105 protein-coding genes (1 of these 105 running past the window's edge) are annotated in these 115,343 nt (G+C 55.0%); 55 read left to right on the forward strand and 50 right to left on the reverse strand.

What is annotated here, in order from left to right:
* Positions 1-316: glucose PTS transporter subunit EIIB (locus ACJY2L_RS05405; protein ID WP_439351287.1), on the reverse strand; the 316-nt coding region annotated here is incomplete at its 3' end.
* Between the two features lie 234 nt (positions 317-550).
* Here ACJY2L_RS05405 and treR point away from each other — a divergent pair.
* Positions 551-1,498, forward strand: a complete 948-nt coding sequence (gene treR / locus ACJY2L_RS05410; protein WP_067435703.1) for a trehalose operon repressor TreR — start codon at positions 551-553, stop codon at positions 1,496-1,498.
* A gap of 294 nt (positions 1,499-1,792) precedes the next feature.
* Here treR and ACJY2L_RS05415 read toward each other — a convergent pair whose 3' ends face one another.
* Positions 1,793-2,173, reverse strand: coding sequence for a winged helix-turn-helix transcriptional regulator (locus ACJY2L_RS05415; protein ID WP_439213114.1), 381 nt, complete (start codon positions 2,171-2,173; stop codon positions 1,793-1,795).
* Between the two features lie 99 nt (positions 2,174-2,272).
* Between ACJY2L_RS05415 and ACJY2L_RS05420 the strand changes: the two genes are divergently transcribed.
* Complete coding sequence (locus ACJY2L_RS05420) at positions 2,273-3,004, forward strand: SDR family NAD(P)-dependent oxidoreductase (protein WP_439213115.1); 732 nt, start codon at positions 2,273-2,275, stop codon at positions 3,002-3,004.
* Between the two features lie 58 nt (positions 3,005-3,062).
* Here ACJY2L_RS05420 and ACJY2L_RS05425 read toward each other — a convergent pair whose 3' ends face one another.
* The 5 genes from ACJY2L_RS05425 to ACJY2L_RS05445 form a co-directional block, all read right to left on the reverse strand.
* Positions 3,063-3,827, reverse strand: coding sequence for an NADPH-dependent F420 reductase (locus tag ACJY2L_RS05425; RefSeq protein WP_439213116.1), 765 nt, complete (start codon positions 3,825-3,827; stop codon positions 3,063-3,065).
* A gap of 18 nt (positions 3,828-3,845) precedes the next feature.
* Positions 3,846-4,580, reverse strand: coding sequence for an NADPH-dependent F420 reductase (locus tag ACJY2L_RS05430; RefSeq protein WP_439213117.1), 735 nt, complete (start codon positions 4,578-4,580; stop codon positions 3,846-3,848).
* Positions 4,577-5,038 carry a MarR family winged helix-turn-helix transcriptional regulator gene (locus tag ACJY2L_RS05435; protein ID WP_225701986.1) on the reverse strand — a complete coding sequence of 154 codons (462 nt, stop codon included), beginning with the start codon at positions 5,036-5,038 and terminating at the stop codon, positions 4,577-4,579. Before ACJY2L_RS05435 ends, ACJY2L_RS05430 begins: the two co-directional genes overlap by 4 nt.
* Positions 5,039-5,361: 323 nt before the next feature.
* The gene (locus ACJY2L_RS05440) at positions 5,362-5,970 is read right to left on the reverse strand and encodes a DsrE family protein (RefSeq protein ID WP_439213118.1); all 609 of its coding nucleotides are present in this window, start codon (positions 5,968-5,970) and stop codon (positions 5,362-5,364) included.
* Between the two features lie 316 nt (positions 5,971-6,286).
* A complete protein-coding gene (locus ACJY2L_RS05445; protein ID WP_439213119.1) occupies positions 6,287-7,828 on the reverse strand; it encodes a sensor domain-containing diguanylate cyclase in 1,542 nt (513 codons plus the stop codon).
* A gap of 39 nt (positions 7,829-7,867) precedes the next feature.
* Here ACJY2L_RS05445 and ACJY2L_RS05450 point away from each other — a divergent pair, with 39 nt between their 5' ends.
* On the forward strand, positions 7,868-8,218 hold the full coding sequence (locus tag ACJY2L_RS05450; protein ID WP_439213120.1) for a hypothetical protein: 351 nt from the start codon (positions 7,868-7,870) through the stop codon (positions 8,216-8,218).
* Positions 8,219-8,486: 268 nt separating this feature from the next.
* Here ACJY2L_RS05450 and ACJY2L_RS05455 read toward each other — a convergent pair whose 3' ends face one another.
* The 4 genes from ACJY2L_RS05455 to ACJY2L_RS05470 form a co-directional block, all read right to left on the reverse strand.
* Entirely contained in the window at positions 8,487-10,268 is a 1,782-nt protein-coding gene (locus ACJY2L_RS05455) for an EAL domain-containing protein (RefSeq protein WP_439213121.1), read from the reverse strand.
* A 454-nt stretch (positions 10,269-10,722) separates the two neighbouring features.
* Positions 10,723-11,472, reverse strand: coding sequence for a DeoR family transcriptional regulator (locus ACJY2L_RS05460; protein WP_439213122.1), 750 nt, complete (start codon positions 11,470-11,472; stop codon positions 10,723-10,725).
* Between the two features lie 94 nt (positions 11,473-11,566).
* The gene (locus tag ACJY2L_RS05465; RefSeq protein ID WP_439213123.1) at positions 11,567-12,829 is read right to left on the reverse strand and encodes a YbiU family protein; all 1,263 of its coding nucleotides are present in this window, start codon (positions 12,827-12,829) and stop codon (positions 11,567-11,569) included.
* 849 nt (positions 12,830-13,678) lie between these two features.
* Positions 13,679-14,584, reverse strand: a complete 906-nt coding sequence (locus ACJY2L_RS05470) for a LysR family transcriptional regulator (protein ID WP_439213124.1) — start codon at positions 14,582-14,584, stop codon at positions 13,679-13,681.
* Between the two features lie 122 nt (positions 14,585-14,706).
* Here ACJY2L_RS05470 and ACJY2L_RS05475 point away from each other — a divergent pair, with 122 nt between their 5' ends.
* The gene (locus ACJY2L_RS05475; protein ID WP_439213125.1) at positions 14,707-15,768 is read left to right on the forward strand and encodes a hypothetical protein; all 1,062 of its coding nucleotides are present in this window, start codon (positions 14,707-14,709) and stop codon (positions 15,766-15,768) included.
* A gap of 810 nt (positions 15,769-16,578) precedes the next feature.
* The gene (locus ACJY2L_RS05480) at positions 16,579-16,797 is read left to right on the forward strand and encodes a hypothetical protein (RefSeq protein ID WP_439213126.1); all 219 of its coding nucleotides are present in this window, start codon (positions 16,579-16,581) and stop codon (positions 16,795-16,797) included.
* Between the two features lie 529 nt (positions 16,798-17,326).
* On the opposite strand, the gene ACJY2L_RS05485 is transcribed toward ACJY2L_RS05480, so the two are convergent.
* On the reverse strand, positions 17,327-18,526 hold the full coding sequence (locus ACJY2L_RS05485) for a c-type cytochrome (protein ID WP_439213127.1): 1,200 nt from the start codon (positions 18,524-18,526) through the stop codon (positions 17,327-17,329).
* Positions 18,527-18,536: 10 nt separating this feature from the next.
* Positions 18,537-20,429 (reverse strand): NAD(P)-binding protein, encoded by a 1,893-nt coding sequence (locus ACJY2L_RS05490; protein ID WP_439213128.1) that lies wholly within the window; start codon positions 20,427-20,429, stop codon positions 18,537-18,539.
* Positions 20,430-20,933: 504 nt separating this feature from the next.
* Between ACJY2L_RS05490 and ACJY2L_RS05495 the strand changes: the two genes are divergently transcribed.
* The 6 genes from ACJY2L_RS05495 to ACJY2L_RS05520 all read left to right on the forward strand — a co-directional run bounded on the left by ACJY2L_RS05495 (position 20,934) and on the right by ACJY2L_RS05520 (position 25,786).
* Positions 20,934-21,185: a hypothetical protein gene (locus ACJY2L_RS05495; RefSeq protein WP_439213129.1), complete on the forward strand. Its 252-nt coding sequence runs from the start codon at positions 20,934-20,936 to the stop codon at positions 21,183-21,185.
* Positions 21,186-21,490: 305 nt separating this feature from the next.
* Entirely contained in the window at positions 21,491-21,736 is a 246-nt protein-coding gene (locus ACJY2L_RS05500) for a hypothetical protein (RefSeq protein ID WP_439213130.1), read from the forward strand.
* A 199-nt stretch (positions 21,737-21,935) separates the two neighbouring features.
* Positions 21,936-22,409 (forward strand): hypothetical protein, encoded by a 474-nt coding sequence (locus ACJY2L_RS05505; RefSeq protein ID WP_439213132.1) that lies wholly within the window; start codon positions 21,936-21,938, stop codon positions 22,407-22,409.
* Between the two features lie 145 nt (positions 22,410-22,554).
* On the forward strand, positions 22,555-22,896 hold the full coding sequence (locus ACJY2L_RS05510; RefSeq protein WP_439213133.1) for a hypothetical protein: 342 nt from the start codon (positions 22,555-22,557) through the stop codon (positions 22,894-22,896).
* 283 nt (positions 22,897-23,179) lie between these two features.
* Complete coding sequence (locus tag ACJY2L_RS05515; RefSeq protein WP_439213134.1) at positions 23,180-24,679, forward strand: PTS transporter subunit EIIC; 1,500 nt, start codon at positions 23,180-23,182, stop codon at positions 24,677-24,679.
* Positions 24,680-24,769: 90 nt separating this feature from the next.
* Positions 24,770-25,786 carry a LacI family DNA-binding transcriptional regulator gene (locus ACJY2L_RS05520; protein WP_439213135.1) on the forward strand — a complete coding sequence of 339 codons (1,017 nt, stop codon included), beginning with the start codon at positions 24,770-24,772 and terminating at the stop codon, positions 25,784-25,786.
* Between the two features lie 46 nt (positions 25,787-25,832).
* On the opposite strand, the gene ACJY2L_RS05525 is transcribed toward ACJY2L_RS05520, so the two are convergent.
* Positions 25,833-26,096, reverse strand: a complete 264-nt coding sequence (locus ACJY2L_RS05525) for a hypothetical protein (protein ID WP_439213136.1) — start codon at positions 26,094-26,096, stop codon at positions 25,833-25,835.
* A 247-nt stretch (positions 26,097-26,343) separates the two neighbouring features.
* Between ACJY2L_RS05525 and ACJY2L_RS05530 the strand changes: the two genes are divergently transcribed.
* The 3 genes from ACJY2L_RS05530 (at position 26,344) to ACJY2L_RS05540 (ending at position 28,544) form a co-directional block, all read left to right on the forward strand.
* Positions 26,344-26,970, forward strand: coding sequence for a Vat family streptogramin A O-acetyltransferase (locus ACJY2L_RS05530; RefSeq protein WP_439213137.1), 627 nt, complete (start codon positions 26,344-26,346; stop codon positions 26,968-26,970).
* Between the two features lie 84 nt (positions 26,971-27,054).
* Complete coding sequence (locus tag ACJY2L_RS05535) at positions 27,055-28,092, forward strand: S66 family peptidase (RefSeq protein ID WP_439213138.1); 1,038 nt, start codon at positions 27,055-27,057, stop codon at positions 28,090-28,092.
* A gap of 92 nt (positions 28,093-28,184) precedes the next feature.
* A complete protein-coding gene (locus tag ACJY2L_RS05540) occupies positions 28,185-28,544 on the forward strand; it encodes a DUF6404 family protein (RefSeq protein ID WP_439213139.1) in 360 nt (119 codons plus the stop codon).
* A gap of 37 nt (positions 28,545-28,581) precedes the next feature.
* Here the strand turns inward: ACJY2L_RS05540 and ACJY2L_RS05545 are convergent, their stop codons facing one another.
* A complete protein-coding gene (locus ACJY2L_RS05545; protein WP_439213493.1) occupies positions 28,582-29,487 on the reverse strand; it encodes an MBL fold metallo-hydrolase in 906 nt (301 codons plus the stop codon).
* A gap of 133 nt (positions 29,488-29,620) precedes the next feature.
* On the opposite strand from ACJY2L_RS05545, the gene ACJY2L_RS05550 reads away from it, so the two are divergent.
* Positions 29,621-30,550, forward strand: a complete 930-nt coding sequence (locus ACJY2L_RS05550) for a LysR family transcriptional regulator (RefSeq protein ID WP_439213140.1) — start codon at positions 29,621-29,623, stop codon at positions 30,548-30,550.
* Positions 30,551-31,055: 505 nt separating this feature from the next.
* On the opposite strand, the gene ACJY2L_RS05555 is transcribed toward ACJY2L_RS05550, so the two are convergent.
* Positions 31,056-32,258 (reverse strand): phospholipase D-like domain-containing protein, encoded by a 1,203-nt coding sequence (locus tag ACJY2L_RS05555; protein ID WP_439213141.1) that lies wholly within the window; start codon positions 32,256-32,258, stop codon positions 31,056-31,058.
* A gap of 352 nt (positions 32,259-32,610) precedes the next feature.
* Between ACJY2L_RS05555 and ACJY2L_RS05560 the strand changes: the two genes are divergently transcribed.
* Complete coding sequence (locus ACJY2L_RS05560) at positions 32,611-33,501, forward strand: dihydrodipicolinate synthase family protein (RefSeq protein ID WP_439213142.1); 891 nt, start codon at positions 32,611-32,613, stop codon at positions 33,499-33,501.
* Between the two features lie 15 nt (positions 33,502-33,516).
* Here the strand turns inward: ACJY2L_RS05560 and ACJY2L_RS05565 are convergent, their stop codons facing one another.
* On the reverse strand, positions 33,517-34,488 hold the full coding sequence (locus ACJY2L_RS05565; protein WP_439213143.1) for a LysR family transcriptional regulator: 972 nt from the start codon (positions 34,486-34,488) through the stop codon (positions 33,517-33,519).
* A gap of 93 nt (positions 34,489-34,581) precedes the next feature.
* On the opposite strand from ACJY2L_RS05565, the gene ACJY2L_RS05570 reads away from it, so the two are divergent.
* On the forward strand, positions 34,582-35,568 hold the full coding sequence (locus ACJY2L_RS05570) for an aldo/keto reductase (RefSeq protein WP_439213144.1): 987 nt from the start codon (positions 34,582-34,584) through the stop codon (positions 35,566-35,568).
* A 71-nt stretch (positions 35,569-35,639) separates the two neighbouring features.
* Here the strand turns inward: ACJY2L_RS05570 and tspO are convergent, their stop codons facing one another.
* The 8 genes from tspO to ACJY2L_RS05610 form a co-directional block, all read right to left on the reverse strand.
* Positions 35,640-36,083 carry a tryptophan-rich sensory protein TspO gene (tspO, locus tag ACJY2L_RS05575; protein WP_067435620.1) on the reverse strand — a complete coding sequence of 148 codons (444 nt, stop codon included), beginning with the start codon at positions 36,081-36,083 and terminating at the stop codon, positions 35,640-35,642.
* Positions 36,084-36,235: 152 nt separating this feature from the next.
* Complete coding sequence (locus ACJY2L_RS05580; protein ID WP_439213145.1) at positions 36,236-37,492, reverse strand: vWA domain-containing protein; 1,257 nt, start codon at positions 37,490-37,492, stop codon at positions 36,236-36,238.
* 87 nt (positions 37,493-37,579) lie between these two features.
* Positions 37,580-38,155, reverse strand: a complete 576-nt coding sequence (locus ACJY2L_RS05585) for a TerD family protein (RefSeq protein ID WP_067435614.1) — start codon at positions 38,153-38,155, stop codon at positions 37,580-37,582.
* 76 nt (positions 38,156-38,231) lie between these two features.
* The gene (locus ACJY2L_RS05590; protein ID WP_067435611.1) at positions 38,232-38,810 is read right to left on the reverse strand and encodes a TerD family protein; all 579 of its coding nucleotides are present in this window, start codon (positions 38,808-38,810) and stop codon (positions 38,232-38,234) included.
* A gap of 58 nt (positions 38,811-38,868) precedes the next feature.
* Positions 38,869-39,912 carry a TerC/Alx family metal homeostasis membrane protein gene (locus ACJY2L_RS05595; RefSeq protein WP_067435608.1) on the reverse strand — a complete coding sequence of 348 codons (1,044 nt, stop codon included), beginning with the start codon at positions 39,910-39,912 and terminating at the stop codon, positions 38,869-38,871.
* A 35-nt stretch (positions 39,913-39,947) separates the two neighbouring features.
* Entirely contained in the window at positions 39,948-40,403 is a 456-nt protein-coding gene (locus ACJY2L_RS05600; protein ID WP_067436957.1) for a tellurite resistance TerB family protein, read from the reverse strand.
* An 18-nt stretch (positions 40,404-40,421) separates the two neighbouring features.
* A complete protein-coding gene (locus ACJY2L_RS05605) occupies positions 40,422-41,603 on the reverse strand; it encodes a TerD family protein (RefSeq protein WP_439213146.1) in 1,182 nt (393 codons plus the stop codon).
* On the reverse strand, positions 41,600-42,187 hold the full coding sequence (locus tag ACJY2L_RS05610; RefSeq protein ID WP_067436952.1) for a TerD family protein: 588 nt from the start codon (positions 42,185-42,187) through the stop codon (positions 41,600-41,602). The genes ACJY2L_RS05605 and ACJY2L_RS05610 overlap by 4 nt, the downstream gene beginning before the upstream one ends.
* 308 nt (positions 42,188-42,495) lie before the next feature.
* Here ACJY2L_RS05610 and ACJY2L_RS05615 point away from each other — a divergent pair, with 308 nt between their 5' ends.
* The 13 genes from ACJY2L_RS05615 (at position 42,496) to narI (ending at position 59,244) form a co-directional block, all read left to right on the forward strand.
* The gene (locus ACJY2L_RS05615; RefSeq protein ID WP_439213147.1) at positions 42,496-43,587 is read left to right on the forward strand and encodes an ATP-grasp domain-containing protein; all 1,092 of its coding nucleotides are present in this window, start codon (positions 42,496-42,498) and stop codon (positions 43,585-43,587) included.
* A 9-nt stretch (positions 43,588-43,596) separates the two neighbouring features.
* Positions 43,597-44,730 carry a phosphoribosyltransferase domain-containing protein gene (locus tag ACJY2L_RS05620; RefSeq protein WP_439213148.1) on the forward strand — a complete coding sequence of 378 codons (1,134 nt, stop codon included), beginning with the start codon at positions 43,597-43,599 and terminating at the stop codon, positions 44,728-44,730.
* Positions 44,723-45,520, forward strand: a complete 798-nt coding sequence (locus tag ACJY2L_RS05625) for a hypothetical protein (protein WP_439213149.1) — start codon at positions 44,723-44,725, stop codon at positions 45,518-45,520. The genes ACJY2L_RS05620 and ACJY2L_RS05625 overlap by 8 nt, the downstream gene beginning before the upstream one ends.
* Entirely contained in the window at positions 45,510-46,595 is a 1,086-nt protein-coding gene (locus ACJY2L_RS05630) for a cysteine protease StiP family protein (RefSeq protein ID WP_439213150.1), read from the forward strand. Before ACJY2L_RS05625 ends, ACJY2L_RS05630 begins: the two co-directional genes overlap by 11 nt.
* A complete protein-coding gene (locus ACJY2L_RS05635) occupies positions 46,595-47,536 on the forward strand; it encodes an HpcH/HpaI aldolase/citrate lyase family protein (protein ID WP_439213151.1) in 942 nt (313 codons plus the stop codon). Before ACJY2L_RS05630 ends, ACJY2L_RS05635 begins: the two co-directional genes overlap by 1 nt.
* 97 nt (positions 47,537-47,633) lie before the next feature.
* Positions 47,634-48,017, forward strand: coding sequence for a tellurium resistance protein TerW (locus ACJY2L_RS05640; RefSeq protein ID WP_231938743.1), 384 nt, complete (start codon positions 47,634-47,636; stop codon positions 48,015-48,017).
* Between the two features lie 152 nt (positions 48,018-48,169).
* Positions 48,170-49,054, forward strand: a complete 885-nt coding sequence (locus ACJY2L_RS05645; RefSeq protein WP_439213152.1) for an alpha/beta hydrolase — start codon at positions 48,170-48,172, stop codon at positions 49,052-49,054.
* A 107-nt stretch (positions 49,055-49,161) separates the two neighbouring features.
* Positions 49,162-50,487, forward strand: coding sequence for an MFS transporter (locus ACJY2L_RS05650; protein ID WP_439213153.1), 1,326 nt, complete (start codon positions 49,162-49,164; stop codon positions 50,485-50,487).
* A gap of 694 nt (positions 50,488-51,181) precedes the next feature.
* The gene (locus ACJY2L_RS05655; protein ID WP_439213154.1) at positions 51,182-52,552 is read left to right on the forward strand and encodes a NarK family nitrate/nitrite MFS transporter; all 1,371 of its coding nucleotides are present in this window, start codon (positions 51,182-51,184) and stop codon (positions 52,550-52,552) included.
* Positions 52,553-52,608: 56 nt separating this feature from the next.
* Complete coding sequence (locus tag ACJY2L_RS05660) at positions 52,609-56,346, forward strand: nitrate reductase subunit alpha (RefSeq protein ID WP_439213155.1); 3,738 nt, start codon at positions 52,609-52,611, stop codon at positions 56,344-56,346.
* Positions 56,343-57,881, forward strand: coding sequence for a nitrate reductase subunit beta (narH, locus tag ACJY2L_RS05665; RefSeq protein WP_439213156.1), 1,539 nt, complete (start codon positions 56,343-56,345; stop codon positions 57,879-57,881). Before ACJY2L_RS05660 ends, narH begins: the two co-directional genes overlap by 4 nt.
* Complete coding sequence (gene narJ, locus ACJY2L_RS05670) at positions 57,881-58,567, forward strand: nitrate reductase molybdenum cofactor assembly chaperone (protein ID WP_439213157.1); 687 nt, start codon at positions 57,881-57,883, stop codon at positions 58,565-58,567. Before narH ends, narJ begins: the two co-directional genes overlap by 1 nt.
* Entirely contained in the window at positions 58,567-59,244 is a 678-nt protein-coding gene (gene narI / locus ACJY2L_RS05675; RefSeq protein ID WP_439213158.1) for a respiratory nitrate reductase subunit gamma, read from the forward strand. Before narJ ends, narI begins: the two co-directional genes overlap by 1 nt.
* A 38-nt stretch (positions 59,245-59,282) precedes the next feature.
* On the opposite strand, the gene ACJY2L_RS05680 is transcribed toward narI, so the two are convergent.
* From ACJY2L_RS05680 to ACJY2L_RS05725, 10 genes are all read right to left on the reverse strand, one after another.
* Positions 59,283-60,296, reverse strand: a complete 1,014-nt coding sequence (locus ACJY2L_RS05680) for a LacI family DNA-binding transcriptional regulator (protein WP_439213159.1) — start codon at positions 60,294-60,296, stop codon at positions 59,283-59,285.
* 29 nt (positions 60,297-60,325) lie between these two features.
* Positions 60,326-61,732, reverse strand: a complete 1,407-nt coding sequence (locus tag ACJY2L_RS05685) for a sucrose-6-phosphate hydrolase (RefSeq protein WP_439213160.1) — start codon at positions 61,730-61,732, stop codon at positions 60,326-60,328.
* Complete coding sequence (locus ACJY2L_RS05690) at positions 61,729-63,102, reverse strand: sucrose-specific PTS transporter subunit IIBC (RefSeq protein WP_067436909.1); 1,374 nt, start codon at positions 63,100-63,102, stop codon at positions 61,729-61,731. Before ACJY2L_RS05690 ends, ACJY2L_RS05685 begins: the two co-directional genes overlap by 4 nt.
* A 33-nt stretch (positions 63,103-63,135) precedes the next feature.
* Positions 63,136-64,704 carry a carbohydrate porin gene (locus ACJY2L_RS05695; protein ID WP_439213494.1) on the reverse strand — a complete coding sequence of 523 codons (1,569 nt, stop codon included), beginning with the start codon at positions 64,702-64,704 and terminating at the stop codon, positions 63,136-63,138.
* Positions 64,705-64,791: 87 nt separating this feature from the next.
* Positions 64,792-65,745, reverse strand: coding sequence for an aminoimidazole riboside kinase (locus ACJY2L_RS05700; RefSeq protein ID WP_439213161.1), 954 nt, complete (start codon positions 65,743-65,745; stop codon positions 64,792-64,794).
* 255 nt (positions 65,746-66,000) lie between these two features.
* Positions 66,001-68,193, reverse strand: coding sequence for a TonB-dependent siderophore receptor (locus tag ACJY2L_RS05705; RefSeq protein ID WP_439213162.1), 2,193 nt, complete (start codon positions 68,191-68,193; stop codon positions 66,001-66,003).
* A 25-nt stretch (positions 68,194-68,218) separates the two neighbouring features.
* The gene (locus ACJY2L_RS05710) at positions 68,219-69,541 is read right to left on the reverse strand and encodes a lysine N(6)-hydroxylase/L-ornithine N(5)-oxygenase family protein (protein WP_439213163.1); all 1,323 of its coding nucleotides are present in this window, start codon (positions 69,539-69,541) and stop codon (positions 68,219-68,221) included.
* Positions 69,538-71,283 (reverse strand): aerobactin synthase IucC, encoded by a 1,746-nt coding sequence (iucC, locus tag ACJY2L_RS05715; RefSeq protein WP_439213164.1) that lies wholly within the window; start codon positions 71,281-71,283, stop codon positions 69,538-69,540. The genes ACJY2L_RS05710 and iucC overlap by 4 nt, the downstream gene beginning before the upstream one ends.
* Positions 71,280-72,227 carry a GNAT family N-acetyltransferase gene (locus tag ACJY2L_RS05720; protein ID WP_439213496.1) on the reverse strand — a complete coding sequence of 316 codons (948 nt, stop codon included), beginning with the start codon at positions 72,225-72,227 and terminating at the stop codon, positions 71,280-71,282. The genes iucC and ACJY2L_RS05720 overlap by 4 nt, the downstream gene beginning before the upstream one ends.
* On the reverse strand, positions 72,227-73,969 hold the full coding sequence (locus ACJY2L_RS05725; protein WP_439213165.1) for an IucA/IucC family protein: 1,743 nt from the start codon (positions 73,967-73,969) through the stop codon (positions 72,227-72,229). Before ACJY2L_RS05725 ends, ACJY2L_RS05720 begins: the two co-directional genes overlap by 1 nt.
* Positions 73,970-74,106: 137 nt before the next feature.
* Between ACJY2L_RS05725 and ACJY2L_RS05730 the strand changes: the two genes are divergently transcribed.
* Positions 74,107-75,309: an MFS transporter gene (locus ACJY2L_RS05730; RefSeq protein WP_439213166.1), complete on the forward strand. Its 1,203-nt coding sequence runs from the start codon at positions 74,107-74,109 to the stop codon at positions 75,307-75,309.
* Between the two features lie 185 nt (positions 75,310-75,494).
* Positions 75,495-76,703: an MFS transporter gene (locus tag ACJY2L_RS05735; protein WP_439213167.1), complete on the forward strand. Its 1,209-nt coding sequence runs from the start codon at positions 75,495-75,497 to the stop codon at positions 76,701-76,703.
* A gap of 36 nt (positions 76,704-76,739) precedes the next feature.
* Here the strand turns inward: ACJY2L_RS05735 and ACJY2L_RS05740 are convergent, their stop codons facing one another.
* Together ACJY2L_RS05740 and ACJY2L_RS05745 are read right to left on the reverse strand one after the other, a co-directional pair.
* Positions 76,740-78,329, reverse strand: a complete 1,590-nt coding sequence (locus ACJY2L_RS05740) for a methyl-accepting chemotaxis protein (RefSeq protein WP_439213168.1) — start codon at positions 78,327-78,329, stop codon at positions 76,740-76,742.
* Positions 78,330-78,433: 104 nt separating this feature from the next.
* A complete protein-coding gene (locus tag ACJY2L_RS05745) occupies positions 78,434-79,150 on the reverse strand; it encodes a 2-phosphosulfolactate phosphatase (protein WP_439213169.1) in 717 nt (238 codons plus the stop codon).
* A gap of 97 nt (positions 79,151-79,247) precedes the next feature.
* On the opposite strand from ACJY2L_RS05745, the gene ACJY2L_RS05750 reads away from it, so the two are divergent.
* Positions 79,248-79,955, forward strand: a complete 708-nt coding sequence (locus ACJY2L_RS05750) for a haloacid dehalogenase type II (RefSeq protein ID WP_439213170.1) — start codon at positions 79,248-79,250, stop codon at positions 79,953-79,955.
* Here the strand turns inward: ACJY2L_RS05750 and ACJY2L_RS05755 are convergent.
* The 3 genes from ACJY2L_RS05755 to ampC form a co-directional block, all read right to left on the reverse strand.
* Positions 79,912-80,346: a VOC family protein gene (locus tag ACJY2L_RS05755; RefSeq protein WP_439213171.1), complete on the reverse strand. Its 435-nt coding sequence runs from the start codon at positions 80,344-80,346 to the stop codon at positions 79,912-79,914. The genes ACJY2L_RS05750 and ACJY2L_RS05755 overlap by 44 nt on opposite strands.
* A 71-nt stretch (positions 80,347-80,417) precedes the next feature.
* A complete protein-coding gene (locus tag ACJY2L_RS05760; RefSeq protein ID WP_439213172.1) occupies positions 80,418-81,161 on the reverse strand; it encodes an SDR family oxidoreductase in 744 nt (247 codons plus the stop codon).
* Positions 81,162-81,358: 197 nt separating this feature from the next.
* Entirely contained in the window at positions 81,359-82,504 is a 1,146-nt protein-coding gene (ampC, locus tag ACJY2L_RS05765) for a class C beta-lactamase (protein WP_439213173.1), read from the reverse strand.
* A 106-nt stretch (positions 82,505-82,610) separates the two neighbouring features.
* Here ampC and ampR point away from each other — a divergent pair, with 106 nt between their 5' ends.
* Positions 82,611-83,486 (forward strand): LysR family transcriptional regulator AmpR, encoded by an 876-nt coding sequence (gene ampR / locus ACJY2L_RS05770; protein ID WP_439213174.1) that lies wholly within the window; start codon positions 82,611-82,613, stop codon positions 83,484-83,486.
* Positions 83,487-83,607: 121 nt separating this feature from the next.
* On the opposite strand, the gene ACJY2L_RS05775 is transcribed toward ampR, so the two are convergent.
* Positions 83,608-84,516 (reverse strand): alpha/beta fold hydrolase, encoded by a 909-nt coding sequence (locus tag ACJY2L_RS05775; protein ID WP_439213175.1) that lies wholly within the window; start codon positions 84,514-84,516, stop codon positions 83,608-83,610.
* Positions 84,517-84,610: 94 nt separating this feature from the next.
* Between ACJY2L_RS05775 and ACJY2L_RS05780 the strand changes: the two genes are divergently transcribed.
* Both ACJY2L_RS05780 and ACJY2L_RS05785 read left to right on the forward strand, forming a co-directional pair.
* Positions 84,611-85,186 carry a CGNR zinc finger domain-containing protein gene (locus tag ACJY2L_RS05780; protein ID WP_439213176.1) on the forward strand — a complete coding sequence of 192 codons (576 nt, stop codon included), beginning with the start codon at positions 84,611-84,613 and terminating at the stop codon, positions 85,184-85,186.
* Positions 85,187-85,233: 47 nt separating this feature from the next.
* Entirely contained in the window at positions 85,234-85,572 is a 339-nt protein-coding gene (locus ACJY2L_RS05785) for a cupin domain-containing protein (RefSeq protein ID WP_439213177.1), read from the forward strand.
* Positions 85,573-85,576: 4 nt separating this feature from the next.
* Here ACJY2L_RS05785 and ACJY2L_RS05790 read toward each other — a convergent pair whose 3' ends face one another.
* Genes ACJY2L_RS05790 through ACJY2L_RS05805 form a run of 4 tightly spaced genes read right to left on the reverse strand, consistent with a single transcriptional unit; the run spans position 85,577 to position 89,454 of the window.
* On the reverse strand, positions 85,577-86,074 hold the full coding sequence (locus ACJY2L_RS05790; protein WP_439213178.1) for a GNAT family N-acetyltransferase: 498 nt from the start codon (positions 86,072-86,074) through the stop codon (positions 85,577-85,579).
* Between the two features lie 29 nt (positions 86,075-86,103).
* On the reverse strand, positions 86,104-87,084 hold the full coding sequence (locus ACJY2L_RS05795; protein ID WP_439213179.1) for a LacI family DNA-binding transcriptional regulator: 981 nt from the start codon (positions 87,082-87,084) through the stop codon (positions 86,104-86,106).
* Positions 87,085-87,144: 60 nt separating this feature from the next.
* Positions 87,145-88,200 carry a sugar phosphate isomerase/epimerase family protein gene (locus ACJY2L_RS05800; protein WP_439213180.1) on the reverse strand — a complete coding sequence of 352 codons (1,056 nt, stop codon included), beginning with the start codon at positions 88,198-88,200 and terminating at the stop codon, positions 87,145-87,147.
* Between the two features lie 15 nt (positions 88,201-88,215).
* Positions 88,216-89,454: an MFS transporter gene (locus ACJY2L_RS05805; protein ID WP_439213181.1), complete on the reverse strand. Its 1,239-nt coding sequence runs from the start codon at positions 89,452-89,454 to the stop codon at positions 88,216-88,218.
* 826 nt (positions 89,455-90,280) lie between these two features.
* On the opposite strand from ACJY2L_RS05805, the gene ACJY2L_RS05810 reads away from it, so the two are divergent.
* Positions 90,281-91,141: a manganese catalase family protein gene (locus tag ACJY2L_RS05810; RefSeq protein ID WP_067436847.1), complete on the forward strand. Its 861-nt coding sequence runs from the start codon at positions 90,281-90,283 to the stop codon at positions 91,139-91,141.
* A gap of 167 nt (positions 91,142-91,308) precedes the next feature.
* On the forward strand, positions 91,309-92,754 hold the full coding sequence (clcA, locus tag ACJY2L_RS05815) for a H(+)/Cl(-) exchange transporter ClcA (protein ID WP_439213182.1): 1,446 nt from the start codon (positions 91,309-91,311) through the stop codon (positions 92,752-92,754).
* Here the strand turns inward: clcA and ACJY2L_RS05820 are convergent.
* Both ACJY2L_RS05820 and ACJY2L_RS05825 read right to left on the reverse strand, forming a co-directional pair.
* Complete coding sequence (locus tag ACJY2L_RS05820) at positions 92,751-95,873, reverse strand: autotransporter outer membrane beta-barrel domain-containing protein (RefSeq protein ID WP_439213183.1); 3,123 nt, start codon at positions 95,871-95,873, stop codon at positions 92,751-92,753. The two genes, clcA and ACJY2L_RS05820, sit on opposite strands and share 4 nt — an antisense overlap.
* Before the next feature lie 294 nt (positions 95,874-96,167).
* A complete protein-coding gene (locus ACJY2L_RS05825) occupies positions 96,168-96,770 on the reverse strand; it encodes a helix-turn-helix domain-containing protein (protein WP_439213184.1) in 603 nt (200 codons plus the stop codon).
* A 43-nt stretch (positions 96,771-96,813) separates the two neighbouring features.
* Here ACJY2L_RS05825 and ACJY2L_RS05830 point away from each other — a divergent pair, with 43 nt between their 5' ends.
* The 5 genes from ACJY2L_RS05830 to ACJY2L_RS05850 all read left to right on the forward strand — a co-directional run bounded on the left by ACJY2L_RS05830 (position 96,814) and on the right by ACJY2L_RS05850 (position 101,895).
* A complete protein-coding gene (locus tag ACJY2L_RS05830) occupies positions 96,814-97,503 on the forward strand; it encodes a B3/B4 domain-containing protein (RefSeq protein WP_439213185.1) in 690 nt (229 codons plus the stop codon).
* 90 nt (positions 97,504-97,593) lie between these two features.
* Positions 97,594-98,187: a LysE family translocator gene (locus tag ACJY2L_RS05835; protein WP_439213186.1), complete on the forward strand. Its 594-nt coding sequence runs from the start codon at positions 97,594-97,596 to the stop codon at positions 98,185-98,187.
* Between the two features lie 161 nt (positions 98,188-98,348).
* Positions 98,349-98,936 (forward strand): hypothetical protein, encoded by a 588-nt coding sequence (locus tag ACJY2L_RS05840; RefSeq protein ID WP_439213187.1) that lies wholly within the window; start codon positions 98,349-98,351, stop codon positions 98,934-98,936.
* Between the two features lie 264 nt (positions 98,937-99,200).
* The gene (locus tag ACJY2L_RS05845) at positions 99,201-100,886 is read left to right on the forward strand and encodes a methyl-accepting chemotaxis protein (protein WP_439213188.1); all 1,686 of its coding nucleotides are present in this window, start codon (positions 99,201-99,203) and stop codon (positions 100,884-100,886) included.
* Between the two features lie 130 nt (positions 100,887-101,016).
* Positions 101,017-101,895, forward strand: a complete 879-nt coding sequence (locus tag ACJY2L_RS05850) for a hypothetical protein (protein WP_439213189.1) — start codon at positions 101,017-101,019, stop codon at positions 101,893-101,895.
* Positions 101,896-102,024: 129 nt separating this feature from the next.
* Here ACJY2L_RS05850 and ACJY2L_RS05855 read toward each other — a convergent pair whose 3' ends face one another.
* Positions 102,025-103,665: a methyl-accepting chemotaxis protein gene (locus ACJY2L_RS05855; RefSeq protein WP_439213190.1), complete on the reverse strand. Its 1,641-nt coding sequence runs from the start codon at positions 103,663-103,665 to the stop codon at positions 102,025-102,027.
* 651 nt (positions 103,666-104,316) lie between these two features.
* Between ACJY2L_RS05855 and ACJY2L_RS05860 the strand changes: the two genes are divergently transcribed.
* The 4 genes from ACJY2L_RS05860 to ACJY2L_RS05875 all read left to right on the forward strand — a co-directional run bounded on the left by ACJY2L_RS05860 (position 104,317) and on the right by ACJY2L_RS05875 (position 105,873).
* Positions 104,317-104,595: a hypothetical protein gene (locus ACJY2L_RS05860; protein ID WP_187488071.1), complete on the forward strand. Its 279-nt coding sequence runs from the start codon at positions 104,317-104,319 to the stop codon at positions 104,593-104,595.
* Positions 104,596-104,842: 247 nt separating this feature from the next.
* A complete protein-coding gene (ycgZ, locus tag ACJY2L_RS05865) occupies positions 104,843-105,088 on the forward strand; it encodes a regulatory protein YcgZ (RefSeq protein ID WP_067436827.1) in 246 nt (81 codons plus the stop codon).
* 191 nt (positions 105,089-105,279) lie between these two features.
* Positions 105,280-105,573 (forward strand): hypothetical protein, encoded by a 294-nt coding sequence (locus tag ACJY2L_RS05870; protein WP_439213191.1) that lies wholly within the window; start codon positions 105,280-105,282, stop codon positions 105,571-105,573.
* Between the two features lie 51 nt (positions 105,574-105,624).
* Positions 105,625-105,873 carry a biofilm development regulator YmgB/AriR family protein gene (locus ACJY2L_RS05875; RefSeq protein WP_067436821.1) on the forward strand — a complete coding sequence of 83 codons (249 nt, stop codon included), beginning with the start codon at positions 105,625-105,627 and terminating at the stop codon, positions 105,871-105,873.
* A gap of 138 nt (positions 105,874-106,011) precedes the next feature.
* Here ACJY2L_RS05875 and ACJY2L_RS05880 read toward each other — a convergent pair whose 3' ends face one another.
* Complete coding sequence (locus ACJY2L_RS05880) at positions 106,012-106,215, reverse strand: hypothetical protein (RefSeq protein ID WP_067436818.1); 204 nt, start codon at positions 106,213-106,215, stop codon at positions 106,012-106,014.
* 359 nt (positions 106,216-106,574) lie between these two features.
* Here ACJY2L_RS05880 and ACJY2L_RS05885 point away from each other — a divergent pair, with 359 nt between their 5' ends.
* The 6 genes from ACJY2L_RS05885 (at position 106,575) to ACJY2L_RS05910 (ending at position 111,729) form a co-directional block, all read left to right on the forward strand.
* Positions 106,575-107,270 carry a response regulator gene (locus ACJY2L_RS05885; RefSeq protein WP_439213192.1) on the forward strand — a complete coding sequence of 232 codons (696 nt, stop codon included), beginning with the start codon at positions 106,575-106,577 and terminating at the stop codon, positions 107,268-107,270.
* Complete coding sequence (locus ACJY2L_RS05890; protein ID WP_439213193.1) at positions 107,267-108,433, forward strand: sensor histidine kinase; 1,167 nt, start codon at positions 107,267-107,269, stop codon at positions 108,431-108,433. Before ACJY2L_RS05885 ends, ACJY2L_RS05890 begins: the two co-directional genes overlap by 4 nt.
* Positions 108,434-108,525: 92 nt before the next feature.
* Positions 108,526-108,867: a DMT family transporter gene (locus tag ACJY2L_RS05895; protein WP_439213194.1), complete on the forward strand. Its 342-nt coding sequence runs from the start codon at positions 108,526-108,528 to the stop codon at positions 108,865-108,867.
* A 1,156-nt stretch (positions 108,868-110,023) separates the two neighbouring features.
* Complete coding sequence (gene cspG / locus ACJY2L_RS05900; RefSeq protein ID WP_187488067.1) at positions 110,024-110,236, forward strand: cold shock protein CspG; 213 nt, start codon at positions 110,024-110,026, stop codon at positions 110,234-110,236.
* A 364-nt stretch (positions 110,237-110,600) separates the two neighbouring features.
* Complete coding sequence (locus ACJY2L_RS05905; RefSeq protein WP_439213195.1) at positions 110,601-111,191, forward strand: malonic semialdehyde reductase; 591 nt, start codon at positions 110,601-110,603, stop codon at positions 111,189-111,191.
* 91 nt (positions 111,192-111,282) lie between these two features.
* Positions 111,283-111,729 (forward strand): flavin reductase, encoded by a 447-nt coding sequence (locus ACJY2L_RS05910; protein ID WP_225702100.1) that lies wholly within the window; start codon positions 111,283-111,285, stop codon positions 111,727-111,729.
* A 90-nt stretch (positions 111,730-111,819) separates the two neighbouring features.
* Here ACJY2L_RS05910 and ACJY2L_RS05915 read toward each other — a convergent pair whose 3' ends face one another.
* Positions 111,820-113,850, reverse strand: coding sequence for a choline transporter (locus ACJY2L_RS05915; RefSeq protein ID WP_439213196.1), 2,031 nt, complete (start codon positions 113,848-113,850; stop codon positions 111,820-111,822).
* A gap of 252 nt (positions 113,851-114,102) precedes the next feature.
* Here ACJY2L_RS05915 and betI point away from each other — a divergent pair, with 252 nt between their 5' ends.
* Positions 114,103-114,699, forward strand: coding sequence for a transcriptional regulator BetI (gene betI / locus ACJY2L_RS05920; protein WP_264289947.1), 597 nt, complete (start codon positions 114,103-114,105; stop codon positions 114,697-114,699).
* A 10-nt stretch (positions 114,700-114,709) separates the two neighbouring features.
* Positions 114,710-115,343: the start of a betaine-aldehyde dehydrogenase gene (gene betB / locus ACJY2L_RS05925; protein WP_439213197.1), read on the forward strand. 839 nt of this gene lie beyond the right edge of the window; 634 of the gene's 1,473 nt are visible here — the first part of the coding sequence; its start codon is at positions 114,710-114,712; its stop codon lies beyond the right edge, outside the window.

The raw sequence follows: 115,343 nt of genomic DNA on the forward strand, positions 1-115,343 counted from the left end.
TTTCGTGCCACTTCATGTTCTGGCGCGCCACCCGCTTGGCGCTCTCTTTGTCGGTGCCGGAGAGCTGGGTTTGCGCCAGCAGTACCTGATACCAGTCATCGACGTCGGTGCCGATTACCACCTGAAACTGTCCGGCGTTGGTAAAGCAGCCTTTGACCATTGGCAGCGTTTCGATCTCTTTTGGCCGGGCTTTTGCCGGATCGTTCAGTACAAAGCGTAGCCTTGTAATACAGTGAGTTACGGTGGCGATATTGCTCTTTCCGCCGACCATCTCAATCAATTTATCGATATCCTGGGTGTTACTCTTAATCGCCATGTTTGCCTTCCGCAACGGGTAGAGGGGTCGTTGTTCATTGTTCTCCAGAAACGGGGGATTCCTGTCTCAGGGCGAGTGAGAACATAGCTGCTTAAAAAAACAACCGATAGCTGGAACGTTCCAAAAGTTGAAAACGATCACAAATATGTTCAGAAAACCTTAAGAAAGATGCCCAAAACGGCCCTGCGCGATGATGGTAGAATATCTGTTACAGCACTTTGAAGGCGTGACGCGATGAATGAGAAAAAGTTGACCCTGAATGATATTGCCAGACTGAGTGGCGTCGGAAAGTCCACTGTCTCGCTGGTCATTAACAACAGCGATAAGGTCAAAGCCTCAACGCGCCAGCATGTTGAAGCCATTATCGACCAGTATGGCTACACGCCGTCAAAATCGGCACAGGCATTGCGCTCACAGCGCGAAAAAATCATTGGCGTGATCGTTACGCGTCTGGATTCGGTGTCGGAAAATCAGGTCGTCCGCGCGATTCTTCCCGATATTTACGCACAAAAATATGACGCTATTTTGATGGAGAGCCTGCTGGATCCGCAGTTGCTTGAAGACCACCTGCATGTGCTGGAGCAGCGGAATGTTGAAGGGGTGATCCTGTTTGGCTTTTCAGAAATGAACAAGAAAAGCCTGAAGGTGTGGAAGGATAAAATGGTGATTATCGCCTCGGCGATTCCAGGTTTTGCCTCGGTAACCTACGACAATGCGGGCGCCGTCAACATCCTGATGGAAAAGATGAAAAATCAGGGCCACCAAAACGTGAGCTATATCGGCGTCACCAATAACGATCAGACCACCGGCAGCGCACGCTACCAGGCTTACCTGACGTGCTGTGAAAAATACGGCTATGCGCCCTCGGCAGCGCTGGGCGACCTCAGTTATCAAAGTGGTTATGACCTGGCAAAGCGCAGCCTGACAGCGGAGACCCGCGCCCTGATCTGCGCAACGGATACCATCGCTTTGGGGGCGATAAAATATATCAGAGAGCAGTCGTGGGATATCAAAGTCGGCAGTATTGGCTGCACGCCGCTGATGACCTTTCTTGAGCCTGGCATTACGTCGGTTGAGTTGGGTTATCAAAGTGCCGGGCTGAAATCGTCGCAGCTGCTGTTCGCCATGCTGCGTGGTGAAAGCGGTCCGCAGGGCGAGGTGATTCCGTTTCGACTGTCATAAAAACCCCGTAACGCTGCAGTCGTCATCGGCGGGCGATGAGGAGTGACTCTATTTATGGCTGGACCTTAATATTAAGGATAACTGATGTTTTGATGGTTTTATGCTCAACATCAGTACACTCAACGCGACTCTGCTGCCATATCGATCCCATCGACAGGCCATAAGCGCTTTTAATAACGGACGAGCCTATTTCGTCGATAGCAATCATGGATTAAATTTAGCCGCTGTATAAAGTGATATTGCCATTAATCGTGGCGGTTCATTGGGGAATATTGTCCTCATCATCACGCTTATTCAGCCGTGCTGTTCCTGCTGCCGGGTATCATACGAAAGCTGAGCCCGGCGCATCTCTTCGCCATGTTTTAGCGCCCATTCATACAACGCATCAAACGGATCGCGCAGCGTTTGTGCCAAAGCGGTCAGGCTGTATTCCACACTGACCGGCGACGTGGCCAATACCTTGCGATGCACCAGCCCATTGCGCTCAAGCCGCTTAAGCGCATCAGACAAGGCTTTATGCGTAATGCCATCCAGTCGGCGGCGAAGTTCATTAAAACGCACCGGCTCCGTACACAGCACGGTGAGGATCAAAATCGACCATTTATTGGTGATGTTCTCCAAAACGGGACGGGTTTTTCCTACTTCTCTCAGGTCATTACTGTCAATCTGACTCATGGCACTATACTCCTCGATACCTGGTATAAACAAAGTGCGTAATTGTTATTAAGTATAAAAATTATATCATCTGTTTTCCATCCCAACAGGAGTGAACAGATGAACAGATTAGAGAATAAAGTTGCCCTGATTCTGGGCGGCGCAAAAGGTATTGGTCTCGCTATCAGCCAGCGATTCGCCCGCGAAGGGGCAACCACCTGGTTTACCTCACGCCGGGACGAGGAGTTAGCCGCCGCGCGCCACACCATGGAGAATAGCGCCCGACCGCTACGGGCTGATGTCAGCCAGTTAAGCGAACTGACACGCATAGCTGAAGTGATAAAGGCAGAGTCCGGCCAGATCGATGTGCTGGTGATCAACGCTGGCATGGCAGAATACGCCACGATTGATGAGATAACGCCGGCACATTTTGATACGACCTTCGGCCTGAATGTACGCTCACCGCTTTTTGCTCTGCAGGCCGCACTTCCCCTGTTGAAAGCGGGATCGAGCGTCGTTTTGATTGGGTCAATTGCCGATGTAATTGGTACGCCAGGCTATGGCGTGTACGGCGCCAGTAAAGCGGCCCTGCGTTCTTTTGCCCGCACCTGGACACGTGAACTCTCCGCGCGCGGCATTCGCATCAATGTTGTCGCGCCCGGCCCTGTCGATACTGAGATGATGCAGGCCGCTTCCGATGAGATACGTAACGGCATTATCAGCACCATTCCCTTAGCCAGAATGGGCAGACCTGAAGAGGTTGCCAATGTGGCGCTGTTTTTAGCGAGTGATGAAAGCAGTTATATTGCCGGAGCAGAAATCTGCGTGGATGGTGGACTGACGCAAGTATGATCAACGACGAACCGGGCAACAACCCGGTTCTGTCCGACGCGCATTTAACCGTTCTGAATTACATAAACAGCGCGCGGTGCAGGCCAACGAGATAGTCTGCATCGGGATTGGTTTTACTGTCCCCCATCCGCTCCTGAATAGCCGCCACCGCAATATCCCGTCTGGCGGGCAAACGCGATAGCTCAGCGGAAGCCAGTGCTGCTCCCATTTCATCGCGGGTGAGATCGGTACAGTAACAGGGCGCGCCCGGTTGCTGGCGCCAGGATTCCGCCAGCGATACGGCATCGTAAGGGTCAAAACCGCTATCATTCACCCGTTGCATGATCGCTTGTCGGTGGTCGGCAAGATCGCCTGCAACCGGGATGGCGAGACGACTCGACGAACCTGGTGGCAATGCTTTTTTCACCAGCGAGTCCTGGCCGATCGCATTCCACGCTTTAACGATGGGACATCCAGGGGTCTCTGCCACCCACAGGCTTTCCACCTGCCCATCGACAATCGCACCGAGGGTGCCATCCCGATGCGGATAGTAGTTCGACGTGTCGGCAATGATGACCTCTTCAGGCAGCTCACGGATAAGCGAAGCGAGAGAGGCGATCCTGGATAAGGGAACAGAAAGAATCACCCACTGTACATCCCGCAGCGCAGTAGCGGCATCGGTTGCGACTGCGCCGGTTTCAAGCACATCGGCCGCAATGGTTTCGGGCCCGCGGGAGTTGGCCACCTTTACGCTGTGGCCTGCGGATGCCAGCTGTCGTGCCAGCGTTTTGCCAATATGGCCCGTACCTAAAATCCCAATTCGCCTGCTTTCAGTGTGTTTCATCTGCGGCTCCTTGTGAATTCAGGCCGTGACCGCCCGGTTGCGCTCAACGATGGCGTCATGTGTAAGCGAGTCGCCTGCGGACATAAACGCGTTGATCAATGCATCCCGGTTTACTGGCGCGCGCGCTTTATCCGCGGCGTTAAGCGCTGCCCTGAGTGCGTCGCTGGTAAGCTCAGTGCAGTAGGCTGGCGTGCCGGGCTGCTGACGCCATGATTCCTCAAGCGTTCCGCCATCAACGGCGTCAAAACCGGTTTGGCTCACCAGCTCCATCACCACGGATTTGGCGGCGGCGTCATTGCCAGCAACAGGAATCGCGATGCGCGTTGCAGAACCCGCCGCAGCGCCTTTTTCCTGTAGGGTTTTTGCCAGAACCGCATTCCACGCCTTCACTACCGGACGTTGAAGCCTTTCGCTGGCATAAACGCTTTCTGCTTTGCCCTGATTGAGGGCCTCAATATCCCCGTCGCGAAATGGATAGTAATTCGAGGTATCAATCACAATCACGTTTTCGCCAACGCCGCTCAACAAAGGCGCCAGTTCGGCATGCTTATCAAACGGTATAGAGAGAATGATCACATCCACATCACGCACCGCCTCCTGACGTTCAACCGCCTTTGCGCCGATACGGGTTGCCAGTTCAGCAATGGTCTCCGGCTCTCTGGAGTTCGCCAGCTTGATGGTATGCCCATGGGCAGCAAGTTTTTGTGCCAGCGTCGAGCCAATATTTCCGGCGCCAATGATGCCTATTTTCATAAAACCTCTTTTTTTTCAGGAGATAACGATGCGTTATCTGCAGGATGAGCAAAATCGTTCAGGGTATCGCGCAGTGCTTCCAGCTTTGCATCCGACAGCTGACAGGCTGATTTAATGTTGTCGGTGATGCTCCATAGCGTGCTTTGCAAGGCACGGCCCTCTTCAGTCAGAGTGATGAGAACGCGCCGTTCATCGCTACGATCGCGGGTGCGGCACACGCGCCCTGCTGCCTCCAGACGTTTAAGTACCGGCGTAATCGTGCCGGTATCCATGCCGAGCTTATTGCCAATATCTCCCACCGTGCGTGGCGTGTCGTTAAACAGCTCCAGCATCACCAGGTATTGTGGAAAGGTCAGCCCGAGCGGATCCAGTAACGGCTTGTGCAGTCGGTTCATGCGGCTTGCCGCGCCATAAAGCGCAAATGAGAGTTGGGTGCCGATTTCCTGGCGTGTCTGCATTTTTGTACTCAATGATTTATCTCGTTGTTGATTATCTAGCGCAACAGATAAAAGAGTAGATGAGCCTGCGGTTCAGATAAAGGGATCAAATGGGGTATTTTGTGCGATTGGCGTTAAAAGCCGTTTCAGCCACCGCACAGCGCGGCATTGCTGAGCGACCGCAGGCCAGCATTCAGGCTGGTAAGCGGCATAGGATCTGGAACAGAACTGTTCAGTGGGATACAGGCGTCATATTCAGAGCGCCTGCCATGAGGAGGTTAAAAAGCCTCATTCATTCGCTGAAAAGAGGCCTTGTGCTATTCGCCCGATAAAGTCTGATTCACTCACATCTCAAGATAAGCATAACCGCTGTTTTGTAAGGTGGTTATGGTGGTCAGCGCGGAAGGCGTATGGATAATCGACTCTGCCACCCAATCCTTTTTGTAATGATGCCAGGCGATAGCCTGATCGCAAATACTCACTTTTATACCCTGACTTTGCAGCGCCGAAATAAGCCTGAGGTTAGGATTGTCAGTGCCATATATCTTTTGATAATGCGCGTTATCCAGCATTGCAGGCGTGGCACCACCGTTGACTGCCACAACAAAACTGAGTTTGTCAGTGGGAACGCCAGCGGCGGCATAGAGATTCACTACCTGCGCGACTTTTTCCAGCGCCGGATTTGGCAGCGCAGGGTTATGTCCGCCCTGACCCACTCTGAAAACCACCTTATTGCTCAGATCCAAAGTGGGCTGAAAAGCCGCATTGCGATCGTAATGGATGTCGCCATAGCCCTTTACCGCCGGGGTTGTCCAGAAGCCCGCAGGCTGCTGTTTTGCGATGTCAGCAGAGCGATCGGTTGGGGTTTTAGAAAAAGTATCATGATTAGCCAGCGCAGCACCCACCACGCCACCGCTTATAGCAATCAGTAATCCAGAGATAACAGCACGCATGTTTCCCCTTGAGCCGGGCGGCTTAAGCCGAAGCGCCCTGCTTATAGTGGTGAAAAAGAGATCGAAGAAAGCATTATGACATCTGCTCACCATCCGTAAATTCACTTTATTCCTGGTCACCGTGCTACGTCGTGTTTAGAGATTATTCCTGGGCAGCGGAATCACATCCCGCCTGAACGAAGTCAGCGACTCCTGCTCCCTGCTTTACTCATATACAAGGGCATTTGCTCTCACCGCGGATGCGGCATTCGCAGACAAAGAGGCGCTGCCCGCTATCAATGCGCAACGGACAGGCATTCATATTGATCAGGAAGCGCTATTTTTGACTCGCCTGATTTTTGCCTTTTCTTTTTGCGTCCAGCAGCGCGCTCTCCGCCTGATGAATAAGCATGGCGGCATCGATGTCACTGTTTGCAGCGTTGCACGTGCTACAGCCTGCGCTGATGGTCACGGTGTGGCCGGGTGCCTCGCTGACATCAGGCAGATGGCAGTGACGCACTGCCGACACGGCACGCATCGCTAATTCAAAAGCATAATTAGAAGAGGTATTCGGCAGCACAAAAGCAAACTGGTCACCCCCATAATGCGCCACCAGATCGGTGGTGGATAACGGCATATCGCGCAGCGCTTTGCCCACTTGCCGCAGGCATTTATTTCCCGCCTCATGCCCGAGGGTGTCATTGTAATGTCGGAAAGCGTCAATGTCGGCAATCACCACTGATACTGGTCTGCCGCTGCTGCGCGATCGCCGCAGCGCCTCTTCAAGAAAGATATCGAACTGTTTGCGGCTTGCCAGTCCGGTCATTTCATCCAGCAGCGCCAGCGCATGCAAAGTCTGGTTCACGCTGGACAGCTCACCCTGCATGCGTGAAATTTCATGCTGATTGTTTTTTTGTACCCGCGCCTGGCGCAGAATGGCTACGCCCATGCCCAGCACGGTGGCCAGAAGCGCGGTATTCAACGCAAGGCTCAACAGATGATCGGTCAGCCATTTTTGCCACAGCGTTGCCTTGTCGTAGCCCGCGGTGACCACCAGCGGAAAGCGATGCAGACGCGCATAGCCGTAGATTCTTTCAATGCCATCCAGAGGCGAATGCCAGCTCCGACTGCCGCTGTCTGCATCCTTTAAAGCGCTCCTGAAAAGCGGACTTTGTGCCAGGCTTTGATTGATAACAGAATTAGGAAAGGGTCGCGCATACAGCACGGTGCTGTCAGCCAGAATTAATGCCAGAGCATCCCTTTCGGCCAGCTCAAAAAAGTTATAAAACTTGCGAAAGTAATCCACGTGTACCGTGGCCAGCACCACGCCCGCAAAATTACCCGTTCGGTCATGACGGCGAAGAGAAACCGGTATAACTAAATCCTCGGAAGAGCGGCTGCGAATAACGTGACCAATGCGAATATCCTGGTCATCATTATCACGGTGATAAATGAAATACTCCCGATCGGCATTATTGGCGTTTACCGGTATCTTTTCACTTGAGGCAGCAAGCCACCGCCCTTTTTCGTCGTAAATAAAAATGCCGTTTAACTGCAACAGCCTTTTTTGTCTTTCGCGAAGAAAATCCCGCATTTCTGGCGTACTGATATTCCCATCGCGGGATCGCTCAATTTCACGCATGACGTCTTTGAGCGTAAATTCAACCTGCATAAAGGTATCTTCCGCCTGTCTCGACAGCGAAACAGAAAGGTTCATCGCTTCGTCTCCCGCTTCGACCAGACGTTTATCCCAGGAGACTTTCAGGGTCCATATATTTACCGCCAGTACCGCTATTAACAGGGCAAACAGCACGCCATTACCGCGGCGTCCCAGCGCCGTATGCAAAGAGAGAAATTTTGTCAGAACGTTTTTTTTCATATGTCATCCCCGAATACTTTATTTTTAAAATAATGCCGTTTGAAGCGCCCCTTGCGGAACGGTCATGCACGGTTAAGCGGATCTGAAACAGATCAGGGCAATACCGGAAATGCAGGAGTTATTCTGCACAACAGATATAACGCGCCGTTTTCGGAGGTGGATAAAATAAATTTCCTGAAGGATCAGGAGTGCATCGTTATTATAATCAGTGCAGCAGCCGGTATTACGGCTACGCCTGTTATTGTCAGAAAAAATGCCTCGATCATGTGGGTAAAAGCGAGCCGAGACCACATTACATGGCGCAATGTCATGACTATTCGCCCCATCACGCTGCGCCCCACTTTTCAGGAAGGCAGCAAAATTTGCCCGGGATCTGCACGCCACGAGTAAGCTTTATTTAAGTTTACTTAAATTTTAAATGTTCTGCAATCAAGATGTGAGCATAAATCGGATGATTAAATGTGACGTGAATCAAAGAGATGGGATATAAAGCGGAGGATGTCGCCAGGCGTGTAGTTGGGATGCCAGCCACGGCATCAGTCTACTCTCTGCTTCTGTTGCAAAGCTGCCAGTTTGCGCTTCCGTCGGACGCGTGCCATTAACCGGTGCGGCTTACGCTGTTAAATGGCATGGGGCATTAGGGTTGACGGGCAGCGCATTAACCGCGATCTCGCAGCTTCCAGCTCAGCCAGCTATTGAGTGCTTCCCCGGCGAGCGGTTTTGAATAAAAGTAGCCCTGCGCCAAATCACAGCCATAATCGAGCAGCACCGTTGCGTCTTCCTCATTTTCCACGCCTTCCGCCAGCACCACATAATCCAGTTCTTTCAGCATGGTGATAATGCTGCGCACGATGACTCGCGAGGCGGTATCAACGGAGAGATCGCTGATCAGGGAACGATCAAGCTTAATAACATCCAGCGGCATGCGTCGCAGATAGCTGACATTGCTGTAACCGGTGCCGAAATCATCAAGTGAAATACCAAAGCCTTTGAGTTTGAGCATTTCCAGCCCCTGCAGCGCCGCGGAGCTTTCAATAATGCGTTCCGTCTCAAGACATTCAATACCGAGTAGCGCGGTCGAGAGTCCAGCTTTTGTCATCCGGCTCTCAAGCCGCTCGGCAAACCCTTTTTGCGAGAAATCACGCACGCTGACATTGATAGTGATCGGCAGTTGAATAACGCTATTTCCTAGCGCAGTCAGGCGAAGAATAACGCTGTTGATCACCCAGGCGGTGACTTCACCCAGCAGCTCGGTCTGTTCTGCCAGCGGAATAAAGGCCGCCGGTGATAGCTCGCCGTGGGTGGGATGTCGCCAGCGGATTAGCGCTTCCAGACCAACAGGCATACCATCTTGCAGACGCACCTTGGGCTGATAAACCAAATACAGGCCGATATTTTCGCGCAGCGCGGCGGTCAAATCATTCATCAGGCGGAAATCACGGGTGCGCTGCGTGTCGGAGACTTCGCTAAATGGCAAAGAAGGCACGCCTAGCCCGATAGCTTCATGCAGCGCACTCACCGCACGCCGCAGCACTTCCTGAGCGGCTACCTCACTGGCGATAAATTCTGCCTCGCCGCTGTGGGTGGTTAGTGCTACCGACAAACCCTCTTCCAGATCGGCGCTGATACCGGCAAGCCGGCTGACAACCCAACTGGCATTCAGCGGCCCGTCAGCGCGGGTCAGCAGCGCAAAGCGCCCGGTAGCCACGGTGTAGAGCATATCACCCGGTGTCAACCGCAGGCGCAGCGGAATAAGCGTGGCCATGTCACGGAGAAGGCTTTCTACGGGCCCCATTCCCATTGAGCGGGCGAGTTCGTAAGCCCGCGGCATATCAATGCAGTCGATAAGCACCAGCCTGCGTCGCGTGGTATCACCCGCCTCGGCCAGATATTGCAGATCGCGAATAAGGCGCTGGCGATTGGGCAATTCCGTAACCGGATCGATAAAGCCAGCGGAGTGCCAGGCTTCCAGAAATGACATCACCAGCGTGGAAAGCAACTGAAGCGTATTCAACTGCGCGGCGCTAAAAGCCTGCGGGCTGGTATCAGTCACGCAGAGCGTGCCCAACCGGACGCCTTCACGATTTTTCAGCGCTACCCCAGCATAAAAACGAATGTAAGGTGCGCCGGTAATCAGAGGATGCTCAGCAAAGCGGGGATCAAGATGCGTATCGGGAACAATGACCACGCCGTTGCCATCCACTACGTGCCGACACAGTGAATCCTGGCGTGATGACCGCTTGAGACTAAAATTATGTGCGGCCCTGATATATTGCATCTCATCATCCAGAACAGAGATAAAACTACCAGGAATGGCCAGGCTCTGGCTCGCCAGTCGGACAAATTTTCGCAGCACTTCATCCCTGATTTCATCAGCGGAGCGCAGCGCCTGCAGGGCATGTTCACGGCGTTCTTCATCCGTATTAATATTATTGAGCATGTGTGTCTCCCGACCCGTGCGTTGGCCGGGGCGAAATAAATAGGAAATAACCGGTGAAAACCGTTCAGAAAGGAATGTATCAGCTGTTATGTTTTTAATGATTGTATGCCTGGTTAAGGCGGGTGTCTTCGCTTTTCTTTGCTGACGCGAATTTATTTTATTTGCGGATGATTACCGATGAGCCGTCGTTATTATCTGAGATTTTAATTTCGTTTCATCGCGTATTCCTGAAGCAGAAAAATGAGGCCATCAAGAAATTAACTGCTTTATTATCAATGTCTTAAATAAATCATTCAATTTGGCATTTTATTTAGCTATCGTTATGATGACCTGCGTGCGACATGCGGTCGCGATTGAAGGTTGTTGCCTCGCTGCCGCAGCTCTCTTGCTAAATTATCAATGTCTTACCTCAGCATCAAAAGTGCTCGTCAGCGCAGGCCACCGACAACCGCTTTCAGACAGCGTCGATAATATCCAGTTGTAGTCCCTGAGCGGCCAGAATCTCTCTGTCGGCGTCAGAAATATCGCTGTCGGTGATCACATGGCTAAACGGATATTCCGGTGCCAGCGGATACGGATGGATTTGTCCAAATTTTGATGAGTCGGTCAGCGCGACAGTATGGGTTTGTTTCGCCATCAGCGCGTTAACGACATCGCAGCGCAACATATTACGACCGGTGAACCCGGTAAGTGCATTCCAGCCATCAATACCAATAAATACTTTATGAAAGTTCAGGTTTTGAATGCACAGCCGGGTTAGCGGCCCAACCACTGACTCGCTGCTTTTCTGATAGAGGCCGCCAAGAATAATGACATCGCCGCCGGTGTCTCTGAGCAGCGTAGCGATATAGTGACTGACGGTGACGATAGTAATATCCTGCCTTTCACTTAGCTCCCTCGCCAGCAACGCATTGGTGCTGCCGCCCTCAATAAACACCACCTCACCAGCATTGACCAGTGATGCCGCGTGTTCGGCGAGCCGCTTCTTGGTGGCATAGCGGGTGCGCATGCGCGCGCCAACATCATCGCTTTCAGGCGCAACCGCTGCGCCGTGGACGCGGCGCAGAAAGCCACCTTTTTCCAGCACGTTTAAATCCTGCCGTATCGTTACTTCCGATACGCCCGCCACCTGAGAAAGTTCGCTGACGCTGATGCTGCCACGCTCACTGACCAGCTGAATAATATGTTGATGCCGTATGTTCATGGTCTCTGCCGGTGATCCTTTTCGCCCAGCTTAACAGAAAGATAAGCAACCCCCCATCGATGCCCCAGGCCCGCCAGAAGCGGGCCATAAGCGCTTATTCTATTCCCAGGCTGCGACGCCCATTGGCGTTGAGCATGTCAGGCGTAAAGCGGTTTTTCCAGTTCAGCTCATAATCTTCCCGCGGAAAATCATCGGGCGATGCCCCTGCTGCCAGCGCGCGCGCCACGTTTGCCGCACAGGCTACATTTTTGTCGCACCAGGGCGCGGCCGGGATATACATAACATTTCCCCATCCCTGCTGATTTTCGACCGGAGCCACGGCATGGATAACGTCGCAGTGCCACCAAACCGAGTCCCCCGCCTGCAGTTCAGGAATAGAACATAGCCCCTGAATCAATTCAGGATGCCATTTTTCCGATACCGGCAGCACTTTGCCAGGCGATACGCCACACAGTTCATCTTCGGGCACATCCTTTAACAGCGGACGCAGCAGCATATAGGCCATCGCTTCCGGCACCGGCACCACATGCAGTAGCCCTTGCCCCAGCTGCATGTCGGACAGCGCCGTCCACCCCTGAAAGGTACGGAAAGCCGAGCATTTTGTGGTAGTACCCGCTTCATACTCGTTCACCCTGGTGCGCCACGCGGCATCCCAGGGATCGTATTGATCAAAACGATTAGCAAAGATATGACGAAAAACATTCTGGTAAGCCGGAAGCATCCAGCGCTCAAGCGCACCGGAATCGGTGTGCGCGCCCAATCCTGATGACGTGGTACCCGGCAACCGACGACGAATGCGATCGGGATAGAGGATACTGACGTCTGGCTCAAACCAGCGTTCGCCCTCGGATTCAAACTTCCACAGGCGGTTGAGGAAGGTTTGAGTCTGTGCCATGGCATCACTCTGCCGGGCGGCCATCTGTGCAGGCGACCAATAGACTGGATAGATCTCCGGGCGCGACGCCTCAAGGTTGCCAAAGAAATTGTCGCCCGGCCCCTTATAGACGCGATCAAAATCATTCTCATCCAGATAGTCGAGCAGCGACCTGTCCCATTCCAGCGCCTGCTCGCGGTTGAATGTTTGCCTGACCACCACACAGCCGCGGCGGCGAATATGCGCTCTGACTTCCTCTGAAATTTGCCCGCTAGCGATCTCATGCTGGCTGACCTCCGGCCAGGCCGAACCGTGCAGCTGCTCTTCGGCACGCGCCGCATTAATTTCACTGACTATTTTCGTTTTTACCTGCTCAAACAGCCCTTCAACGTCGCCGATCTGTTCTCTTAACGCCTTTTTTACCAGGCGTATGGCCTGTTTAACGTCTTCCGGTTGCTCGATTGAGGTGAATCCTGTGTTCATGACGTTCTCCGCTAAAATGAATGCAACTTTCATTTGAAGTTTTCATGCTTTCATTCATAACTATTGACGGATTTATCATAATGCTGAAATTGCGTAAATTCGAGCAGGATCACAATAAAACAGCTCGCCAAGTGGGCTGACCTTCAGCATCGCGTGGCGACATGCAAAGAATGCACTGCGCGATATTTTCATAAAGCCCGCTTTGATCAGGACGGCGGAAAAACGCTTAAGGTTATCAACACGGTGCTAACTGCTTGATTAAGCGGTGAGATAGAGCACTAAGAATCGGATTCATACCCAACTGCACACAGGCTATCCCCATTTTCTGTGGATAAGTTTTGTCTGGATTTCAGCCATGAGGAAAACTAAGCCGCAATTATTGCAGAGGCGCGGCACCAAAACAGCGCTCCATGAGTGACAACGGCATTCAAATTATTAACTGAACAAGGTAGTAAGTGTTGAAGTGAGGTTGAGGCATCATCACTTTTGCCGCTGCGGCAGAGAGAAATGTGCTGTGTTTATTTGAAACGTCTAACCGATGGCAAAACTTGCTGTTAATTACTGTAAACTGAATGACATTACGCCTGGCTCAATGATTCAGTGTTTCGATGGCGACCAGAATTTACCTGGCGCTATTACCGCAATACCTCTTTTTTGTTAGTTGTGCATGACAACGCTACAGAACTTTCAAGATACGTATTCGCGTTTTTTGTGTTTATCAGGCATGTTAATTTTTGAAAGAAAAATTGAGGCCAGATGGAAGTTTAATATAAAAAAAGCCATTTTTATGTGCGTGATAAATGGCAAGATGGAATTATTTAATCTATGAATTATATTTATGTTGAAATATCACAACAACTCTTCGTCCAGCCTGGAAAAATGCGCGACCATAAAGTCAACGAATACACGCACCTTCGGTGATAAATGACGATTTTGTGGATACATCACCACTACTGGTTTTTGTGGCGTCATGAAATCATCAAGAACCCTTTCCAGCCTGCCCTCTTTAACTTCTTTTTCAATTATATAATCTTGACAATAAATTAGACCGGAATGGCTAATTGCAGCATTTACCATAGCTTCACCATCGTCTAGCGACAGAGTGCCGGCAGGAATATGCACATCTTTTTGACCATTACGTATAAAAACCCATTCTGCAATTTTTCTTGTATGGGGAGAAATAAACGACACACAATTATGATGGCTTAGATCTTCAGGTTTTTCAGGACGGGAGTATTGCTGTAAATAAAGAGGCGAGGCGGCTACCACAAAACGTGTTACCCCTAAAGAACGTGCAATCATACGAGTATCCGGCAAATCCCCAATACGCACGACGACATCGAACCCCTCTTCCACCACATCTACAAAACGATCTGTTACGCTGGCATCCACCTTAACGAGCGGATACTGGCGCATAAAAGCGGAAACGGCTGGTATAACTCTGGAACGGCCAAAAGCTACAGGTATGCTCACGTGCAACGGGCCTTTCGGCACGTTCTGTGCCTGAGACATCGCGAGCTTAGCATCCTCCAGATCAATCAAGATTTGCTTACATCGTCGGTATAGCGCGACCCCATCAGCTGTCAGGCTCAGGCTGCGCGTTGAGCGATTAAATAACCTAACGTGCAATTCATTTTCCAGGCGAGACACTGCTTTACTCACCCCTGAAGCACTAATTCCCAACTCTGTAGCCGCCACGGTGAAGCTACCAGCCTCCGCTGCAGATACGAAAGCAGCTATTGCTCCAAGATCCATAATGCCCTCATAGATGCCCTCTTAACGGAATTTCAGTCATCAAAGTAATGATCACAGGCTTATATATCAACTTCAGTTTGTTATTTAGAGTGTACTCCCTAACCCATCCTTGAGAAAAACTCATGATTTGTTTGAATAAAAAGGCACTCGCTGGCCTTACGATAACCCTCAGCATGACAATAAGCTCAGCGAATTTACAGGCGCAGGAATTTATCGGATATGTCAAAAATATCCTTAATCCTGAAGATATGGTTGTCATTCCAAATACTACCTGGGTTGTCACTTCAACGGACAAAACACCGGGAAAAGAGAAGCCGGGCTATTTATATCTTATTGATTCAACTACTGGCCTTGCTCAACTGGCGAAAGCTAAGGTCGCACCTGTTTCTTCTGCTGGCGATCCAGGATGTAAACCTCCTGAGTTGAATGACCTGGCTATGAGTGGCCTTGCAATACGCAACACTGCTGACGGAAGTTATCAACTGATGGCGGTCAATCGCGGTGGACGAATGTCGATTGAATTCTTCAAAATTAATCTTGCAAGTGCTAAACCTGCTTTAACATGGAGCGGATGTTTGCTCATGCCTGATAAAGCTTTTCCAAATGCTGTTGTTCCGCTTAATGACGGTGGGCTGGCAATAACAATTTCCTTTGAAACTGATAACAAAAATCTCATGCAGCATCTGGAAAATAAGGTCAGTACCGGTTACCTGTTAGAGTGGCACAAGCATAATGGTTTTAAGAGGGTTGCAGGCAGTGAACTTCCGCTTGATAACGGCCTTAAAATAAGTCCTGATGGTAAATTTTACTATATCGCCAGCTGGGGAAGCGAGAGCATAGTGCGGCTACCTACATCTTCAGGCAATGGTAAGCCCCTTAATGTAAACATTGGCATGAAGCCAGATAATTTGAGCTGGAGTAGCAATGGAAAGCTGATCGTTGCAGGCCAGCTTCAGTCAGCTACCAAGATTTTCAATTGTGTTGCTTCTGATAATGATATTTGCCCCATCCCTTTTAAAATTATTGAAGTAGCTCCTGATACGCTTGCGCCCATCCGGGTTCTGGTTGATGGCGAAAAGATGGAGAATTACGCAGCTGCAACAACCGGGCTTGAAGTCGGTAATGAGCTATGGGTGAGCGCTTTCCGCAATACTAAAATTGCCCGTTATCGCCTGGAAAAATAATCTTTTGATAGCAAACCAGCGTGAAATCAGTGTTGATGCTGACGAATACTACAACAGATGAGCTGAGGCAGTGAGTTAACTGATGCGCACCCGTCTTGTTCATCATACAGAGCTGGCAGAAGGCCAAAATGCTTTCCGAACTCCTTACCGTCATCAGTACATTTAATTAACAGAGCTTACTCAAACTCTAACACTGCAAAAATATCCTGCATGTTAGTTTTCCAGCCGGGCGGGTGAGATCTACTCGCCCTTTTATCTGCCCACTCGTTCTCTGCAATTGATATAAATCGCTATTGCCATATTCCGACAACATATATCTGTTTTTAGCATTTGTGATTGCTGCAACTATTCACTGAGAATGCATTCAGGACATATCGAGGATGAGAAGCCCCCTACAGGCCAGCATTTGTCTGGTCTTTAGCGGTTAATAACAGATCGTTACCTCAATGCTTTTTCTCACCGGGAAACATTTTATTGTTCACGAGAAAGGTCCAGTGAAATTCGCAACAGAAATGACCCTTTTCGCACTTGCTCTGAGTGCGCACACCACGTTTGCCGCCGAACAGTCTGTTCCGACTGACAGCTCACTACATGTAAAAGCAGATCCTGGGCTGAAAAGTGCAATGATTATTTATTGCAAATTCAACAACCTGCACAAATGGCATCTAAAAATATAAGTGAATGATTATTGCATAGCGCGATTGGCATAAAAAATCATACTCCTCTCTGCACAGGCTATCCCCACTTTCTGTGGATCACGCCGTTAAGCGTTTACTAATAGTTAGGCTGTCACTTTTCTTAGGAGGAAGGGTGAAAAATAAGTTTATGTACCAGACTGTACAATCTGTATCAGCAGGAAATCAGTTAGCGCGTTTAGTAATAAAAAAAGTGACGCAGGCGGTCGCCAAACAGGAAGCTAACATTCCTCAAACTCATCGAAAATTTCCAACCCATGAACAAACTGAGCTGCTGATGCCTCATCAACCCTGTCTGATTGCCTCACTTCCTTTCACTATAGTTTACATCTGAGTGCATTTCAGTCAAAAAGCGCAGCGATCGCGCTACGTGAATTCTGGATAATTGCCAGGGGTTCAGGGCGTCAGATTTTACGTAGCGCAACCACAATAAAACCCAATATTCTGATCTGGCCAGTGATATTTCTAAGCGGTAATCGTCCGTACGCTTACTTTAGGATGAGTATGAAAAACGTCGATCCCCGATATAGCTTCATATAATGCCAATTATATAAAGTTATATAGTAGAATTTGCAGTCAAGTTTCTTCATTTCATCCTTCTGATCGCCTGATTAACGGAATAGCCGCGTGCGGATCCTTCATGGTTTCCGCCATGACTTTTCAAAAGAAAACGATCATTTTTCAGATGGCTTTACCTGCTTACGTTCAACCCATCTGTGCAAATCATCACTGGGGCAAACTTCTTGCGGCTTTGAGGGAAAGCAGTTAATAAAAACCGCGCCATTAGCGCGGTATGTAACGGATGAATGCGAAAGTGACCTGTCAGTTATGGATCCTGTTGGAGTCAGCTAGCCTCCCCGCTATCACTGTTTATTTTCCAGCACATCTTTAACCTTTTGTTCACTGATCGGCTCGACATGATTGCCCCACTCGCCACGAACGTAATTCACCACGTCCCGCAATTGCTCATCGCTTATTTCGCCCTGATAAGCGGGCATTTTATAAGGAATGTTGCCTTTAGTAACCGGCGTCTCAGCGCCCCAGGCGATAACTTTGATCAAATTAGCAGGATCCTCCGCGTTTACCGCCGCGTTATTCACCAGAGAAGGCACGTTGTAATCGGTTCCCTTGCCGTCGGTAGCGTGACAGGTTGAACAATAACGGAAATAAAGCGCGTTGCCCGATGCGTTTTTCGTCGTAGCGCGTTCCGATAAGACAACGCGATCGTCATGGGCTTTATCACTGTTGAGACTCAATAAATAGGCGCTGACCGATCGACGATCCGCTTCGGTCAGATATTGCGTGCTCTGGGTGATCACTTCACTCATAGGCCCGGCGACCGCAGCATGGCGGCTTCTTCCGCGATGTAACAACGCTTGCAGCTCGTCATCAGAAAGCGTCAGGTCTCTTAATGATGGCGCAAACCAGCCATCAATCGTTGCGCCGCTGAGATAAACCGGATCCGCGCTGTCATAGGCTTTTTCCTGCTGCGCAATGCCTCTCGGTGTATGGCAGGCACCGCAATGCCCCGGCCCTTCCACAATATATTTGCCGCGCATGATCCGGTTTTGCTGGGGATCCTGCGCGACAGCGGTGCCTGCGGCTTTTTCGGTAAAAAGACCATTCCAGATACGCAGCGGCCAACGCGGCGAAAAATACCAGGGAATCTCGCTGTCTCGATTCTTTTGCGCCGACGGTTTTACGCCGTGCATAAAATAGTCATACAACGACCTGATATCTTCCTCTTTCATTTTTGCATAGGAAGGATAGGGCATCGCCGGATAGAGATAATGCCCGTCCCGCGCAATACCCTGACGCACAGCACGGTCAAATTCTTCATAAGAGTACGCGCCAATTCCCTGTTGCCGATCGGGCGTAATATTGGTTGAGAAAATATCGCCGAGCGGCGTTTGAAATCTTTTGCCACCGGCCATTTCGTCGCCGTTCTCCTGGGTATGGCATGCCACGCAGTCTGCAATACGCGCTACATATTCTCCCTCGGCAGGACTGGCAAAGGCGCTGGCAGAGAAGAGCACCGCAAGAATTGGAATCAACTTAAACATGTTATTTTCCTCAGCCGATTGCCTGGAGTTCATTAACGGCGCGCCAGGCCTGATCGATTGCCGCATGCGCGTAGGCACTCCAGTCGGAATCAGAATTGGCGATGGCAATACGGCCAACCGGTTTGCGCGCCTCTTTGATAATCTCAGGCATTTTATCGAGGTCATCAAACAGCGGGCTGGCGTAGTAGGCGTAGCCATGCGCCCAGCGGTTAACGGTGATGCCAACAATGTCGCGCTGGTGGTCAAAGCCTGCGCCGCCCAGCATCTCCTGTAACTGATCGCGGATCATCGCCTCGTGAGTATCAAACGAGGTGCCAAGCAAATAGGCGCGGCCGCGCCTGAACTGTTCACGCGCGGTGAGGTTGCTGCCCGGCCAGGTCGGCACATAAACCATATGCAGTACCATCGGCTCATCATCATTTTTCGGGTGCTGATAGTCACCCATGCTGACCGGATAATCGAGCTTCACCCGGCTGTATGGCGCCGCCGGGCAGTAAAACTCGTGAATGCCCAATGCCTTAAAGGATGACCAGTTTTTGATCGCCACATTGGTATAAACCAGCGGGGCTTTAACGTTCATGCGCAGATACTCTTGCTGCGGTTTCGGCGTCTCTGGCACCAGGAACGGAATCATCATGTTGTAGCAGGCCATGATCGCACTGCGGCCGCGCACCCGATGAAGCTTGCCGGCGTTGAGGTAAGTCACCACCACGCCATCGTCGCTGTTTACGGCGTTAACCACGATGCTGTTCAGGCGCAGGCGCGTGTTGTTCTCCTGACGATCAAGTCGGCTGTAATCGAGCCGTGAAGTGAGCGAATCTTCCATGGTGCTGCCAGCCAGCGCTTCCGGGATCAGATGGCGCACCAACAGCCGGGTTAAACCCGCGTTGCCGTCGGGAAAATGATAGGTGTAAGGCTCGTCAAGATCGGCCTGTGCCTCCTCCTCCAGTGGCGGCAACTGCATCGCCTCCATGCCAGGCAACGCGCAGGCTCGCGCATCGTTGCAGGAAATGCCTTCGATGCCGATGGCGAAAAAGTCATTGGTGCGCTGCTGGAAATAGAGCACAGCCATTTCGCTCAGTCCGACTTTCTTGAGCAGGAATTCCCGATAGCTGTGGGTGTCCAGCCACTCGGTTTTCTCATCAACACTCATCGGCTGCAGATAATCTTTTGGCCTGACGTGCAGATCGATCAGCGCCTGTTTATCCCCCTTGGCAAGCGGGAAATCGTTGATAAAATCTTCTATATTGCGGCCGTTCAGCCTGTCTGGTGGAATATCATCGGAGACGGCCCGCCCCGGATCGCCACTTACAATTCGGGTTTCGCCAAAATTCTTTTTATCGAAGAAAACACCGCGGCTCAGATTTTGATCGGGATAAAAGTTCTGATCAAAACACTGCTTCATTTTTACCACGCTGATGCCAACGTCCTGCAGCAGCTTATTGGCTACCGGACTGAAGTTATTGGCAGGCGACTGGAATGATTCACTGCCGCCATAGCCGACCAGGGTTTTCTTGCCGACGGAAAATTCATTGCGTTTGGCATGTCCGCCAAAATCATCGTGATTATCCAGAATGAGAATTTTTTTATCTTTACCGGCTACCTGCTGCCAGAAGCAGGCGGCCGCCAGACCACTGATGCCGCCGCCGACAATCACCAGGTCATAGTGCTCTTCGACGGGAAGCGCATCGAAATTAAAATTCTCATGTTCGCGACCCAGCGCGTGGGCATTTTCAAACGAGCCTGGGTGATTACCGCGTAAACCCATCAATGCAGGCGGATATTGCGCATCGCCATCAAGCATTGTTGCATGGCCCGCGGCCTGAAGCAGCTCCAGCGGCGTCAGGCCGGCAGCAACCGTTAAGGCAACGCCATTAAGAAAATCACGACGGGTAATTGGCATACTAAACCTTAGATATTGATTAATTAATTCATTTTAAAAACAGGCGGAAGGCGCGTAATAACGGCCGAGAAACGGTTATAAAGGCGTTAGATTGGCTGTCGTATAATGCAGCTGTAAACGCGCAGAACGCTATGCTGACCACACCGACGTTTGCCGATGCGCTGGGAGGCTATTCTAATTCAACAGGCAAAGTAAACCGATAACTTTTTGCCCGATTAATCAACTACAAGCAGGACCAGTGCATGAGGTCAGGCAGCGGTTTTATTCATGGTAAGCATTATTCAACAGGATGATGGCAAGCTCCGGCCAGCCACTCGCATCAGAGTCATTACCTCTATAAAGATTTATTTCTACTGTCAGGTTCAGTTGCCCTCAACGATATAACCGGTCCGCCCATTTCCAGCACGAATGTGACAAGTGTCACAACATTGATACGGATCAAAAGTGCATTCCAGTAAATACAGTTTAATGCCCTCATGATTTAATTCGTGCTGAAAAATAAGTATGACAAATCTTGAGCAAGAAGCGCTAATTAACCGTGCCATCACCGCGCACTTCCGCCATGGAAAACGAAGCGGCACACATGTTGAGATTCCCGATCGCAGGCGATGTGAAGTGCTGGAAGTCGATGATAAATGGTACTGCACCTTGCGCAATAACAGCGGCGTGATCGCCTGCTACCGAGTTTGTCGCGTCTGTGACATATGGGTGCTCAAATTGCTGCCCCACCGCTGGCCAGCTGAGATCGGCGCGTAAAGGATAAGTCAGCGTAAGCCCGGTTTTACTCTGCTGGCAAAGGGTAGGAGGTGCTATATGCAACATCATTCAGATCTCTGGCTGAACCTTTTTGGCGTCGTGCTGTTGATCTATATCGTTCTGGATATCTGTATCAACCAGTCGAAGCGCGATAAGTGATCTCTGGCAAGAACAGGCGATTAATTTATCTTAAGTAAAAAGATTTACCGCTATTAATCAAGCGTATAAGGATTACTTAATCTGCAACGCCTGATTATTTCGTCACGGGCAACCGGCTCCAACATAAACACATTGAGATCGGGCAAATGCGTGAGCAAATTTGTGTTGAATCGCAAGAGAAGCAGCTGAGTAAAGAGGCCGAAAAGGCATTTGATGCCATGTTCGCGCGCTATCAGCAATGGATTGATCACCTGGTGCTTTGCACGCCACGCCTTATCAACAACTTTGTGATAAGCGCAGCGAAAACCTGCGTCGCAGAGCAGACCGCTCCAGAAGATCTGGCTGCGGCAACGAAGCGGCTGGCAGACTATCTGCGTTTGCATCATCTCTGATCAGATACGTTGCGATACCGGCTTAGCCCGATGCCGCCAACAACGCAATCAGGAGTTTTTTATGCCCTTGTTATATGGCTGGATCGGGTTTAACGCCCTCTTTCTCGGTTTTACCTGGCGGTTTGGAAACCCGGTTAAAGCCGGTATCGGTTCTGCCGCTGTTCTGGCAGCGCTCATTTTCGCAATCCACGGGTGACTTATGACATTACTGACTCAACCTGCTGAAGAAGCCATTCGCTGGCTGCGCCAACAGTTGCCAGGCGTAAAGCACGACTATTTTATGTGGGATCTGGAAAACGCCCTGCGCGATGTCCTGCGCCATTATGGCGTCGACGAGGAGGTCATCGAAACCTTTAACATCGAGCGCTTTGTGGCGCTTCAGGATGCAGCGGAAAGCGTGCCGACCACAAAGCTGCTGGCGTTTATCTTTGTTAGCGAAGATAACGATTTCGCGATTAGCGCATCGGGCACCGTTTACCGCAAACGTTCTGCCTACCTGTGGCAGCAAACCGAGCTGGAGGAAAGCAGGATTCGTTTACATGCCCGATATCAAGGTCAGCAGCTTATCGATGTGCTGTCGGATGAGCAGCATACATCTGCACCGTCTTCAATCCGTGTCAGTAACGTCGTGAACATTCAACGTGGTGGTAAACAGCTGTCGGCAAAGTCGTAAAGGTCTTACTGCGATATCTGAGCAGTCTAAAAGCCGACTGTTTTACGTCGGACAATATCGCTTATCATCTTTAGCTGACGATGAAGGTGCCCGGTTTTAAAAGGCCATCTAAATTGCCTTCACTGCTGTAAAAACGGAGTAAAAAATGCAGAAAACCCTCTTAATAACGCTGATGGCGTTGGCCCTTGCTGGCTGTAAAACGCAGAAGACAGAGCAAGATCCGACTCCCGCACAGAATGTCGCAGCGGCGCAAGCCGGTGGCCATCTCTATAGCGATGCACTGCTGGACGTGATCGCCGATGACCAGTGCTGGGTAAGCAAAGTGAATGGCTTCGCACCTCGCGCCGTGAAGCAAGTCAAAGCGGATATGTGGCAGGTGAGCACGCAAATGGACATCACCCTTTCGGTATTAAAGCTCGGGCCTGGTAAGTGCGACATTACGTGGATGGATGAACAGGGACACTCCGGGATTCTCACCGCCAAATAATGTCCGGTGCTCGCATCAGCGCCCTGCTGGTGCGATTTTATTTAACGCTTATAACCCAGTAAGCCGCCTTTTTGCAGTGACAACGTCACAAAAAATCCATCTCGTTATCTCTGTTTGCCGTCCGGCGAATTCATGATGCGCTTCAAACAATCACAATCCCGTATGACCGGCGATGAAATTTTCATTGCGCGTTTTAATCGCCTGTTTCACATTGGTAGAACGTTCTACCTACAATAAAAACGCGTTTTTTGCGCCAATAACTGCCTTTAACCGGGGATTTACTATGAGTGTGATATCAGGATTAACACGTTCGCTGTCCAAATTGTCGATGATAGGCCGCGCCCTGATGCTGCCCATTTCATTGTTGCCCGCAGCGGGATTGCTGTTGGCGTTTGGCGATAAGTTTCACTTACCGCTGATGATGAATGCGGGTGGTGTAATCTTTGATAACTTGCCGCTGCTGTTTGCCATTGGTTCGGCGGTTGGGCTGGCGTCGGAATCGGGTATCGCTGCGCTGTCGGCGGCGGTTTCGGTATTTATTACTAACGTTACCATCGGCACCGTGCTCTCCATTACGCCTGAAATGGCGGCGCAGGGCGGCAAGTACGCCATGGTGGTAGGCATTCCAACGTTGCAGATGGGCGTCTTCGGTGGGCTGCTGTGCGGCATTCTTGCGGCCTGGTGTTATAACCACTTCCACACCATACAGCTGCCGGAGTTTCTTGGCTTTTTCTCCGGCAAACGCTTTGTGGCGATTGCCACCGCCTTTCTCTCATTTCTGCTTGGCCTGCTGCTGCCCTATATCTGGCAATATATTCAGTCCGGCATCGATGCGTTGTCGGTGGTGGTAAACGGCGATAATCAGGCCGCCTCAACCTTTATCTTTGGGCTGGTTGAACGCGCGCTGATTCCGCTGGGTCTGCATCACATCTGGTATCCCTCGTTCTGGTACTCCTTCGGCGATTACACCACTCAGGCTGGTCAGGTGATCCATGGCGATCAAACTATCTGGTTCAAAATGCTGGAAGAAGGCGTGAAGTCGTTCAGCAGCGACAGCTATCAAAATGCCGGTAAGTTTATGCAGGGTGAGTTTCCGCTGATGCTTTTTGCCCTGCCAGCCGCCTGTCTGGCGATGTATCATGAAGCGCAAACCCGCAACAAAAAGATTGCAGCGGGGATTCTGTTTTCCGCCGGGCTAACCTGTTTCCTTACCGGTATTACCGAGCCGGTAGAGTTTACCTTTATCTTCGTGGCGCCAATCCTTTACGTCTTTAATGCGATCATGGCCGGGCTTTCCTATATGTGTATGTATCTGCTGCATGCGCACATCGCCAAATCATTTTCTGCTGGCCTGATTGACTACATTTCATTTGGCATCCTGCCATCGTTTAACGGCTTTCAAACCAACTACCTCAACGCCATTATTATCGGCGTGCCGATGGGTCTGATTTATTACGTCACCTTCCGCTTTGTGATTCGGCGGTATGACATCAAAACGCCGGGGCGCGCCGATGTCACTGCTGACGCCAGTAATAAAACCGATGACGAACTGGCTACCGAAATTATTGGCCTGCTTGGCGGCGCGCATAACATCGCCTCAGTCGGTGCCTGCATTACCCGCCTGCGTGTAGAAGTGGCTCAGGGACCACAGGTTGATAAAGATGGCCTGAACGGGTTGGGCGCGCGCGGTGTGGTCTTCGTCGGCGACAAGGGCGTGCAGGTGATTTTCGGTGCCCGTGCGCAGTTTATTGCGCAACGTATGTCCGCCATACTGGGAAAATAATGGGTTTACTGAGCGAAATAAGGCTGCCAGCCACCTGCGGGCAGCCTTATGCTATACGGATGATTAGCGTGCATTTTTCAGGGAGCAACGGTGAAAAGAGTCAGTATTGTTGATGTCGCCAAAGAGGCCGAGGTGTCGGTTTCCACCGTGTCGCTGGTGCTGCGACAGAAAGGAAAGATCTCTCCCGCCACCATTGCACGCGTACAGCAGGCGATGACCACGCTGGGCTATGTTCACAACGTGGCCGCCGCCAATTTACGCGCCAGCACCTCCAATCTGATTGGCCTGATCATCCGCGACTTCAGCGACAGCTTCGCCATCAAGGTGATGGCCAGCATCGTGCAGGAGCTGGAACGTCGGCAATATATGGTGCTTCTCGGTCAGCCGCAAAACGATGAAGAGGCACTCGAACGCTGCCTGCTGTCGTTTAAGCAGCAGGGCGTCGCAGGTGTCATCTATTTGAATTCTGATGTCACTGCTTCTGCGTTGCCGGAAGCGATTCGTCGCTGTCCGCTACCGCTGGTGGTGGTGTCGCAGTCTCTTTCTGAAGAGAAGTGTGATTTGGTGATGCGTGATAACCGGCAGGCGGCCAATCTGGCAACCCGTTATCTGATAGAGCGTGGACACCGCAATATCGCCTATATTGGCGGCGGAGAAAGCGATCGCATTCGCCAGCAGCGTCTGCAGGGTTTTCGCAGCGCGCTAACGCAATACGGCATGATTTTCCGTGAGGAGTTGGCGCCCGCCTGCGATGAAAGCACTCGCGCCGCTGGCCTGGTGACCCGTAAGCTGCTGGAAAAAAACAATGCCGTTACCGCGCTGCTCTGCCATTCTCCCAATGCGATGCTCGGCGGTATCAGCGCCGTACACCAGGTTGGCCGCACGTTAGGCAAGGATCTGTTTTTAACCTCTCAGGTCGCGCTGTTGGGATTTGAGGATATGCTGCACGTGAACCTGACTTCGCCTTCCCTGACCTACGTTTCCTCTGCCAGTGAGGAGACCGGCTGTCAGGCGGCCGGATTGATTCTGCGCAAGATTAATGAGGCCGATTTGACGCCGCAGCGGATTATTCTCTCCGGCCAGCTGGTGATTCGTGAATCGGCATGACGATGGTTATCGAGGTGTGGTCCGAACGCGTAAGCGCGGCCTGCGGCTAACGCAGAATAAGCGCAGCGAGTAACCCGATAACCGAGACAGCTGACATCAACAACACATTGCTACTGTAGGTTTGTAGCGCCGTGGAATCCTCGTGACGCAGGGCTTTAAAACGCGCAAGCGCACGGTTTGGGTTGAATGCCTCGATCTCTTCAAACTGCTTTTCAAAGCCTTTGACCGCCAGCAAGGCGGCGTTTTCAACGTCTGACCTTTCCAGCACCACGACGTCCTTGCCCTTCTGAAAAAAACAGTAATCTGGCATCTGCTGCTCCTTGAGTTATATTTTTGCATCTGGGAAATAACCAGATTCGCTGTATTGACGTAATTTAGCAATCGACATATTCGATTTTAGCGTGCCTCAGAAAGAACACTTTTTTGTTAAGTTTGTCCGCTGGTTTCGATGCGCGGATATGCGACAACTCATCGCTGTTTCCTCTGGTGCGCTACATCCACGGCTGAATCGGGCTTCAGGATTCAGGGCAAACCTTCAAGCCGAAAAGGAGACAGAAATGCACGGACCCGATCCATCAGATAAACACCCCATGGCGCGTTTTCCTCAGGTCTGTTTTATTAAGAACACGGTGAACAATCCCAATATTATCGTTGGTGATTACACCTATTACGATGATCCGGACGACTCAGAAAATTTCGAACGCAACGTGCTTTATCATTTTCCCTTTATTGGCGATAAGCTGATCATCGGGAAATTTTGCGCGATTGCCCGGGGCGCGCAGTTCATTATGAACGGTGCCAACCATAAACTTTCCGGCTTCTCGACCTTTCCCTTTTATATCTTCGGCAAGGGTTGGGAAAAAACGCTGCCACAGGCCGGCGAGCTGCCTTACAAGGGCGACACGGTGATTGGCAATGACGTCTGGATGGGTTATCAGGCACTGATTATGCCCGGCGTAACCATTGGCAATGGCGCGATAATCTCCTCTCGATCGGTGGTCACCGCTGATGTTCCTGCCTATACCATTGTGGGTGGCAACCCGGCTAAGGTGATTAAGCAGCGCTTTCCTGCTGAGATCATCGCCGCGCTTGAGCAACTGGCCTGGTGGGACTGGCCGATAGAGAAAATCACCCAAAATCTGCCCGCGATCATGTCGGCCGATATTGCGGCTTTCGTCGATTAGCAGGCACGGCTTTAACACTATCTGGAGAATGCATAATGAATACGTTGCGTTGTCCGGTCATCCAACAGAATAAGGAGGTTGCTCATGCCCGTGCGTTTTCCGGCAAAACTGGTTCCGGGAGATCTGATTGCGATCACTGCGCCTTCTTCTGGCGTGCCAGCCCATTTACATCCACGTCTGGATCTGGCGATAGCGAATCTCAAAGCGCGAGGTTATCGGGTTTATGAAGGGCGTTGCCTGCGCGAACAGTATAAAAATCAAAGCGCGAGCCCTTCGTTGCGCGCCGAAGAGCTGACATTCTGCTTAACCGAGCCTGAAATCAAAGCCGTTATGCCGCCGTGGGGCGGTGATTTAGCCATTGAGTTGCTGGAGCTGCTCGATTTTCAGATGTTCGCGCAGGCTGCACCCAAATGGTTCACCGGCTTCTCAGATCTCAGCACGCTGCATTTTCCCTTAACCACGCTGTCAGGCTGGGCGACCGTTCACGGCCCTAACCTGATGGATTTAGCTGCCAGAACGCCTGATGCCACCACCCAGGCGATATGGCGCGTGCTTGAAGGCGAGCGCGGTGAGCGGCTCGAACAGCAGGCCTCGGCGGCGTTTCAGCCTGGGGAAAACCAGTGGGGCCCAGCATCAGATGCGGCTTTCAACCTGACCGAAAAAACCCGCTGGAAACATCTTGATGGCGTTACTGCCTCCGCCTGTTTCCAGGGGCGCTTGATCGGCGGCTGCCTGGATATTATCGCCAGGCTGGCAGGCACGCCTTTTGGTCATTTGCCGCACTTTGCACAGAGAAATAACGAAGAGGGCATTATTCTCTATTTTGAAAATGTTGAGATGGGTCCCTGCGAATTAACGCGCGCCCTGTTCAGCCTGCGATTACAAGGCTGGTTTACGCACCTTAATGGCATTCTGATTGGCCGCAGCGCCGGACCGAATAACGATGATGCCTCGCAGCATCAATACATTGATGCGCTGCGCGCTGCCCTTGGCGATCTGACTATTCCGGTGATTTACGATGTTGATATCGGCCATATTCCGCCGCAGATGACGCTGGTTAACGGCGCCAGTGCCGCGGTGACATTTACCGCAGAAGGCGGTTGTCTGACCCAACAGTTATAACGTCAAACCTGCATCACATTCCTGACCGGCAATGTCGCGTCGCGTCATCCGGCTGATAGTATTGATCTCAGACGATCTGACAGGAGCGTGAGATGGCAAAAGATCACAGCTTTAACCGCAAAAAGTCCCGGGCACTCGGCATTATGCGAGCAAAAGGCATAAAGGGCGACTGGCTTTCTCCCCTGCCGCATCGCTTGCTGTGGAAAGCGGGCTTAACATTCATTCCGCCCTGCTTTGCCCGCTTTTCCAGCAATATGCTGATATTTGGCCTCTTCTACTCGCTGCTGTGGGGCGTAGTGATGTGGTTTATGTTTTGGCAGCGTCAGGAAATGGGCATCGTCGTGGCAGTGCTGACAGCGTTGCTGGCAGGCGCGCTGTTCGGCCTGTTTATGGCGCTCCTCTACCGTTGGTACAGAAAACGCCACGCGCTGCCGCAGTGGCATCAGCTCTGAACCACAACAATTACCCTTTCGCGTGGCGAATAACCGATTACGGCGCGAGCTGTGTGGTGTAATTCGCCGCCACCCAGCGATATCCCTGACCATCGCGCATCACATGACCCAGCCCGGGAAAAGCGATATGCGCTGCCGCTACCCATGCACCCTGATCGGCGGCCTTTGCCAGCACGCGCTTGCGGGTGTCGATCGCCTGCTGCTGATTGACATCAAAATGAATCGCTACCTGCGGATCCGGCAGTTGCACCGCCTTAGCGTGAATAATGTCGCCCCACAACATCAGCGTTTGCCCTTCACTTTCAACCCGGTAGATCACGCTGCCCGGCGTATGGCCTGCACCCGCCATCGCGTGAATGCTGTTCAGCAGCGTTGCGGGTGCGGTAAAGGTTTTCAGGCGGTTAGCGGCTGCGACCGGGCCAATTGTCTGCGCGCTTTCCGCAAACGTGTGGCGCTGGCTGGCTTCAACCTTGTTGGCATTATTGGGGTTCAACCAAAAATCAGCGTCACGTTTGTCGACGTACACCATGGCATTAGGGAACGCGAGTTTGCCTGCGCGTGAGACGCCACCGGAGTGGTCGGCATGGATATGCGTCAGCAACACCGCGTCAATCGTGTTAGCGGGATAACCTGCCGCCGCGAGATTATCCAGCAAATGCCCGCCCTTGTGACCAAACAGATCGCCCGCGCCGGCATCAACCAGAATGCGCTGCTGACCGTTATCGATTACAAAAGCATTGATAGAGGTCTCTGCCTGAGACGTCATCGCCTCCGCGGCCATGCGCCGCTGTAATTCCTGTGGCGAGATGTGGGTTAACAGCTTATCCAGCGGCACGGTGACCGTGCCGTCTGATACGGCTGTGATGCGGAGTTTGCCCAACATCATGCGGTAGTAACCCGGTACCTGCTGATTCAGTTCGGTCATCGGCGGTTCTGCGGCCATGACAGGGGCAGCGAAGCCTAACACGGCGCATATAGCGAAAACTATTTTCATCTTTTTTCTCTCCGGCTCATCGAATTGTTTCGGTCCGTTGAGTATCCTGAGCGCCAATACTTCATTCAAATCGATTAATTTAATGAGCAGTATCAGGGAAAATGATTTTCGTCACATCGATCTCAATTTGCTGATTGTCCTGCTGGTGCTGCACCGCGAAGGCAGCGTTTCCCGCGCCGCGCAGAAGCTGCATCTCGGTCAACCGGCGGTCAGTGGCGCGCTTGCCCGGCTGCGTGCGCTGTTTGATGATGCGCTTTTTGTCCGCACGGCAAACAGTATGGTGCCGACGCCTCGCGCCGAAGCGCTGATCGCGGCGTTGGCGCCTGTGATGGAACAGATGCAGCAACTGTTGTTCCAGCCGCCTGCGTTTGACGCCCTTAATGATGCGCATACCTTTCGCATTGGCATGAGCGACTGGGTGGAAAGCTGGATAATGCCTGCGCTGATGGCAGCATTAGCGCAGCAGGCGCCTGGCATTGATGTCGTCATTGTCGCTACCGATCCCTTTCGCGACGGTGAAAAGCTGCAGCAGGACAAGGTTGATGTCGCTCTTTCCGTGGGACAACAGACGCCAGCTGGCCTGCTCCGTGACAATGTCACTAACATGGCCTTCGCCACGCTGTGGGAGCCCAACCAGCTGGATTTACCTTCGCCGCTGTCGTTAGCGGATTATGTGGCGCATCAGCACCTGCTGGTCTCTTATCGTGGTGCCAGCCATAGCGCAATTGACGACCGGCTGGCAGAACAAGGATGTTCCCGGCGCGTGCGTTACGTGTCGCCGCATTTTTCGTCGTTACCGCTGATTATTAAACAAATGCCCGCGCTGGTGACTGTTCCGGCAGGCCTCTCGCGGGCATGGCAGCAACACTATCTGTTGGCAGCGAGCGCAGTGCCAGTTGATACCGCTGCTATCCCGTTATCGCTGTTATGGCACAAGCGACGCGATGGCGATCCGGCGCTGCAATGGCTGTTGACCTTGTTGCGACAGGTGATGAAGCAAGCGTCTGACTAACCGACATTCAGAACGGCTACTGGCCAAAACCGGCACTTGCCGTCACTGGACAAGCGGCGCCCGAAGCGGATTTCAGCCTGCCACTTCACGCGGCAGCTATTTTTTAAGTAGCCGATCAGTCACGGCCAGTAAGAGAAAAAGTGCGCCTACCGTAATGCCCGCTATGGTTTCCGCAGACAAATGACCTGCTCCACTCGTCAGGCCAACCGCCACGCCGACCATCACGCAAATAAGCAGGGAAAAAAGCTCCAGCCTGAGCCGCCGAAAAAAACGTTTTTTCGTCTCGCAATGAGACGGTCGATTGTGCATGGCGCCCCCCATTTTTTATACAAGCTTGAGAACTCATCATTTCTCTGTAACAGCAATCATCATAGCCTGAGACGGCGTATTGCCTGAAGGGAAAACCCGTAAGTCACTGTTAATCAACTATAAATAAAGATTATGATTATATCAGCCTAAACGTGACACCGTAACGTAAAAACTGTTTGTTCTCTGCTACCGATGCTCAGGTTGCCGATTTCAGCCCAGCCGGATCCGGTGTGGGATAGTCATAATCAATCTGTAACGGTGCGGCATATTCACTCTGCCATAGCTGCTGCCAGAGCGCGTCGAGCCGCTGCGCCAGCGTTGCATTGTTCATCACCAACTCCAGATTGCGCGAGTTATCCAGGTAGCCGCCGCTCCAGTTGCTGGTGCCGACCCAGGCAAGACGGTGATCGATAGTCATAATTTTGCTGTGAATCACCCGCGCAAAGGGAATAAATCCACTGCTGGCATCGGGCAGCGTGACGATCCTGATATGCACATTGGGCACCAGCGCCAGGCTTTTCAGCCAGCTGATGTCGGGCTGTTTGGTATTCCAGTTCGCCACCATCAGCGCGACCTCAACGCCACGCGCAGCAGCAGCGCGTAAAGCGTTATCGATTAGCGGATAGAAGCCTCTGCGACGTCCAGCGCCAAACAGCAACGGCGAATACTCCATCACCTGCACGTGTATGTGTGATTTGGCCGCGGCAAGTAACTGCGGCAGCACGACTTGCGCGTCGGCGATGCCCGCCGGATTCCATGCTGTCGGGCTGGCGACAAGAAAATGATCGCGATCGCACGCTGCTGGCTGACAAGCCCTAAGCTCGCCGACCGGCAACGGCAGTCCGGCTTGCAACAACGGCTGCATTTCCCAGTCGTGATTGAAGATCGCCGCAATCTGCTGCACCACCAGCGCATCATCAATCACCACCCCGGTTTCGTGAATATGCTCCAGCGCGCGCCAGTCAAAATTCTGGCTACCGACAAAGGCCCGCTTGCCATCAATCAGCAGGTATTTGGCATGCATAATCCCGCCGGTCAGACGCGCAAAAGCAATCGTGCGCAAGCTGAGGCCGGTTATCGATTGTAGCTCGGCCAGCGTGTCAGCCGTGCTGCGTTTCAGGCCCTGCTCTTCAAGCAGGAATCGAATTCTCACGCCGCGCGCTGCCGCGGCTTTCAGCGCGCGTAAAACCTCATCAAGCCGTGACCCGGACTGACTGGCGACGTAGAACTGCGCGATATCAATCTGCTGCTGCGCCTGGTCAAACATCTCTGTCCATACCACCGCGCTGCTGCGCAGATCATCAGCCTGCAGGCTGGTTTCTAGTGGCGCATCATAAATTAGCTCAAAGCCGGGAATGGAAAAGCCCGCCTGGCTGCTACTGCTGGTTAAGTCATTCATTACCGTGCTCCGTTGGGGCCGCACTACCCATCTTATGCTTCATTTAACACCGCGCTGAACAACGGCGGCTACGCATCGATATTCCCCCGCTCTACCTGCCAGCGTAATACCCTGGCTGGGCAGCCTGAAAGCCATCATTTCATATGTTTACCGGTTAACAGATCCAGGGAAATCATCTCTGTTCGTCAGGGATTATAAGGCAGTATGTCATGCCACAACGCGCTGAGGCGAGCCTGGCTGGCTGGAATGATTGGACGGTTTCTTTTGTTAACAATAATCTGGTGGCCTGCGCTGGCGCGCTGTTGCCATTATCGATGCGTCTGCCCAACCTCAACCTAAAAAGGAACCTCGCATGTTTACCGGCCTGTGTGCATTTCCCCTGACGCCGATGGATGAGTTCGGCACCGATGACCGTGCTTATTCTGGGCTGATCGAACGCCTGGTTAACGCAAAGGTTGATTCGATCTGTGTGCTGGGTTCAACCGGCAATTATGCCTATCTGCCGCGCGAAGAGCGCGCCCGCCTGGTGAAGCTGGCAGTTGAGGTCGCCGGTACGCTGCCGGTGATGACCAGCGTTGGCGCGTTGCGCACCAGAGAGATTTTGCTCGCCGCCGACGATGCGCAGCAGGCAGGTGCACAGGCGCTGCTGCTGGCGCCGGTCTCCTATCAAAAGCTCACCGAAGAGGAAGTATTCACACTGTATGAAACGGTATCGCGGGCGGTTTCCGTGCCGATCTGCGTTTATGAAAATCCGGGCGTGACCCATTTTGATTTCAGCGATGCGCTGTATGCTCGCCTGGCGGAGCTGCCGGCTATCCAGTCGATTAAACTTGCCGGTGGCTATCCCGATCGTGAACGCTGCATTGACCGCATTGCCGCCCTGCGGGCAAGCCTGCCGGAGCGCATCTTGTTAGGCATCAGCGGCGATGCTTTTGCCGTCCCTGCGCTGCTGGCTGGCTGTGACAGTTGGTATTCAGTCGTCGGCGGCCTCTTCCCGCAGCTGGCGATGACGCTGACCACGCAGGCGTTAAACGGCCAGCGGGAGCGTGCTCTGACGAGTAACCAGGCGCTGGACCCGCTGTGGCGGCTGTTTGGTAAATATGGCAGCCTGCGCGTGGTAGCCAGCGCGGCGGTAGCGCTGAATCTGGTGCAGGAGAATTGCCTGCCGCTGCCGCTGGCGTTGCCAGACAGGCAGGCTCGCAACGAAATTGATCAGGTTATTACCCAACTGGCGCTGGCATAATGTGACAGCGTCACATCATGATTCAGTCGGGTTGTTGAGCGCAGGTAACGGCTGCAACCCGTTGTGTTGGCGCACGATGTTAATAAACTCGCGCAACGCAGGATGCACATAGCGGCGGCTGCTGTAGTAGATATGAAAAGGTTCGCCCGGTGAAGCCCAGCTATTGAGCACACTGACCAGGCTGCCTTCCGCCAGTTCGCTGGCAACGCGCGACTCCAGCACATAGGCCAGCCCGATGCCTGCTTTAGCCGCAGTAATGGTGGTGGCGGTATCTTTGATGGTGATCAGGCCCGGCACGCTCATGCTGAATGCCTGCTCACCAGCGCCGAATTCCCAGCGAAAACCGGCATTGTTGCCCAACAGCAGCTGAATACAGGTGTGCTGCTTCAGCTCCGCGGGTGTTTCAGGCGTGCCGTGCTGATGAAGATAAGCCGGTGATGCCACCACAATCCAGCGCTGCGGGCCGGTGAGCGGCACGGCAATCATATCTTCCGGGACCAAATGACCGTAGCGCATGCCAGCATCAAAACCTTCAGCGGTAATATCAACCGGCCTTTCGTCCACGACGATGGTTAATCTGACCTCGGCGCAGCGCATAGCAAACAGCGGCAGAATCGGGGCAATCAGCTGATGGGCGGCATCCGAAAAAACATTGATGCGCAATTCACCAAAACGGCCGCTGCCGGGTGCATTCAGCGTTTCCAGCGCGGCGCCGATGGTGTCAAAACCGCCTGCCAGCCTTTCTGCCAGATCGATGCCCAACGCCGTCGCGGACACCGCCCGGCTGGTCCGGTTAAGTAAACGAGCACCGAGCCGGGTCTCCAGCCGACGAATAGCGTGGCTGACCGCGGACGGCGTTAATCCCAGCTCGATGGCGGCAAGCTTAAAGCTGCGGCAGCGCGCGACGTTGAGGAACACCTGTAAATCGGCAAAGTCGATACGGTTCATAGTGAAATAACAGTCACTGCTGGAATGAATGGCATTCATCTTTAACACGCAACGCGGTTGCAGGTAAAACGCTATGCTTATTCATCGGCCCGAATAGGCCATAAGGGCAGCATAACGATTAAGGATAACTCCATGAAACAACGTATTTTTGGCCGCACGGGACGCAGCGTTTCCGAAGTGGGCTTCGGCGCCTGGGCAATTGGTGGTACCTGGGGTGAAGTTTCCCATGAGGATGCCAAAAGCGCCCTGCATGCCGCGCTGGACGCAGGTATCTCCTTTATCGATACCGCTGATGTCTACGGTGATGGCCGCTCGGAAAAAATCATTGCTGAAGTGCTGAACGAACGCGGTGGCGAGCGTCCTTTTGTGGCGACCAAGGCGGGACGTCGTCTCTCACCGCACGTGGCCGAAGGTTACAACGCCGAAAACTTAACAGCCTTTGTCGATCGCTCTCTGGAGAATCTGCAAACCGATACGCTGGATCTGCTGCAATTGCACTGCCCGCCCACTGAGGTTTACTACCAGCCGGAGGTTTTTGCCGCGCTGGATGAGATGCAGGCGGCCGGTAAAATTCGGGCTTATGGCGTGTCGGTAGAGAAGATTGAAGAAGCGCTGAAGGCGATGGAGTTTCCCAACGTCACCTCGGTGCAGATCATCTATAACCTGTTTCGTCAGCGTCCGGCAGAGCTGTTTTTCCAGGAAGCGCGTCGCCGTAACGTGGCGGTTATCGCACGCGTGCCGCTGGCATCGGGCTTGCTGACCGGAAAAATGAGCGCCAGTACGGCGTTTTCGGCTGACGATCATCGTGCGTTTAACCGCAATGGCGAAGCCTTTGATAAAGGCGAAACCTTCTCTGGCGTGCCTTATGATGTGGCGCTGGATGCGGTTGAAGACGTTCGCCAGTATGTGAGCGGCGATGCCACCATGGCGGCCTTTGCGCTGCGCTGGATCCTGATGGCCGATGCCATCAGCGTGGTGATTCCCGGCGCGAAAAACCCTGAGCAGGCGCAGGCCAATGCGCGCGCCAGCGATCTTCCCGCGCTCAGCGACGAGACCATGGCAGCGATCAAGGCAATTTATCAGCAAAAAATCGCGCCATGGGTACACCAACGCTGGTAACCGCAGTGTTTAACGCGAAACGCGTTCCATAAAAAAGCCCGCCATTCGGCGGGCTTTTTGTCGATCGGCTCTCAGGCGCGGTTATGGCGCAGAATCGAGAAATTCAGCGCGGCGGCGACGGTGAGCCAGACAATATAGGGCACCAGCATCAGCCCGATTGCGCTGTCTAGCTGGAAGGCCAGCACCACCATCGTGGCGACGATCAGCCAAAGCAGCGAAAGAATAATCATGCCCGCGACGATGCGATGCGCACCAAAAAAGATCGGCGTCCACAGCGTGTTCAGGGCGATTTGTGCCGCCCACAGCGCCAGCAACGTCTCGCTGCCGGGCAGCAAGGTAAGACGATATCCTGCCCAGGCGAGCAGCAGATAGATAATTGACCAGGCGACCGGAAAGAGCCACTTTGGCGGCGTGAACCAGGGCTTTTTAAGGCCGTCATACCATTCGCCAGGTTTAAACAGCATGCCGGTGCTGGCCGCCGCGCCGCAGGCCACAAGAAAAATCAGGAAAGTCATCGTCCGTCCTTAGCTGACATCAGCTGGAGATAAGTAAAAAGCCAGGTTGGTTGCTAAAGAGGATAACGCGGCTTCCGCTTATGGCAACCCAATCAACGCTGTGGTTTTCGGCTGGCCGCGTGTGATGACGCGGCAGACGGGCGTCAGGTGGCTTAGTCGCGCAGAATTTTTTTCCGCCGCGCCTCGTCCAGCCATTCACGAAATTCGGTCAGCAGCAGGTCGTAAAGGCGCTCGTCGCTAATGCGTTTGTAGTCATCCACCGGAAAAAAGTGGGTATTGTCCACCAGCCGATCGGTGAAGTTATCCAGCTTTTCCAAAATGCCGTAATTGCTGCCGCCCAGCCCCATATACTTCCAGAAAATCGGCAGCTGGGCCGATTCGCGAATGGCATTTTTTATCTCGCGGGTTTTGTTGATGCCGCCGTCGGTGATAAACACCACAAAGGCGGGCTGCGTGCTGTCGCTGAAGGTGGCAATAATATCCTGCATCACCGGCGGCTCGTTGTTAGTGCCGCCGAGGCCGGGAATGATTTCCCACATGCTGCGTTTACCGGTGGTGCGCAGCCGTTCGACATAGCCATCGAGGTTATCCAGCGTGACGTCTTCATACTTTTTGAATTCGGTGCCAAACGCCCAGAGTTCCAGCGCGCCATCATCATCAAACTGCACCGCCAGCGCCGCCACGCGCTCCAGCACTTTCTGCACATTGCCGCTTTTAAACTGGCTAGTCATTGAGCCGGAGGCATCAAGCACAAACGCGACACGCGCTTTCACATCGTGCAGCCGGTGCTTTTCCAGACTGACGCGGATGGGCTTTGCCAGACTGACCAGTGCAGGTACCTTCGCCAGTTTTTTCTCAAGGCTCACCGTGGTGGTAACGGGTGCCGCGGGTGGCACAGGCACGGTTTCCGGCGCGGCGATATCCACACCATAATGCTGTGCCAGCGGCTGCAGGCCGCCGTTAAACCCCTGACCGAGCGCGCGTATTTTCCAGCCGCCCTGATGGCGATAAATCTGCGCTACCATCAGCGCTTTTTCGCTGCGATCCGCCAGCGGCACCTCATAGCGATGACCATCAGCCTGTAACGCCAGGGCGCTGAGTCCGCTGATGTTGTCTTTGCCGTCAATCACCAGCGTCAGCGCCACCTTGCTGACGTTTTCCGCCAGGCGATCGAGATCGAGCCGCAGTCGTACATGGCCTGGCTCAGTTTCCAGCACCACGGATCCGTTAGCGTTGCGTGGCTGGTTATAGAAAATCATCGACTCATCGGACAGCACCTTTTCGTCGCCGTTGAGCAGAAAAGCGGAGGCGTCGAGGTCGCTGGTGAAATGGGGATGAAAGGCGTAAGTCAGCTGCACTTCAAGCTGGCGGGTGGCCAGTACGGTATTCTGACCGGAGGTCAATTCCATAAGACATCCTCTGCAATATGGCCTGTTCAGGCAGATTGAGGGTAAAAAAAAGCCCTGTCCGGGGACAGGGCTCAGCAGCGTTATGCGTTATACGGACACGCCGTGCTGTTTAGCCAGCGCACTCAGGCCGCCGGCGAAGCCCTGGCCCACGGCCTTGAACTTCCACTCGTTGTTGTGACGATAAAGCTCACCGAACACCATCGCGGTTTCGGTGCTGGCATCTTCGGAGAGATCGTAGCGCGCGATTTCGGTGCTGTTATCTTCGTTGACGATGCGGATATAGGCGTTGGAGACCATGCCGAAGTTCTGCTTACGGGTTTCAGCATCATAGATGGTCACGGCGAACACCGCTTTTTTGATCTCAGCCGGAACGGCGTTCAGGTCGAATTTCACCTGCTCATCGTCGCCATCGCCTTCACCGGTGCGGTTATCGCCCTGATGCACCACGGAACCATCCGGGCTTTTGGCGTTGTTGAAAAAGACAAAATGTTGGTCAGACAGCACTTTGCCATCATCACCGACCAGAAATACCGAGGCGTCGAGGTCAAATGCAGAACCGTCGGTCACGCGTGAGTCCCAGCCCAGTCCGGCAACGATTTTGCTCAGGCCCGGTGCTTCTTTGGTCAGACTTACGTTACCGCCTTTGGTTAAAGATACAGCCATGGTGTCATTCCTCTTTGCTTGTGTGATGCCCGGAAAGCGTGCTTTCGCGGGCAATGTTTTACTGCAAATTCAATTATTACGATGCGTTGATACCGTACTGCGCACAGACCGACGCGAGTCCACCGGCATAACCCTGACCCACGGCGCGGAATTTCCATTCGCCGTTGTGACGATAGAGCTCGGCAAACAGCATCGCCGTCTCGGTGCTGGCATCTTCTGACAGATCGTAACGCGCCACTTCGTTGTTGGTGTCATCGTTGACCAGGCGAATAAACGCGTTGGCAACCTGACCAAAACTTTGACGGCGCGTCTGCGCATCATGAATGGTGACGACAAAAACGATTTTCGCGACTTCCGCCGGTACCTTGTTCAGTTCCACCACCAGTGATTCATCATCACCGTCGCCTTCGCCGGTACGGTTGTCACCGGTATGGGTGACCGAGCCGTCAGAAGAGCGCAGGTTGTTGTAGAAAATGAAATCGGCATCGCCGCGAACTTTGCCCGCGTCGGTCAGCAGAAAAGCTGACGCATCAAGGTCAAAGTCCTGGCCGTCGGTTGAACGCGTATCCCAGCCAAGGCCAAGGCGAACTTTTACCAGCGTCGGGTCCGCTTTAGCGAGTGAAACGTTACCGCCTTTGGAGAGAGTTACTGCCATGTTATTTTCCTCAATTAGTGGTTACGCCACAGTGCGTAATCGTTCATGTTAATCATATTTAATCGTGCAAATCTTCTTTCGGTTCAGCTTTGCCCGGGAACAGCAGGCTGGCAATGATACCCAGCGCCAGCACACCAATCACCACTAACAGACTTTGGGTGGCAGTAATGCCATAACCGTGATGGAAGAAGTGGTCAGTGGCATTCAGGCCCAGCTTAACGGCAATAAAGAACAGCAGCACGATAACGGCTTTTTCCAGGTGAACCAGATACTGCTTCAGCGCTTCCAGTACAAAGTACAGGGTACGCAGGCCAAGGATGGCAAACATCATGGCGCTATAAACGATCAGCGGTTCACGACTCACGGCGATCACCGCCGGAACAGAGTCGAAGGCAAACATAACATCTGAAAGTTCAACCACAGCCAGACAGAGCAGCATTGGCGTGGCATAACGTGCTGCTTTGCCTACGCGGCCGATTTTAACGTCGGCATTCTCTGGTTTTGCCAGTTCTTCATCCACTTCTTTCTGGCTGATGACAAAGGCGCTGCCTTTAAGTTTTGGCCAGATTGGATAAAAGCGTTTGACCATACGATAGGCAAGATGTTGTGAATAATCTTCAATTTCATCATCATCGCCGCCGCCTTTCAGCATCATTATCGCGGTCCAGCCAACGATAATCGCGAAGACCACTTCCACCCACGGGCCCAGTGACAGCAGGCTGGTACCGATTGCCACGAAGATGCCGCGGAACACGATAGCGCCGATGATGCCCCAGTACAGCACGCGGTGACGGAAGCGGTCCGGGATAGCAAACCACGAGAAGATCGCCATCATGACGAACAGGTTGTCGACCGACAGCACTTTTTCCAGCGCATAACCGGTAACGAACAGGCTGGCGACTTCAGCGCCATGATGAACATACAGGAAGCCGGCGAAAACGAACGCCATCAGGATCCAGAAAACGGACCATAAGGCGGCGCTTTTCAGGGTAATTGGCTTGTCATGACGGTGCATGAACAGGTCAATAAAAATGGCGCCGACCGACAGCAGTATGAAAACTGCGACAGTCTCAATCGGGAAGCCGATGTGAGTGGATTGCATGTGTTAAGCTCCAGGGTATTAAAAAAGTAATGCGGTCAGAGACCAAATTCCTGATCCTGAAAGCCCAGCGCGGCGATAATTTCACGCGCGTTGGCCTTTTCCTGATCGTCAAAATTGCCATCACTTTTGGCGACGGCGATACCAACACGAACGGCCAACTGCGCCTGCTCCGGCTTGCTTTTCAACGCCAAAATGTACTTCATCGTTTCGCCTTTACCGATCTCATGATCGAAATCGTACGAGCGAACTATTTTTTCAAACAGTGCGATGACCTCATTGGTGTCAAATACGCTCAGCTCCGGCGACGCGCGCAGAAAGCCGATCATTTTTTGTTTCTCTTCGGCGCTGACGCCATCGCTGGCGACGGCGATACGCGCGCAAACTGCGACCGTGCCTTCGAGAAAGGTTTTGTTTTTGTAACGGCCAACCTGTTTAGTCAGTTCGGCACGACCGCTGTTCAGACCATCTTTAAGCTTGTCAAAAAATCCCATTTTCCTGCCCTCTTTTGATTATTTTGAACCGGCTTTCCAGTTAAAGCCCCAGCCGAATGCTTCGTCCAGCTCTTTATGGCCACTGAAATAACGGTTAATGCGTTCCACGCGAATCGAACCGGCATCGTTCACCAGCCGCGCAATGGCGCACATGTTCTGGCGATTGTTGCCTTCCGTCAGGAAGGTTTCGATTGGCGGCTGATCCGGCATGTTAATGGTTACCACGCCGTCGGTATTTTCCCAGCTTGGTGCGCCCTGATAGATAAAAGCGAAGATCAACACTTCACGGATATCTTTCCACTGGCGACCGTTAATGTGCAGCCATTCGCCGTCACTTTTCGCGCCGGTGCGGTCATCGCCCTGCAACTCGACGAAAGGCTCACTGTTCATGCTGCCGAAATGGCTGCCCAGCGCCTGCACAATGGTGCGCTGGCCGTTATTCAGCTCAACGTAAGCGGCAAGATCGAGGTCAATGCCTTTGTTGCCACCGCCAAACACGCCGCCTAAAAAGCCTTTGGTTTTGGCCGGTGCCTGCGCTTTATTCCAGTTGAGGTTTACGCGAATCTGGCCGTAATCCTCTTTTTTCTGCAGGCTAATCGCCGGTTTCTCTTTGGTCAGCGAGACCTTGGAGAGGTTAACTTTTTTCTCTGCTGCCGGAGCCGGAGCCGGTGCGGCTTGTGCCGCAGCGGGCGCTGGTGTTGGATCGTCGGCGATATCGATGCCGAGATGCTCAGCCAGCGGCTGCAATCCACCGTTGAAACCCTGCGCCACAAAGCGGAATTTCCACTCATCGTGACGGCGGTAAATTTCACCGAGGATCAGCGCCGCTTCCTGCCTTCCGTTAACCTCAAGTGGACAGCTCAGCAGCATGGTGCCGCCCGCTTCAACCTGAATGGTCAGCGTGCCGAGGCCGCCAATAGTTTTACCGGCGTCGCAGGTGGCGGTAAATGCCACTTTCTGTACGTCCTGCTTCAGCTGCGGCAGGTTGACGGTAAACATCGTTTCGTTGCCGCTGGCGGAATAGCGAATGGTTCTGTCGTCGTTTTCGCGCTGGCCGTAGAACACCATGTCGCTGTCGCCGCGCACTTTGCCATTGTCGTAAAGACGAAATGACGAGGCATCAACCGGCGCGCCTGCTGATACACGAATAATCAGCGACTGCGTTGGAATCGGGGCATTGCCCCCAGGCGTCAGGTTCATGAGCGCACCACGGCGGAAGTGATGTCTGCCAGCATCTCCTCGATGGTCTTGCCACGTGAGGCGAGGCCGTGCGCGGTAAAGTTCCACTCACCGCCGCTGCGGCGCAGTGACGCGATAACGACCGCAGTGTGGTTGCCCTGCTCGGTGAGTTTATAGCGTGCCAACTCTTTGCCCTGCTGATCAACCACGCGGCAAAAAGCGTTATCCACTTCGTTAAAACTCTGTCCGCGGAAGCTGTTGACCGTCAGCACCAGATATTCAACGTTGGCTGGCAGGCGGCTGAGATCGGCCTTGATGTTTTCATCATCGCCATCGCCTTCGCCGGTTAAGTTGTCGCCGCTGTGCTGTACCGAGCCATCTTTTGACCGCAGCTGGCGGAACCAGACGGTGTCGATGACATTGCCGGCGCTGTCGAGCATAACGCAGCTGGCATCCAGATCGATGCTGTCGCTGCCGCCACCGAAAAGCCCGCCAAGAAATCCCTTTTTCTTGATCGGATCCCAGCCCAGGCCGAACTGAATGTGTGAAAGCGCGCTGCTCTGTTTAGCCAGCGAAACCGTCTGATTCTTCGTTAACGATACCATCATATCTCCTTACTGACAGGTTATAAGCGCCGTAGAAAACGTCGATTAATTTGAAACCATTTAAATCATAACATGAGGTTAACAGACTGCGTAGTCACAATCATCGTATGATAATGTAAAGAATTTAAAATATTGCTTTTAAAGCGAATTTACTTCGGAACTTGTCATTTAAAAACGGCTTTATCTGAAATAGCATTCCTCAGAGCGAATTTCAACCTTTGTTATCATAATATGATTGAATAATCCTCAGCTTGTGCTTACACTCCAGTCCGATAGATAACGACTTCTCACTTAAGGATTTTTAGCGCATGGTCTGTCAGCCCGCAATTTGGTTTATGGAGGGCGTCTCCTCACAAAAGGATATTCTCACCGCCGTGCAGCAGATTCGTGCTGCAGGCGATCACGCATTCCGCATTATTGCTTCGCACCGCACAGACCGGCCTGAAATTCTCTCTGAAGCGGATTATGCCTACCTTGAGCCTGCAAAAAGCGACGAGCTGCTCGCATTTATGAAGCGAGTCATCGAAAAGCATCAGGTTAAGGCGATCCACGCCGGAAAACGCGGCATGCTGCTGGAGAAGATGCGCGCACCAATTGAAGCGCTGGGCGTCCGGCTCTCAACCGGTGCCTACAGCCTGGATACCTTTGAGCTGGCAGATAACAAAGCGCGCTTCAGCGAAGAGATGGCGGCACGCGGCTTTGCGTCGGTGCCGTCGGTGCAGGCGAGCCGTCCAGCAGAAGTATCCGATGCCATCGCTCAGCTGGAAGCAGCGCAACAGCTGCCCTGCATCAAGCCGGTCACCGGCATTTATGGCATGGGTTTCTGGATCCTCAAGCGCTCCGCCAGCCAGCTGCAGGCGCTGAACAATCCTGATGCGCGCATCATTCATCCGGACATTTTCCTCACGGCGCTAACCGGTGCTGAAACCGCAGGCGAAACGCTGCCGCCGCAAATTGTCATGCCTTTTCTGCCTGGCCCGGAACATTCGGTCGATATGCTGGTGGAACAGGGCCGGGTGATCGCCGCGGTGGCGCGCAGTAAAAATGGCTCTGTGCAATCGCTGGAAAATCAGGGCCCTGCTTATCAACTGGCCGTGGCCTGTGCCGAGGCGCTGGGCGCAGATGGTCTGATTAACGTGCAGACCCGCAACGATCATCACGGCGAGCCGGTGCTGCTGGAAGCGAACCTGCGTCCCTCGGGCGGAATTGGCTATACTTTGCACAGCGGCATCAATCTGGCCGGCCTGTTTGCCCTGCGTCAGCTTGGGCTCATCAACGACGATGACACTGCGGCGCATCTGGCAAATTTTTCCCCTCTGAAAGTCATTTCCACTCACGGCGTAAAACCGCTGCCGGTTTCTGGCCTCAGTGCGCTCGATGACGTTTCCACGCAGAAATAAGGCATAACAATGACACTGCAAGCATCACACATTTATCGCCGTGAATTGGCGACCGGCACCCTGACCGTTACCACCGACAGCGATATCGAACTGGAAAGCTTGTTTGATATCGCCGAGCGTCGAAACCCCAAGCGCGCCTTTCTGTTTGTCAGCAAGGTGCTGGGCCGACATATTCCGGTGGCGCCGCATCTGATGCAGCAGCGCTACAGGGAGCTGGCGGCAAAAATACCCGCCGATCTGCCTGGGCCAGTGCTGTTTATCGGCATGGCTGAAACCGCGGTTGGCCTGGCGGCGGGCGTCTTTCGCGAAGCCAGTAAAACCCTTGACGCGCCGGTGCTGTTGACCAGCACACGCCATCCGGTTGACGGCGAACTGCTGTGTGAATTCAAAGAGAACCACAGCCACGCCACCGATCATCTGATCTACAAGCCTCAGGATCCACAACTGCGTGAGCGCATGCTGCAGGCGCGTACGCTGGTGCTGATTGATGATGAAGCCACGACCGGCAATACCTTTTATAACCTGCTGCAGGCGTTACAGGCGGCGGGGCTCGATCGGTTGAGTAAAGTCGTGACCGTCACGCTGACCGACTGGAGTCAGGATAGCCTGACCACACGCTGTGCGCTGCCGGTAGAGGGGGTGGCGCTGGTAAAAGGCGGCTGGCAATGGGCGCCCCGGCCCGATGCGCCATTACCGGAGATGCCTGCGGTTAACGTTACCGCGCGCGGCGCCGTGCCAATTTCCCGCCGCCAGGATTGGGGGCGCCTCGGCATGCTGGAAAGTCAGGCAGCGCTGGGCGCGGCGCTCACGACTGAACGCGGCGAGAAAATTTTAGTGCTGGGTTCCGGTGAGTTCGTCTGGCAGCCGTTTCTGCTCGCCGAGCGTCTGGAACAAGCGCAGGCCGACGTGCGTTTTGGTTCGCTAACGCGTTCACCTATCGCGCAGGGTATGGCGATCGCCTCAGCGATCACGTTTACCGATAATTACGGTCTTGGCATGCCAAACTTTGTGTATAACGTCGCGCATCAGCGGTTTGATCGGGTGATTGTCTGCGTGGAAACGCCGATCGATTCCGTCTGTCCGACGCTGCTCCGCGAGTTGGCTAACGTAGCCCCGCGCGTTGAGGTGGTGAGCTATGCATAATCTGCCCGCCCTGCCGGTTGCGTTATGTGACCTCGACGACACGCTGTTCCAGACGCTGCGTAAAATGCGCGATGAAACGCATCAGGAGCCGGTGCGTGTCGGCGCTTACGACCGCGAACTGCAACCACGCAGTTTCATGTCTGCCGAACAGGCGATGATGGTGGACTGGCTGCTCGCCACCGCCGAGTTGATTCCGGTTACCGCGCGCGGTACCGAAGAGACCGCCCGCGTGGCAATTCCGTTTACCTCGTGGAAGGTCATGACGCACGGCGCGGTGATTGCACGCCCGGACGGCACCATCGACCCGGAGTGGCAGGATATCGTGTTAACCGCGCTCGGCCAGCTGCACGAACGACTGGTAAGTTATCGCCAGCTGTTGAGCGATCGGCTGGACACGGAAGGACTCAACGCCTGGTGCCGCATGAACGTCGAATATGGCGGCACGCCGATCTACTTTGTGATGAAGCATCGCGACAGTACCCGCATTGAGGAACTCTATGCGTTCAACCAACGCATGATGGCGGAACTCGATACCACTGACTTCTATATTCATCAAAACGGCAACAACGTTGCCTGGATCCCGCACTGCATTCAGAAAGGATTAGCGGTGCAATGGCTGCTGGCAAAATTGCGCAACGAGCGCGGTGCGTTTCCGGTGATGGGATTGGGCGACAGCCTGAGCGATCACAGTTTCATGCAGCATTGCCACTGGTTCGGCATGCCCGCGCGCAGCCAGTTCGCGGCGGCGATCGATCGTCAGCTTTTTACGGGGGATCGGCATGAAAAATAATGAGCGCGAACCGTTCCACGGCGCCTATCTGCCTGGTGACGTCGATTTTCTGTTGACGCCGATGGTGCTGGAAATGACGCCGGTGGATGAGAAGGAGAAGCTTATCCAGAGCGGCGCGAAACACTACTCCGATATGCTCAGCCAGGAACCGCCGCCCAGTGCCCAACATCTTGAACTGTTCGGCAAAGCGCTGGACAGCGGTGCCGATCGCCTGGCACGTGAAGTACAGGTGCTGGCCAATGCGTTAGTCGAACAGTTTGGCGATACGCCGGTGGTGCTGGTCAGCCTGGTGCGGGCAGGCGTGCCGCTGGGCGTGATGCTGCAGCGCGCGTTGTCTGACATGGGCCGCGAAGCGCATCACTACGGCATCAGTATTATTCGCGATCGCGGCATCGACAGCGCCGCGCTGGATCTGATTGAAGCGCGTCACGGCACCGCTGGCATCGTCTTTGTCGATGGCTGGACCGGTAAAGGCGCAATTACTGGCCAACTGATTGCCAGCCTGAAAGATCGCGCAGGCTATCCCGCGGCACCGCGGCTGGTGGTGCTTGCCGATCCGGCGGGCTGCGCCTGGCTGGCGGCATCGGACGACGACTGGCTGATTCCGTTTGGCATCATGGGCGCGCCGGTATCCGGCATGGTTTCACGTTCTGTCTGGACGGAAAGCGGTTTTCACGGCTGCGTGCACTGTGCGCATTTGGGTGAGTTTGATTGCAGCCTGATGCTGGTTGACACCGTCGATCGCTTTCGCCGCGCGCTGGCTGTGGCCTCGCTGCCTGCAATTACCCCGCTCTCCACCCAGCAGGATGGACAGCGCAGCCTCAGCATTCAGGTGGTCAGCACGCTGGCCAGCCGTTTTCACATCGACAGCGTTAATCGCATTAAGCCGGGCATCGCCGAAGCGACACGTGCGGTGCTGCGCCGCGTGCCGGAGCATGTGCTGGTGCGCAGCAAAAGCGATCCTGACGTTGCGCTGCTGGTTTATCTGGCAGAGAAAAAAGGCATCGCCATTCTCGAAGTAGGCGATCTGCTAGGCCGTTACCGCGCGGTGACCATAATCAAAAAGGTGGCGTGATGAAAAAAACACTTTCTCCTTTCATGCTGGGCGCGACGCTCTATATGCCCGCAACCCGTGACGATCTCGCGGAAATTATTCTGCACGGAAAAATCCCGGAGCTGCGCTCGCTGGTGGTTTGTCTGGAAGACGCGGTCAGCGAAGAGGATGTCGGGCTGGCGATGAGCAATCTGCATCATCTGCTGGCGGAACTGATTCAGGCCTCACCGGCTACAGACGCCGCCGCCCGCCCGCTGGTGTTTATTCGCCCGCGCAATGAGGCGATGGCGCGTGAGCTGGTGGCGCACTACGTGCTGGAAGGCGTTGACGGTTTCGTTTTGCCTAAGTTTACCCGCGAGAATTTACCGGCCTGGTGGAATATCGTCGGCGGCACGCACCTGGCGATGATGCCAACGCTGGAAACGCGCGATGTCTATGACGTCGTGCAGATGACCGCGCTGGCGGAAGCGCTGGAGCAGCATCCCTGCCGGGAGCGCATTATCGCCCTGCGCATCGGCGGCAACGATTTGATGAGCGTGATCGCCCTGCGCCATCCGCGCAACCTGACGCTCTATGACGGACCGATGGGCTACGTGGTCAAAATGTTGGTAGCGGTCTTTGCTTCGCGCGGCTTTTCGCTAACGGCTCCGGTGTGCGAGCAGATTGATAACACCGAGCTGCTAGCGCAGGAAGTGGCGCTGGATATGGCGCACGGGCTGGTCGGCAAAACCGCGATCCATCCGGCGCATCTGGAGATCATTCACCGGGCGCTGATGGTGGAAAAGGATGACTATGAGGATGCCCTGCGCATTCTCAACTCCACCCAGGCGGTGTTTAAATCACAGGGCGCCATGTGCGAACCGGCAACGCACCGCAGCTGGGCCTCCGCGGTGCTCGAGCGCTCAAAATATTGCGGCATCGCCAAGCAGTTCGAAAACGTTATTTTTGCATCGCGCCAGTAATGCCGCGTCTTTTCCTTTTACAGGGTGTGTTATGTCTTTGAGCGCAAAACAGTACAGACAATACAAACTTATCGTTTTGCTGAGTACGGGAAAGCCCGTGAGCAAGGAGACGCTATTTCACGAGCTGGATTGTTCAGAACCGACGTTTAACCGCGATTTACGCGACGTGCGGGAAGAGTTTCAGGCCGAAATTCGCTTTCATAAAACCACCGCGCGCTATCAGCTGGTTGCCGCAGGCGCGCTGACGCCGAAGCTGGTGCGCCATATGCGCGAAGCGCTGGCCGTACATGAGCAAAACGCCCCCAGCGGCCAGAGCGGCGGCGTAATCCTGGCGAAAGAGGGCAAAAAACCGGTTTCGCTGTCGCTGCGCTTTTCGGTGATTCGCAAAATTGAACGTTATGCCCATCGCAGCGGGTTAAACCGTAGTCAGGTGGTGGAATGGCTGGTTGATGAATACCTGAGCGGCAAAGCGGATAAATAACTGCTCATTCCGCCCCCGCGCGCGCTTTTACCCTCTGCTCGCGGGTTCGCTGCGGCAAAACCCCATTAACGCTGGCGTTTTTTCCTGGCGCCAGGTTTGCCAGGATGGAAGCCGCAGCCGATTTACGCTGCGCTTTTCCACGAGGCGACCGGATGAAAATACAGAGATTACCCCTGCTGATGTTGTTGATCGCGACAACGCTGCTGGCCCCCTTTACCCTGCTCGCCCGACCCACGCTTGAGCCACTCGGCCCGAATATCGCCGACATCGGCTCGGCCTGGTATCATTTCCAAACCACCACCCTGCGTTCGGCCGATGGCCAGCGACGCTACAAGGTATGGCTGGGCATTCCGCGTAAGCCTGCTCCGCCGCACGGTTATCCGGTGCTCTATATGCTGGACGGCAATGCCGCGATGGCGCGTATTACTGAAGCGCAGCTGAAAGCGATGACAAAGGGATCGCCGCCGGTGCTGGTAGCGGTTGGCTATGACACGCCATTGCCGTTTGATGTCAGGGCGCGCTCACGCGATTACACGCCGCCCGCCGCCAGCGGATCGCCGGTTGTCGAACACGGACGTTATCCCGGTGGCGGCAGCGAGGCGTTTCACCAGCTACTGCTGACGCAAATTGTGCCGTGGGCAGAACAGCGTGCCACCAGCGATGCGCGCAAACGCGCACTGTGGGGCCACTCTTTCGGCGGGCTATTTGTGCTGGATACGCTATGCCGCTCGTCCTGGTTTCACGACTACTTTGCCGCTGCGCCATCACTCGGCTGGGGCAATCAACGTATTATGCAGCGCCTCTCGGCCTGTACCTCATCGCAGCTGGCCGACAAACGCCTGTTTTTGATGATCGGTGATGGAAAAAGCGATCGCCACGACGGGCCGGGCGCGCCAGGGCAACCGGCAGAGCCGCAGCTTATTAAACGCCTGCAACGGCAGGGAGCCACACTGCAACCCATCCGTTATCCCGGCAAGACGCACGGTGAGCTGTTTCCGGCCTCACTGCAGGATGCATTGCAAAAAATATCGCGGTAACCTGTGGCGATGAAATTTCCTTTTTATCCAGAATCTGCGCGGATAAAAATCAGCTACCTTTAAGGCACCACCGGCCTGATGCCGCTTTACGACTAACAGGGAGATACGTGAAAAAAGTCCTCAGCACTTTTCTGCCACTCTATACCACCACACTTCTGATGCTTTTGGGCTCTGGCCTGCTGACCACTTACGTCTCTCTGCGCCTGGCGCACGAGCAGGTCAACGGCACCCTGATCGGGGCGATTACCGCAGCTAACTATGTGGGCCTGGTGATCGGCGGCAAAGTCGGCCATAACCTGATCGCCCGCGTCGGCCATATTCGCGCTTACGTCTCCTGCGCCGGCATTATTACCGCCTCCGTTATCGGCCACGGTCTGAGCGATGCCATTCCGGTGTGGGTCTTTTTGCGCCTGATTATCGGCCTGTGCATGATGTGTCAGTACATGGTGCTGGAGAGCTGGCTTAACGATCAGGCGGAATCGTCGCAGCGGGGCCTGATTTTTGGCTTTTATATGGTGGCCACCTATCTCGGTTTGAGCGGCGGACAGGCGATTTTGATGGTGGAAAGCGGCTTCGGCATCGGCACATTGCTGATTGTCGCGCTCTGCTTTGCCCTCTGCCTGGTGCCGATTGCGCTGACCACCCGCACCAACGTGCAGGCGATGTCACCGGCACCGATGGAGCTAATCTACTTTATCCGCGTCATTCCTAAGCTGCTGACCATTACGCTGGTAACCGGCATGGCGATTGGGGCGTTCTACGGTATGGCGCCGGTGTATTCCAGCGGGCTAGGGTTTTCAACCCAGCAAACCGGCTTGTTTATGGGATTAACGATTTTTGCCGGACTGATTTCCCAGTTTCCTTTGAGCTGGCTGTCGGATCGCTACGATCGCCAGAAGTTGCTGTTCAGCATCGCGCTGCTGTTTGCCGTGGCTTGTCTGCCGCTGGCGCTGTTGCAACATCTCAGCTTTTACTGGCTGTTAGGCATCGCTTTCCTGGCAAGCATGGTGCAGTTTTCACTCTATCCGCTGATTGTGGCACTGGCTAACGATCAGATCACTGCCGAACGCCGCGTTTCGCTGACCGCCTGTTTGTTGATGGCCTTTGGCGTCGGTGCCAGTATTGGGCCAATGGTCACCGGTGCGCTGATGCAGCCTTTTGGCAGCAACATGCTCTATCTCTTTTTCGCCCTGTGCGCGGCGGCGATAGCGCTGTTGAGCCGCAGCAGCGGTCATGCACATGCGCCAACCAATGAAGCGCCGATTCCACACGTGGTGATGCCAGACAGCCTCGCCACCTCGCCGCTGGGCGTGGCGCTGAATCCGGCGGTGGAAGAAGAGGTGATTCAGGCCACCATGATGAACGATGAGCCTGAAGCCGAAGCGGAAACCTCAACCGAAGAAGAAGAGACGCCAACGGAACCTAAACCGTAGCGGATCGGGTCATTAACCCCGCCCTGAACAACGACTGCTCAGGGCTTTTTTTCGCCTGCTGTCACGATCTCAATAACCAACCGCACCTGGGTTTTACCCACATGATGTTTTCGCCGTAATGGATGATAAAGCGTTCAGAATAAGGTGAAATCCCCTGATGACCTTGTGGATTGGCGCATTAATAAAAAATGTACTCTTCTTTTGTTTATCCTCCTGTCCAACTTTCAGTGATAAAGCGCTGACGAATCGCCATCGATTAGTTAACAACACGTTCGCCTGCGCTCTAAATAAAGCGCAGGCGATCCCTAAGGAAAAAGGACATGCACAATCTTACCTGATCTCACCATTATTCCCTGTTTGGCCTTGCTGAATAATCGGCTCGGTGCCGATTTCTTATTAGTGGTTTATTTAATAGTATGATGTAACTAATGCCGTTAACTTCCCTGGCCCGACGGCGTTATCTCAGCTTACCGCTGCATTGCGCTTCGCCATTATCCGCAAGCAAAGCAGCAGATTAACGCTGAAGTCCCTCACTGTGACAGCGCCGCAATGTAGGATAAAACCCTTGTTCGCTTGATTCCTGTCAACAATTCGGCACGCCTTTTACCCCACACTTCTCCGCAACCTCATGCTGCCCAGGCGAGCGGCAGCATGATCGCGCTTTACCTCTTTTTTTCACCATCAGGAGCCTGTCGTGAGCGTAAAAAATCATCCCAAAACATCACTCCTGCAGGAGTGGCATCCGGAAGATCCACGCTTCTGGCAACAGCAGGGAAAGCAGGTCGCCCGGCGAAATCTCATCATTTCAGTCAGTGCCTTGTTGCTGGCTTTCTGCGTATGGATGTTGTTCAGCACCGTGGCGGTCAATCTCAATCGCGTCGGCTTTAACTTTTCAGTAGATCAGCTCTTCCTGCTAACCGCCCTGCCCGCGCTCTCCGGCGCGCTGTTTCGCGTGCCTTACTCATTTATTGTGCCGGTGCTGGGCGGTCGTCTCTGGACGGTAATCAGCACCGCGATTCTGGTAGTGCCCTGCCTGTGGCTCGGCTTTGCGGTGCAGGATCCCGCTACGCCGTATGAGGTGTTTATCGTGATTGCACTGATGTGCGGATTGGCGGGCGCGAACTTCGCCTCCAGCATGGGCAATATCAGCCTGTTCTATCCCAAACAGCGGCAGGGATTCGCGCTTGGCGTGAATGGCGGCCTTGGCAACCTCGGCGTCAGCGTGATGCAGCTGGTCGCCCCGCTGGTGATCACCATTCCGTTTCTCAGCGGCGGCGTGACCCTCGACGGTGGCACAACATTATGGCTGGCTAACGCTGCCTGGATTTGGGTGCCGCTGCTCATTGCTGCATCGCTGGCTGCCTGGTTCGGCATGAATGACATTGCCGGCATGCGTGCCTCGCTGCGCGATCAGCTGCCGGTGCTGAAAGTTAGCCACTTGTGGATCCTCGGCCTGCTCTATCTTGCCACCTTTGGCTCCTTTATCGGCTTTTCTGCCGGTTTTGCCATGCTGGCGAAAACCCAGTTTCCGCGGGTTGAAATTACCCATCTGGCCTTTTTTGGCCCGCTGCTCGGCGCGCTGGCGCGTTCAGCGGGCGGCATGCTGTCAGATAAGTTTGGCGGTGTGCGTGTCACCACCCTCAACTTCCTGCTGATGACGCTGTTCTGCGCCCTGCTGTTTCTGACCCTGCCTGGCGCCTATGCCGCCTCATTCTTCAACTTTTACATGGTGTTCATGGGGCTGTTTTTAACCGCCGGGTTGGGTAGCGGGTCAACCTATCAAATGATCGCGGTGATCTTCCGCCAGCTCACTCAGGAAAAAATGCTGGCCCGCGGCCACAGCGTGGACGAAGCGCAGCACGCGGCGGTGACCGACACTGCCGCCGCGCTGGGTTTCATCTCGGCGCTGGGTGCCATCGGCGGATTTTTTATTCCTAAAGCCTTTGGTACCTCGCTGGCGATGACCGGTTCGCCGGTCGGGGCGATGAAAATCTTCCTGATTTTCTACCTCACCTGCCTGGCGATCACCTGGTTGATCTATGGCCGTCGCAAAGCGGCTCACTAACCGGCTGGTTCGGTTTTGAATACACGACAAACGGCAATGCCGACTGGAGAAGCGTCATGAGTAAACTTCTTGATCGCTTTCGCTATTTCAAACAGAAAGGTGAAAGTTTTGCTGACGGACAGGGCCAGGTCTGGCACACCAACCGTGACTGGGAAGATGGCTATCGCCAGCGCTGGCAGTTCGACAAAGTGGTGCGCTCCACGCACGGCGTTAACTGCACCGGCTCCTGTAGCTGGAAAATCTATGTGAAAAACGGCCTCGTCACCTGGGAAACGCAGCAGACTGACTATCCGCGTACCCGCCCTGACCTGCCGAACCATGAGCCGCGCGGCTGCCCACGTGGCGCCAGTTACTCCTGGTATCTTTATAGCGCCAACCGGCTGAAATATCCGCTGATGCGTAAGGCGCTGTTGGAGCTGTGGCGCGAAGCGCTGGCACAGCATGCCGATCCGGTAGAAGCCTGGAACGCCATCGTCACCGACAGCCAAAAGAGCCAGACCTATAAGTCCCAGCGCGGCCGCGGCGGTTTTGTGCGCGCCAGCTGGCAGGAGATGAACACGCTGATCGCCGCCGCCAATATCTGGACGGTTAAACATTATGGTCCCGACAGGGTCGCTGGCTTTTCGCCAATCCCGGCGATGTCGATGGTCTCGTACGCGGCGGGAACCCGTTATCTTTCGCTGATTGGCGGCACCTGCCTGAGCTTTTATGACTGGTATTGCGATTTACCGCCCGCTTCGCCGATGACCTGGGGCGAGCAGACCGACGTGCCGGAATCCGCTGACTGGTTCAACGCGGGCTACATCATCGCGTGGGGTTCCAACGTGCCGCAAACGCGCACGCCGGATGCGCACTTCTTCACCGAAGTGCGTTACAAAGGCACCAAAACCGTGGCCGTTACGCCCGACTATTCTGAAGTCGCTAAGCTCAGCGATCGCTGGTTGGCACCAAAACAGGGCACCGACAGCGCCCTCGCGCTGGCGATGGGCCATGTGATTCTTAAAGAGTTTCACTTACAGCAACCCAGCGACTATTTCATCAACTATGCCCGTCAATACACCGATATGCCGATGCTGGTGGTGCTGGAACCTCGCGACAACGGCAGCTATGCGCCGGGTCGCCAGCTGCGCGCCGCCGACCTGCTGGATAACCTTGGCGAAGAGAACAATCCGCAGTGGAAAACCGTGGCCTGTAATCAGCTCGGTGAACTGGTTGTGCCCAACGGATCGATCGGTTTCCGCTGGGGTGAAAAGGGAAAATGGAATCTGGAACCGAAAGCGGCAGGCAGCGCCATCGAACTGCGGCTCAGCCTGCTGGATGAGCACGACGCGGTGCTGGAAGTGGGCTTCCCCTATTTTGGCGGTCTGGAAAACCCGCATTTCCGCCACGTTACCCAGCAGGAAATTCTGCTGCACAAGCTGCCGGTGAAATACCTGACGCTGAAAGATGGCCGACAGGTGGCGGTTACGTCGGTATACGATTTAACCCTCGCCAACTACGGCATCGATCGCGGTCTGGATGATGCCCACTGCGCGGCGGACTACAGCGACGTGCGCGCCTATTCACCCGCATGGGCAGAGCAGATTTGCGGCGTGCCACGCCAGCAAATTGAAACCATTGCCCGCGAATTTGCCGCCACCGCGCATAAAACGCACGGTCGCTCAATGATCATTCTCGGTGCCGGTATCAACCACTGGTATCACATGGACATGACCTACCGGGCGTTGATCAACATGCTGGTGTTCTGCGGCTGCGTTGGCCAGAGCGGCGGCGGTTGGGCGCACTATGTCGGCCAGGAGAAACTGCGGCCACAAACCGGCTGGGCACCGCTGGCCTTTGCCCTTGACTGGACACGCCCGCCGCGCCAGATGAACAGCACCTCATTTTTCTACAATCACGCCAGCCAGTGGCGCTACGAGAAATTGCAGGTAAAAGAGCTGCTGTCGCCGCTTGCCGATCCCCAGCACTATTCCGGTCACCTGATCGATTTTAACGTGCGCGCCGAACGCATGGGCTGGCTGCCCTCTTCGCCGCAGCTCAACATCAATCCGCTGCAAATTGCCGCCCGCGCTGAACAGGCGGGCCAGACGGCGGAAGCCTGGACCGCCGACGCGCTGAAATCGGGTGCGCTGCGCATGGCCAGCGAACAACCCGACAGCGGCAGCAACCATCCGCGCAACCTGTTTGTCTGGCGCTCCAACCTGCTCGGCTCCTCCGGCAAAGGGCATGAATACATGCTGCGTTATCTGCTGGGCACAGAGAGCGGCGTACAGGGTCAGCCGCAGGACGATGATGCGCTGATGCCGGAAGAGGTGGAGTGGCGCGACAGCGCGCTGGAAGGCAAGCTCGATCTGCTGGTAACGCTCGATTTCCGCATGTCCAGCACCTGCCTGTTTTCAGATATCGTACTGCCGACCGCCACCTGGTATGAAAAAGATGACATGAACACTTCGGACATGCATCCCTTTATCCATCCGCTGTCAGCGGCGGTCGATCCCGCCTGGGAATCGAAAAGCGACTGGGAGATTTATAAAGGCATCGCGCAGCGCTTCTCGCAGCTCTGCGTCGGCCATTTAGGGGAAGAGACCGACGTGGTGCTACAGCCGATTCAGCATGATTCCCCGGCTGAGCTGGCGCAGGGCGGCGACATTCTCGACTGGAAAAAAGCGCAGTGCGACCTGCTGCCGGGAAAAACCGCGCCACACATTATCAGCGTGAAACGTGATTATCCCGCCACCTATGAGCGCTTCACCTCGGTTGGCCCGTTGCTGGAGAAACTGGGCAACGGCGGCAAGGGCATCAGCTGGAACACCGACAAAGAGGTCGATCTGCTGCGACGGCTCAATTACGTCAAGGCGGACGGTCCGGCGAAAGGCCAGCCGCAGATCAACAGCGCCATCGATGCCGCCGAAGTGATCCTGACGCTGGCACCGGAAACCAACGGTCAGGTGGCGGTTAAAGCCTGGCAGGCGCTGAGCCAGATGACCGGGCGTGAGCACGCGCACCTGGCGCTGCCGAAGCAGGAAGAGAAAATCCGCTTCCGTGATATTCAGGCACAGCCGCGCAAAATCATCTCCAGCCCAACCTGGTCCGGGCTGGAAGATGAACACGTCTCTTACAACGCCGGTTACACCAACGTGCATGAGCTGATCCCGTGGCGCACCCTGAGCGGCAGGCAGCAGCTCTATCAGGATCATCCATGGATGCGTGCCTTTGGCGAAAGCCTGGTGGTGTATCGTCCGCCGGTGGATACGCGCAGCCTCGCCGATCTCAAACATATTCCATCGAATGGTTTCCCGGAAAAGGCGCTGAACTTCCTGACGCCGCACCAGAAATGGGGCATTCACTCCACCTACAGCGACAACTTGCTGATGCTGACGCTGTCGCGCGGCGGGCCGATTGTCTGGATGAGCGAAGCGGATGCGCGTGAGCTGGGCATCGAAGACAACGACTGGATCGAAGCGTTTAACGCCAACGGTGCGTTGACCGCCCGCGCGGTGGTGAGCCAGCGCGTTCCCGCAGGCATGACCATGATGTATCACGCCCAGGAACGACTGATGAACATCCCCGGTTCAGAAGTCACCGGCATGCGAGGCGGCATTCACAACTCGGTGACCCGCGTCTGCCCGAAACCGACGCATATGATTGGTGGTTATGCGCAGCTTGCTTACGGCTTTAACTACTACGGCACCGTCGGCTCAAACCGCGATGAGTTTATCCTCGTGCGTAAAATGAAGCAGGTCAACTGGCTGGATGATGAAGGCCGCGATCAGGTTCAGGAGGCAGTGAAATGAAAATACGCTCACAGATCGGCATGGTGCTAAACCTGGACAAATGCATCGGTTGCCACACCTGTTCGGTGACCTGCAAAAACGTCTGGACCGGACGCGAAGGCATGGAGTACGCCTGGTTCAACAACGTCGAGACCAAACCGGGCCTCGGCTATCCTCACGCGTGGGAGGATCAGGAACGCTGGAAAGGCGGCTGGATCCGTAAAATCAACGGTCAGCTGGTGCCGCGCCTGGGCAGCCGCTCGGCGGTGCTGTCGAAAATTTTCGCCAATCCGGTGGTGCCCGGCATCGATGATTATTACGAGCCGTTCACCTACGACTATCAGCATCTGCATACTGCCAAAGCGGGAAAACATCAGCCCACAGCACGTCCACGATCGCTGATCAGCGGGCAGCGCATGGATAAAATTGTTGGTGGTCCCAACTGGGAGGAGCTGCTGGGCGGCGAATTCAGCAAGCGTGCGGCCGATCAGAACTTCAAGGCGATGCAGACCGAGATCTACGGTCAGTTTGAAAACACCTTCATGATGTACCTGCCGCGCCTGTGCGAGCACTGTCTTAATCCTGCCTGCGCCGCCACCTGCCCCAGCGGCGCCATTTATAAGCGCGAAGAAGATGGCATTGTGCTGATCGACCAGGATAAATGCCGCGGCTGGCGACTCTGCGTCAGCGGCTGCCCGTACAAGAAAATCTACTTCAACTGGAAAAGCGGCAAATCTGAGAAGTGTATTTTTTGCTATCCGCGCATTGAATCAGGCATGCCCACCGTCTGTTCGGAAACCTGCGTTGGCCGTATCCGCTATCTCGGCGTGTTGCTTTACGATGCCGACAAAATCACCGAGGCGGCCAGCACCGACAGCGAGCAGCAGCTGTATGAACGCCAGTGCGATGTATTCCTCGATCCAAACGATCCGGCGGTGATCGACGAGGCGCTGCGTCAGGGCATTACGCAAAACGTCATTGATGCCGCGCAGGCGTCGCCGGTGTGGAAGCTGGCGATGGAGTGGAAACTGGCACTGCCGCTGCACCCGGAATACCGCACGCTGCCGATGGTCTGGTATGTGCCGCCGTTGTCACCGGTGCAGTCGGTGGCCGACAGCGGCGTGCTGGAAGCGGCAAACAGCGTGTTGCCCAACGTCGAGAGCCTGCGCATTCCGCTGCAGTATCTTGCCAATATGCTGACCGCGGGCGACACCGCGCCGGTGCTGCGCGCCCTGAAGCGTATGATGGCGATGCGCCATTTTAAACGCTCGCAAACGGTAGAAGGCGTGACCGATCGGCGGGCGCTGGATGAGGTCGATCTCAGCGAGGCGCAGGCCGAAGAGATGTATCGCTATCTCGCCATCGCCAACTACGAGGATCGCTTTGTCATTCCCACCAGCCACCGCGAGCTGGCGCGCGATGCCTTTCCAGAGCGCAACGGCTGCGGCTTCAGCTTTGGCGACGGCTGCCACGGCAGCGACAGCAAATTTAACCTGTTCAACAGCCGCCGGATTGATGCCATCAACGTCGGCACGAATAAAGCAGGAGGTGAATAGTGGCCATCCTGAAACTGATCGGCTTGCTGCTGGAGTACCCCGACGACGCTATCTGGCAGCATCAGGACGAAGTGATTGGCCTGGCGACCGAACAGCAGCCTGCGCTGCTGCCGTTTATTCGCCGTTACCTCGCCACGCCACCGCTGGAGATGCAGGCCGACTGGTGTGCGCTGTTTGAACGCGGCCGCGCTACCTCGCTGCTGCTGTTTGAACATGTGCATGCGGAATCACGCGATCGCGGCCAGGCGATGGTCGACCTGCTGGCGCAGTACGAACAGGCGGGACTGGTGCTGAACTGCCGCGAACTGCCTGACTATCTGCCGCTCTATCTGGAATATCTCAGCCTGCTGGATGATCGGGCGGCGCAGCAAGGGCTGTTGGATGTGGCGCCGATTCTGGCTCTGGTCGGAGGCCGTCTGCGTGAACGCGACAGCGACTTTCATCAGCTGTTTGACGCGCTGCTCAGCCTGTCAGAAAGCCCGCTGCGCAGCGAAAGTATGGCGCAGCAGGTGGCCGGCGAAGCGCGGGATGATACGCCCGCTGCGCTGGATGCAGTGTGGGAAGAGGAGCAGGTGAAGTTCATGGCCGACAAAGGGTGCGACGCCGCTGCGCAGCAGCATCAGCAACGTTTCCGCGACGCCGTTTCGCCGCAGTATCTTGATCTCTCTGGGCAAGGAGTTCGCTAATGCACTATCTCAACGTGTTGTTTTTCGACATCTATCCCTATCTGTGCGGCACGGTTTTTCTGCTGGGCAGTTGGTTGCGTTACGATTACGGCCAGTACACCTGGCGCGCCTCGTCGAGCCAGATGCTGGACAAACAAGGCATGCGCTTCGCCTCAAACGTCTTTCACATCGGCATCATCGGCATCTTTTTTGGTCACCTGTTCGGCCTGCTGACGCCACACTGGATGTATGAGCCTTTTCTGGCCATCGCCACCAAGCAGAAGCTGGCGATGATGGCGGGCGGCGTCTTTGGCCTGATGACGCTGGTGGGGGGTTTTCTGCTGCTGAAAAGGCGGCTGTTTAACCCGCGCATCCGCGTGACGTCAACCCGCGCCGACATTGTGATCCTCGGTATTCTGGTCCTTCAGGCGTCGCTGGGGCTGATCTCGATTATTTTTTCGATGCAGCATCTGGATGGCATCGGCATGATGAAGCTGGTGGGCTGGGCGCAGGCGGTTGTCACCTTTCAGGGCAACGCCTCACGCTGGCTGGATGGCGTGGAGTGGATCTATCGCGTGCACCTGATTCTTGGCATGACGATTTTTCTGGTGTTTCCCTTTACCCGTCTGGTGCACGTCTGGAGTGCGCCGCTGGAGTATCTTACCCGCCGTTATCAGGTGGTTCGCGCGCGCCGCTAACGCGCTATGCCGCCCGCAAAGAGCCGGGCGGCAACCGCTCAGCCGTGCTGCGTGCGCCGTTTAATATTGGCAGAAAGATGGCGCACCGGCTGGCTTACCGTTTTGCCTTCTATTAAATCCCCGATAATTTCAAAGCAGTTCCACGCCAGCTGGCGATTATCCTGCACGATGGAGTCGATGCGCAGCGTCAGGGCATCATAAAGATAGTGATCGTCAAAACTGCTCAGGCGAATTTCGGCAGCAAGATGGCCATGCTGCGTCAGGTAGCGCAGCACGCCTTCCTGTAAGCCACACGCGGCGCAGAAGATCGCCTGCGGCAGGCGGCCAAGCCGCATCACCAGTTCCGCGAACATCTCATAGCCGGAGCTGGCGGTGTAATGGCCGTGAATAATCCATTCCGGTTTGGCACTGATGCCTGCCCTTTCCAGTCCAAGGTGAAAACCGGTAAGGCGGTCACGGGTCGGTGAGATGCGCGGCTGACCGCCAAGAAAGTAAATTTCCTCAAGACCGTCAGCGGCAATTTCCGCGATCAGCCGGGCGGTGGGCTCGATGGAATCGGTGATCACCAGCGGCAGTGACGAATCATTAAAATGACGGTCAAACAGCACCACCGGCACCTGTTTGCTGATGCGTTGATAATCGGCGTCGTTGAGCATGCTGGAGGCGACGATCAGGCCATCAACCTGACGCTGGATCAGGTTGTTGACCGCCAGCGTTTCCTGGCTGGTATTTTCATCGGTGCAGGCGATCAGCAGCTGAAGCCCGGCATCGCGGCACAGGGTTTCCAGGGCATGGGAGAAAGTGGCAAAACCGTGGTTGGTCATTTCCGGCACCACTAAACCGATGGTATCGGTGCGGCTGGAACTCAGCGCCCGGGCGTGCACGCTGGGCTGGTAATTTGCCATGCGCGCCACCTTCATGACCCGCTCCTGCGTCGATTCAGACACACGAAGCTCTTTTCCTCGTCCACTCAGCACGATACTGGCGGTCGATTTAGAGACGCCCGCCATTTGGGCGACATCATTGATGGTGACGCGTTTTAGTTTATCCACGGGCAAGTAACCTGATAGCAGACAGGTACTTATACTAGCATGATCGACTGCAGTTGCCAGTGATCTACGCGCAGCTCGCCCCTGCCCTGCCAGCGTAATGTGTGCCCTTCGGCGGGAAAATAGCGGCTGGTCAGCGTTGCTTCGCCATCATTCACAAAAATCTCCAGGCTCGAACGGTCGCAAAGAATCTGCAACTGTCTGACCTGTCCGCTCCAGTAACGCGTTTCTGTCTCGCCGGTGCGACGGTTTTGTCGGCGCAGGCGCAGCCCGCTCTCGTCACAGATCAGCAGCATCGCGCCGCCAAAATCGGCCTGCCAGCTGCCCTCTGCGCTAATCACCAGTTCCGCCTGCGCAACGTCGGTGATTGCCAGGCTATCGGCACGCCCCTCTAACCGTTGATGCGCGCCACGTAGCGATTTCAGCTCGTCAACCGGCTGCTGATAAAGGCGGCCCTCAACCAGCCGCAGCTCACGCGGACAGCTCATGATATGCATCCAGCCCTGCTCGCGCGTGGGATCGTAAAACTCGTTTTCGTCGGGCATGCCCACCCAGCCGAACAGCAGACGGCGGCCGTCGTCGCCCAGCGTGGTCTGCGGCGCGTAAAATTCAAAGCCGAGATCCAACTCGTGGAAATCGCCGTGTTGATAGGCAGCCTTGCTGTAGTCGAGCTGACCGATGACATAACCACTTTGATGCGTATTCAGCCAGCGCTGCGCCTGAGCAGGCAGGCCCTGCGGGCAAAACACCAGCACATCCTGTTCGCCCAGCGCAAACAGATCCGGGCACTCCCACATGTAGCCAAATTCACCGAGGCCGTTAAGATGGCTGCCGGCGATTTCTCCCAGCAGCGTCCACTGCTGCAAGGTGTCGCCGCGATAAAGTAGCACTTTGCCCTGCTGCTGCAGGTTTTGCGCGCCGAGCACCATGTACCAGTGCTCGCCGTGACGCCACACTTTCGGATCGCGTACGTGCCCGGTGTAGCCTTCGGGCAGGCCGATGACCGGGCCTGCTTTGGTCACTTCACCCGCGTCATCCACCGTTGCCAGACACTGCCAGGCGGTGCGGCCCTGTGCAAACTTAACGTTGCCGGTGTAGAGCAGGCTAAGCGTGCCGTTGTCATCCACCGCCGAGCCGGAGTAGCAGCCGTGACTGTCGTAAACGTCACCCGGCAGCAGCGCTACCGGCTCGTTTTGCCAGTTCACCAGATCGTCGGAACGCCAGTGGCCCCACCATTTTGCGCCGTGCGCGCAGGCTAATGGATTCCACTGATAGAACAAATGATACTGACCGGCGAACTGAATAAAACCGTTGGGATCGTTCAGCAGGCCGACCAGCGGCGACAGATGCCAGCCAGGTCGATAACCCTCGTTTTTAGCCTGGGTCATGCTGCGCGTGGCGTTAAGCAGCGCCTTTTTCAGCAGTGCGTCTTCACTCATGCTTTTTCCTCAACGCGGTATTTCAGCAGCAGCGACAGTGTAAAGCCCACACCGAAGGCGATCACCATGCCGGTGACGTAGTGCAGCAGCGATCCCGACTGCACAATTGCCATACCAGGCAGCGCCGTCAAGCCGACCGCGGTCATGTTAACGTGCATGATCACTACCCAGGCGCCCCCTGCTGCGCCGCCGATAATACCGGCAATAAATGGCTTCATGAAGCGCAGGTTCACGCCGAAAATCGCCGCCTCGGTGATGCCCAGCATGCCGGATAACGCCGACGGCAGCACCACGCTGCGAATTTTAACATCGCGCGTTTTAAACCATACCGCCAGACAGGCGCCCGCCTGCGCGGTATTGGCCATTGACCAGATCGGCAGCAGGAAGTTAACGCCAATTTTCGGATTGCCGAGCAGGCCCGCTTCAATGGCATGAAAGCTGTGGTGCACGCCGGAAATCACAATCACCGAATAGAGGCCGCCAAACAGCAGTCCCGCCAGCCAGCCCGCATGAACAATCAGCGTGCTCAGCACAAAGGAGATACCGTCGCCCAGCGCGCGTCCGGCCGGACCGATCACCAGCATCGCCACAAACGCAGAGATGATCACGGTAAGGAACGGCGTCAGGATGATATCCAGCGCATCGGGAATAAAGGTGCGCAGCCGTTTTTCCAGCCAGCTCATAAACCAGACGGTCAGCAGCACTGGAAATACCGTGCCCTGATAGCCGATCATCGCGATATCCAGCCCAAACAGGTTCATGGTCTGATAGCCGCCCGCCACGCCCCAGGCGTTGGTTAACGCCGGATGGGTCAGGATGCCGCCCAGCGTCGCGCCCAGATAGGGGTTGCCGCCAAACTCTTTCGCCGCGGTAAAGCCGATTAAAATAGGCAGAATAATAAACGCCGCCGAGCTAAACATATCCAGCAGCACGAAAATTGCGCTTTTCGGATCGACCCAGCCGTAGGTTTTAAACATGCCCAGCAGGCCCATCAACACGCCGGAGGCGACAATGGCGGGAATGATCGGCACAAAAATGTTGGAGAGCAACCGCGCAACGCGCTGCGCCGGATTCAGCTTTTGCGCCGCCGCGCTGGCCGCTTCACCTTTTGACGCTTCGCTGACGCCCGCCTGCTGAATAAATGCCGCATGCACTTTGTTCACCAGGCCGGTGCCGAAAATCACCTGCATCTGCCCGGCATTCTGGAAGCAGCCTTTCACGCCTTCCAGTTCGCCGATGGCTTTTTTGTCCGCCAGCGCATCATCATGCAGCACCAGACGCAGGCGCGTGGCACAGTGTGCCGCCGAGGCGATGTTCTCTTTTCCCCCTAACAGCGGTAGCAGCTGTCGGGCAATATTATTCACATCCATAGCTTTCCCTTAATCAATTTCTCAAACGTGACGTCAGAACCAGGTTTCCATCTGGACACCAAAGTTCCATTCCCCGCCGGCCACAAAGCCGCTTGAACCAAACGCATCATCGCTGGCATAGCGGTCAAGATCGTGATCCCAGTCCATCCAGCTGGCAAAAATGCGAATCTCTGGCCGACTGAGGAAATTACCCATGTCCGCCACCTTAAACGTTGGCGCAAAGGTCAGCTTGTAGAAACCGCCGCTGACATCCTGCCGATCCTTGAAGCCCATCGGCTTCAGGTTCATGTACTGATAGCTGCCCTCGTAGGCGAGCATGAAGTTTTCGTTGATCTCCTGCAGGATGCGCGCGTTCACCGTGACCCAGCGATAGTCGTCACCTTTGATGTAGCGATCTTTGCTCTGCTGCGCCAGCACCGCCGGTGCCAGATGCCAGTTGTTGCCTAATGCGGTGATGCCGTAGGTCGCCAGACGCCAGGTGTCCGCCTGATCGGTGAGGTTGCCATCGGAGCCGACGCCCTTCACTTCCGCGCCCAGACCATGCCCGTACAACAACGCCGTTTTCGTGCTGCCTTCAGCCAGGCCATAGAAACTGTCGCCGTGCCAGGCGATCATGGTATGCACGCCCTTGTCACCGGCATTGTCGCTGCGCACGCTGCTGTTGATGCGCTCGTCGTTATCTTTGGCGCGCAGGCCGCTCAGCATGAACTGGAACGGACCGCTAAAGGTGTTAGCCGTGACAATGTAGTTCTGAACGTTATTATCGATGGTCTCGATATCACCAAAATTACGGCCATAGAGCGAGAAGTTACTTTTGACATTGTCTGCCCACTTCACGTCATAAATGCCGCCGCCGGTACCGGCCAGAAATACCACGTCAGAATCGAGCCAGTGAATATCAAAGTTGTCGCGATCGAAACGTTTACCGGCCCACAGCGTGGTGTCTTTAAACGCGCCGCTGAAGGTTGGCAGGCTGCCGAGTTCCACAAATGCCTGACGGATATTCAGATCGCTGGTATCGGCTGTCCAGTCGTTGTAGCTCTGCTGTCCGTCAGCCAGCATCACCTTGAAGCGCGTGGTGGCACCGTTATCCAGCCGCGTTTTCTGCTCAAGATTCAGCTCAACGTAGGTGTTGTTTTCGTTGCCCAAACGGCCAATGGCGCCGCCGGTCTCGCCCGCTGGCGTCAAGTACGGACCGCTTTTAGTACCGGCTGCTGAATCATTCATGATCACGCCGGAACGCGCATAACCATGAAATTCAAAGCCATCACTGATTTTCTTGTCATCACCGAGTTTGGCGGTCTGGGCGGCAGGTGCCGCCTCGATGCTGGCTGGCCGTGCGGCAGGGGCGGATGCGGGTGCACCGGATGGCGCAGCGGCAGCAGGCGCGGCTGTTTGTGCTGAAGCGGCCAGCGCAGCAACGCGCTGTTCCGCCAGGTCGGCGCGATGTTCTGCATTGCTGGCGCGATTCTCCGCCTTTTGCAGGCGTGATTCGAGCTGAGCAAGACGTTTTTCAATTTCCGAGAGGTTGGCATCCGCTAAAACGGTTTGCGGTAACACAGAGGCGGTAATCGCCAGAGCAAGCAGGGTTTTTCTTATCACTATCATCATTCTCCACAGGGGTTTCCGTTTTGCTAAACCGGTTTTGCAAAGAGAATATGGAAACCCACTGTGAATGAGCAATCAGATTTACCAGGCTGACGTCGTATTTGTGAGCGGCATAACAATTTTGTGCTCAAGCGCCTCGCGTTTCGGCAGTGCGGTCATCGCTCCCTTGGCTGTGGTGGCTAATGCACCGCAGTGCTGCGCCAGCGCGATCACCGCGTCTGGCAGGCGTTGGTCAAGATTGTGCTCACTGAGGGTGATACCCGCCAGTAAACCGGCGACAAAGGCGTCGCCCGCGCCGGTGGTATCCACCGGTTGCACTTCCGGCGCCTGAAAATCACGACGCTCGCCCTGCTGCCATAGCGTAACGCCCGCTTTGCCCTGCGTAATCAGCAGCAACCTGGGTTGAAAACGTTCGGTAAACCGCCCCAGCGCGGTGTCGGTATCCTCATGATCGCTAAGCAACCACAGCTCTTCCAGCGAGAGCTTGATCACGTCGGCACTGGCCAGCGCGTCTGCAATGGTCGCCAACATTTCCGCCCGGTCGGGCCACATATCTTCACGAATATTGGGGTCGAAGCTGACCCAGCCGCCCGCGGCGTGTATCTGCTCCACGGCGTTGAGCACCGTGCTGCGTGACGGCTCCGCCGACAGCGCTATCGAGCAATAATGCAGGATTTCACCGCTGGCAAAGTGCGGCAAATGTTCAGCAGTGACAAACAGGTCGGCGCTGGGACGCACCATAAAAGTAAAGCTGCGTTCGCCCTGCTGATCGAGGCCCACCAGAACGGTGGAGGTGCGCTGATCGGGCAGCAAAAAGAGCTGACGGGTATCCACCCCTTCGTGGTTCAGCACGTCGCGCAGGCTGACACCAAAAGGATCGCTGCCCACGCAGCCGATAAAGCCGCTGTTGCCGCCCAGGCGTGCCACGCCGACCGCCACGTTGGCAGGCGCACCGCCAGGACACTGCCGCAGGGTCATTTCACCTTCCGGCAGCAGATCGATTACGGCATCACCCAACACCCATATTTTTTTCATGATTGATTATCCAATAACAAGTTATAACCATAAGCTAAACCGTTTTAGCTACTATTCACAAGTGGGATGTTGCGTAACGTGATGCCAACGGCACTTCAGACGTTACCGAAAGGGAAGATTTGGTCTGGCAGCGCGTGCAGAGGAAGGCACGCGAGGAGGCCGCAACGCGCGTTGCAGCGTGAAAAACAGTGAGCCTGCAGCATAAAAAAACGGGCACGCTCCATTTCAGGCGTGGCCCGCTGCAGATTGTCAGTATCAGAATACGACGGAGTAGTTCATGCCAAAGGTGCGTCCGCGGCCTTTATAGGTGTACAGACCGGCGTCGCCGTAGGTTGGACTGTAAAGGCCCGGCGCGCGCTGTCCCCACACCGTGGTGTAATCCTTATCCAGCAGATTTTCCACGCTGAAGCTAACTTTGCCGACCGGCAAGGCGTAGCTGCCGAGGAAATCGACGGTGTTGTAGCCGTTGATTTTTTTGCCGTCGGCATCGGACACGTCAAAGGTTTGTGTGCTCTGCAGACGCAGCGCCCAGTCACCCGGTGCCCAGTTAACCCATGCGCTGACTTTTGACGGGCTGGCGCTGTCGACGGTGAGTTTTTCCCATTTGCCATCCAGCTGCGTCTCCGACTTGATCACGTTGAAGTTGCTGCCGGTGCTCCATTCGCTGTCGTTAAAGAAGTAATCGACCTGGCCTTCAATCCCGTAAATGCGGCGTTTGTCATCGTCAAGATTGATGGTCATGTCGCTTTTATTGATATTGATGGTTTTGTCAGACAGCGAGTAATAAGCCGCCAGCTGGGTGTGCAGATTATCACCGAGGTAGCGCCAGCCCAGCTCATAGGCATCAACTTTGATGCCGTCGAGCTTTGAGTCGTTCACGTTAACGCTGTTCAGCAGGCGATAGTTGCCGTTGCTGAGCTGGTAGTTACCCGAGCCGTAATACTTCGCCAGGTCCGGGATTTCAAAGCCCTGCGAGAAGTTAAACCACAGCTGCTGGCGCTCGGTCAGACGGCCCAGAATACCGGCGTTGAACAGCAGGTTTTTGTAGTCGGTGCTGCCGCCCGGTACGGCGTCGGCGGAGGTTGCGCGGCCAGTGGCGATCGCCTGCTGCTGTGTATAACCCACAAAGTCATCGACCTTGTTTTCCGTGTACTGATAGCGCACGCCACCGCTCAGCGTAATGGCATCGATGTCGTAGCTGCTCTGCAGGAACGGCGCCAGGTTGGTGATGCTGTAGCCCGGATAGCGGCCAACGTTATAGGCGTTATCCAGCTCCATGCCGCCGCTCTGCGACGCTTTACGCAGATCGAAAAACTGCTGATTCGCGTCAAAACTCTCATGATCGGCATCGACACCGTAGGTCAGCGTCAAATCGTCCACCGGCTTGCTGTTTAAGGTCAGCTTGCCGCCGTAGAAATCGGTTTTCTGCTGCGATGCGCCGATGCTGCTAACGCGCCCGGCGCTGAGGGTCGGGAACGGATAAAAGGTCAGGCTTTCATCGCGATAGTAAACCTGTGCCACCAGATCCTGACCGAGAAAATCGGTGTTGGAATATTGCAGGTTAATCAGATGACGTTCGGTACCCGGCAGACGATCGGAGTTCAGCCTGGCCGAGTTGTAGGCATCGCCCGAGCCGGTCACGGCGGAAAAGTTCTCACCGAGATAAAGCCCGTGTTTGCCGTCTGATTCGCTTTTGTAATACTGGGTAGTCAGCTGAAGCTGCTGATTATCATCGATATTCAGCGTGCCGGTGCCCATAAGATCGATACGATCGGAATATTGCAGGCCGGTTTGCGTGTTATCAATGATCGACTCGTTGCCTTTGCCGTCATACCAGCCGCCGTAGCGCTGATATGAGGCCGACACGCGACCAGAGGCTTTATCGGTGCCGCCGCTGACCGCGGCTGCCACGCTCTCATCGTGATCGTTATGGCTGTTGAAGCCACTTTTAGCGCCGGTCTGAAACTCAACCTGCTTCTCTGACTGGCCTTTTTTGGTGACGATATTGATCAGGCCACCGGTGCTGCCACCGCCGTACAGCGAGGTGGCGCCGGAAATTACTTCGATGCGTTCAATATTAAAGGGATCGATGGCGTCAAGCTGACGGCTGTCGCTGCGCGAGGAGTTCAGCCGTACGCCGTCCACCATCACCATCATTGAGCGTCCACGCATGTTCATGCCGTAGTTGGTACGGCCCTGGCTGCTGACGTCCATGCCCGGAATCAGCTGAGCCAGCACTTCTTTCAGCTCTTTGCCACCCTGCACCTGCTGCTCAATATCTGCCTGTTCCAGCACCCAGGTGGTTTGCGCCATATCGGCCACGCTGCGGTGCGAGCGGCTGGCCGAGACCACCAGCTCATCGCTCTGCGCGGCGGCGGCACTCCAGCCGCTCCCCGCCAGAATGGCCAGTAAACAAGGATTTAAAACCCAAAGATGTGGACGCTTCATTATGATTATTTTCCCAGTATGGTTCTTAAAACTGCATCGTTTGTGTTAAAGCGGAACGTTCATGACTGGCGGCATCGGGCTGGCTGCGCCACTGGATCACGCCTGGCGTGGTGGCTAACTCAAAAGGCTCGCTGCTGTGCGCGCGATTGAGGATGCGCGCCGCGCGCCACGCCATCAGGCTCAGCTGCGGTTCAGCGATGCCCAGGCTGTGCATACCGGCGTTAACGGCAAACAGGCTGTTCTGCTGCGGGCCGTCCCAGTTCAGCGTGAAGTCGGTGTTCACCTGGAAACCTTCATCGTCATCAACATGCAGACGGTGCGCCACCGGCGCCAAAAACGCCGGGCGTGCCGCCTGATAACCCGTGGCAAAAATCACCACGTCGGCGTCGAGTTGCTCTTCGCCATCATCCAGACAGTGTTGCAGCGTCAACCGTTGCGCATCGCCCACCGGCGTCACTGCCGTAACGGAGCGGGAGGGTAACAAATGCGCCCAGGGTTTTTCGCGCAACACTTCAAATTTGTGATACATCGCACGGTAAATTGCCAGAAGCGATTCCTGCGTGATGCCGTCAGAGGTCATGCGCTGCTCATTCAGCAGGCGATGACGCACTTTCTCATCCAGTGAGGAGAAGCTTTCGAGGTATTCCGGCGTGAAATATTCGTTAGCGAACGCCGCTTCATCCAGCGCGTTGTAGTTATTGCGACGCGACACCCAGTTCAGTGAGGCTGGCTGGCCCCATTCACCGCGAAAAATATTCAGGAACAGGTCTGCGCCGCTCTGGCCGCCGCCCACGATAGTGACGCGCTTGCCGCCCAGCGCCGGCGTGCGCAGCATCATTTCGCTGGCGTGGAAACAACGGTCGCTGCGTTCGGTGACGCACGAAGGCAGGTTGATTTGCTTGCCGATGCCGAGACAAACGTGGCGCGCGCGGTAATGGCCCTGCGAGGTTTTCACATCAAACAGTTTGGCGTCGTCATCAAAGGTCACCTGCTCCACCGCCTGACCAAAGGCGAGGTTGCTCAGGCCGTCGGCGGCCCAGCACAGATAGTCAGCGAACTCCTCGCGTGACACGGTACGCTGCTCGGTGGTCAAAAAGCGGTAAAACTTTTTCCGCTTTACCAGATAGTTAACGAAGCTGTAACGGTTAGTGGGATCGACCGCACTGACCAGATCCTTCAGGAAGCTGGTTTGCATATAGCAATCGGGCACCATCATGCCCGGATGCCAGGCGAAATGCGGCTTGCGTTCGAGGAACAGCGAGCTGAAGCCTTCGATGTTTTCAGCCAGCGCGGCAACGCTGAGGTTGAAAGGACCAATGCCAATGCCGATAAAATCGTAAGTCTTCATGCTACTGACTCCCGGGTAACGAGATAGAGGGGATTATCCAGATCGGTTAAGTAGTTCGGCAACATACGGCTGCCGCCATCCTGCTCAGAAAAGGTGAGTTTGACCGGATTAAGCACCACGCGAATAATCTGCGGCTTAAACAGATCGAACAGCGCAAAGCGCGCGGCCAGCTCAGGATGCTGTGCCATGTAGTTGTCAATGACGCTGGCCAGCAGCTGATAAAAGCGCGTTTCACTGACGCCGCAGCGCTGGGTCAGCCGCGAAATAAAGCGCAGCACGGTAACAAAATGGCCGGTTTGCAGATCGTGAATCAGGTAATCCGCGCTCAGGCGCGCGGTAACGGCTTTTACCTCAGGCGGCAGCGACGCGGCCTCCGGGAAATCCTGATCGACCAGGCGCATATCGCCCTGAAAATCCTTGAGTAAAATGCGCTGCGGAATGTGATCTTTCATGATCAGCGTGACGTTTTGGCCGTGGGCGATCAGCGCCACGCCGTAGCGGCACATCAGGTGGTAAAACGAAATCACCACTGCGCTAAACAGCTGGCTGAGCCACGCTTCGGCAGACAGACCGGACTCAGCGATCCAGGCGTCAATCAGCGGCCGTCCGGCATTATCGGTTTCCATCAGCGCAGCCATTAACACCGCCTGCTCGCCCGCTTGCAGATAGCAGGAGGGATTTTCGCGCCAGATCACACCCAGCATCTCCTGATAGCGATACGGCGCGCCGGGCAGCGCGGCGTAACCGTCGTGGGAAAGATAACCGGCAGCGGGCTCACCAAGAATATGTGCGCCGGTGGCACGCAGCGTGGCGTCAGCGGCAAACTGCTGCTGCAGCCAGCGCGAGGCCAGCGGACCGGCGGCGATATATTTGCCCGGAATGCCGCGATAGCAGGAGGTGTTGTAGATGGTCAGCGGCAGCTTGATGTCATACGGCACCACGCGACTGACGTTGGTCAGCGTACGCAACGACTGCTGTGCGAGATAGTCATCGCCAAATTCGCCCAACTCAACCATTTCGCCACGCGCCAGCTGCGGCAGAAAATGCAGCGCGATTTTTTGCTGCCACTGCCATGGATGCAGCGGCACCGGCAGCCAGTTATCGTTCAGCTGGCACGCCGTCCAGTGCTGCTGAAAACGCTGGCGTTCGTCGTGATTCATGGCGCTGCTCAGCAGCGCATCGAGATCGCAGGCATCATCGCTGCTCCAGACCAGCAGATCGCGGCGCACCGCAATCCAGTGCAGGCGAAAACGGCCGCGATATTCCGGCGCATAGGCGCGCAGTGCATCCACGCCCCAGCCGCGACGGCCTTTGTTAAAGATGAATTTCGGATGGCCGCTGAGCAAACACTGCAACTCATCCGGATCCAGCGCAATCAGCGCACCGGCATCCAGCTGTTCGCGCGCTTCCAGCAACTGCATATCACCGCGCAGCGTGGCGTAGAGATCTTCCAGATGTTCAGCCGTTTGCGCATCGCTCATCTTCAGCAATTCCGCCAGCTGGCGCAGGGTGCGTTCCGCCTCTACTTCCGCGCCGCTGCGGGTGGAAAGCGTGGTGGGATCGATATGCAACCAGCCCCAGATGCCGCGCGTGGCGGCAAAGTGCCAGGTCTCATCCTGCACGGCGATCGCCCATTCGCCCGCTGCCGTTTCGCTTGCCGTTAATGCCCGCTCATATTCCAGCTCGGCGAGGATTTTAGCGACCATTTCGCGGTTAACCCGCTGCCACAGCGCCAGCTTCATAGTCCCACCTCGCTGAAAAAGCGTTGGCGGGTACTCATCACCAACCGGGAACGTTTGTGCGGGAAATCGAACTCTTTCAGCGTCTGGTAACCGGCCAGCGGCAGATGACGGAACAGGCGCTGATTGTCATAGCGCGGCTCAGCGACCACGCGTTCGGTGCGCGGTTCATTGAGGAAAAGATAGTGGGTTAAGCCACGCAGCCAGCTACGTATGAAGTGCGCACCGCGCCATTTCTCCTCGCCAACCAGCATATGCAGGCCGCGATCGAACGGCTGCCAGCGAAAGTGACGACCAATGCGATCTTCCGCCGCCCAGTAAACTTCAAAATAGCCAAACGGCTCATCGTCAAAGCAGCCAATCAGCGGATAGCAGTAGACGGAATCGAGCTGCGCGCGCAGATGTTTTTCCTGCTCTTCCTGCGGCCCGGCCATCTCCCAAAAGGCATTCACGCGGGGTGAGTTCATCCAGCGGGTGAAGCGTTCGGCGTCTTCAGCGATATCCGCCACGCGGAAGCTCAACGTGCGCCGACACTGCGCATCGTAGCGGCGATAGACTTCGCCCTCTGGCCGCCGGGGACGCTGCGGATAAAACAGCTGGCGCGCATCGTCATATTGCATCGCGCCGCTTGCCACCGACTGCTCGCCTTGCAACCACAGCGGCAGCTGCCAGAAACGCTCACGCGCCAGATAATCGCCCTGCGCCAGCGCAAACAGCTGCTGCGCGTCGGCATCCTGCTGCCAGCTCGCCCACGGCAGCTGCACGCCGCTGAGCTGCGGTGCGGCCACCAACAGTTGGTCGATGGCATCCACCAGCCAGCCGTTCGGCACCTGCGCCGGGCGTGCCAGGGTCGCGCTGCCATCAAGGCCAAAACCACAGGTCAATGGCTGCCCGATTTTCTCGCAGTAAAAGCCGCCGTCGCGATGGACAATATGAGCCGCTGACATCATTTCACTCCTGAATAAAGGGGATTAGCAAAATCGAAATAGATCACCGCCGGATCGACAATGGTGTTCTCGTTGTGATCGTGCAGATAGCAGAAGAAGTTGCCTTTGCACTGCCAGTAGCGGCTGTCCAATACGAAGTCGAGGCAGGTGCGATCGTTCACCTGCTGACGCAGCGCGGCCAGCGCGTCGCGCACCCGTTGATTGCAGGCGGCTTCGCTGTCGAATCCCGCGGCGGCCAGTGCGGCGGTGACCGCGAGGGTTGAATTCATCAGCAGGTAATAGGGGAAGTAGCGCAGCAGCTGCTGCTCACTGAAGCGATTTTCCGCGTCAGCCTCGCGGTATTTCTCCAGCCAGGCCTGTGCGCTGGCGGTGAACGCACTGCCCTGGCAATCGCGGTAGATCATGCCCACCGGCAGATCCTGCTGCATCTCGACCAGAATATTTTGCTGATGCGCGAGCAGCGCCACGCCGTAATCCGCTTCGATGCGGAACAGCGGCACCAGAACCTGTTCGCAATAGGCCTGCAACCAGCAATGCGCTGCCTGTTGTGGCGTCAGGCTCAATCGTTTGGCCAGTCGCCGCACGGCTGCGGTCAGCAGACTATCGCCACCGTCCGGTGCGGCCTGCGTCAACGACACCAGCACGTTGGTTTGCGCCTCAGGCTGCGCTTTCAGCAGGTTGACGCGGAAGGCGAGCAGGCTCTCTTCCTGCACCACGCCGTGCTCATCTTTGATGCCCGCCCAGCCATCTTCCTGCATCACGCGCAGGGTGGGATGGCGCAGTTGCAGGCCCTGCCATTCACGGGTGGTCGCCAGCCGCGCCAGCCGCATGCCGCGTTTAACCTCTTTCACCGACAGCGTGCGCAGCGAATTGGTCAGGCGAACGCTCAGCGAAAACTTCAGCATGTCGCTGCCGTGGGCAAAATAGATGGCGCGCGATGAGCTGGTCGGCAACCAGCTTTCTCCCGCCTCGCCCAGATCACGCAGCTTGCCGCTGGCCATCAGCCGTTGACACCACGGCTGTTTGAGCAGATGGCTTGCCTGCCACGGATGCATCGGCAGCAATGCGGTATCGTCATCAAGGTGTGTCAGCAGTGCGGGCGCGCTTTCGCTCACCAGCCGAATCAGGCGCTGCGGCAGCGTCAGGTTAAGGCTCTCGCCCGCCAGCTGCTCGCGGGCAATGGCAAACCAGCGCAACGGGAAAGCAGAAGCAAACTCGGGCAGATAACGGCGCGCTTCGGCATCGCTGAACGGCTCATGGGATTTAGGGGCCGGATGAAATGCGTGTCCCGCCAGCAGCGCCTGCTCTGCCTCGCCAAAATTCAGCGGGCGATCGCGCAGGCGTGACCAGTCAGGACGCGCCGCAATTGCCTGCCAGGTGTTGCGATGGCTCTCCTGCACGCGCTGGTTAAAGCGTGTTATCACCGCCGGGGCTAACTCGCCGGAAACGCCGGGCTTCTCCAGCAGCAGCGTGGTCAGCGCAGCGAAGTCCAGCGGCTGTCCGGTGCTGTCGTCATCGCGGCACAGCCGCGCGGGAAAGTGATAGTGGTGATGTTGCGTCGGTGAGACGTAGCGCAGCGTGATTTCAATGTGGCGGCGATCGTCGAGCGGGATCACCAACTGTGAGCCTGCGCTGCCGTCGGCTGCGTGGCGTAACTGCCAGTCGTTGGTTTCGCGCATCAGCGCGTTAAGGAAGCATTGTGCGGCGATATCAACGGACATCTGCTCGGATAGAGAACTCATAAGCATACCCAGGACCAATGATGATAATGATTCTCGTTATGATAAGCATTTGTTTTACATTGGCAACAATATTTGCAATATTCTGTTGCACCAGGCTTACCAAACGCTGAAATAACTTAACAGAATCCTTACAAATCATGTTGACTCTCCTTTCTCGACTTAAAACAGAGCAGCCAGCGCGTTCGAACTGGTCGCTGGCATTTTGCGCCGGGCTTTTGGGCATTGGTCAAAACGGTTTGCTGGTCTCACTGCCGGTGCTGGTCACCGTGACGCATCTCTCGCTGGCCAGCTGGGCTGCCCTGCTGACGCTGGGTTCCATGCTGTTTCTACCCTCTTCCCCGTGGTGGGGCAAGCAGATTGAAAAACGCGGTGCCAAGCCGGTCGTGATGGCCGCGCTGCTCGGCTATATCCTCAGTTTTGTGGTGTTAGGCGCAGGCATTGCCCTGCTGGCGGCGTTGCCGCATGCCAGAGCCAGCGGTCTCGCTTTGCTGATTGCGGCGCGCATTATTTACGGCGTGACGGTGTCGGGCATGGTGCCCGCCTGTCAGGTCTGGTCGTTGCAGCGCGCCGGGCTGGAAGGTCGCATGGCAGCGCTGGCGACCATCAGCACCGGCCTGAGCCTGGGGCGATTACTTGGCCCACTGGCCGCCGCTGGGCTGCTGGCACTGAACCCGTTCGCCCCGATCTGGCTGATGGCGCTGGCACCGCTCGGCGCGCTGCTGGTGATTCTGCCGCAGCACGCCGCTCCCGCCAGCGCAGAACAGAGCACAGTGACGGCGCGCTTCAGCCTGCAACTACTGCCTTTTCTGGGCTGCGCGCTGTTGCTGGCGGCGGCCGTCAGCCTGATGCAACTCGGCCTGGCGCCGCGCCTGCACGCGATCTCTCAGCTCAGCACCACCGCCATCAGCCATCACGTGGCGCTGCTGCTGTCGGTGGCGGCGGCCAGCACGCTGTTAGCACAGCTGCTGGTGGTGCGCCCGCAAAGGCTGTTGCCGCTCCGGCTGCTGCTGGTAGCAGCGCTGGTGATGTCAGGCGGAATGATCGTGATGTGCCAGCCTTCGCTGCTGCTGTTTTACGCCGGTTGTGCCATCGCCTCGTTTGGCACCGCCATGGCGACGCCCGCCTATCAACTGCTGCTAACCGATCGGCTCTCTTCCGGCAAAGGCGCCGGGCTGATCGCAGCGGGTCATACGCTGGGCTATGGCATCAGCGCCCTGCTGGTGCCGCTGGTGGCACGCTATGCGGGCGAAGATAGCTTGATTGCCAGCGCGCTGATGTTATCGCTGGCTTTCCTGCTAACCACGCTGTTTATTCAGCTGCGCGGGCGAGCCACGCTCTAAGCACCGCCTGATTGCCCCTTTTCAGCCGCCTGCCTGGCGGCTACGCTTTTCTGCCCTGCGCCGCTGTAGTTTCAATTCGTTACTTTAACGCCACCCAACATGTTGGTTTTTCTGCAATGATTAAAACAAACCAGACGGCAGCGCATGCGCGCTGTTGCAGACATCAACCTCGCCGGGAGCCGATCATGCCGTTACGCTCACTACAGGCTATTTGCCTGATGAGTTTCTTTTTAGCCGACGTTCGCGACGGATTAGGCCCTTTTCTCGGGATTTTTCTTACCCAGCACCAGTGGCAAGCGGATGATATCGGTCTAGTGATGAGCGCGGGCGGCATCGCCGGGCTGCTGGTGACCATTCCGGCGGGCATCGTGGTGGACGCCACGCTGCGTAAGCGGCTGCTGATTATCGCTGGCTGCGTGCTGATCACCGCGGCCACACTGCTGCTGTGGTTTAACCATCAGGCGTGGGCAGCAGGCCTGTCGCAGGTCGTCACCGGCATCTCCGCCGCCTTTATTGGGCCAGCAGTGGCGGGTATCACGTTGGGGGTTGCCGGTCAGTCCGGTTTCAATCGGCAGATGGGGCGAAACGAAGCCTTTAACCACGGCGGCAACATGACCGCCGCGCTGCTGGCGGGTGGGGCAAGCTGGTACTGGGGAACCGGTTCAATCTTTATTTTAATGACCGGCATGGCGGTGCTGGCCGCACTGGCAGTCTCGGCGATTCGTGAGCAGGATATCGATCACCACGCGGCGCGCGGGCTGGAAAGTGGTGCAAAAGAGCAGGCGGTGCCGCGCCTGTCGATTCTGGCGAAAAACCCGGTGCTGGCCGTCACCGGCTTGACGCTGCTGCTGTTTCATCTGGCGAATGCCGCGCTGCTGCCAATGCTGAGCATGCGCGTCACCGCTTCCGGTTCTGACGCCATTAACCCTGGTTTGTACGCCGCCGCGACGGTAGTGATTTCGCAATGCGTGATGATCCCGGTGGCGCTGTTTACCTCGGCACGCGCCGAAAAGGTCGGCTATCGCGGATTGATTATGATCGCGCTGCTGGTACTGCCGGTGCGAGCGGCCCTGGCAGCGTGGTTTTCTGAACCGATATCGGTGATTCCGGTGCAGGTGCTGGACGGCGTTGCCGCCGGAATTTTAGGCGTGGCGGTGCCTGGCTACGTGGTGAAACTGCTGCGCGGCACCGGGCACGTTAATGCCGGGCAGAGCGTGGTGATGTTTATGATGGGCGCGGGTGCTGCCTTTAGCCCGGCATTAACCGGCGCTATTGCCACTCGCTATTCTTACAGCGTGGCGTTCGCCGTGCTGGGCGTGATTGCCCTGGCGGCGCTACTGCTCTGGTCGCTGGCGGGACGCGGCCATCAGGAAGCGATCCACCAGCCAGAATAAGGCCGCGGCGTGACGACGCCGTGGCCGTTTCGTTGCTTACGGCTGTGCCAGCGCCGGGTTGAGTTTAAATACGCTGACGCTGGCCAGCAGCGTTTCAGCCTGTGCCTGCAATGCCTGTGCCGCCGCGGTGGATTGTTGAGACAACGCGGCGTTTTGCTGCGTGGCGGCATCCATGTGTGTCACCGCCAGATTAACCTGATCGATGCCAACGCTCTGCTCGTTGCTCGCCGCCGAGACGTTTTCAATGAGCTCGCTCACCTGACGAATCCGCAGAATGATCTCCTCCATGGTGGTGCCCGCACCCTGTACCAGTTCGTTGCCCTGGCCGATGGAATTGACGGAGCGGTCGATCAGGATACGCACATCCTGCGCGGCTTTAGCCGATCGCTGCGCCAGCGCCCGTACTTCCGCTGCCACCACGGCAAATCCGCGTCCTTCGCTCCCGGCCCGTGCGGCTTCAACCGCGGCATTCAGCGCCAGAATATTGGTCTGGAAGGCGATGCCGTCGATGACGGTGATGATCTGATTAATCTCGTTGGAGAACTGGTGGATTTCGCTCATGGTATGCACCACTTTTTCCACCACATTACCGCCTTTACCGGCAATAGAACGGGCATCCTGCGCGATATCGCTGGCGTGACGCGCGTTCTGCGCATTGTTTTTCACCACCGACGTCAGCTCTTCCATTGACGCGGCGGTCTCTTCCAGCGCGCCCGCCTGCGCTTCATTACGCGATGAGAGTTCCTGACTGCCCTGCGCGATCTGAATCGATGCTGAGGCGATGGTTTCCGTGCCGCTGCGCACGCCAGAGACAATTGAAGTCAGGCTGCTGTTCATTTCACGCAGCGCGGTCATCAACTCGGCGGTTTCGTCACGTCCGCTTGGGCGGATCACGGTTTGCAGATCGCCCGATGCCACGGTGCGCGCAATGTTGACCGCTTCACGCAGGGGATGGGTAATGCTGCGGATCAGCCAAACGGTGATCAGCACACCGGAAAGTAAAATAGCCGCCATGGCGATCCATAACGTCATGCGCGTGGAGGCAAACTGCGCGAGATTTTGCGCCGCCAGCTGCTGGTTGAGCTTCTCAGCGTGCGCCAGCGTATGATGAACCACGTCATCGATCATTTTGGTGGGTCCGCGATCGATGCCGCTGACCTGACGATCGACCAGCTGAGCGCTGGCAAGGTTATGAATGTCGTAGCTTTGCAGCGCGGCGAGGTATTTTTGTTGCAGCTCAGCATGCAGCTTCAGCGTCTGCTTAACCTGCGCGGTATCCATGCCCAGCGCCGGTTGCAGCAGCAGCAGTTGATTCAACAACGCGGCGGTTTTATCGCTTTGCGTCAGAAAAGCCGCTTTGTATTTCTCGAAGGTCTCGGCACCCTGCGTGCCACGCAGCAAGGTGTTTTTCCACTCCTGCACTTGGATCTTAAACTGCACCTGCGCATTACGCGCGGTATCGATACTCTGCGCGACGCGCGTTTCGCTGGCCATGATGTCATTATTTTTTTGTAGTGCTTCAGCATTGAGCGTAATGCCGCGCAAACCGACAAACATTGTTGCCAGCAGCAGGATCGCGGCCATAACACTCAGTCTTTGCCCTATCGTAAAATGATTAAGCTTCATATTTTTTCCGTGGTGATAACAACAATGCACCGGAAAAGCCCGGTACGATCGTTATCGACATGATGAAGCCGGGACTTTATGACCGATAGCGGCATAATTGCCGATTATCCTGCGATGAAGTATCCCTGTTGCAGCCGACAGCCAAGGTTGCTGGCATCAACGGCCAGACACAGCGCCACGTCATCGGCAAAACCCCGTGCGCTCAGCTCACGCGCTGAGGCGCACTCGTACAGCGTGGCGATCTCACACTGTTGCCATGCCGCCGCCGCCGCTGCGGCCTCTGGCGACATATTGCCTCCCAACGCGGCAATGATACTGCCCGCGGCAAGGTAATCTTCTGCCGCCGGACGCAATGAGCCATCCGGCCATTTTTCACCGCAGGGGATCACCAGAATGCGCGAAGCGTCGGCACAGGCACGCGCGGTGGCCGTGCGGTTACGAAAGCAACCGCTCCATGTGGTGACGCCCAGCTCAGCGGCGCGAAAGGCGATGGCCGATCCATTCGGCGAAGGCAGTACAAGCCGACTGCCCGTAGGGAGATCCACAAGGGAACAGGGCGACAGCGATCGACCCTGACCGCTAAAGCGCCGCTCTGAGCTGGCAGCCTCGGCCCCCAGCGACGCAGCATAGTGTTGCGCAGATTCATCTTTCCACGGCCACGGATAGATCATCGCGCCTCTCTCTACCGCCAGACTGACGCAGGTGGAAAAGGAGATCGCATCCACCACAATCGCGCAGTCGATGGTTTCATGAAGCGCTTCCAGCGCCTGAATTCCCCATTCGAGCCGTACCTTAAAACCGTCTTGTGTGTACCAGGTCATTTTTTCTCCTTCAGAAAAGCGAATTGCGATTCCTCCGCGCAAGCAGCGCAGTCTGTTCTACGATCTAAGGCTGAAAAATCATGATAACGAGGTTTATATGGCTACGCGCCCCGTTCTGGTGTTTGACGTCAATGAAACGCTGCTGGATTTGGAACACCTGAGCCCTTTTTTCCGCAGCACCTTTGGTCGGGATGCCGCAATGCGCGAGTGGTTTGCGCAGACCATTCTCTATTCACAGTCGCTCGCGCTGACCGGGCAATTTACGCCGTTCGGCGAGTTGGGCCTAGCGGTGCTGGATATGCAGGCAACGCTGGCAAACCTGACGCTGAATAATGAGCAACGTCAGCAGTTTACGACGCTGATGCGCACGCTGCCGCCGCATGCCGATGCGCTGGCGGCTTTACAACGCCTGCAACAGCACGGTTTTCGGCTGTTTACGCTGACCAATAACAGCACAGACGCGCAGGCCGCCCAGTTGGAAAAAGCGGGCATGCTCGCCTGTTTTGAACGCCTGTTCAGCATTGAAGATGCCGTGCCGCCCGCCTGCAAGCCCGCGGTGCAAACTTATCGGCAGGTGGAACAGGCGCTCACTGTTCAGGGCGAGGAACTTTGCCTGGTGGCGTGCCATACCTGGGATATCGTCGGCGCCCGCGCGGCGGGCTGGCATGCAGCGATGATTTTACGTCAGGGTAACGCCACGCTGGCAGCCGGACCGCAGCCCCATTATGTCTGTGAGGATCTGCATGCGCTCAGCGATAAACTCATCGCCGCGTATCCGCTGAATGATTTTTCTGGTCGTCTGTGAGGGATGGCCACGACTGACGCTGAATAACCGTCCGGTAGCCATCATGATCGCAGAACGTCTGCCCGTTACGGTCCCAGTACGGATTAACGGCGGGCAGACGGCAAAATCCGGCGGCAAGCATATTTTCGCAGGTGGTGAGCCAGGCTTCTTCGTCAGGCAGATACAGCACCAGCATATCTTCCTGCGTGGGTGTTGGCCGCAATGGATGCGCATCGCACTGGGTAAATTCGAGATGCCAGGGCAGATCACGCTGGCCCAGCATCATGCCGCTGAAGCCATCATGATCGGTAAAGGCGCCCAGCTGTTCAAGCCCCAACCCACGGCAATAGAGCGTGCTGCTCTGCATCAGAGAAGTGACCGGACGCGCAACGCGCAGGGTTAAAAAAAGCATGGTGTTGTCGCCGTGTTGAAAACCCAAAGCTATCACGACGACGGTGCAGTAAATTGTTGCCCGGTGCTGCGTTACAGCCCACCGGCAAGATCGATAAAGCTGCCGCTGCAGTAGGAGGCGTTGTCGCTGATAAGCCAGGCGATGGCGGCCGCCACTTCTTCCGGTTGACCGCCACGCTGCAGCGGCAGCGCATGCTGCACGCGAGCAATGCGATTTGGTTCGCCGCCCTGGGCGTGAATGTCGGTATGAATCAATCCGGGACGCACCGCATTCACGCGAATGCCCTGCGAGGCCACCTCTTTTGACAGGCCAATGGTCAGCGAATCCAGCGCACCTTTTGAAGCGGCATAATCGACATATTCGCCCGGCGCGCCAAGACGCGAGGCCGCCGAAGAGACATTCACAATCGCCCCGCCTTCGCCGCCATATTTCTTCGCCATGCGCTTTACCGCTTCGCGACAGATGACAAAAGGCGCGGTCACGTTGAGGGCAAAAACCTGGTTGATACGTTCCACGGTAAGATGCTCAACCGTGGTCTGCTGATACAGCGTGCCCGCGTTGTTCACCACCGCGCCTAACCGCAGCGGCAACGCATCAATCACGGCGAACAGCGCCATGATTTGATGCTCATCGCTGAGATCGGCCTGCACCACCTGCCCGCTGCCGCCTGCGCGCTGCAACTCAGCCAGCACCGCCTCCGCCTTTACCGCGTTCACGTGATAATGCACCAGCACAAACCAGCCTTCACGCGCCAGCTGCAGGGCGGTGGCTCTGCCGATTCCTCTTGATGCCCCCGTGACTAACGCTATCTGCATGGTGTGATCCTGTTGATGACGGAAAGGAATAAGTGTAATCCGGCGTGGGAAAAAAGCGCGAGGGCAATGCGTGGTGAAAACGTAACGTTCAGGGATCGGCGTTTTACGCCGCCTTACCGAACGTTGAACAAGGCAAATGGCAATGTCCAGTGCCCTCTGCCCTGTTGCACCACGTCATAAAAGGCGGGCTGCGCAACTCACTGAAGTTTGCTCAGGATTTCCATTGCGGCTTTCACCCGCTCGGGATTGGGATAGTTTTTATTGGCCAGGATGACAATACCTACCTGCTTTTGCGGGATAAAAGCGACATAAGCCCCGAATCCGCCGGTTGCCCCGGTTTTGTGCACCCAGGTTGCCTGGTGTGGTGTCACCGCATCGCTTTTTATGAGCTGCTGCGGCGCGAGAGCAACGTTACTGTCAGCGCCCGTCGCGATAATGGATGATTGCTCAGGCCAGTTGAGCATTTCCCATCCCAGACCCTGATATAGCGCGTCGGTGCGATAAAAGCGCGTCTGAGCAAGCTTCATGGCCTGCTGCAATGTGGGATCGGTCACCTGTTGCGGGTTCATATTGGCCTGCATCCAGCGCGCCATGTCTTTAATGGTCGACTTGACGCCATAAGCTTCGGCATCCAGCATGCCGGGCGATACGTGAACGGCTTTGCCATCACGGTAGCCCCAGGCGTAAACGTCCTGCTTATTTTGCGGCACATTAATAAAAGTGTTTTTTAAGTTCAACGGGGTAAAAACGCGCTGTTGCATGGCTTTCTCAAACGTCATGCCGCTGGGTTTTACCGCCAGCAACCCGAACAGGCCAATGCTGCTGTTGGCATACAACCGCTTCTCACCAGGCGACCATTGTGGTTGCCACTGTTGGTAGAAGCGAGCCAGCTGCGCCTCACTGGTGACGTTATCAGGAACCTGTAAAGGCAAGCCGCCCGCGGTGTAGGTCGCCAGTTGCAACAGCGTAATATGTTGCCAGTGCGGCAGAGCAAGCCGTTGCCAATATTTGCTCGCCCGATCGTTAAGCGCGATCTCGCCTTTTGCCACGGCAACGCCTCCCAGCACGCCGGTAAAGGTCTTGCTCACCGATCCCAGCTCAAACAGCGTATCCGTGGTGACCGGGCGACGTTGAGCTTTATCCGCCATGCCCCAGACGTAGTAATAAGACTGGCCTTTGACATATACCGCCACGGCCATGCCGGGAATATCCTGCTGTGCCATCAGACGCATGATCGGTGGGCTGACGATCGCGTTGATATCGGTGGTTGTGGCCTGGCTTAATGAACACGCTGCGATCAGCGCGGTTGTGGCTAACACCTGAGAAATCACTTTCACTTTCATTTTTTTCTTCCCGATTGAACATTGACGGCGATTCTGGCTGCTTTAACTATCTGCTTCAAACTGTTAATTTTATTGTCTGTTATAAGTTTTTCTTACAGGCTATACGATGGTTCGCCCTTACATTCCGCTGAATGCCCTGCGCGCGTTTGAAGCAGCCGCGCGTCATCTAAGTTTTACTAACGCCGCGATTGAACTCAATGTCACCCATGCAGCGGTCAGTCAACACGTCAAGGCGCTGGAGCAGCGCTTAGGCTGCCCGTTGTTTATTCGAATTTCGCGTGGACTGACGCTGACCACTGAAGGTGAAAGCCTGCTGCCAGTGTTGAACCATACGTTTGATCACATCGCCGAGACGCTGGATAACTTTTCAACCGGCAAGCTGCGTGAAAAAATCAAGGTAGGAGCGGTCGGCAGCTTTGCCACCGGTTTATTATTACCGCGCCTGCATGACTTCAACCGCCGCTATCCGCACATCGAATTGCAACTCTCCACCCACAATAACCGCGTTGATCCTGCTGCTGAAGGTCATGATTTCACGGTGCGTTTTGGCGCAGGCGGCTGGCACGGCACCGAGGCGCAATTTATTTGCCCAGCGCCCTTTTCACCGCTCTGCCATCCCGATCTGGCGCGGGAATTACACCACCCCGCTGACGTCGTAAAATACACCCTGCTGCGCTCATTCCGGCGGGATGAATGGAGCCTGTGGCTACAAAGTCTGGAGCAGCGCCCGCCTTCGCCTTCGCACCCCGTGATGATTTTTGACTCTTCGCTGACCATGATTGAAGCGGCGATGTTAGGCGCAGGCATCGCGCTGGCGCCGGTGAAGATTTTTGAGCGTCAGCTGCAAAACAAAATGCTGATTCGGCCTTTTGCCGCGGAGATCGATCTTGGCGGCTACTGGCTGACCCGTTTGCATTCACGGACAACCAGCCATGCTATGACGCTTTTTTCTGGCTGGCTCGCCGAGCAGTTCGGCGGGTAACGCGCCTTTTCAGCAGTGTTGTTGACAGGACAGCAGGCTACGTCGTTCAACGGCGCCGCGCTCAACCCTCAGCACACGGAGTCAGTCTTGCCGGGAAAGCAGATTCTGCTGACTTCATCTCTTATTGAGCAATGTGCCGATCCAGAAAGGCCTGAATCACCGGCACGATGATGCTGGCATGGGTTTCCAGCGCAAAGTGGCCAGTGTCGTAGAAGCGAATATCCGCCCCGGGCAGATCGCGTTTCCAGGCTTCCGCACCTGCGGGCAGAAAAAACGGATCGTGCTTGCCCCATACCGCCAGCAGCGGCGGCTGCGTGTCGCGGAAAAACTGCTGAAAGCGCGGGTACATCGCCACGTTGCTGGCGTAATCCAACAGCAGATCGAGCTGAATCTCCGCATTGCCCGGCCGTAAAATCTGCATTCCCTCCAGCGTGTAGCCGTCGGGCGACACCAGGCTCGGATCGCTCACGCCCTCAAGATATTGCCATTTGATGGAGGCGGGTGTGGGGAAATCTCGCAGTGCGTCGCGATTCGCCTGCGTTGGCTCACGCCAGTATTGCTGGATAGGTGCCCAGCCCGCGCCCAGCCCTTCCTCATAGGCATTGCCGTTCTGGGAAATGATGGCGGTGACACGCTGCGGATGGGCAAGCGCCAGCCGCCAGCCTACTGGCGCGCCGTAGTCATGCACCATCAACGCATAGCGATCCAGCTTCAGCCGTTCGGTAAACTGTCCGATGGTGTCGGCCAGCTGGCTGAAGGTCCAGGCGTAATCCCCGGCGGCGGAAATATCGGTAAAGCCAAAGGCTGGCAAATCGGGGGCGATGACGTGATAACGCTCGGCGAGGGCAGGAATCAGATCGCGGAACATGAACGAAGAAGCCGCAAAGCCATGCAGCAGCAAGATAGTGGGTGCCGTCGGGTTACCGGCTTCGCGGTAGAAGATTGTGACGTTATCGATCTGCTGAAAGCGGTAATGCAGCTGAGTGGTGGTGCGAGCGACATCATCAGCTGAGTTAAGAGCCGTGGTCATGACAAATCCCCTTGTAACCGTTAAAATATGAATTTGAAGGTTACGAGGCTTTTTGGTAACCTGTCAAATATATTTTATCAGTTACAGGCTACCCATGACTTCTGACAGCACTCACTCCGCTACCCTCTTTCTGGCGGACAATCTCGCGCTGGATTTTATCAACAGTGCGTACGGCGTGGCAGAACAGCAGCACGACTGCTTTACCGACGATCGCAGCGTGATCGCGTGGTTAACCAGTGCAGGTGTGTTATCGGATGAGGTGGCACCGCCGCGCGGGCTGCTGGCGCTGGCTCGTGAGCTGCGTGAAGAGTCACGGGCGTTGGTGAAGGCCGCAATGAACGGCACGGCAAGCGATGCCACGCTGATCAACAGCGTGCTGGAAGCGGGCCGCCCGCAACAAAAACTGGCATGGCACGATGAGACGCAGCAATTCTACCTGCGGGCCTGTGCGGACCACAGCAAACCAGCAGGCCTGCTCTGGCCGATAGCGGATGCGTTAGTGACGCTGGTAACCAGCGAGAAATTCGAATTTGTCCGCCAGTGTGAAGCCCATGACTGTATTCTGCTGTTTCACGATCTGAGCAAATCTCACCGCCGCCGCTGGTGCAGCATGGCGACCTGCGGCAACCGCATGAAAGTCGCGGCGTTTCGTTCCAGAAAAAGCCAGTAACCCGAGCGGGAACGTTTCATAGCGACGAAAAACTGACGAGGAAAGCGATGATTTCTAAAGAGAATGCTGAACATTACGTTTGGGGCGAGCAGTGCGACGGCTGGCATCTGGTTAAGCAGCCGGGCATGAGCGTGATTCACGAAAGCATGCCCGCCATGACGCAGGAAGCGCGGCATTATCATACCGTCGCGCGGCAATTCTTTTTTGTGCTCAGCGGCGAGTTAACGATGGAAATGGAGGGTGAGATACAGCAGCTTAGCCGCCATCAGGGCATTGAAATTCCCCCGCTGGCGAAACATCAGGCGCGCAATGAATCGGCGCAGGCGGTTGAGTTTCTGGTGATTTCTCACCCCACCACCCGTGGCGACCGCGTGAACGTCGATTAACCCATTAATCACAATCCAGCCGCATCAGGATTTCATCATAAAATGTCCCGTTAACGTTAAGCGCGTGGCGATCGCGCGCCCATTCTTTGAAACCCAGCGAGTGGTAGAGACGAATGGCGCCTGTATTGCTGGCGGTGACGCTAAGGCGCACCGAACGGCATTCCGTTTGCGCAAAGTGCAAAGCATCAAGGATGAGCGCACGGGCCAGCCCGCAACCGCGTGCCTCCGGGCAAAGATAGACTCCCCACAGCGAAGCGATATGGCGGATTTTTGCCGCCTCACTGCGCGCAACGCCCACCACGCCCTGCATGTCGCCGTTATCGTTAAATCCGGCAAAAACCGCATTATTGCATAGCCGTTGCGCAAAAAAATTCAGCGGCTGCTGCTGCTCGCTTTCCCACGCTGCGCCAAACGCTTCGGGATGCTGTTGTAACGCGGCCAAACGAATCTGTCGAAAAGCTGCGGCGTCGGCGGCGTCGAGGCGCCTGATAAAATGTGTCATGCTGTTGTCCTGTGATTCCGCCTGATTGATCAGGCACTGGCGCGGGTGATTAACTGCCACGGCATCATAATACGTTCTGCGGGCGAATCGGGATCGTTGATGCGCTTCAGCAGCAGCGCACACGCCTGTCTTCCCATTTCGCGCGACGGCTGCGCCAGCGTGGTCAACGGCGGCGAGACCATTTCCGCCAGCTCGGTGCCGTCAAATCCGGCTACGGCAATATCCTGCGGCACGCGCAGCCCCGCCCCGGTAATGGCGGCGATTGCGCCCGCGGCCAGCGTGTCAGAGACGGCAAACACCGCATCTGGCTGCTGATTCTCCGCCAGCAACGCGAGCATCGCGGTTTTACCGGCATGAAAACGCAGCGCGCTGGCGTAGCCGATCGCCTGCCATGACAGCTGCCGCTCGGCCAACGCCTGTTGGTAGCCCTGTTGCCGCAGTTGAGCATATTTGTAGTCGAGATCGTGATTGATCAGCGCAATACGTTGACGACCGCCGTCGGCCAGATAACCCACCAGCTGCTGCGCGGCCGCCACGTCGTTAATGCCCACACAGGAGACCGCGCCGTCATCGGCATATTCTGCGCATTGCACCCACGGACGGGCACCGATTAATGGCGCCAGCTCCGGCAGTGTGCTGAACGCATCCATGGTAATCACGCCATCGACGATTTTACCCGCCAGCAGCTGCAGGCTGGACCGCGAGCGCGCGACATCGGAAGCTGAATTACACAGCAAAATACGATAGTGATTCTGTTCCGCCTGCTCTTCAATGCCTTTCACCACTTCGGCGCAAAACGGGTTGGCGATGTCAGAGACCATCACCAGAATCATTGAGCTGCGCGCGGTACGCAGTTGACGCGCCAACAGGTTGGGCTGATAGTTGCTGTTGGCGATCGCCTGCAACACTTTTTCCCGATTGGAATCTTTGACCGAATCGCTGTTATTCAGCACCCGCGAGACGGTGGCGACCGACACACCGGCCAGGTGGGCAATTTTTTGAATCGACATGGGCATGGCGCTTCCTGCACGGCATAAAGGGTGCGCGCGAATCAGCGCGCACCGGACAGATTATTCCAGCCCGAGCTGAGCGCGTACGCTGGCACGATCATCCTGCTGCGCGGCAAAATCATCAAAGGCGCGTTCGGCCACCGGAATGATATGGCGGCGAATAAACTCTGCCCCTTCGCGCGCGCCGCTATCGCCCTCTTTCAGGCAGCATTCCCACTCCAGCACCGCCCAGCCAGCATAATCATACTGCGCCAGCTTGCTGAAAATGCCGTTGAAATCGATCTGACCATCTCCTGGTGAGCGAAAGCGACCGGCGCGATCGATCCAGGGTTGATAGCCGCCATACACGCCGTTGCGCCCATTTTTGACGAACTCGGCATCCTTGACGTGAAAAGCTTTGATGCGCGTGTGATAGCAATCGATGAATTGCAAATAGTCGATATGTTGCAGATGCAGATGGCTGGGATCGTAGAGAATGTTGCAGCGCGGATGATCGTCAACCGCTGTGAGAAAGCGCTCAAAAGTCACGCCATCGTGCAGATCTTCGCCGGGATGGATTTCGTAACAGAGGTCGACGCCGTGGCGATCGTATTCATCAAGGATCGGCCGCCAGCGACGAGCCAGTTCCGCAAAGGCTTCTTCAAACAGCGCGGCGTTGTGCGGCGGCCAGGGATAAAACCACGGCCAGGCGAGCGAACCGGAAAAGGTGGCGTGTGCGCTGAGCCCCAGTCTGGCCGATGCCGTTGCCGCCTGTTTCACCGTGGCCGTGGCCCACTCGGTTCGCTTTGTGGCATTGCCCCGTACCTCAGCCGGCGCGAAATGGTCAAACGCCGCATCGTAAGCAGGATTGACCGCCACCAGCTGCCCTTCGAGATGGGTCGACAGCTCGCTGATCGCCAGGCCGTGTTCGGCCAGCAGCCCGGTAATTTCATCGCAATAAGTCTGGCTGGTTGCCGCGCGTTGCAGATCAAAAATCGCCTTATCGTGGCAGGGAATTTGCAGCGCTTTGTAACCCAACGCAGCGGCCCAGCCTGCCAGCCCGGCAAGGCTGTTGTAAGGTGGCTGTTGCCCGATAAACTGCGACAGGAATATTCCCGGTCCTTTAACTGTTTTCATCGTTACCCCTCGCTGTCAGCTCTGCTCATCGCGATAGTGAAATGAGAAGAGGAAAATTAAGGCAATGACCGCCGCGGCGATGGCCGGAATCCACCAGAACAGCGCCCAGGCCGCGGCCGTCTCCTGACCGGCAACCACCTGATTGTAAATTGCACCGGAGATCTGCGAGCCGAGCAGCATGCCGATGCCGTAGGTGAACATCACCACCATGCTCTGCGCCTGGCCTTTGACCTGATCGCCCGCGATGCGGTCGGTATAGATAAATCCCACCACGAAGAAAAAATCATAGCAGACACCATGCAGCAGGATGCCGAGGTAAATCAGCATGCGGCTTTCGTCGTTCATGCCCAGCGCAAACAGCGCATAGCGCACAAACCACGCGCACATGCCGATAAACAGCATGGTTTTCACGCCGAGGCGGCGAAACAGCAGCGGGATCACCAGCATGAAGAAAATTTCTGATATCTGGCCGAAAGACATCAGCGAGCTGACATCGCGGATACCTGCATCGGCCAGCCAGGACGCGGTAAAGGCGTAATAAGTACCGAGCGGCACGGAGATCAGCGTGGCGCAGAGGGCAAAGATCAAAAAGTGGCGAATCTTAAGCAACGCAAAGGCGTCGGCGCACAGCAAATCACGCATTTTCACCGGCAGCCCTTTTGCCGGTGCAGGCGTATGCGGCAGCGTCAGGCTGTAAGCCGCCAGCAGCACTGAACAGACGGCGGCCACCGAGAAAATCGCCACGCTGGACGCGATACCGGTGATACCGATAAATATCCCGGCGGCAATCCAGCCGATGGTGCCGAACACGCGCACCACCGGAAAACTCTTTTCGCTGTTATTCAGCGCATAAAAGGCGATGTTGTTGGTCAGCGCCAGCGTCGGCATATAGCAGAGCGTATAGCCAAACAGCAGACCAATCAGCAATGCGCCATTTTCCGCGATCAGCGCCTGGGGCACAAACCACAGGATCGCCGCACCGGCCAGGTGCATGATTGCCAGTACTTTCTGGGAAGGGAAAAAGCGATCCACCAGCATGCCCAGCACAAACGGCGAGAGGATCGAGGCGATCGGTCCGGCGGAAAAGGCGTCGCCAATCAACAATGACATGTTATGCCGGGTCATGACCAAACCCAGCGTGACCGACCAGCTGCCCCAGATAAAGAACTGCATAAACATCATCAGTGACAGACGGGGAATAAGCAGCGGTTGACGGCTGATCGCGGCGGTTGAACGCAGGGTTTCAGTGACCATAATGATTCTCGCTGGCAAAAGTAATCGATTACAAACGGGGTAAGGTAAAAGTAATCGATTACTTGCTGCCTGTTTTTTGCACAGATCACATTCCTGAAAAAGAGTGTCGTCACGCAACCATTGCACGATATCGTCTGCCACCAGCAGCATGCTTCCGCATTAGCTTATCGCGATCGCTAACGTTATGCGTAACCGGATTAGACCAACGGTATAACGCCTAAAACTGTTGATTTGAAGGGGTAATTTACTCGCACAGCAGCGCCTGGCGGCGATCGAGACGGATTACGATTTTAAGGCCAGTGATGTAAAAAGCGAGCCGAAGGGAACCTATGCTGTTGCTGTTTATGCGCTACTTTCGACAGCGGGAAGTGACATCTGAGCTGAGAAATACGGGCGGTAATGCAGATACAGGCATGATGGGCCTGTCTGGCCCGCAGGGCGGCGGCGTGGCATTTTCCAGAGCGGTCGGAAAGCGTAAAGAAAAATCGCGCCAGCCTGCGCGGTGTGGGTAGGGTTATGCCCGAACGTTACTTTACAGGGTTTTGAAGGAGAGGCAGGTCGGAAATATCAATGGTTCATATAACCATGAATTACGCGCTTAACGTGGCTCTTTACATCATTGGACCGCGAATCCGGATTAAGGATAAGAATGATTTACAGATTTTACATTTTTATTGCCTGCGATTAATTCTTTGTTTTGTTTACAGAAAAAAACAAACGAACCGCAGATGATAATGAGAACAGTTACCGTTACGCTTTATTTTTTTAATTTCAGCAACCAGACTTTTTCCTGCATTCCGACAGTTATGTTAACCAGGAGAAAATCATGTTTCATCACTCATCAAAACTTCAATATCCGGTACGCGTCGAGAAACCCGATCCGGAATTTGCCATGCTGCTACAGCAGGCAATTGGCGGTGTGGAAGGTGAAATTCGCGTGGCCATGCAGTACTTTTTCCAGGCGATGGGCGCACGCGGCGATGCGCGGATCCGCGACCTGCTGATCTCAACCGCCACCGAAGAGTTGGGTCATATCGAAATGCTGGGCTATGCGGTGGCACTTAACCTTGAAGGTGCCCCGCTCTCTTATCAGGAGGAGTCGGCAAAAGACCCGGTAATCAACGCCATTCTCGGTGGCATGAATCCGCGTCACGTGCTGTCATCGGGTCTTGCCGCCCTGCCGGTTAACGCCAACGGTGTGCCTTTCGATATGAGCCATATTTATGCCTCCGGCAACGTGGCTGCCGATATGCTGGCTAACGTCACCGCCGAAGCCACCGGTCGCGTGCTGGCGACGCGCCTGTACAATCTTACCGAAGATAAAGGCATGAAGGATTTCCTCTCATTCCTGATCGCCCGTGACACCATGCATCAGCAGCAGTGGCTGGCCGTGATTGAAGAGATGGGTGGCCTGAACGCATCGCTGCCGATTCCGAACAGCTTCCCGCAGAGCGATGAAGCGCAGGAGCACTCCTATTATTGCCTGAACACCTCGCTGGATAAACCGCTGCCGAAAGGTCGCTGGAGCGAAGGCCCTTCTTACGATGGCAATGGCCAGTTCACCGCGAAAGAAAAGCCGGAGATTCTCGGTCAGGAACCCGATCTGGGCAGCGCACGACCAGGTTCAGGCGCGCAGAACGAGCAGATCAGCGGCGCATCCATCCCACCCATCCCGCCGGTGAAGTAATCGGTTCACGCCCGCTGGCGTGACGGGTTCTGCGGGGCGCTTTCAGTGGCGTCCCGCTGTTTATCTGTCCGTAACAGAGGCTTATCTGCAAAATACCCCTCTTTTGTATTCAGCGATCGATACCAGTAGACTGCTGCACTGACCTTTCTTTACCAAAAGCCGAATGCATGAACAGTGAATCTTCTCAGTCTGTGAATGTTCCACAGACGCTGCCTGCCCGTAACCGCATGTTCCGTGCCCTGCTTCAGCGCGACAAAACGCCACTGGCGATCCTACTCTGCGCAGCGCTGGTTGGTTCGCTGGTGGGATTGATGGGCGTTGCTTTTAACCGTGCGGTTCACGCGGTGCAGCACTGGCGAGCCACGCATCTGACCCCAGAATATCTTGATGGCTGGATGCTCTGGCTCAGCGCCTTTACCGTTTCCGCACTGCTGGCGATGGCGGGCTATTTTCTGGTGCGCCGCTTTGCACCCGAAGCCTCGGGTTCCGGCATTCCTGAGATCGAAGGCGCGCTGGAAGATCTGCGGCCGGTGCGCTGGTGGCGGGTAATTCCGGTGAAGTTTTTTGGCGGCATGGGCACGCTGGGCGCCGGTATGGTGCTGGGCCGCGAAGGGCCGACGGTGCAGCTTGGCGGCAACATTGGCCGCATGGTGCTGGATATTCTGCGCATGCGCGGTGAAGAAGCGCGGCATACGCTGCTGGCCACCGGCGCGGCGGCCGGGCTGGCAGCAGCTTTCAATGCACCACTGGCGGGCATCCTGTTTATTATTGAGGAGATGCGCCCGCAGTTTCGTTACAGCCTGATCTCCATCAAAGCGGTGTTTACCGGCGTCATTATGGCAAGCATCGTGTTCCGCTTGTTTAACGGCGAGCAGGCGGTGATTTCCGTCGGCAAGCTGGGTGCCGCGCCGCTCAATACGCTGTGGCTCTATCTGGTGCTCGGCATGGTGTTTGGCATGGTTGGCGTGCTGTTTAACCGGCTGATTTTTCTGGCGCAGGATAGTTTTGCCCGCCTGTATGCTGGTCGGCTTTGGCGTGGCGTATTTACCGGTGCGCTGCTGGGTGGCGGCTGCGGCGTACTGGCGCTGCTGTTTGCACCGGGTGCCGGTGGCGGTTTTGATCTGATACCGCAATCCTTTCACGGCCTGTTTTCGTTGCAGATGCTGCTGCTGATATTTGGCGTGCGTCTGCTGACCACGCTGCTCTGCTTCGGTTCCGGGGCGCCTGGTGGCATTTTTGCCCCGATGCTGGCGCTCGGCACCCTGCTCGGCATGGCATTTGGTCAGGCGATCGCCGATCTCTTCCCGCTCTATGATCTACAGCCAGGCACTTTTGCCATTGCCGGTATGGGCGCACTGTTTGCCGCCTCGGTACGCGCACCGCTGACCGGTATCGTGCTGGTGCTGGAGATGACCGATAACTATCAGCTGATTCTGCCGATGATCATCACCTGCCTCGGCGCAACGCTGCTGGCGCAATTCCTCGGCGGCAAACCCCTCTATTCTTCTATTCTGGCGCGCACGCTGGCGCGTCAGGCAACAGAGACTCAGCCGGGCGAGAAGCAAAAAAGCGACGGTATAAAAAACCCTGCCGAAGCAGGGTTGAAAGGTTAAAAATTGATTTTAATGCCGAGGTTGGCACTGCTGTCGCTGTAGCCCTTGCCGCCGAGCTGCTGACCCAGATTCCCCCACAGGCTGACCCTGTTGCCCAGCGCGGCGTTAACGCCTGCTTTGAGTTCACCGATGTGCGCGGTGCCCGCCTGGGAAACGGTGACGCCATTCATGGTGCTACCAAAGGTGCGACTGTTATGGATCCAGTTCGCCTCCACAAACGGCGTGAAGCTGCGCTGTTTGCCGTCATCCAGCATGCTATGCCCTTCGCTGAACAGGCGCACGCCAAGCCGCGTCTGTAGCGTATTACTGCCATTGCCAGCGACGCGGCTGCCGTTTTGCTCACGATGGTCGTCAGCGGTGACGCCCAGCCAGGTTGCCTGCGCCTGCGGCTGAATAAAAGTGCGCTGGCGCGGGTGCGGCTGGCCGATTGCAAAGGCGTAGCCCGCGGCGAGCGATGCGGTCAAACCGCTGGATTTATAACGTTCGGCCGCAATATCCTCGCCCTGCACGCTGTTATCAAACCAGCTCCAGCTCGCCCAGCCATCCACCCAGCCGCCATTTTTCTGTGCTTCATGCTGCGACCAGCGACCATACAAGCCGGTGCTGTAACCGCTCACGTCGCCGGTGGAACGGTAGCCAGTTACCGTGGATTGGGTTGTGCTTTGCGCGTTGGCGTAGCCGCCCATTACGCCGAGATGAAAACGATCGCTGCCGTTGCTGCTCCACTGCGCAACGTCGCCGCCCAATTGCATAACGTAACGATTAACGCGAGTTTTGAGTTGCCCTGAGCCATCGCGGAAGCGTTGATGCCCGCCGGTGTTACGTAGCCAGAGTGAACTGGTCTGCGGTTGACCGTTAGCATCAAGATACGACGTGCCGCTGCGGCGTTCATCCATCGCACTGATAAACAGAGTATTCGCGATAGCCAGGTTCGCGGCATAACTGCCTGCTTCCGGACGCACAATGTGGGTGCGTTGTTCAGGCTGCGGCTTCTCTGGCGTTACCGGATTAACCGGATCAACCGGATCAACCGGATCAGCCGGGTCAACCGGGTCAACTGGAACGATATTGCTTTCCAGCTGCCACTGATTGCCAACCTGTACCAAACGGTAATCATAGGCACCGGCAACGATACGCCCACGTTGCCGGAAAGTGCCATCAACCTCGCCATCAATCTGAATAAGCTGAATGCCCTCAATGGTCTGCGCACCGCTGCCACCAACGTGCGTGACCAGCACATCGGTTTCGCCGCGGTAATTTCCGCTAATATGCAGGCTGTCAGTTTGCGATTGATCGCCTGCCAGTTCGCCACGGAAATGCAGCGTACCGTTATTGCTGGTCATATTCGCGACCCTAACCCGGTTAAAATCGCCGTCAGCCTGACTGAAGTTAACGTGACCTTTATCCAGTTCTAACGTATCCAGCGATGAATCGCCGGTGACGTTCCAGACGCTGTCATTGTTCAGGCTCAGGCGATGCAGACCGTTGCCAGCACCTTGCCAGCTGGAAACATTATCAAGAGTTAATGCGCTCCGGCCGGAAGTACCTGCATGGACGATGATATCCCCTTCAAAACGCGACCCCTTATTGCCTTGCAAAATAGCGGTACTGTTAGTGCCAGCCAGCAACAGGGTGTTTGCCTTAATAGTGGATGCATTGCTATCAAGGTTAATTTCAGTTGAAGGTGAGACATTAATTGCAGTGCTGTCATTACCGTTGATCAAGCTCTCGTTGAATGAAACATTAAGCGTACCGGCGTCAACAAATATTGCGCTGCTATTATAGCCACTGGTTTCAATCAGAGAGTGATTAAGGTCAGCTCGTGACTGCCTGTTGCCCGTAATCATGGACAAACCGCGCGCCGCAGCACTGCTGCTCTCCTCCGGGCTGCGGGCATAAATACGTATGTTATCACCCGTTAATTGCGCATCACCTCCCAGGAAAATGCCTCCTCTGTTCTGTTTGGCATTAATCTCCACGTTATTGAGTTTTGCAGAGGAATGTTCTCTCAAATAGATAGCGTTCTGATTTATTGCATTAAGATTTATTGCATTAAGATTAATTTGAACATCTTTTAGATCAATTTCGCTGTAAGCATAGCCAAAAATTGCCGACTGCCCGCCGGAGGAGTTTATAACAACATTCTCAGCGCTAAATTTAGTACCACTGGTTCCCTGAAATGTCCTGCCTGCGGTATTAATTGTTGCATTAGCAATGTTAATTACTCCACCACCGCGGGCAAAAAGCGCGTCAGCTCCAGAGAGATTATCAATGGTGCCGCCATTAAAGTTGATAACAGAATTATTGTCAGCTTGCAGTGAATGAGTGAGTGTTGAAGTCACGTTGCTGTTGATGAGTGAAATTTCACCACTATTAACGGTGTAAACGCCAGGTGCAGATCGTCCTGCAACCTTGATTGTGCTGTCTTCTATCGTGATGGTATTACCGACGCCGTTCGCCAGAGCGCCAATCCCCGCGGTGCCTGTTGTCGTGATTTGGCCATCTTTAAACGTTACATGACCACTATTCAGCGACTGTATACCGTGAGCATTATTGCCTGTTGTTACGACAGTGGTTTTAATCGCTTGAATCGTCCCGCCGTCGCCCACTATACCGCTGCCCCCGTTGCCGGATGTCGAGATGCTGCTGTTGTTAATTCTCACCATGCCACTGCCCGATATAGCCCGAGCACCGTTTCCACCACTGCCCGTGGTGGTAATAGTTGTGTTATCAACAACAATCACCCCGCCCTCTGCACTCACCACACCGATCGCATCAGTACCGGATGTGGTTATGGAACCGCCAGCAAAATCAATTTTTCCACCGTCGTTGATCGCGTAAATGCCATAGCCAGCACTGTTTGCCGCACTGGTAATTACCTCCTCATTCCTGTAACGGCCCTCGTCACCGTCATGAAAAATGGGTCCCACTGCCCATGCCGCGCCGCTGGCCAGAATAAGCAGCACCGCCGACGACATTGCGCCAAGCGCCAGACCAGGCCGTTTATCAGTTTTATGCGACGACGCGTTGGCAGATTTCACCTTACCTTTAGCAAATTCCGAAGCCACAACAAAGCGGCTCACCGCATGATTCCAGATAACGCGATACACTTTATTCATAATCATCATCCATAATTGAGCTATAACGAGCTTAACTATCCATAGGGTTATTAATTCGATACGAGTGCTGATGAAAAAAGCCAAAACCCGCTGTTAATAACAAGCGACAGACTTTGGATGAAATTAAATGGCAGATGCGCGGAAGAAATTAGCGGAAGAGTATTTTCATTGCTGGAGGAAATAGCCATTAAAGCGGAATGGTGATTTCCGCCTTAATTATTTTGCGTGTTATTTAACACACAAATACGATCGGTGAACCGGGCAACAAGTGCCTGTTTTACACTATTCCGTCATTTAACCATGCCGTTCGGCTACGCACATAGTGAAGATCAGCATGTGGTTACCGTCGTTAGCATACTTGTGGGCCGCATCGGTGCGCGCCACTGCTGACGCCCCCTGAACCACGCAAAGTTCGGTGTCCGCCACCTTCAGGGTCAGTTCGCCCTGCTCGACGTGCAGCAGTTCAGCGGTGCCTTCAGGATGACCGGCAGAGGTGAATATCTCGCCGGGAAACATCGTCCAGCGCCACAGCTCAATCATGTCCGGTCCGCGGGTTCCCGCCAGCAGCTGCGCGGAGCCGCCCTGTTCGCCACGCCACAAAACTGGCATATCGTCGCTGTCGATCAAAAACGCGGCGGGTGCGTGGGTGACATTAACCAGCTCTGCCACCGACAACCCCAGCGCGGCGGCGAGTTTACACAGAATGGCGATACTGGGATTGGCCGTGCCTTTCTCCACTTCCACCAGCATTCCTTTGCTGATGCCTGCCCGCCGCGACAGCTCATCCAGCGACAGCTTTTTACTCTTGCGCCAACTTTTAATGGTCAGCGATAAGGCGTTACTGACGCGCGCCACATCAGCGCCGCCATCGGTCGTTATATTGACTTTATTGGTCATCGGTCGCTACTATGAAATAAATTAGTCATTACAGGATTATCCAATGCTTTCTGTTTCTCCGTCAATTGCGCCCGAGATCGCTGCGCTGGCCCCCGGCTTTCGTGCGCTGAGTATTACCGTGGAAGCCGCGCCGTTACTGCATCCGCAGGTAGCCAGCGACGCGCTGCAAGGAGCCTGTAAAGCGATGCTCGAGCATGACGTGCCGTGGGCCGACGCACACCTTGCCGCCTGGAACGCGGTATTTACGCGTTTCGGCGCAAAACCAAAACGTACGCCCTGCTCGGCAGACGCCTTGCGCAAACGCGTATTGCGTGATGGCAGCATGGCGGGCATCGATCCTGTGGTTGATCTCTACAATGCCATCAGCATTCGTTACGCCGTGCCGGTTGGCGGCGAGAATTTTGCTGCCTATGTCGGCATGCCACAGTTGACCATCGCCAGCGGAACAGAGCCGTTTGACACCGTAAAAGCAGGGGAACCCGGCAACGAATCCCCGGAACCGGGGGAAGTGATCTGGCGCGATGATATCGGCGTGACCTGCCGTCGCTGGAACTGGCGCCAGGGCGTACGTACGCGCCTCAGCGCAGAAAATCAGCAAATGTGGTTTATCCTTGAAAGCCTGCCGGAGATGCCGCTGGATGCGTTGCAGCAGGCGGGCGATGCGCTGATAGATGGCCTGCAGCGCATAATGCCTGGCGCAAAAATTAGCTCGCAGTTAATCAGCCTGCCATAACAACGTTGCTGTTTGCGGCGCACGGTTGTAGCAAACAGACTGGCTGACCGCCTATACTTTCGGCCAGCTTAGCCAACAGGATGCGCCAACGTGGACGGAAATTATTCGGGCTTTCTTATCGCCATTTTGCCGGTGGCGCTGTCACCCGGCGCCAGCTTCACGCTGGCAATCAACAGTGCCCTGGCGGGCGGCATGCGCGGATTGTTCAACACGCTGTGCGGAACGGCGCTGGGCATTTACAGCCATGCCCTGTTGATTGGGCTGGGTATTTCTTCACTGTTGCTCACCTCACCCGCCTGGTTTGGTGCCCTGAAAATAGCTGGCTGTATCTGGTTGTTGTGGCTTGGCGTTCAGCTTGTGCGCAGCGCCTGGCAACCCGCAGCGGTGCCAGCCCAGGCGATAGTCAGCTGTAAAGCGGCGTGGCTGGCCAATATTCTGAATCCAAAAGCGGTGATGTTTTATTTAACAGTGGTGCCGCAGTTTGCCGGAAAAGCGGGCACGCTCAGCACCTATCTCAGCCTCGCATCGCTGCATATTCTCATCATGACGCTGTGGCTGTTAACCATCAGCGCGTTGCTGATGGGTTCGGCCCGATTGGTCAATCTGCAAAAACTCAAATGCATCATTAACACGCTCGGCGGCGGCGTGCTGATTCTGTTCGCGCTGTTCAGTCTTAAAGGCTGAGCAATGCGTAAAACCCTGCTCAATATGTACTCTCTTACGCCACCTTAGGCACAGAAATACCCGTTTCGCCTTGTTACCCTGCCGCTTTGCGTCACCCACTCGCTGTGCCGATCAATTGTGCTGTCATAAAAGGGAGAGCGATTATTCCCTGGCTATCCCTGATGGCTGACAGCGGCACAACGCTGCCGCAACTGCTGGCGGCACGACTGGATTTCATGCCGCTGCTCACGTCCGGCTGGCCAGCGCACCGGGGAAATTTGCTGTGGCAGCTGGCGTTTGGCAGCGAGCGCGCGCTTTGCCCCCATATACGCCAGCTGAGTACCACCTACCGCGTTGGCGATCGGGTTAACCATTTACTGGTGCCCCTTAATTGCTGGCTGCAGCACGATACACGGCGGGGCGCGTCTCGCCGCCTGAGTCGTTTTGACGCCTGCGTTCGCCGCCATGCCGAAGTTACGCAACGCACAACGCAGCGCCAGGGTCTGACACCGCTGTTTCTGGAGGCGGTTAGCGTACGTGATGAAACGGAAATCTGGCTGGAAAGCCTTCGCCTGAGCGGGGAGGGATTTTGTGTTGAGACGTCGTCCGATCCAGAGATTGAACACGCCGTATTACTCAAAAAGTATGCGCATCATCTTCTGTGGTGCGGCGCGGGCATAACTCAGGCTCACTTCCGGCGTTTTTGCGCCAGCCTCGCCGCTGGTGAACCGGTCATGCTGTGCGGCCCGCAACGCGACATCGTCAACTGAGTCATCCTTTACGTTCTTTTACCCGGGCAGCTTCCGTGCCCGGACCCACGATCTTTTCCTGTGAAAACAAGGCTGCCCGGCAGAAGATGCGATCAACTGCGCCTGTATCACTATTTTTCGCCCGATCATTCGCCGTCGCGTGATTTTTAATTTTCAAGTGCCATGCGCATTCTGCCGATAGATCAGGCAGACATTCATGACTGCCGGCGTAGTACGTAGTTACCCGAGCCGTTTATTTTAGTTTTTATTACCAGGGCCCGGAACATGATCAAAACGCATAAAATGAAGGTGGGCGTTATGCTCGGTATGGCGTTTCTTTGCGTCATTCTGTGCGGCGTGTTCGTCACGCTGTTTGCCAGCATCAAACTCAGCAGCGCTAACGATCAGCAAAAACTTACCGATGCCCGACTGGGCGATCTGCAAATCCTGCGTTCGATTCAGGACAACGTCACGCAACAAACCACTCTGCTGCTGGCCGTTGCCAGTGGAGGCGATGCTGGTTCACTGCAAAATGTCAGCACCGCGTTTCAGGCACGTCAAAAAGCCAGCGATGAGATCGTTGCGCACTTTCGTACGCTGGTTGACGGCGCGAAATCGATTCCCGGCATCAACCTGAAAGAAGTGGAAGAGGCATCCGATCTGCTGGGTAACATTGAACAGGCGCAGCCGCTTTTTGTCACCAAATCCCAACAGCTGCTGAAGGGCCAAAATGGCGATGCGGCAGGCATGCGCCAGTTTATCGCTGCCGAGCTGACGCCTGCACAGGAGGCGTATCGTGCCGCGGTTGATGGCATGGTTTCTTATCAGGCACGCGTAACCGCCGCTACGGCTAAAGCGTCCACCTCAAGCCTTTCGGGCGTGTTCTCCACGCTGTTTATTCTGACCGCCTTTTCGGTGGTGGTTGGCGGACTGATGAGCTGGCTGATTACTCGCAAGCTGCGTCAGCAACTGGGCGGTGAACCGGCGCAGGCGCAGGCACTGGCGGCGGCCATTGCCGACGGCAATTTAACCTCTCCGGTCTCTCTGCGTCAGGGCGACAACTCCAGCCTGCTCGCGTCGTTGGCCGTGATGCAGTCACGTCTGCGTGAACTGGTCGCCAGCGTTAAAGAGACCGCCTCTTCTGTTGCTACGGCATCAGAGGATATTGCGCGTGGCAATACCGAACTCTCTTCGCGTACCGAACAGCAGGCCGCTGCGCTGCAGCAAACTGCCGCCAGCATGGAAGAACTCACCGCCACGGTGAAAAGCAATGCCGCAGGCGCTGCGATGACCGCCGGTTCTGCACGTGAAGCGGCAACGCGCGCGCGCAACGGCGGTGAAAGCGTCGGCAAAATGACCCAAACCATGGCCGGTATTTCGGTCAGCGCGGCGAAAGTCCGTGATATCACCAGCGTGATTGAAGGCATCGCCTTCCAGACCAATATCCTGGCACTGAACGCGGCGGTGGAAGCAGCTCGCGCCGGTGAACAAGGCCGTGGCTTTGCGGTGGTTGCCGGTGAAGTACGCAACCTTGCGCAGCGCAGCGCCGTGGCGGCACGTGAGATTAAAGAAGTGATGGCCGAAACCTCCACCCTGGTGGCGGAAGGCGTTGCGGTCACCGACAGCACCGCAACCAGCATCATTAGCGTGGTGGATTTGGTCGGCGAACTGGCGGATGCCATGGATGAGATCGCGCTGGCCTCGGGCGAACAGATGCAGGGCATTTCGCAGGTGCATATTGCTGTGAGCGAGATGGATGGCGTAACCCAACAAAACGCCACGCTGGTGCAGGCTTCTGCAGTGGCAACCGGTTTACTGGAAGAGCAGGTGCATGCGCTGACCTCGACCATCAGCCGTTTCCGTATTGCGGAAGAGTTCGCCCGTCCCGCGCCCTCATCGCTGAAAGCCCCTACCCGCGCGCTGAAGCCGAAAACCGCCGGCGCCTCAGCGGATGAATGGGTCTCTTTCTGAGTTAGCGTTATTTTTACGAATAACCGCGGCTGCCGCGAGGATTGTGGCAGCACTGCAAAATCGATTTGTTGTAATAGTTGACGCGCTGCCCTCTAAACCGGCGCGCGTCTTTTCATTAACAGGAGAGATAATGCGTATCGAACAAGGAACATCATCAGTAGTGGATTTCACCGTGCGGAACACCGCAGGCAGCGTCGGTGTGGATGAGATCACCGGCAAATCCGTGGCTGCCAGTAGCAGCGTAATGCTTTCAGCTGAAGCGCTGAGCCGCCTCCAGCAGGAAACTCACGACAGCGGCTCGCCAACCACCAGCGAGGCAAAACAGGCCACGCTCGCCACGCAGATTAACCGGCTGGCGCTATTACAGCCGCAGGCGTTGCCCGATCTTGGCTCGCCTCTTTATAACGATCCTTACACCGCTGACGACGCCACTGCCCTGAACAGCCTACTGTTTATGACCGACGGCAACAGCCAGAAAACACTCGACGACTTCAGTACCGCCATGCATCAGGTATTGCGTGACGGCGTGGTCGGTCTCAATCGTTATGACAGTTCAGATACCGCCGAGGCGATGTCGCTCTCCTTAACCGAGGCAAAGTTGTACAAGCTGGTAGAGAAATATATTCCGGCCGATCGGCAACAACAGGCGAGCGGATACGTAGATGCGTTGATCGGTAGTAAGATCGCGTTCCGCGAAGCAGTGCATTTACAACTGGCTCAGGGCACGCTGGAAACTGCGCAGCAACATGGCACGGCGGCTTATATTGCCGATGCGCAGCGTTATCTTGATGAACTGCATCAGGGCAACGCACGACCGCAAAAAGAACTGAATATCATGCGCGATGCTACGCAGCATGCCGACAATATGGACGACGTTTTTCACACTTTCACTAAGGTGATCAACGCTACGCCGCACCCGGATCAGGCCCAGGAATCGATCAAGGCAGCATTGGCACAACTCGAGGTTTATCGAAATCAGTGGCAGGCGTTTACCCAGTCGCTGAGCTGAGCCCGGCAACAAGCAGGGAAAATAAAAAGCCGCTGATCACCTCAGCGGCTTTTTTACAGGTTAACAATTTTACCGTGAGAGAAGCGTGCCCGGAGCGAACCACTCGCCAGCCGGGCAACGCAATGCAAATCAGAAGGTTTGCCAGTTGGCGCCGTTGATCGAAACCGCTGGCGCTGCGCTTCGGGCCGTAGGTCGAATCAGCTTCGCCGCAGGCGCGGGGCTGCGATCCTGCCCGATGCGGAACTCAGCCACCATCTGCGTCAGCGCCGCTGCCTGCTCCTGCAGAGACTGAGAAGCCGCCGACGCTTCCTCAACCAGCGAGGCGTTCTGCTGTGTCACGTTATCCATCTGATCCACTGCCTGATGCACCTGGGCAATGCCTTTGCTCTGCTCAGTGGCCGCTACCGCGATGTCGTTGACCAGATCGCTGACCTGCTGAATTGCCGCTTTCATCGCCGACATATTCTGTCCGACTTCCGTGGCCTGGCTGGCACCGGTTTGCGTAAGCTGCCACGACTCATCAATCAGGGTTTTAATTTCGCGCGCGGCGGTGGTGGAACGTTGTGACAGATTACGCACTTCGCCTGCCACCACGGCAAAACCTTTACCGTGTTCGCCCGCACGCGCTGCTTCTACCGCAGCGTTGAGTGCCAAAATATTGGTCTGGAAAGCGATACCTTCAATCAGCGTTACGATGTCGGCCACGCGCCGTGAACTGTTCTGAATATTGCTCATTGTCACCAGCATGGTGTCCAGTGAGGCGGCACTTTTTTCTGACAGATGATTCGCGCTACCAGCCAGCTGGCTCGCCTGCTGGGTATTGTCCGCGGTCTGGCGTACAGTTTCACTCAGTTGCGTCATGCTGGCGGCGGTTTGCTCAAGGGATGCTGCCTGCTGCTCAGTGCGAGATGAGAGATCTTCATTACCGGCAGCAATTTGCGCCGACGCGCTGCTGACCGACAGTGCCGTGCTGCTGACCGATCCCAGTGCGGCGGAAACCCGCTGAATCAGGCCATTATAGGCGCGCGCCATGGTGCCAATTTCATCATTACGGCTTTCATCAGCACTGACGGTGAGATCAAGGTTAGCGCTGGAGAAGGCCATGATTGCGCCAATATCCTGCAGACTTTTGCGAATGCGCATCACGGTTAAACCGGCAAACAGCGCAAAAATCACCACGGTAGCAACCACGCCAGCAATGGTGCCCCACAGCACGGTGGTAAAGGTACGATGGTTAGTGGCGCGCAGCTCATCGCCAATCACAATGTTCAACGCCAACTGTTTTTTATATCCGGCCACCAGCTGACGAATCGCATCACCAATGCCGTTTTCTTGCTCGAGCAGGAGCATGCTTTGATCGTTCTGATGCGCTCGCGAAGCGGCAAAAAACGCGGGCAGACGCTGCTCGACCGCCTGGATGTTTTCCATTGCGGCTATGGTCAGCTGTTTATCGCCTGCGCTGGAAATATCGTTCTCCATATAGTGGGTGGTTAATGATGTCAGCGCGGCAAGCTGTTGATGAATAATATCTTCAAGCGCTGGCAACTTCGCGTTGTTGCTCTGGCCCTGATGCTTGTAAAGCGTCAGAGCAAGCTGATTGCTTTGATCGGTCAGTTCACCCAATGTCTTTATAGAAGGCAACGTATTGGACTGAACATACTCAAAGCGGTCCTGGAAGCCAGAGATCAGAGTCATGGCGAGAATAGCCTGAGTAATCAGACCAGCAAATAACAGCCCAAACGTCATTAACAGACGTTGTGTAATATTCATGTAAACCCCTGAAGTTTAACTTTATTGCCTGCTAAGGAAGGCAATGATTCACAGAGGTTATCGGCAGCAAGCCTGAGAGGTTTATCAAAAGTAACCTTTTAATGAGTAAGGTTTAGCGGATTTGTGATCAACCGGTAAATTTACTGAAATGAGGTACCAAAAAAGAGTGCAGTGATTTGGTAATCATCAATGGCCAGAAGCGATTTTCTAAAGTTAAATTACATGAACACGTAACATGTTTAAATCTAAATCGAAGTTGTCTGAGAGCGGATAAAAGAGATTACGCAAACGCTTAACCGGATTTGAGACCGTTCTTGTTTATCAGCTGCGCCAATTTCAATTATCTTAAGGTATATCGGAAATGCATTATTCCGATGAGCAAAAACATCGCCTGTTTTTACCTGAAATGTTGCTTAATGTTTCAATCGAAGCGTAAAATTTGCCTTAAGGCCGGGGTTTATCCTCGTAGTCGTGGGTTGTGATAAAAAAACGTAGTTTATTAACAAGTTATGCTAGCAATCTGCTTAATAAATTATTCGCCATTCAGTTTGATAGCCAAAAGTAATGAAAATAGTCCTGAAATTATCAATATTTTTTATATAATAAAGATGCAGGACAAAATTATTTCCGCAAAAAACGTTGGAGGTTGGCATGTATATTTCTGATGAAGAAAAAGGCAACAGGCTCATTGGCCAGGCAGCGATGCACCTGATCTTCGGCAGACAAGATGTCACCGTGAGTTCGTTGTTGGCCGAATTAAAGTTAATGGCGGAAAATGAGTCTGATGATGATGTGTTAATGCAGATGCACGAAACACGTCGTTGGTTGGCAGGATATCGCTGCCTCAGCAGCCGTTCACCGGAGCGCGCTGGCTGGCTTGATGACAAAATCAGCGCCAGTTTTGGCCTCGCCATGCAGAGCGACGAGTAATCTGCTCTGATGTTACTGCCCGCTGATGCGGGCAGTTTCGATCCTGCCTTTTATGCATATAGCGAATATCCTCCGTTAACATTCCTCTCATTTTTACTCTTGCTTAACCCATATCGCACTTTTTGCCACAAACCCGCCCCGTCAAAGATGGAAAAATCTGTACAACGTAAGCAGAGTTGTATAACTTTGCCACCAGCTATCAGGCAGCTATCAGGCTACAGTTTTCACCAGGCAAAGGAACATCCTCATGCGTCAGGACGGATACAGCACATTACCTAACAGCGATATTGCCCGTTATTTCAGCAGCGCCTCTCTGCCTTCCCAGCAGGAAACGTTGGGTCAGGTAGTCGTTGAAATTCTGCGCTCGGGTAAAATCCTTAACCGTAAAACTTTGTGTACCCGGCTGCTTTGTCGTATGGAAGCGGCGGTGAGCGTGGAAGAAGAGCAGCACTATCAGGAATTGGTTCGTCTGCTGTTTAAAAACAACGCCTGAGTCTTTCCACTGAAGCCCACGTTGGTTTGACACCTGTCCCCTTTTTGTTGTTTTAGCCGCTTTCGCAGTGACTTTTAGCACGAATTCAAAGGCATAATTTTTCTGACTGACTTGGCTCATAACTTGGTCGTCGCTAGAATAGCGCTTTACTCGCGATGTTCCGGGCAAGCTACTGACCCAGAGAAACCACTATGAAGAGACGTGACGACGATAAACTAACCGACATTATGATGGGTGAAGCGGTGCTCACCCTGCTGCAAGGCGGCGATGCGATCTCTGCCACGGCGGTGATTGAACGCCTGCAACAACTTGCGGCTAATGAGAAGAACGACATGCGGCAACTCGCCTGTGAACGGGCCATCGCTGAGGTGCGCAGCAGCCTTGATATCGCCCGCGACCGTACCACTCTTCAGGTTTGTGACGGTGAAAATGCGCAGCACATTTTTACCAATGACGGTCCACCCGACGACACTAAAAAACATTAATCCCGCAGCGATTGATTATAATCGCTTTGGCAACTCGACGAGGATACGCTGATGTACCGAGAGTTGCCGGAGAACGAGAGAAACGATTTGGCTGCCGTGATCCTCTATAGCAGCGCTACTGAAGCACTGGGCATGATGATCAGAGCGATGGTGGCCAGCAAAGAAGTGTTGTCGAACAAGGTGTTAATTCAGCGTCTGATTGCGCAACTGGAAACCGCTACCTTGCCTGCTCAACAGGCAATCCTGAGCCAGACGCTGGCGCTGGTGGTTGGCCAAACGCCGGATGACCCCGGCATCTGATCTGCCCTTCCCTGTTCATCCTGTCTAAAAAAATAATGACACGCCGTGTCACCAGCAAAGCGCTGCGTGTCCGGTAATGCTATTGCATATCAGAAAAAATTAAAAAAGAGGGAATAGCGAAGTAGCGGCCGTGGCGACTCAGTTCATTTTGTCTGCAATCAGACGAATGGCGTGCAGAAGATGGTTTTTAAGCGACTCATCGGAAGCCTGCTCCGCATGCTGTTGCAACAGCGCGGTGATCTCATGCATGTGTATGGGTTTGCCGGCTTCGAGGAGCAGTGAAACGGCATAACCTACCGCCGCCTGTATCTCTTCCGGAATATTGGTTTTTCTGTAACTCAAATTAGTTCTCCCTACATACCGCCTGGGTATCCATACAGCTTACCATTTTGCCACTTAAAGTGACAGCCGGGCGACTGACGCGGGCACAAAGTGGGTGGATTCGGTCCTGCGGCTGATGAATAAACTGCCTCTACCAGCCCAACGTCATGACCGCTCTTCCCAGCTCTGGCGGGATATAATGGACTTTTCTCTAATGCTTGCGCTCATGCTAACGCCTCGCCGCAACGATTTAACACAATGCCTTAATCCGGCCATGTGAAACAGCGGTTTTACGGTTATTATCATGCCTCTCAGGCAAGTCTTACACGCCGGGCTTGCCCTTAGCCAGTGAATAATCGTTTACAGCCAGGTGACACCGCATGCAGACCAAGCGAGTACTGATTATTGAAGATGATGCCGACGCTGCTGATGTGCTCAAGGCCTATCTAAAGCGAGAAAACTATGATGTCACTATTGCTGGCGATGGTCTTAGCGGTCTGGAAACGGCTCGCCGCTGGGAGCCCGATCTTATCCTGCTGGATATTATGCTGCCCGGCATGAGTGGCACCGAGGTCCTAACCGCGCTGCGACGCCGAGGCGATACGCCGGTGATCATGGTTACCGCCATGGGCGATGCGCCGGACAGAATTGGTGCGCTGCGCTATGGCGCCGACGACTATGTCGTTAAACCTTACGATCCCGGTGAAGTGGTAGCACGCGTGCAGGCAGTGTTGCGCAGAAGTTTTTCGGGCGCGGCACTGCCGGAGAAACTGCGTTGGGCGGCGCTTGAGGTCGATGCTGACGCGCTGACAGCAGTGATTAATCAAACCGATGGACTGCCCTATCGCCTGGAACTCACGCCAACCGAATTTTCCATTCTGGTGACGCTGATGCGTTCACCGGTGCGTCCCTTTACCCGCCAGTTCCTGCTGGAAAATTGCCTGCCCGAAAGCGACGCGCTGGAGCGTGTCGTCGATACACACGTCTACAACCTGCGGCGAAAACTGGAAGCAGCCGGCCTGCACGACATCCTGCCTGCGGTGCGCGGCGTGGGTTATCGGTTTCGTCAGCCATGAATCGCGCTCCGCACTCTTCTTTATGGCGCTGGATCTGCATGCGCGTGATCGCGCTGGCGCTGGGCAGCGTAATGCTGATTGCCATCTGTATGTGGCTGAGATTTGCCCTGAAGAATCTGTGGGTCTATCTGCATATGCCGCCGGCACTGCGCGAGGAGTTTGCCCAGTTACGCCAGCATCCTGCGCTTGACCTTGCGCGTTATCACCAAATTATTGATAACTGGTGGGGCATCTACTATTCCGATCCGTCCATCGCCTCCAATGACTGGCTGACGGTGGGCGTGCTGGTGATCATGGCGATTCCTTTTATTGTGATGATTGGCTTGCGCGTTGCGCGCCCGCTCTCTGCCCAGTTCAGCAGACTGGCAACAGCGGCGCGTGCGGTTGCCGAGGGTCAGTTCGGCACAACCGCCGATCTGGTAGAAAATGCGCCACAGGAGCTGGTGCAGTTTACCGAAGATTTTAATTTGATGACGCAGCAGCTGGCGCGCTATGAGCGTGAACTGCGGGCTTCGCACGTTGCGATGGCACATGAGCTTCGTTCACCTTTGACCGCGGCCATTGGCCGCTTGCAGGGCATGATCGATGGCGTATTTGATCCCGATCCGCAGCAGTTGAGCATGGTCATGAAGCAGCTTCGCCAGCTGAGTCGCCTGACAGACGAATTACATCTGCTGTCGCTGGCGGATGCCGGACAGCTCAGCCTTGAGCGCAGCAGAATTCAGGTGGTTGAACTGCTGCGAGAACGCGCAGCGTGGCTGGCACCGCAGGCGGAAGCGGCAGGTATGGCGATAGTAATAGAGGCAAAGCATCACGCACGCTGTTCGGGCGATGCGTTTCGGCTGGGCCAGGTGTTTACTATTTTAATGGAGAATGCGCTGCGTTACGCACCAGAAGGCAAGAGCCTGACCATCACAGTCACCCAGCACGCGACGCAGGTGAGCATCCTGTTCCGCGATTACGGATCCGGCGTCGATCCGCAATTTCTGCCCATCCTCTTTGATCGCTTCACTCGCGCGGAATCTTCACGGGCACGGCACTCTGGCGGAAGCGGGCTGGGATTATCCATCGCCAGAGCCATTGTGGTTGCGCACGGCGGTGAAGTATCAGCCAGCTTACCTGCCGACGGCGGCATGAAGATTGCGCTGACGTTGCCTTTATAGCGTGAGCCGTCAATCAGCGGTGCAATAAAAGCGAGCAATTCTCTCAGCCTCTCTATAATTACCGCCCTGGGTTTACGTAAGGAGAACGCAATATGCCCGTTTGGCTATCTTATCTGGCACTGCTGGTTGCCATTATCGTTGAAGTGATTGGCACGACGCTGCTGGGCAAATCGGCCCACTTCACTAAGCTTCTGCCCTCGCTGGGCGCTGCCGTCTGTTATTCGCTCTCTATTTATCTGCTTGCTCAGGCTTTGCGCGCCGTGCCGCTGGCCATCGCTTACGCTTCCTGGGGTGGCCTGGGCATTATTCTCACCACGGTAGTCAGCATTGTGATTTTCAAACAGCATCCTGACACTGCGGCGCTTATTGGTATCGCCCTAATAGTGATAGGCGTAATTATCGTCAATGGCTTTTCAAAAATGAGCGCACATTAAGCAACGTCACTCTTTGGCTTTAACTTTGAGTGATGCAACGCAGCCGCCCACAGCCGCTGCGTTGCCCGTGCTGGCGAGGCCATACAACGACCGCGTTGATAGCTTGCTAACTTCAGATTTTTTTGACAATTGAACCGTGAAATTGTCCGGCGGAAAATAAAGCGTTGCGGGTGAAAAAGATTATTTTGCTGTGAAACGAAGCACAGGAAAAGCGCAGCGTTTTATATCACTACTGGCAATAAAAACATGCGTTTAAAAACAGTGTTGACACCGCGAAAAAAAAGCTTAGATTGGTACTCAACGGCAGCGGAAAGTTTGTTGCCGGGTAAGCAGAAAGTGTATCAGAAGTTTGTTTCAGAAATACTTTGCGATAAAGGCCACGTAACATTGTTGTATGGGATATCGATAATTGAGGAACAGCTTCACCCTCTGTCGATCAGTGTTAAGGCCACGTAGTGTGATTCACCAATCGCAACCTGGGGACAACAACGCGATGATGTAACGCCATGTTTCAACTACAATTGCTTGCGATAAGGTTTTGTTTTCTGAGTATCGCAACGAAAGTAAGGCAACGCATCAAATAGTTTATATCGCGAGGGGAGATGTACTGGATTAAGATGCCACGCTTTAAGAAAGTGATGAAGCTGGCGATGTGTTAATCGGTAAATATATGGGGGTTTTTAATTATCTATCTAGTACCCAATATTATCTGTTCTTAACGTGTACATTTAACGCAGTACCAATAGCAGTAAGTATCAACAAAGCGTATTAATGTTAAATCCTAAGTGTGCAGTACCCTAAAAGCCCTGACCTAAACCGTCGGGGCTTTTTATTTTTACAGAACACACTTACTGGTGGCGCTGCATTTTTAATCGACTATACTCATAAAGCAGAAAAGGTGGGTTCGTTGCAAAACTAACCATCTAAAATTAAATAATATTAACGCTTGCGTAACACCGCTCTCCCGGTCTAGTATACGTCATCGGTTTGAAACACAGACCTTATGAAAGCAGTTTTAGTAAAGCAGTCCTCAGTTCAAGCGTTATCCATAGATACCCTTCTGCGAGAGCCTCCTCCTAAGTGCCCAGTAAGTAAACTCTGCAAACAGGCCATGTTCGTCACGTTAAGTGGCTCAAAAAATCTAAAGGAAATATCTATGTCTAACAAAATGACTGGTTTAGTAAAATGGTTTAACGCTGATAAAGGTTTCGGCTTCATTACTCCTGCAGACGGCAGCAAAGATGTATTCGTACACTTCTCTGCAATCCAGAGCAATGATTTCAAAACCTTAGATGAAGGCCAGAAAGTTGAGTTCTCAATCGAGAACGGCGCTAAAGGCCCATCAGCTGTAAACGTTGTTCCGCTTTAAGTAGCGAACAATCGCACAGGAATCTACGATAGCGATGACGGCAATAGCCTGAGCAGTGAGTTTCCCGTGATAAACAACCCGCCTTGTGCGGGTTTTTTGCATTCTACAGCTACCATTGCCTGCCGCCTGTGCCTTTCCTTCCCTGCTCTCCTCCGCACATCCACCATCAGCACCATTGAAGTGCCTGGCGCACCAGCGTGTTGCATATTCAGACCAGTTAGTCCGTTTTGACCGGATGGTAAAACTTATCTCACTGATTTTATTTATATAAATTATTGGCACAGATATTGATAGTGTTCTGACTATCACGACCAGCATTGCCCGAAGACTTTTCTGGCCTTCACGTTTTGTTAAGGAGACATGCATGAGCAATAAAATAGCCGAAGCAGGATTAGATACCCTGTTTCTCAGCGCGCGAACGCAAAATGGCTGGCAGGATAAGCCGGTGCCAGCAGAACTGCTGCGCGAGCTCTATCAGCTGGTGCGTATGGGGCCCACCTCTGCCAACTGTTCACCCGCACGCTTTGTGTTTATTACTACTGAAGCCGGGCGAGCACGACTGGCACCCGCGCTGTCAAAAGGCAATGTGGAAAAAACCATGACCGCGCCGGTTAATGTCATCGTAGCGTGGGATACAAAATTTTATGACGCATTGCCAGTGCTTTTTCCTCACGGCGATGCGCGCAGTTGGTTCACCTCCAGCGAGAGCTTTGCCCGCGAAACGGCGCTGCGCAACAGTTCGATGCAGGCGGCCTACCTGATCATGGCGGCGCGTGCGCTGGGTCTGGATACCGGGCCGATGTCAGGGTTTGATGCCAAAGCGGTCGACGCCGCATTTTTTGCGGACACCAGCTGGACCGTGAACCAGATCATTAATCTTGGCTATGGCGATGCCAAAAAAGTTTACGATCGTCTTTATCGTTTTGATTTTGAGGAGGCCTGCATTTATGTCTGATACCACACTGCTTGCTGTTGAGGAGACCCAGGTGGTCTCAACGATTTTTTCTGATACTGATGACCAGGGCCGCCAGGCATTTAAGGATGCGATGGCGAATCTTGGCTCAGCAGTCAACATTGTCACAACCTTGAGTGAAGGAAGTGCCACTGGATTTACCGCCACTGCCGTTTGTAGCGTGACAGATTCGCCGCCTTCGCTGTTAGTCTGCCTGAATCACAGCGCTTCGGTGTTTGCCGCATTTGCCGATGCCGAACACCTTTGCGTCAACACGCTGGCTGCCGATCAGGAAGCATTGTCCGGAATATTTGGCGGGAAACTGGCCCAGCAGGATCGCTTTGCGGCGGTAGAATGGGACACCTTTATCACCGGCTCGCCGCTGCTGTCAGCCAGCGCAGTTGCCTTTGACTGTAAAATTCAGTCACGCGTCACCGTTGGCACACACGACATCATGATCTGCGAAATAGTGGGCATCAAACGCCAGCAGTTGGCGTCAAACCTGGTGTGGTTTAACCGGCGCTATCACCATCTGCGATGATGATGATTGAGATTTTAGATAAAAAGCGGAATTCAGCGCCGACAATCAATGTCGGCGCTGGGTGCCCGGCGAGAAACGCCTGGCGACAGGTTACATATTCGGGAAGGTAATGTTGCTACCCGGCGCTTCACGATGAAGATGGATGAAGTTCAGGTGACGTTCATACTGATCGAGAATATCAATAATCACCTGCTCTTTGCTGTAATCCATTAAATCGTTGCCCTGGCTGCCCTCCAGCAGGAAGGTTTCCAGACGGTAATAGGTCGATTTACCGCTGCGAGCGCGATAGGTAAAGCCCGGCACCGAATACTGCTGCGGCCAAACCTGGTAAACAAAGTTCTGTTCTTCGCCCAGATTCACACGCAGATCCAGATAGCCCAATGGGTTCTCCTCATCGGCTGGCACTGCTTCCAGCGCAACTTTCCCCCCGCGCAGCTCCAGCTCTTTCGCCACATCCTGCATTGCCGGGAACACCACGGTTTCCATCATATGCTGGGTATAACGCGAGCCCGGATAATTCATCAGGCGCGACAGCCGTTTTTTCCAGCTCAAACGATCGTTCGCTGAGGCCAGGTAAGGCGCGGTATCACGCGTGGCGCTGGCACGTCGATAATCTTCAATCTTCAGCGATTTATAAAGCCCCGCCATCACAAAGAAGATCACAAAGCTGAACGGCAGACCCATGATCACCGTGGCGTTTTGCAGCGCCGAGATACCGTTGGTCATCAGCATGCTCAACGTCAGCACCCCAATCGCCACTGACCAGAAAATACGCAGCCAGTTTGGCGCATCGCTGTTGATATCTTTCAGCTTTGAGGTGAAGTTACCCAGCACCAGCGAACCGGAATCCGCTGAGGTGACATAAAACAGCATACCGGTGATGGTCGCGACCGATGCACTCAGCTTAAACGCCGGATACTGTGCCAGCAGGCTATAGAAGCCGCGTTCTGCATGGTTCATCACTTCCTGCGCAAATCCTGCGTTGCCGTGAATAATTTCATACAGCGCAGCGTTACCAAATACCGACAGCCAAAGCAGCGTAAAGGTAAACGGAATGATCAGCGTGCCGAGTACGAACTCACGAATAGTACGTCCACGCGAAATACGCGCCAGGAACAGTCCAACAAACGGCGACCAGGCGACCCACCATGCCCAGAAAAAGAGTGTCCAGCTGTTCATCCACTGAGTTGGGCGATCGAAGGCGAAGGTGTTCAGCGTCATGCCCATAAAGCGATTAATGTAATCACCCACGTTAAGCACCAGCGCGTTCAGCAGAAACTCAGTATTGCCGCAGAACAGCACAAACAGAATCAGACCAACCGCCAGCGCTACGTTGAGTTCAGACAGAATACGAATGCCTTTATCTACGCCGGATGTCACCGAAATGGTGGCGATAATCACCGATAAGACGATTAAACCGGCCTGCGCCGCCAGTCCTTCAGGAATATCGAACAGCACTTTCAGCCCATAGTTAAGCTGCACGACGCCAATACCCAGCGTAGTGGCGATACCGAAAATGGTGCCGACGACCGCCGCGATATCCACGGTATGACCGATCGGTCCGTTGATGCGCTTGCCAAAGATGGGGTACAGCGCCGAGCGAATGGTCAACGGCAGGTTATAGCGATAGCTGAAGTAGCCAAGCGCGATGCCCATCAGTGCGTACATCGACCAGCCGGTCAGGCCGTAGTGGAACAGCGTCCAGACCATCGCCTGACGCGCCGCCTCCATGGTTTGACCGGCGCCTTCCGGCGGCTGCATATATTGCGTTACCGGTTCGGCCACGGAGAAAAACATCAGGTCGATGCCGATGCCTGCCGCGAACAGCATGGCTGACCAACTGAGTATGCTGAACTCCGGTTTTGACTGCTCTGGTCCCAGCTTAATATCACCAAAGCGCGAGCACGCCATATAGAGCACAAAGACGATATAGAGCGTCGCCGCCAGCATGTAATACCAGCCGAAGGTGGCAGAAACCCAGTTAACTGCGGTCAGGATCCAGCCTGCCGCCTGGCCACTAAAAAGAATGGTCAACAGTGAAAACGTCAGAATCAGTCCAGCTGAAGTGTAAAACACAACAGGATTGATTCTGTCTTTTTCACCGGATGGTGGATTCATCATCAATAAAAGCCTCTGGTTAAATGTCTAATTATTCAATCGATTAATTCACCATATCGGTCAATAACTGACCGCTATTTTCCCTGTTAAGTACCCTGCTAAACCATCACGGTGAACAACCGCTGACGATTGTAGTCCACTGCTACGCTTATGTAACAATCGAAGCGCAACATCCTAACAAGTTTTCTTTTTATATTGAACGTGCAATCAAAAAAAGTTTTAATAGGGGTACGAAATGAGCACGGAGCAGGAAAAATGCCAAAGGTGGGGATGCAGCCGATACGACGTCGGCAACTGATTGATGCGACCCTGAGTACGATTAATGAAGTGGGCCTGAATGATGCCACTATCGCCCAGATTGCCCGCCGCGCGGGTGTCTCGACCGGCATCATCAGTCATTACTTTAAAGATAAAAACGGCCTGCTTGAGGCCACCATGCGCGATGTCACGCGCCAGCTACGCGATGCCGTTGCTGCCCGGCTCAAGCCACTGGCCGATGCCTCCACCGAAGCGCGGCTTCGTGCCATCGTTGAAGGCAACTTCGATGAAACACAGGTGCATAAGGCAGCGATGAAAGCCTGGCTGGATTTCTGGTCCAGCAGCATGCACCAACCGCAGCTGAATCGCCTTGAGCGGGTCAGCAGCAGCCGGCTTTTTTCCTCGCTGGCGGCAGAATTTCGACGTGAAATGCCGCGCGATAAAGCCCGCCTGGCCGCACACGGTCTGGCGGCACTGATAGATGGGCTTTGGTTGCGCGCCGCACTGAGCCGCAAACCTTTTGATCCCGAGGTCGCCCGAACACTGACCACACAATTCATTCATCAGCAGTTGGCTGACGATCAGAATAGATAAGGAAGAGATAATGTCCCGATTTAACGAGCAACACCTCTACATTGATGGCGCCTACGTTCCTTCTGCGGAAGGAAAAACCTTTCAGACCATCAATCCGGCGAACGGCGAAGTGCTGGCTGAGGTGCACGAAGCGGGCCCGCAGGACGTTGAGCGGGCGGTAAACGCGGCTAAAAAAGGACAAAAAGTCTGGGCAGCGATGACAGCCATGGAGCGTTCGCGCATCCTGCGCCGGGCGGTCGATATCCTGCGCGAGCGCAACGATGCGCTGGCTGAACTGGAAACGCTGGATACCGGCAAACCGCTGAGCGAAACCGCCAGCGTGGATATCGTTACCGGTGCTGACGTGCTGGAATATTACGCGGGCCTGATCCCGACGCTGGAAGGCCAGCAGATCCCATTGCGCGATACCGCCTTTGTCTATACCCGTCGCGAACCGCTGGGCGTGGTGGCCGGTATCGGCGCATGGAACTATCCGATTCAGATCGCACTGTGGAAATCAGCCCCTGCCCTTGCGGCAGGCAACGCCATGATCTTCAAGCCAAGCGAAGTGACTCCGCTCACCGCGCTGAAGCTGGCAGAAATCTATACCGAGGCGGGCGTCCCCAACGGCGTATTCAACGTGCTGCCTGGCACCGGCCCGGTCA

The organism is Duffyella sp. Ts4, assembly GCF_051851875.1.
GTDB lineage: Bacteria > Pseudomonadota > Gammaproteobacteria > Enterobacterales > Enterobacteriaceae > Duffyella > Duffyella gerundensis.

Coding starts and splice junctions, on each gene's coding strand:
- treR (WP_067435703.1), top strand. CDS start 551: ATGAATGAGAAAAAGTTGACCCTGAATGATATTGCCAGACTGAGTGGC.
- ACJY2L_RS05415 (WP_439213114.1), bottom strand. CDS start 2,173: ATGAGTCAGATTGACAGTAATGACCTGAGAGAAGTAGGAAAAACCCGT.
- ACJY2L_RS05420 (WP_439213115.1), top strand. CDS start 2,273: ATGAACAGATTAGAGAATAAAGTTGCCCTGATTCTGGGCGGCGCAAAA.
- ACJY2L_RS05425 (WP_439213116.1), bottom strand. CDS start 3,827: ATGAAACACACTGAAAGCAGGCGAATTGGGATTTTAGGTACGGGCCAT.
- ACJY2L_RS05430 (WP_439213117.1), bottom strand. CDS start 4,580: ATGAAAATAGGCATCATTGGCGCCGGAAATATTGGCTCGACGCTGGCA.
- ACJY2L_RS05435 (WP_225701986.1), bottom strand. CDS start 5,038: ATGCAGACACGCCAGGAAATCGGCACCCAACTCTCATTTGCGCTTTAT.
- ACJY2L_RS05440 (WP_439213118.1), bottom strand. CDS start 5,970: ATGCGTGCTGTTATCTCTGGATTACTGATTGCTATAAGCGGTGGCGTG.
- ACJY2L_RS05445 (WP_439213119.1), bottom strand. CDS start 7,828: ATGAAAAAAAACGTTCTGACAAAATTTCTCTCTTTGCATACGGCGCTG.
- ACJY2L_RS05455 (WP_439213121.1), bottom strand. CDS start 10,268: ATGCTCAATAATATTAATACGGATGAAGAACGCCGTGAACATGCCCTG.
- ACJY2L_RS05460 (WP_439213122.1), bottom strand. CDS start 11,472: ATGAACATACGGCATCAACATATTATTCAGCTGGTCAGTGAGCGTGGC.
- ACJY2L_RS05465 (WP_439213123.1), bottom strand. CDS start 12,829: ATGAACACAGGATTCACCTCAATCGAGCAACCGGAAGACGTTAAACAG.
- ACJY2L_RS05470 (WP_439213124.1), bottom strand. CDS start 14,584: ATGGATCTTGGAGCAATAGCTGCTTTCGTATCTGCAGCGGAGGCTGGT.
- ACJY2L_RS05475 (WP_439213125.1), top strand. CDS start 14,707: ATGATTTGTTTGAATAAAAAGGCACTCGCTGGCCTTACGATAACCCTC.
- ACJY2L_RS05485 (WP_439213127.1), bottom strand. CDS start 18,526: ATGTTTAAGTTGATTCCAATTCTTGCGGTGCTCTTCTCTGCCAGCGCC.
- ACJY2L_RS05490 (WP_439213128.1), bottom strand. CDS start 20,429: ATGCCAATTACCCGTCGTGATTTTCTTAATGGCGTTGCCTTAACGGTT.
- ACJY2L_RS05495 (WP_439213129.1), top strand. CDS start 20,934: ATGACAAATCTTGAGCAAGAAGCGCTAATTAACCGTGCCATCACCGCG.
- ACJY2L_RS05500 (WP_439213130.1), top strand. CDS start 21,491: ATGCGTGAGCAAATTTGTGTTGAATCGCAAGAGAAGCAGCTGAGTAAA.
- ACJY2L_RS05505 (WP_439213132.1), top strand. CDS start 21,936: ATGACATTACTGACTCAACCTGCTGAAGAAGCCATTCGCTGGCTGCGC.
- ACJY2L_RS05510 (WP_439213133.1), top strand. CDS start 22,555: ATGCAGAAAACCCTCTTAATAACGCTGATGGCGTTGGCCCTTGCTGGC.
- ACJY2L_RS05515 (WP_439213134.1), top strand. CDS start 23,180: ATGAGTGTGATATCAGGATTAACACGTTCGCTGTCCAAATTGTCGATG.
- ACJY2L_RS05525 (WP_439213136.1), bottom strand. CDS start 26,096: ATGCCAGATTACTGTTTTTTTCAGAAGGGCAAGGACGTCGTGGTGCTG.
- ACJY2L_RS05530 (WP_439213137.1), top strand. CDS start 26,344: ATGCACGGACCCGATCCATCAGATAAACACCCCATGGCGCGTTTTCCT.
- ACJY2L_RS05535 (WP_439213138.1), top strand. CDS start 27,055: ATGCCCGTGCGTTTTCCGGCAAAACTGGTTCCGGGAGATCTGATTGCG.
- ACJY2L_RS05540 (WP_439213139.1), top strand. CDS start 28,185: ATGGCAAAAGATCACAGCTTTAACCGCAAAAAGTCCCGGGCACTCGGC.
- ACJY2L_RS05545 (WP_439213493.1), bottom strand. CDS start 29,487: ATGGCCGCAGAACCGCCGATGACCGAACTGAATCAGCAGGTACCGGGT.
- ACJY2L_RS05550 (WP_439213140.1), top strand. CDS start 29,621: ATGAGCAGTATCAGGGAAAATGATTTTCGTCACATCGATCTCAATTTG.
- ACJY2L_RS05555 (WP_439213141.1), bottom strand. CDS start 32,258: ATGAATGACTTAACCAGCAGTAGCAGCCAGGCGGGCTTTTCCATTCCC.
- ACJY2L_RS05560 (WP_439213142.1), top strand. CDS start 32,611: ATGTTTACCGGCCTGTGTGCATTTCCCCTGACGCCGATGGATGAGTTC.
- ACJY2L_RS05565 (WP_439213143.1), bottom strand. CDS start 34,488: ATGAATGCCATTCATTCCAGCAGTGACTGTTATTTCACTATGAACCGT.
- ACJY2L_RS05570 (WP_439213144.1), top strand. CDS start 34,582: ATGAAACAACGTATTTTTGGCCGCACGGGACGCAGCGTTTCCGAAGTG.
- tspO (WP_067435620.1), bottom strand. CDS start 36,083: ATGACTTTCCTGATTTTTCTTGTGGCCTGCGGCGCGGCGGCCAGCACC.
- ACJY2L_RS05580 (WP_439213145.1), bottom strand. CDS start 37,492: ATGGAATTGACCTCCGGTCAGAATACCGTACTGGCCACCCGCCAGCTT.
- ACJY2L_RS05585 (WP_067435614.1), bottom strand. CDS start 38,155: ATGGCTGTATCTTTAACCAAAGGCGGTAACGTAAGTCTGACCAAAGAA.
- ACJY2L_RS05590 (WP_067435611.1), bottom strand. CDS start 38,810: ATGGCAGTAACTCTCTCCAAAGGCGGTAACGTTTCACTCGCTAAAGCG.
- ACJY2L_RS05595 (WP_067435608.1), bottom strand. CDS start 39,912: ATGCAATCCACTCACATCGGCTTCCCGATTGAGACTGTCGCAGTTTTC.
- ACJY2L_RS05600 (WP_067436957.1), bottom strand. CDS start 40,403: ATGGGATTTTTTGACAAGCTTAAAGATGGTCTGAACAGCGGTCGTGCC.
- ACJY2L_RS05605 (WP_439213146.1), bottom strand. CDS start 41,603: ATGAACCTGACGCCTGGGGGCAATGCCCCGATTCCAACGCAGTCGCTG.
- ACJY2L_RS05610 (WP_067436952.1), bottom strand. CDS start 42,187: ATGGTATCGTTAACGAAGAATCAGACGGTTTCGCTGGCTAAACAGAGC.
- ACJY2L_RS05615 (WP_439213147.1), top strand. CDS start 42,496: ATGGTCTGTCAGCCCGCAATTTGGTTTATGGAGGGCGTCTCCTCACAA.
- ACJY2L_RS05620 (WP_439213148.1), top strand. CDS start 43,597: ATGACACTGCAAGCATCACACATTTATCGCCGTGAATTGGCGACCGGC.
- ACJY2L_RS05625 (WP_439213149.1), top strand. CDS start 44,723: ATGCATAATCTGCCCGCCCTGCCGGTTGCGTTATGTGACCTCGACGAC.
- ACJY2L_RS05630 (WP_439213150.1), top strand. CDS start 45,510: ATGAAAAATAATGAGCGCGAACCGTTCCACGGCGCCTATCTGCCTGGT.
- ACJY2L_RS05635 (WP_439213151.1), top strand. CDS start 46,595: ATGAAAAAAACACTTTCTCCTTTCATGCTGGGCGCGACGCTCTATATG.
- ACJY2L_RS05645 (WP_439213152.1), top strand. CDS start 48,170: ATGAAAATACAGAGATTACCCCTGCTGATGTTGTTGATCGCGACAACG.
- ACJY2L_RS05660 (WP_439213155.1), top strand. CDS start 52,609: ATGAGTAAACTTCTTGATCGCTTTCGCTATTTCAAACAGAAAGGTGAA.
- narH (WP_439213156.1), top strand. CDS start 56,343: ATGAAAATACGCTCACAGATCGGCATGGTGCTAAACCTGGACAAATGC.
- narI (WP_439213158.1), top strand. CDS start 58,567: ATGCACTATCTCAACGTGTTGTTTTTCGACATCTATCCCTATCTGTGC.
- ACJY2L_RS05685 (WP_439213160.1), bottom strand. CDS start 61,732: ATGAGTGAAGACGCACTGCTGAAAAAGGCGCTGCTTAACGCCACGCGC.
- ACJY2L_RS05690 (WP_067436909.1), bottom strand. CDS start 63,102: ATGGATGTGAATAATATTGCCCGACAGCTGCTACCGCTGTTAGGGGGA.
- ACJY2L_RS05700 (WP_439213161.1), bottom strand. CDS start 65,745: ATGAAAAAAATATGGGTGTTGGGTGATGCCGTAATCGATCTGCTGCCG.
- ACJY2L_RS05705 (WP_439213162.1), bottom strand. CDS start 68,193: ATGAAGCGTCCACATCTTTGGGTTTTAAATCCTTGTTTACTGGCCATT.
- ACJY2L_RS05710 (WP_439213163.1), bottom strand. CDS start 69,541: ATGAAGACTTACGATTTTATCGGCATTGGCATTGGTCCTTTCAACCTC.
- iucC (WP_439213164.1), bottom strand. CDS start 71,283: ATGAAGCTGGCGCTGTGGCAGCGGGTTAACCGCGAAATGGTCGCTAAA.
- ACJY2L_RS05720 (WP_439213496.1), bottom strand. CDS start 72,227: ATGTCAGCGGCTCATATTGTCCATCGCGACGGCGGCTTTTACTGCGAG.
- ACJY2L_RS05725 (WP_439213165.1), bottom strand. CDS start 73,969: ATGAGTTCTCTATCCGAGCAGATGTCCGTTGATATCGCCGCACAATGC.
- ACJY2L_RS05730 (WP_439213166.1), top strand. CDS start 74,107: ATGTTGACTCTCCTTTCTCGACTTAAAACAGAGCAGCCAGCGCGTTCG.
- ACJY2L_RS05735 (WP_439213167.1), top strand. CDS start 75,495: ATGCCGTTACGCTCACTACAGGCTATTTGCCTGATGAGTTTCTTTTTA.
- ACJY2L_RS05740 (WP_439213168.1), bottom strand. CDS start 78,329: ATGAAGCTTAATCATTTTACGATAGGGCAAAGACTGAGTGTTATGGCC.
- ACJY2L_RS05745 (WP_439213169.1), bottom strand. CDS start 79,150: ATGACCTGGTACACACAAGACGGTTTTAAGGTACGGCTCGAATGGGGA.
- ACJY2L_RS05750 (WP_439213170.1), top strand. CDS start 79,248: ATGGCTACGCGCCCCGTTCTGGTGTTTGACGTCAATGAAACGCTGCTG.
- ACJY2L_RS05755 (WP_439213171.1), bottom strand. CDS start 80,346: ATGCTTTTTTTAACCCTGCGCGTTGCGCGTCCGGTCACTTCTCTGATG.
- ACJY2L_RS05760 (WP_439213172.1), bottom strand. CDS start 81,161: ATGCAGATAGCGTTAGTCACGGGGGCATCAAGAGGAATCGGCAGAGCC.
- ampC (WP_439213173.1), bottom strand. CDS start 82,504: ATGAAAGTGAAAGTGATTTCTCAGGTGTTAGCCACAACCGCGCTGATC.
- ampR (WP_439213174.1), top strand. CDS start 82,611: ATGGTTCGCCCTTACATTCCGCTGAATGCCCTGCGCGCGTTTGAAGCA.
- ACJY2L_RS05775 (WP_439213175.1), bottom strand. CDS start 84,516: ATGACCACGGCTCTTAACTCAGCTGATGATGTCGCTCGCACCACCACT.
- ACJY2L_RS05780 (WP_439213176.1), top strand. CDS start 84,611: ATGACTTCTGACAGCACTCACTCCGCTACCCTCTTTCTGGCGGACAAT.
- ACJY2L_RS05785 (WP_439213177.1), top strand. CDS start 85,234: ATGATTTCTAAAGAGAATGCTGAACATTACGTTTGGGGCGAGCAGTGC.
- ACJY2L_RS05790 (WP_439213178.1), bottom strand. CDS start 86,074: ATGACACATTTTATCAGGCGCCTCGACGCCGCCGACGCCGCAGCTTTT.
- ACJY2L_RS05795 (WP_439213179.1), bottom strand. CDS start 87,084: ATGTCGATTCAAAAAATTGCCCACCTGGCCGGTGTGTCGGTCGCCACC.
- ACJY2L_RS05800 (WP_439213180.1), bottom strand. CDS start 88,200: ATGAAAACAGTTAAAGGACCGGGAATATTCCTGTCGCAGTTTATCGGG.
- ACJY2L_RS05805 (WP_439213181.1), bottom strand. CDS start 89,454: ATGGTCACTGAAACCCTGCGTTCAACCGCCGCGATCAGCCGTCAACCG.
- ACJY2L_RS05810 (WP_067436847.1), top strand. CDS start 90,281: ATGTTTCATCACTCATCAAAACTTCAATATCCGGTACGCGTCGAGAAA.
- clcA (WP_439213182.1), top strand. CDS start 91,309: ATGAACAGTGAATCTTCTCAGTCTGTGAATGTTCCACAGACGCTGCCT.
- ACJY2L_RS05820 (WP_439213183.1), bottom strand. CDS start 95,873: ATGAATAAAGTGTATCGCGTTATCTGGAATCATGCGGTGAGCCGCTTT.
- ACJY2L_RS05825 (WP_439213184.1), bottom strand. CDS start 96,770: ATGACCAATAAAGTCAATATAACGACCGATGGCGGCGCTGATGTGGCG.
- ACJY2L_RS05830 (WP_439213185.1), top strand. CDS start 96,814: ATGCTTTCTGTTTCTCCGTCAATTGCGCCCGAGATCGCTGCGCTGGCC.
- ACJY2L_RS05840 (WP_439213187.1), top strand. CDS start 98,349: ATGGCTGACAGCGGCACAACGCTGCCGCAACTGCTGGCGGCACGACTG.
- ACJY2L_RS05845 (WP_439213188.1), top strand. CDS start 99,201: ATGATCAAAACGCATAAAATGAAGGTGGGCGTTATGCTCGGTATGGCG.
- ACJY2L_RS05850 (WP_439213189.1), top strand. CDS start 101,017: ATGCGTATCGAACAAGGAACATCATCAGTAGTGGATTTCACCGTGCGG.
- ACJY2L_RS05855 (WP_439213190.1), bottom strand. CDS start 103,665: ATGAATATTACACAACGTCTGTTAATGACGTTTGGGCTGTTATTTGCT.
- ACJY2L_RS05860 (WP_187488071.1), top strand. CDS start 104,317: ATGTATATTTCTGATGAAGAAAAAGGCAACAGGCTCATTGGCCAGGCA.
- ycgZ (WP_067436827.1), top strand. CDS start 104,843: ATGCGTCAGGACGGATACAGCACATTACCTAACAGCGATATTGCCCGT.
- ACJY2L_RS05870 (WP_439213191.1), top strand. CDS start 105,280: ATGAAGAGACGTGACGACGATAAACTAACCGACATTATGATGGGTGAA.
- ACJY2L_RS05875 (WP_067436821.1), top strand. CDS start 105,625: ATGTACCGAGAGTTGCCGGAGAACGAGAGAAACGATTTGGCTGCCGTG.
- ACJY2L_RS05885 (WP_439213192.1), top strand. CDS start 106,575: ATGCAGACCAAGCGAGTACTGATTATTGAAGATGATGCCGACGCTGCT.
- ACJY2L_RS05890 (WP_439213193.1), top strand. CDS start 107,267: ATGAATCGCGCTCCGCACTCTTCTTTATGGCGCTGGATCTGCATGCGC.
- ACJY2L_RS05895 (WP_439213194.1), top strand. CDS start 108,526: ATGCCCGTTTGGCTATCTTATCTGGCACTGCTGGTTGCCATTATCGTT.
- cspG (WP_187488067.1), top strand. CDS start 110,024: ATGTCTAACAAAATGACTGGTTTAGTAAAATGGTTTAACGCTGATAAA.
- ACJY2L_RS05905 (WP_439213195.1), top strand. CDS start 110,601: ATGAGCAATAAAATAGCCGAAGCAGGATTAGATACCCTGTTTCTCAGC.
- ACJY2L_RS05910 (WP_225702100.1), top strand. CDS start 111,283: ATGGCGAATCTTGGCTCAGCAGTCAACATTGTCACAACCTTGAGTGAA.
- ACJY2L_RS05915 (WP_439213196.1), bottom strand. CDS start 113,850: ATGATGAATCCACCATCCGGTGAAAAAGACAGAATCAATCCTGTTGTG.
- betI (WP_264289947.1), top strand. CDS start 114,103: ATGCCAAAGGTGGGGATGCAGCCGATACGACGTCGGCAACTGATTGAT.